Here is a 115343-nt window from a genome sequence, read left to right as displayed (position 1 = left end):
GATGATTTGCAAATCGAAGCTATCAAGAAATCTATGACCGAAAAAATGTTGATAATTACAGGTGGACCTGGTACGGGAAAGACTACGATTATCAACAATATTACGAAAATTTTCAAAAATAATGACAAGGAAATAATTCTCGCGGCGCCTACTGGACGTGCGGCGAAAAGATTGTCGGAAAGTTGCAACGAAGAAGCGAAGACTATTCACAGAATTCTGGGATATATTCCAGTTGAGGATGGAACGATTTTCGATCACGACGAGGACAATCCAATTGATTGCGATTTGATAATTATAGATGAAGCGAGTATGATGGATATTTTCATCGCGGACAGTTTGCTGAGAGCATTGGATTCTAATACTAGGGTTGTTTTTGTTGGAGACTGCGACCAGCTTCCGAGTGTGCAAGCGGGAAATGTGCTAAATGATTTGATAGAATGTGGAGAAATCACTACAATAAAATTGACGAAAATTTTCCGTCAAGCGCAAAACTCCAACATAATTGTGAATGCGCACAGGATTAACAACGGAGAGTTTCCTATTTTGAATGAAAAAGGCAAGGATTTTTTCTTTATTGAAGAAAATGATCCAGAACGCGCCAAGCAGACGATTCTCGATTTGTGCGCACAACGACTTCCCAATTTCTACAAAAAAGATGAGTTTGACGATATAATTGTGCTAACTCCAATGAAAAAATCTAGTTGCGGAACTAAAGAATTGAACACAGCTTTGCAAGAAGTTTTGAATCCAAAAACTCCAATGACTGAAGAAATTGAGCAACGAGACAGGATTTTCAGGCTCAACGATAAAGTTATGCAAATCAAAAATGATTATACGAAAGAATTCATCGACGATGATGCGATGGGCGTTTTCAACGGAGATATCGGAAGAGTTACATACGTCGATCCGATTGATGAGACGGTTGATGTGTTGTTTGACGATAAAACTGCGAGTTTCACGAAAAAAGAATGCGATGGTTTGACGCTATCATATGCGATTACGATTCACAAATCACAAGGCAGTGAGTTTCCGATTGTAGTAATTCCCGTTACGCAGGCACCATTTATGTTGTTGACGAGAAATTTGCTCTATACTGCAATCACAAGAGCGAGAGAAATCGTCGTTTTGGTTGGAAGCTTGAAGATTTTACGACAAATGATATCCAACAATAAAATAATGAAGAGAAATTCAGGATTGGATAGAAGAATCAAACAATACATGGATTTTGATATCGACGATGACGAACAGGAAATGATGAAAGAGATGTTCGAAGATGAGGGATTTTAGTTTTTTATTTCAAAAACGTTGCATAATTTGTCATGAGAAAAAACAACACAAATATTTGTTGTGCGAAGATTGCTTGGACAAGTTGGTTTTCGTTGATGGCCACAGGGATATTGATGATACGGATTGTTATTTTCCGTTACTTTATCAAGGACTTACGAAAAAACTCATCTACGATTACAAGCTTGGCCGCAAAGAAGTTGTGAGATATTTCTTGGCAGATGTCGTATCAGATAAAATCAAACAAAAAAATTTACAAGATTACACTTTGCTCAAAGTTCCTTCGACACAATCCAAGATAAACAAACGTGGCTTCGATCACATTCACGAGATTGCAAAGGAAGTGGCAAAAATTCTGGACATGGAGTATTTGCCGGATGCGATTGTAAAAGTGAAGGAAACTAAAATTCAACACAATTTATCGCAGCTTCAAAGAATTGAAAATTTGAAAGGTGCTTTTGAACTGAACGCTGATTTGTCGGACAAGAAAATTCTCGTGTTGGATGATATTGTGACTACCAAGAACACTTTACGAGAAATGAAAAACACGTTGAATGGAAATTACACTGATTTGAAATTTGTGGCAGTGTCCAGCAAGTCTAATGAAAAATATTAAAATTGGGTATAAATAATTAAATAGGATATTACTACAATTTGGAGGCAAGAAATGAAATGGCAAGGTAGACAAGGAAGTTCAAATGTAAGCAGAGGATCATCCGGTGGCGGACCAGTTAAAATCGGTGGAGTGGGATTATTGTTGCTTGTAATTGTGTATTCTTTGTTTGGTGGAAATCCACGAGATATTATCAACAATCAACCAAGAACCAGACAAGAACAACAAGTCAACAATTCTGAAAAAGCGAGCAGCAGAGAAGTTGAACAAGCAGAAAAGATGCTTAGTGTTGTGTTGAAGGACACAGAAGATGTGTGGCACGAAAAATTTTCTGAAATAAATAGAACATACAATGAACCAAAACTTCATTTCTTTGAAGGAGCGGTGTCAACTGGATGTGGAAATGCAGATAAAAACGTCGGACCGTTTTATTGTTCGTTGGATCAGACAATTTACATGGATGTAACTTTCTACAATATGTTGACAAAAAAACTTGGAGCTGACGGTGGAGACTATGCGATGGCTTATGTATTGGCGCACGAAGTTGGCCACCACGTTCAAAAAGAGCTTGGGATTTTGGATAGAGTTCACAACATTCAACGCAGATTGAACGAAAAAGACGCCAACAAATATTCCGTAGCATTGGAAACACAAGCGGATTATTTTGCAGGAGTGTTCAGCTACTACATCAAAGAAAAAGGTTACTTGGAAGAAGGAGACATCGAAGAAGCTATCAGCGCTGTACAAAGTGTCGGCGACGATCACATTCAAAAAATGGGACAAGGATACGTTCAACCGGAAAAATTCACACACGGTTCATCCAGACTTAGAAACGAATGGTTCCAACGTGGATTCAAATACCACGATTTTGACCACGCAGACACATTCTCTGAAATGGGACTTAGAATAAGATAAAACGAAACGCCAGAATTAATTTTCTGGCGTTTTTTGGGCTTCGTTGTATTCTTTTTCGTGCTTGTCGATATCATTCAAAAGCATTTTGAAAATCTGATCGAAAGATTGGTTGTATTTTTGTAAAGTTGATTTTTGCAAAACTTCGCGCGCCTTTTGGAATTGGTGATCTTCCACATAAGCAATCGCCAAGTTGAAATAATACAAGCTTTTTGCATAATCTGTTTTTGGCTTGTCCTTAATCTTTTTGAAATTTTGAAATAATTTGTCCAAATTTCCATTTTGTTCGTAATCCAGCATGTATTTTCTGATTTCTCCGGCGATTTTTCTGTCCATTATCATATTGTGAAGCACTTGAATCAAGATGAAACTTAGAATAAGTGCGATTGTTGTGATTAATGTAAATGAAATTATAATGAAAATTCTATTAATTCCTGTGAGATTTTGTGTCCAGGCAACTGCGATTGTTTCTATCACAAATGTTAGAATTGCTAGAATTATTAGTTTTGCGTTAGATATTTTTATTTTCATAAAACCCTCCATTATTAAAATATATCCTATTTTTTACTTATTTACAAGCAATATTGAAAGATTGTAAGATTTCTATGATAAAAATTATCAAAGAGTGATTATAATCACAGTATTTAAAACTTTTTTAACATATACTTAATGTAGCGTTAAGAATAAGAAAAGGAGATATGTATGAGCAATTTATTCGATAATGAACAATTTAAAAAAGCTTGGGAAGGTTTCAATGATGGAGACTGGGCAGATGAAATCAATGTCAGAGATTTTATTCAACAAAACTACACTCCATACGAAGGGGATGATTCTTTCCTAGTAGGTCCAACACAAAAAACTAAAACTTTATGGAACGAAGTAAACGATATGATCGTCGAAGAAGTAAAATCTAAGAAAATCAAGGTTGATCTTGAAAGATTCAGTGGAATTAATAATTTCGATGCAGGATATATCGACAAGGACAACGAAGTTATTTTTGGATTACAAACAGACGAACCTATGAAAAGGATTATGAATCCATATGGTGGTTTTAGAATGGTTGAAAATTCTTTGAAAGCTTATGGTTTGGAAATGGATCCAGTTATCAAAGAAAAATTCAATGAATACAGAAAAACACACAACCAAGGAACATTTGATGCTTACACAAAAGAAATGAGAACTTTCAGATCAGTTGGTTTGTTGACAGGACTTCCTGATGCTTACGGAAGAGGAAGAATTATCGGCGATTACAGAAGAATTGCTTTGTATGGTATAGATTATTTGAAAGCTATGAGAATTAGAGACAAGGAAAATTTGACAGGGGATGCTACTGAAGAAATCATTCGTAGACGTGAAGAATTTTCTGAACAAATCAGAGCTTTTGACGAAATAAAAGACATGGCGATGAGTTATGGATTTGATATATCAAGACCAGCAATGAATGCGACTGAAGCTGTTCAATGGTTGTATTTCGGATATTTGGCAGCAGTAAAAGAAAACAACGGAGCTGCTATGTCAATCGGAAGAAACACAGCGTTCTTGGATATTTATATCAAAAGAGATATGGAAAAAGGGATCTTAGATGAAGAACGTGCACAAGAATTGGTGGATCAATTAGTCATCAAACTTAGAATGGTTAGACATTTACGTACTCCTGAATACGATGAATTATTCGCTGGAGATCCTACTTGGGTTACAGAATCAATCGGTGGAATGGGCGTTGATGGAAGAACTTTGGTTACGAAAACTTCATTTAGATTTTTGCACACTTTAATCAACATCGATACATCACCAGAACCAAACATGACAGTTTTGTGGTCAGATAATTTACCACGCGCTTTCAAGGATTTCTGTTCAATGATGAGTATCAAAACAGCTTCCATTCAATACGAAAACGACGATGTTATGCGTGATGTTTACGGAGACGACTACGCAATCGCATGTTGTGTATCTGCAATGCAAGTTGGAAAACAAATGCAATATTTTGGAGCGAGAGCAAACCTTGCAAAAGCACTTTTGTATTCAATCAACGGTGGTGTAGACGAAGTTTACAGAGACAAGAAAACAGGCGAGATCGTAACTGTAATAGATGGAATTGAAAAAGACGATTCAGAAATTTTGGATTACGATAAAGTCGTTGCGAACTACAAAAAAGTAATCGATAAACTTGCGAAAGTTTACGTGAATGCTATGAACACAATTCACTACATGCACGACAAATACGCTTATGAAAAAGGACAAATGGCTCTTCATGACCCAGAAGTACACAGATTCATAGCTTTTGGTATCGCAGGAATTGCCATTGCAGCAGATTCGTTGTCAGCAATAAAATATGCAAAAGTAAAACCAATCAGAGATGAAAACGGATTGGCTGTGGATTTTGAAGTTGAAGGAGATTTCCCAAGATACGGAAATGACGATGACAGGGCAGATGATTTGGCAATAGCTATAAGTAAGTATTTCATAGAATCTTTGAGAAAAACAAAAGCTTACAGAAACGCAGAGCACACTTTGAGTTTGTTGACAATAACTTCAAATGTAACTTACGGTAAGAAAACTGGTAGCACACCAGATGGACGTAAAAAAGGCGAACCATTTGCACCAGGAGCAAACCCAATGAATGGCGCAGACAAATCAGGAGCACTTGCTTCATTGAACTCTGTAGCAAAAATGCCTTACAAGAACGTAAATCAAGACGGAATTTCAAATACTTTCTCAATCATTCCAAATGCACTTGGCAAAAACGAAGAAGAAAGAATAACAAACTTGACAAACATCATGAATGGATATTTCAACCAAGACGCATTCCATTTGAATGTTAACGTAATGGATCGTGAATTGTTGGAAGATGCGATGGAAAATCCAGAAAAATATCCTAACCTAACTATAAGAGTTTCAGGATACGCTGTAAGATTTAACCAATTAGACCGCGAACATCAACTAGATGTAATCAACAGAACATTCCATGAGTTTGTATAAATAAATTTTATTAAGGGCATATTTGTATGCCCTTTTTGACGATGGGAGAAAATTATGGACAATGAAATAAAAGGTTATGTGCATTCTATCGAAACTATGGGACTTGTCGATGGACCGGGAAACAGAACTATATTTTTCTTGCAAGGTTGTCCATTGAAATGCGTTTACTGCCACAATCCAGATTCTCAAAACATACATGGTGGAAAAGAATACACGGTAGATGAAATTATAAAAATAGCGAGAAGATACAAGCCGTATCACGGACAAGAAGGCGGAGTCACGATTTCTGGAGGAGAACCTCTGTTGCAGGGAGAATTCTTAAAAGAATTGGTGAAAAGACTCAAACAAGAAGGATTCAACACTTGCTTGGATACATCTGGTGTTGGCGATAAAAAATACTACTCTGAAATTCTTCCATATATAGATACAATACTACTTGATTTCAAAGCTTTCGACTCCAAATTGTACAAGCAAATTACATTTATGGAAGACAAGAATTTCCTAGAATTTGTAAATGATTTAGAATCTAATGGATTTTGCGGAAATATTTGGGCGAGACATGTCATGGTTCCAGGATTTACCGATAACTACGAAGAAATGGATAAGTTTGTAGAATCTTTAGATAAAATAAAAAATATGGTTGAAAGAATTGAAATTTTACCATATCATTTAGGTGGAGTATACAAATACAAAAATTTGGGTAGAAAATACTTCCTTGAAAATGTCGAAGCGATGGATAAAAAAGTTGCAGAAAAATTTGAAAAATACGTTAATGCACAATTTGCCAAGACCGTAAGCGACAGCAGACGTGATGAAGCTTTGAATTTTCAAGCTAGGAAAATAACAGAGGAGCAATTTGATATGGAAGATAATAAAAAATACTTGTTGGAAGCTATAAAAGATGTGGAGCTTTTTAAAGGAATTGACAATGTCGATTACGATGAAGCAATTGAAAAAATGAAATTTCTTAAATTAAAAGCAGAAGACTACCTCTTTAAGCCTGGAGATTCTGCCGAAAACATGTATGTAATCCACAAAGGAACGATAAAAGTTTTTCACAATACAATTGATGGAAGAGAACAAATTCTGTATTTGTATCACGAAAATGATTTTGTGGGTGGTCATAATATTTTGGAAGATGTAAAATACATCTACATGGGTCAAGCATTGACAGACTGTGAAGTTATAATGATTCCTAGAGATATTTTCAATAAATATTTGATAAATTCACCACTTGCTCTTACTAAAATTTTGAAGAAAAGTTTCGAAAGAATTAGACTTGCAGAAGATTTGGTGCAAAGATTATCCACTAGCAATGCTACTATGAAAACTGCGGCGCTTTTATTACGATTAAAAGATACAATGGGAGTGGAAACTAAGGACGGAATAAGGCTAGACCTTGCGATGAACAGAGAAGAACTTGGAAATTATTCTGGACTTACAAGAGAAACTATTACTAGAAAATTAGGAGAATTCAAAAAGCTTGGATACATCGATTTGATTGGAACCAAGGTCATTGTGATTAAAAATGTCAAAATACTAGAAGAATTGGTGTTGTAGTTTATTGTAAAAAATTTTTCGTTGTGGTATATTATTATCAGAAAATTTTGAAATATATGGAGGATTTATTATTATGGATTTACCCAGTGAGCCGAGCTCATTAATTATTTTTTCGGTAATTGCAATTGTTGCAGTGGGATACTTTATGTATATGAATGGAATTGGATATTTTAGGAGCATGTCTGCCTTGTGGTTTTATCAAACACAAGGAATTTTGGAAGACAATATCCACGCAAGTTTGAAAAAAACTAGCGGAAAAGCTACAAAAGTATTCAAAGTCAAGAAAAGTGGATTTTACGATTTTAATTTGGACAATGAATTGGAAAGCGGCAATGTTACAGTAAGCCTCATAGATTCATTGGGAAACAAAGTGTTCGAATTGAACAAGATGAATGGATTTTCTTCTGATTATTTGAACGAATCCGAGAAATACCGCTTGGTTTTCAACTACAACAAAGCATGTGGTAAGTTTGAACTTTCATGGAAATAGATTTGGGGAATGAAGTGCTCCCTTGTTATTAACTAAAACGCAAAAATTTTGCTGATGACTTCTGTTTTTTACAGATATCATCAGCTTTTTTATTATATAAAGGAGAAATTTTATGTTAAAAAGTATAGCTTTTATAATTATTTTATCGTTGATTTTGGGAAAATTTTTCAAAAAAATAAAATTGCCACCGATATTGGCATTTTTAATAGTTGGAATAACTCTCGGACCGTTCGCGATGAATCTTATTGACAAGAAAATTCTTGACATTTCATCTGAACTGAGAACTATTGCGCTGGTAATAATCTTGACTCGTGCAGGATTGTCGCTGGACATCGACGATTTGAAAAAAATCGGACGACCAGCGGTGTTAATGTGTTTCGTACCGGCAGTTTTTGAAATGTGCGCTGTGGGAATCTTCGCGCCGATATTTTTGAAGGTTGATGTGTTGGATGCATTTATAATCGGATCGATAATCGCTGCGGTGTCTCCAGCGGTTGTCGTTCCACGAATGATACGACTTATCGAAGAAGGCTACGGAGATGAACACAAAATCCCACAACTTATCTTGGCTGGAAGTAGCTGCGACGATGTTTTCTGCATTGTTGTGTTCACATCGCTGACATCTCTCGCACAAACAGGAGACATCAATGTGTTCAAATTCATCGCCATTCCTTTTTCTATTTTGATAGGAAGTGTCGTAGGAGCTGGAATAGGATTTGTGTTGGTGAAATTTTTCAAGAGATTTCACATGCGTGACACAGTAAAAGTTTTGATTATATTGAGCATTTCGTTCTTGCTTTTAGAATTGGAAAAAATAACACCAATTCCATTTTCGGGACTCATCGCAATAATGGCATTGTCCATGGTTATGAAGAAGATTTACGAAGATTTGGCGGAAAGATTATCAGAAAAATACAACAAATTGTGGGTTGGCGCAGAAATATTCTTGTTCGTATTAGTAGGAGCGACTGTAAATGTAAAATACGCGATAAATTCTGGAATCATGGTGGTTGTTTTGGTGATTTGTGCCTTGATAATCAGAATGGTGGGCGTGTATGCATCTGTTTTGAAGACAAAATTAACACCAAAAGAAAGATTATTCTGCATGGTAGCCTACACTCCAAAAGCAACTGTGCAAGCAGCAATCGGTGCAATTCCTCTATCGATGGGATTGAAAGTGGGGGATATGGCATTGACTGTAGCGGTTATTTCTATTTTGATCACTGCACCATTTGGAGCGATAATGGTGGATAATTTGTATAAGAAATTGTTAACAAGATAAAAATTAAAAAACTAGAATAATTGGCGTTTGTAGCCAATTATTCTAGTTTTTGTTTACCAATTCGATTTGTTTTACTTTCAAAAATTCATTATTGTTTTGTAGTTGTTTTTCATCTATATTTATTTTAATCCTGTCAGATTGTTTTAAATCATCAAATTTTAAAATATTTGGTTGGTTTGAGGAATTAAATTTTACTATTTTGCCATCTTTTTCTAAATCTTTGCAGTCAATTTTTGACTCTTGTTGAATAATTTTCCTGCCACTATCAGCGCCTATAATTGTAAGCGTTTTGTCGGATCTATTAACGTCTATTATCTCACATTCTACTCCCAACTGTACTATATTTTCTTCTTTTTTAGCTGTATGAAATAAATAAAAGAAATATATTAATAGGAAAATTATCAATACGAATATTATTATTTTTTTCATTAAAACACCTCCGATATATAATTAATTAACCAAATTATTTATTTGATTAAATCATATCAAAATAAAAAATAATGTCAACATAAAAATGTTAAGATTTGTCAAATGAGATTTATTTGAAAAAATTAGTGGTATAATTGAAATGAACAAACGGGGTGAATTATGAAAAAGAAACTTGAGATAGTAGGCATTACTCTGTTGGTTGTAGTTGGATTGTGTTTCATTTTCAAAATTGCAAACGAGAATAAATTTGACAAGCTAAGCTTTAATGCAGATTGTATTTACGTTTACTCAATCGATGATGAGAAGGAAATTTTCTCCAAAAATCCAGACAAGAAAGTGTATCCTGCTTCTTTGACCAAGATGATGACGGTGTATACAGCTTTAGGAAAAATTGAAGATTTTGATAAAAAAGCTCCGATAGATAAGAAAAGCTACCAAAAACTTGTAAAACAAAACGCTTCAATGGCAGGCTTTTATGGTAATGAGCCCACTACTTTTGAGGATTTGTTGTATGGAACAATGCTTGCCTCTGCTGGAGAATGTGCAGACAGCTTGGCTATTAATGTAAGTGGCTCAAAGGAAAAATTTGTGGATTTGATGAACGAAAACGCAAAGAATATGGGATTGAATAATACGAATTTCAAAAATTCTGAGGGAATGGATGAGGATGATCATTATTCGAGTGCAAAAGACATGGCGTTTTTGTTGAAAAATTCATTGAAAAATCAAAAATTCTACAAGATTTTCACGACAGATAAGTACACTTCTACGAAAACTTTTGATCATCCAAAAGGAATTGAAATCGAAAGTACAGTTCTTTCTAGATTGAAAGATTACGAGCAAGATGGTTTCAAAATTATTGGTGGCAAAAGTGGTACTACGGAAAAAGCAGGGCTTTGTTGGGCAACTTTGTCCGAAAAAAATGGCAAAAAATACATCATTATTGTAATGGGTGTTGATTTTGACGATATTAAAACTCCTGGAGACGGACAAATCCAAGATACAATTAAGATTTTGAAGAATTTATAAGATTTATAAGGAGATTGTAATGGCTATTTTAGAATTAACATTAGTTCCAATTGGAACACAAACTACGAGTTTATCACAATACGTTGCGAAAGCTTACGATAATGTGAGAAACAAAGAAAATATAAAAGTTGAATTAAATCCAATGGGAACTGTGATGCAAGGAGACATCGACGAATTGTTGAAGGCTGTTCGTGATATGCAAGAAGCAGTGTTTAACGAAGGCGTTGACAGAGTATATTCTGTGATAAAAATTGATGACAGAAGAGATAAGAATGCTTCATTTGAGCAAAAGTTGGATTCTGTAAATAAAAGGTTAAAATAATGAACAAAAAATCCGTAAAATTATATAATTTAATATTTCCAGTCTGGGTTGTGTGGCTTTTTCCAATAACTTGGGTTGCAATTGTACCAGCAAATATTTTGGTGGATTTCTTGGTAACTTTGTTAGCTTTGAAATTAATTAAAATAGAAAAACCAATGGAGGTTATCAAAAAATCGCTCGCAAAGACTGTAGCACTAGGATTTGTAGCGGATATAATCGCTACGGCCGTTTTGATGATTTTAACATTCGGGATTAATGGAACAAGAAATAATATTGCAAAATGGTTCTACGATAATATTTCAATTCCGATATTGAACGATTATTACGAAACACCTTGGGGCATTTTGGTTATGGTTCTAGCAGTGGTGTTCGCAGGATATTTGGTGTATATATTCAACCGCAAATTTTCATTCAGATACACTGATTTGTCAGAATCTCAAATCAAAAAAGTATCCTTGACATTGGCAATACTTACAGCTCCGTATCTGTTCTTAATACCGACAAATATGTTTTATAATTTGTTCAGCTGATAATTTAATTTCAATAAAAAACTGTGTGAATTTGACTTCACACAGTTTTGTTTTTATAGATTATTTTTGTGATCCCTTTTCTACAGGAGTTGTTGCAGTTGGTTTGTCAGTAGAATTATTTTTAACTTTTTCTACGATAATTGTACCACCGTCAATGATTTTTTCTCCGTTTTCACCTACAGTATAATAAGAGTTTTCCAAATCTTTGAATACTTTTGATCCGATAGCGTTAACTCCACCAAATACTTTGATGTTTGATAATTCTTTGTTGTCTCTTAAATATGAAATGATAGAAGCTTCAACTGAATTTCTTGATGCAAGTAAGATTGGAGCGTCCAATTTTTGACTTACTGGTGCAGCTACCAATGCGTCTGCGAAGTTTTCACCACTAGCTACTAATGCAGTTTTAAGCTTGTCTCCGTAAACTTCCTTTGCTACTTTCAAAGAACCTTCATATCTGTTAGATCCAGCGATTCTATCTACTACAGCTATTTCTGATAATTCTTTTTCTAATTTAGGAGTGATAGTTTTTTCTCCACCGATGATTGTAATTCTAGTTACATTCATTGATTTTAAAACTTTCAAAGTTTCAGCTGGAATGTTGTTCTTTTGAACTAACATAACTGGAGCGTTAACCTTGTTTGCATAGCTTACTCCGTATAATGCGTCAACATAGATTTCGCCACTTGCGATTACAACTTCTGAAGTTTGTTTTACGTTGTCTTTGATTGTTTGAGCGTTTGTCTTGTATCTGTCAGCTCCGTTAATTCTAACAACCTTTGCGTTTGTAGCTGATTTTACAGAATTTACAACTGCACTTGATACAGATTTTTCTCCACCTAAAACATATACATTTTCAACGCCCATTGATTTTAATTGGTTCAATGTATCAGCACTGATGCTGTTTGATTCAGAGAATAATACTGGCATAGTACCTTTACTCAAAACAGTTGCACTCAAAGCGTCAGGGAATGCTAATTGGTTAACCAAAATAGCTGATTTTGCTGATGCAAATTGGTCCTTACTAACGTTAACTGCAGTTTCAACACGGCTACTTCCTGAGTATCTTTGAACGTTTAATTTTGATGCCATAGATACTGTAGGGAAAACCATAGCTGTAGCAAGAGCTGCTACTAATAATTTCTTTTTTAAATTCATAACAAATCTCCTTTTTTTATTCTATATTTCAATTATATCACACTTTTATTTTTTGATAACACGTCTTGATAAATTGTAGAAATTTAAATTTGCAATTAAAAAAACGCATATATTATGCGTTATTTTTTATAGTTTTTTCAATTTTTTCTATAATTTCATCTACATTACTGTCATTGTAGCCGTAATATTTCGAGGAAATATTTTTGTTTTCGAATAATTTTTCCAATTCTTCCATGAAGATTCCCTTGTCATCTGTCATTTCTACGGAATTTACACAATGAGCAATGTCTTTAATAGCGGAGATTTCTCCTTTTAATTCATTCGACTTACAAGTAAGCCCGATTCCGCAACTTGGAGAGCCGTCTATTCCAATAACTCCCAAAAAATTCACACCATCTTTGATGTAATCGTCTATTTCCTCAACAATCGGGCTTAACAATTCGCGAGAAGTTTTTCTGTAGAAATTATTGTCAAATTGTTCATACACATTTTCCTGACGACTGGGCCCGTACATTCTGTTTTCTGGACAAGGAAGTTGGAAAATTCCCACGTTCATTTTCATTAAATTTTTTATCAAAGTCAAATTATCTTTTCTGCCAGCATCGTTTTTTACAACTGCAAGTTCGTTCAATAAACAATGTGACACCAAAATTATATTTTTATATTCTTGCATACGCACCTCTGTAAAATAATTATAGCATATTTTAACAATACACCAAATGTATGGTATAATTAATACAATAGTAAACAGGAGGATAAAATGAAATTAGTAATCAAAAATTTGACTAAAAAATACGACGACAAATTGGTACTCGACGAAGTAAATTACGAATTCAAAGAAGGAGTCATCACTTCTGTTTTGGGTAGAAATGGAGCCGGAAAAACAACTCTGTTCAACGTTTTATACGATGAGATAGATTTTGATTCGGGAGAGTTTTATTTGGAAAATGAAGGCGTAACTGAAAAACTAAAAAAAGAAGATATAGGAATGCTTTTTTCTGAAAATTTCTTGCCGGAATTTCTCACAGGATATGAATACATCAAATTCTATCGTGACATCAATTCTCCAAATGATATAAAAACGGTTGAAGATTACATGGAAATGATGGAATTTTCCAAGAAAGATCAAAACAGACTCATCAAAGATTATTCGCACGGAATGAAAAGCAAAATTTCTTTGATTACGTTGTTCATTTCCAGACCGAAAGTTTTGCTATTGGACGAACCATTGACAAGCTTGGATGTTGTAATCAGCACGCAAATTAAAAAATTACTTATGGAATTGAAATCGCAAGGAAGAATTATTGTACTATCTACACACATGTTAGATTTGGCAAAACAATTGAGCGAAGAAATCGTGCTACTACACCACAAAAAATTACAAAAATTGGATTTGGACAAGAACGATGAGAAATTCGATGCAGAACTTTACGACATTTTAAAGGATGAGTCCGATGAGTAATTATCTTAGCACTTATTTGAAACTTGTCATGAAGATGAAGCTCAATCAGACAATGTATCAACTTCGCGAACTCTCAATTTTCAAGAAGATTATTCCTGCGGATATTTACGGAAATGACGTGTTGAGCTTTGGCTATTCTGCAATTTTCTACATTTCATACGTAATCAAAACATTGTTTTTAAAAATCTTGTACTGTGCGGTAATCTACGGAGTTGCAGTATTTGGAGCTGCGAGGATTTTCAAAGGAACGATCCAAGAAAATATATTATTGTCCTTGTTTTACATCTCGGCTGTAATTGGAAGCATGATTTCAGAATTTACGTACGTAAGTTTCGATAACGAGGATTCGATTTGTGTCAAAGCCTTGAAACTTGACGCTAAGAAATACACGATTTTGCAGGATTATTTGTCAGACATTAGCTTTGCAATCTCTGGAATAATATTTGCGATATTTTTCGCTATATTCGACATCAACCCAATGAATGCACTCAACATCACTGTGTTCTGCCTTGGATTTAGAAAATTAATCAAATACATCAACATCTTGGTGTATTCTATAAAGAGCAAAAAACATTTAACCGAAAACTACTTCTGCATGTGGGCGATTTTGCTATTGGGAATGGGACTTTTGGTATTGTACAGCACGAAATCCAAAATATTTGTAGAAATATTCTACTCAACTTATGCACTAATTTTCGGGATTGTTGCATACATTGTGGGTGCTGTTTTGATTTCAAAAACCGACAAAATCAGACACATCGCTAGAATTGAAATCACCAATAAATCCATAATCGACCATGACAACACATTCAAAGACATCAACACAATCGCATACCAAATCAACGACGAAAAAATCACACAAGAAAACGTGAGAATTTACGCTAATTACAACGGGATTGAATACATCAACAAATTATTCCGCTACAGATTCAAACACAAATACAACAAAATGATACTAATTCGTTCGGGGATAATCTTGGCTGTTGGTGTAATTGGATTTATCGTATTAAGAGGACTCACAATCAATCCGAAACCAAGTGATTTGAAAATATTAGTGTCAGTATTTCCGATAATCTTGTTGTATTTCGGAATACAAATAGCAATTCCAGAATCATTCAACAGATTTATGTTCTTAAATATGGACAGATATTTGATGAGACAAATGATCTACACCGAAAAACAAACCATAAAAGACACACTAAATTTTAGAATAAAACAAAATTTAAAAGACAACGCACCTACATTTGGATTGGTGCTATTATTGATAATAAGTTGGATATTCGCCGCAAAATTAAACACAACAGATTTGATAATAAAAGCTGCAGTCGCAGTCATCATAATCTACTTGTATCAATCAGTAAAACAACTCTACATGTACATGCTACTTCAACCATTCACAGTAGGACTCAAAAGCAAAAATATAGTCTACTCAATATTAAACGCTTTTGAATCATTATTGTTCTGGGCGATAATATTCTTGCAAATAAAATTGAATTTCAACATAGGATTAGTAGCATTGGCAATCTGTGTGGTGTATAGTGTTGTGGGATATTTCTTGGTGTTGGCAAAAGGGGATAGGACATTTAATTTAAGAAAAAGTTAGGAATGAAAAAGGCTATGAGTTCACGCTCACAGCCTTATTTTTCGTGTTGTTTGATTATATTTTCTAATCTATTGTATTCTTTTTTAAATCTCGGGTTTGTGGATTTGCTTTTCATATCGTTTAAGTTTTTTCTTGCTGACACAAAATCATCGTCAAATATGTTTTTCATTATATATAATTGTTTGATGTTTTCGCCGTAATTTGGACTATTTTCATATTGTTTTAAAAGTTTTTCGTGTGTTGTAAATAGCTCATTAAATTTATTTCGCTCGTTCAATTTGAAGTGGGCGATCATTGTATTGAGCCAATATATCAATTGAAGGTCTTGATTTTTTAACTGGTCTGTTTCAATTGTTTCATAAGTTGACAATGTTTTATTTGGTTCATTAAGTTCCAAATATCCCGCTCCCAAATTCATTTTCATTACTGTTTGTATGTGTTTGTTTTTGATTTTGGGAATTTTAGGTTCTAATTCATTGACGAAATCTTTGTATTTCATTTCTTCGAACAGTTTCATTGAATGTTTCAATTCGTTTGTTTTGTAGAAGAAATAAATTGTGTTCACTATTAAAATGACTGCCAAGACAATACCACCGATTATCCAATAATATTTAAGCATGACTTTGTCGTCGATTTTGAATATGAGTTTTATGATTAGCATAGCTATTCCTATTGCAAATGCTATGCCAAATAATTTTAGATATTTTTTCATGGCTACCTCTGTTTTATGTTAATTTATTTGAAAATATCAAATATACTTCTTGTTGTTTTATTATAAATCTTGTTATAAAGTGCTTTCTTGGGGTTTTTAAACCATCCAACTCCTTTTTTGCCGTAAGTTGGGTCAATTGCAGACTTTAGTTGTCTTTTATACTTTGAAGTTGTTCTTGCTTTGAATGATTTCTTCAAGCTAGGTGTTCTAAATCCTATTTTCATAAATGCCTTCCTTTATATTATTATATATTTATTATAAATCATCTATGTGAATTTTCAATTGGGTTTTGTATTTGAAAATTTTGTGAGATAATAAAAATGGTGATATTATGTTGGAGTTTATGAGTTTGAATGATAAAAACATGATAGCTGTTCAAGGTGCTGGCGGGAAAACTTCGAGCGTTTTTTTGCTTGCAAATGAGTTCAAATCGATGAATGAAGCATCTCTTGTTAGTACGACTACTAAAATGGGGATTGTGAGTAAGGACAGATTTGATTATTTGTACACATTCAATGAGAAAACGAAAATTGTAGATGGCAAAATATATTTCGCATCCAAATCACGTACAGGCACAAAAGAAATCGGATTTGAACCTGAATTTTTCGACAAAATTTTTCTTGATGGTTTGTTTTCCAATATAATTTTGGAAACGGATGGAGCAAAGACAAGACCTATTAAAGCGCCAAGAGAAGATGAACCTGTAAATCCTGTAAATATCACTCATTGTGTTGGTGTGATGGGGCTTGATAGCGTGAACAAACCTTTTGATGAGAGATTTTGCCACAGAGTTGATTTTATGGAGAAAATTATTGGAAATCCCAAGATTTTGACAACAAAAAGCTACGCTGAAATCATCAATTCCAATTGTGGTCTGTTCAAAAATTCATATCATGCGAAAAAGTTTTTGATTTTGAACAAGGCAGACACACAACAAGATATTGAAAATGCGATGGATATTATTGATAAAATTGATGTGGACGTGAAGATTTTTGTGATGAGTTTTGGGAAGATTATAAAAATATACTAGGAGAATTTTATGAATTTACTTGAAGATTTGAATTTTGATGAGAATCATATTATTAAGGATACAATTGTTAGAAATGAAAAGTTTGACATTCACAGGATCCAATCGAAAAACGAAACATCAGGGCCGTACAATCAGGATTTTGACGAATTTGTTGTCGTGATTAAGGGGGAAGCGATGTTGAATGTCGAAGGAAAAGATGTAAGACTCAAAGAAATGGACACGTATTTTATTCCGAAAAATGTAGTTCACGAAGTAAAAAGCACAAGTGATGAATGTGTGTGGCTGTGTTTTGCGATAAAATAGTTGACAATTGATTAAAGAGAGTATATAATAATTTGGTATGTAAAAGGAGTCATTTCCTTTTATGCAATACAGAAAGTCGCCGATGGCCGGGTGTGCGACGTGTCTAAATTCCCGGTGAGAAAACAATCGCTTTTTGGCAGCGATGTCCAAGTAGCCAAATATTGTAAATAAAGGAAAGGATGAATTGAATGAAAACTTATATACCTAAGAAAGATGACATCCAAAGAAAATGGTATGTAGTAGACGCAACAGATGTTGTTTTAGGTAGATTATCTACTGAAGTTGCTTCTATTTTAAGAGGAAAAAACAAACCAATGTTTACTCCTAATGCGGATGTTGGAGATTACGTAATCGTAATTAATGCAGAAAAAGTTAAATTAACAGGTAAAAAATTAGAACAAAAAGAATTAAGACATTACACAGGATACGCTGGTGGTCTTAAATCAATTACCTACAAAGACTTAATGCAAAAAGACCCAGAAAGAGCTGTAACTCATGCTATCGTTGGCATGCTTCCTCACAACTCTTTAGGACGTCAAATGGCTAAAAAATTAAGAGTTTACAGAGGCGCTGATCACGATCACATCGCTCAAAACCCTGAAGTTTTGGAAATTAAGTAGGAGGTAATTAAATGGCTAATAATAGATATCAAGGAACTGGTAGAAGAAAAACTTCTGTTGCTAGAGTTACTTTAGTACCAGGAAGTGGAAAATTCACAATTAACAAAAAAGATATAAGTGAATACTTTAACTTCGATACATTAAGAGTTATAGCTAAAGAAGCTTTGGAATTAACAAATAACGCTGAAAGCTATGATGTTACTGTTAATGTAAAAGGTGGCGGATACACTGGTCAAGCAGGTGCTATTAGACATGGTGTTGCTCGTGCTTTATTAGAAGTTGACCCAGACTACAGAGCTGAATTAAAAAGAGCAGGTTTCTTAACTAGAGACCCTCGTAAAAAGGAAAGAAAGAAATACGGCTTGAAAAAAGCGCGTAAATCTCCACAATTCAGTAAGAGATAGTTTTATCGAAATCAATCCCACAGATTTTTGTCTGTGGGTTTTTTATTTGAGCAAAAAATTATTAGAAATATATTGACGTATCACGTATTAGTACGTATAATAAAAGTGTCAGGAGGTAAAGTGCACATGCCGATGACACAAAAAGAAATGGTCAAGCTTCTGAAACAACATGGATTCGTTGAGGTAAAAAGTGAGGGCAAAGGCTCACATATCAAAATGAAAAAACCAGGAGTAAGATCAATTCCTGTTCCTAAAGGTGAATTGAAAAAAGGGACGAAAAGACAAATATTGAAGCAAACAGGGCTATTATAGCCTGCTACTTCAATATCTAATGGAGGTGTTTTATGTTAGTAAGTTATCCAGCATTGTTTTACAAAGAACCAGAAGGAGGATATTTCATCAATTTTCCTGATTTTGAGTATTCAGGAACGCAGGGCGAAGATATTTCGGATGCTTTATTCATGGCTAGTGATTGGTTGGGAATTACTGTGTCGGGATATATAGAAGAAGGAATAGACTTGCCGAAAGTAAGTAATATTAATGATTTGTCGCTAGATGGAAACAATCCTTTCAAAGATGATCCTGAAATTAATCTGGAATACGTTGAGAATGAATCATTTATTTCGATGATTTGTGTAGATGTAGAGAAATATTTTGAAAACACTAAATTAGTAAAGAAGACTTTGTCCATACCAAAATGGGCGAATGATTTGGGAAACAGATTGAATTTGAATTTTTCAAAAGTTTTAACTGTTGCTATTGAAAATCTAGCTATAAAATAAATATTTTCAAAGGACTATTCTTTTTGATAGTCCTTTATTTTTATTTGTGCTAAAATTATTATTTCAAACTCCCAATCAATATATGATATACTTATTAAGTAAAAAGGTTGTGATTATTTTGAATATCGATATAATTTCGGTGGGTAAGGTTAAGGAAAAATACATAAAACTAGGTATTGCAGAATTTTCGAAGAGATTATCTGCGCACTGCAAGCTCAACATAATTGAGGTTGATGATTTGAGTGCCGCAGAGAACTTGTCTGACAGTGAAAAGGAGATTGTAAAGGACAAGGAAGCGGAGAAAATCATCTCCAAAATCAAGGATAGTCATTATGTGATTACTTTGGAAATTGTGGGAAATCAACTTACTAGCGAAAAATTAGCCGCAAAGATTGAAAACTTAACTATTCAAGGCCATTCCAATATTTGTTTCGTAATCGGCGGATCGTTGGGACTGGGAAAAAGTGTGCTTGATAGGAGCGATTATGCGCTTTCTTTTTCCAAATTTACATTTCCACATCAACTAATGAGACTGATTTTGTTGGAACAAATTTATCGTAGTTTCAGAATAATTAATAATTTACCATATCATAAGTGAGGATAAAATGAAGGGAAAAAAGACGACTGTTGCATTGGCTTTTCTTATCGTTATTTTATTGGGAGTGATTGGGTTTAAATACTCACAAATGTCTGGACAATCTCCAATTCAAGCATCACACAAAAATTCCCAAGTAAAAAATGCTGCACAATCAAAATCTCAATCAAAAGAAAAAGCTGATGACAAATCAGAAAAACCAAAAGAGAATAAAAATCTGGAAAAGAAAGAGATAACCATAACATGTTGGGGTGATTATATGAATCACATCACGCAAATTCGCCAAGCAAAGGCTACAAATTATGATTTTACGGATTCTTTTGCGGCTATTAAAGATATTGTGGGTAAGAGTGATTTGTCCGTAGTCAATTTTGAGACGACGATTGCGAAGGATACTTCAGATATGAGCGGTTATCCAGAATTTGCAACGCACGAAAACGTAATAAAAGCGTTAAAAGATACGGGTTTTGATGTTGTTAGCACTGCAAACAATCACGCATATGACAGAAGATTGAAGGGGATTGACCGCACGATAGAAATAATTGAAAAGTACGGTTTGAAAAGGACTGGTACGTTCAAGGAAAATGAATCGACCAATCCACTTATCGTAGATGTCAAAGGAATAAAGGTTGGATTTTTCTCTTATTCACAAATGCTCAATGGCTACGAAAAATTGATGCTAAATTCTGGAAGAGACACTGCTGTAAATTTGATTGATATGGACAAAATCAAAAAAGATGTTGATTATTTGAAGAAAAATCACGCCGATGTGATAATGTGCTACATGCATTGGGGAGAGGAATATTCTGATTATCCCAACTCTTATCAGAAAAACACATTCAAGAAACTTGCAGACATGGGAGTGGACTTGGTGATAGGATCTCATCCACACACAATACAAAAATCTGATGTGATTGAAAACAACGGCAAGAAATCTTACTGTGTATATTCTCTGGGAAATCTAGTTTCAGATCAAAGAGAAGCTTACGGACAATATTACGGAGTAGAAATCGGAGTGTACTCGGACATTAAAATCGAGAAAATTGGGGACAAGACAACTGTAAAAAGTTTCGAAAACAAGCCATATTATGTGGACAAATACACTGATAGTGTGACTACGAGATATGTTGTAGTTCCAGTTAAACAAGTCCTCAATTCAGAAATAAATTATCCGAGAAAAGATAAAATTATATCCAAATTAAACAGAGCAAATCAACATTACGAGAAAATATTTAACAAGGAGTAAAAATGGGAAATATAATACTTACAGGTGACAGACCAACAGGAAAACTACATTTGGGTCATTACGTAGGCTCATTAAAAAACAGAGTTATCATGCAAAACAAAGGGGATTTCGACAAGATGTATGTCATGATTGCAGATGCACAAGCATTGACAGACAACTTCAACAATCCAGACAAAGTTCGTGAGAATATAATTGAAGTTGCGCTTGATTACTTAAGTTGCGGAATCGATCCAAACAAGGTTACGGTTTTTGTGCAATCACACGTTGAACAACTAACAGAATTGATGTTTTATTATATGAACTTGGTTACACTTTCAAGACTCGAAAGAAATCCTACGGTTAAAGCAGAAATCAAACAAAAGGAATTTGGAGCGAGCCTTCCTGTAGGTTTCTTGACTTATCCAATCAGCCAAGCAGCAGACATCACGCTTTTCAACGCAAACATAGTTCCAGTTGGAGAAGATCAGCTACCAATGTTGGAACAAACACGTGAAATTGTCCGAACATTCAACAACTATTATTCAGAAGTTTTGGTTGAACCAAAAGCTGTAATTCCTGACAACAAAATCTGCTCCAGACTTCCAGGGCTTGACGGCAAGGCGAAAATGAGTAAATCATTGGGTAACTGTATTTATTTGTCAGATTCTGAAAAAGATGTCAAATCAAAAGTAATGAGCATGTTCACAGATCCTAATCACATTCAAATATCAGATCCTGGAAAAGTTGAAGGAAATACAGTGTTCACTTATTTGGATGCATTCTGTGTAGATGATGATTTCTCAGAATTTCTTCCAGACTATAAAAATTTGGACGAATTAAAAGATCACTACAGACGTGGTGGACTTGGCGATGTCAAAATCAAAAAATTCTTGAACAATATTTTGCAAAAAGAATTATCACCAATCAGAGAAAAAAGAAAACACTACGAACAAAACATTCCAGAAATTTTCGATATGTTGTTAAAAGGTTCAGAAGATGCCAGAGAAGTTGGAGCAGAAACTTTGAAGAAAGTAAAAGCTGCAATGGGAATCAACTACTTCGAAGATGTGGAATTGATTAACAAACAACAACAAAAATACAAATAAATGTAGAATCAATCACTACGGTGGTTGATTTTTTATTGCAATAAAGTATATTGAAATATAAGCAAAAATATAAACACGATTATAAACGTTAAAAATATATTGCAATTAATCGTGATTAGTGTTACAATGAATTCAACAAGATAAAGAATCTTGAAAATCAGTGCACAGATTAAAAAATGAAAAGGTGGTTAGATTATGAAATTTGAAATTGGTAATTTCAATGTCAAGGATGTAGTTTTCGGTGATAAGACAAAATTCGAGAACAACATTTTGACGATTAACAAACAAGAGGCAATCGAATTCATAAAAAGAGATGAGCATATTACAGAATGTGATATTGAGATTGCAAAACCAGGCGATGAAGTTCGTATAGTTCCTATTAAAGAAGCTGTTGAACCTAGAATTAGACCAGATAAGAGAGCAGTATTTCCATCTATCACTGGAGAATTAGTTCCAACTGGTGAAGGTAGAGTTCATGCTTTGAAGGGAGTAAGCGTTTTAGGCGTTGGAATGCATTGGGGAAGTTTTGGCGATGGACTTTTAGATATGTCAGGTGAAGGTGCCAACTATTCATACTTTTCACAATTAATAAACGTTTGCTTAGTTATTGACACAGACGAAGAATTTGAAAGACACGAACAACAAAAGAAAAATCATGCAATAAGATGGGCTTGCCACTTATTTGCTGAATACCTAGGAGAAACTGTTATAGATCAACAACCAGAAGAAATCGAAAAATATGAATTTACTCCTGTTACAAGAAGAAGTGACGAGGTAAACAAACTTCCTTCAGTTGTTTTGGTTATGCAACCACAATCACAAATGGAAGAATTAGGATATAATGATTTGATTTATGGTTGGGATATGAACAAATACCTTCCAACATTTATGAGTCCAACAGAAGTTTTGGATGGTTGTATTATTGGAGGAAGCTTCATGCCATGCTCTTCAAAATGGGCAACATATGATTTTCAAAACTTCCCAATAATAAAAGAATTGTTCAAAGAACATGGAAAATCTATTAACTTCTTGGGAGTTATAATGTCCAACTTAAACGTTTCTTTGGAACAAAAAGAAAGAGCGGCTATTTTTGTATCAAATATGGCAAAATCATTGGGAGCAGATGGTGCTATTGTTACTGAAGAAGGATATGGTAACCCTGATGCAGACTATGTAAGATGCATTTGCGCATTGGAAGATGTTGGAGTAAAAGTTGTCGGTATCAGCAACGAATGTACAGGACGTGACGGAAAATCACAACCATTGGTAGTTATGAACGAAAAAACAGATGCATTGGTATCTACAGGAAATGTTTCTCAATTGATTAGATTAAAACCAATGAAGAAAGTAATTGGTGAATTAGAAGCATTGGCAAGAGACGGATTGTCTGGTGGATGGGCAGGCGATGAAATATTAGGACCATCTGTAAAAGAAGACGGATCTGTAATTATGGAAAACAATGCTATGTTCTGTGGAGATCAAATAGCAGGTTGGTCAAGAAAAACTATGAAAGAATATTAGGAGTGAAGCTATGAAAAAAGCTATTGTATATATAAATCAATTCTTCGCTGGTATTGGTGGAGAAGATAAGGCAGATTATAAGCCGGAAATAAGAAATGAATTAGTAGGTCCAGCATCAGCGTTCAATTCAATGCTTGATGCAGAAGTTACACATACAATTATTTGTGGGGATAACTACATTGGTTCTAACCCAGAAGAAGCAACAGAAGAAATATTGGGATTTTTAGCAGGATTAGACTTTGATTTGTTCGTAGCAGGTCCTGCATTCCAAGCTGGTCGTTACGGTGTTGCTTGCGGTAGAATTTGTAAGGCTGTTAAAGAAAAATTCGGCGCAAAAGTAATTACATCAATGCATCCAGAAAATCCAGGCGTTGAAATGTATAGAAAAGACATGGTTATTTTCAAAGGCGGTAAGTCTGCCAGAGAAATGAAAGAAGATGTAAAAGCTATTTCAAACTATGCAAATAAATATTTGAATGGAGAAGAACTAGGATCTGCAGCTGAGGAAGGATATTTCTCTCAAGGAATCAGAAACCAATACTTCAATCCTGAAATGAAACCAGCAGCTCAAAGAGGCGTTGAGATGCTTATTAAAAAATTAAACGGAGAAGAATTTGTTACTGAGCTTCCAATTCCTGTTAAAGATGTAATAGAACCAGCAGAACCTATCAAAGATTTGAAGCATGCGAAAATAGCTTTGATGACAACAGGTGGTATTGTTCCTGTAGATAACCCAGATAGAATTCAATCTGCATCTGCTACTAGATGGGGAAAATACGATGTAACTGGAATGGACAGATTAAAATCTGGCGAATTCAAAACAATTCACGCAGGATTTGATCCGGCTGCAGCAAATGCCGATCCTAACGTAATTATGCCAATCGATGTTTTGAGAGATATGGAAGGCAAAGTTTACGGAGAGCTTCACAAATATTTCTATTCAACAGTTGGAACAGGAACTACTCAAGCAGAAGCTGAAAGAATGTCATCTGAAATTCTTAAAGAATTGCAAGAAGCCAATGTTGACGGGGTTATAATGACTAGTACCTGAGGTACATGTACTCGCTGCGGTGCAGCGATGGTAAATGTGATTGAAAAAGCTGGTATTCCAATTGTTCAAATGTGTAACTTGGTTCCAGTAGCTCAATCAGTTGGTGTAAACAAAATTGTACCAACAATTTCAATTCCTTATCCATTAGGAGACCCAGCTACAGGAAAAGATGTTCAATGGAATTTGAGACATCACAGAGTAGAAGTAGCATTAAATGCTTTGACAGAAAAAATAGAAGAACCAAAAGTTTATACGGTTTAAAAGAAAATGAAGGGGGATTAATTTCCCCCTCCTATATAATGGAGAATTGATATGAATAATAAAAAAAGAAATACTGTTTATATAATTTCCATGTTAATTAGTGTTGCAATAGCTGCATGGGGAATTTTGGGATCAAAAAGTTTCGAAAATGCTGCAAACGCTTTGATGAAAGCAGTAACAGTTAATATGGGATGGCTATATTTAATAGCAATGCTTACATTTGTAGTTTTTGCATTAATAGTAGCATTTTCAAAATACGGTAACATAAAATTGGGACCTGATGATTCAAAGCCAGAATATTCTACGCTTTCTTGGTTTGGAATGTTGTTTGGTGCTGGTATGGGAATAGGACTTGTATTTTATGGGGTTGCAGAGCCAATGGCACACTTCGTTGCTCCGATTGAATCGATAAAAGCAGGAAGTGCGGATGCTGCGAATTTCGCAATGAGAGCGTCATTCATGCACTGGGGAATTCATCCATGGGCCAACTATTCGATAATAGGGCTTGGACTTGCATATTTCCAATTTAGAAAAAATAAACCAGGTTTGATTTCTACACTTTTCATCCCATTAGTTGGAGAAGAAAAAGTTAATGGACCTATTGGAAAAACTATAGATATATTTGCAGTTATCGCAACTATTGCGGGAGTTGCAACATCTCTAGGAATGGGAACTTTACAAATCAATTCAGGATTAACTCATTTATTCAACATTCCAAATAATCAAATGACTTGGTTGATCATTATAGTAATAATTGCAGTTATATATATTTGGACTGCTGTATCAGGGATAGACAAAGGAATTAATTTGATTTCTAACATCAATTTAGTACTTGCAGGAACTGTTCTTTTGGTATCATTTATTGTAGGACCTAAAATTTTGATGCTAAATTCATTTACAAGTGGTATTGGAGCTTATCTGAACAATTTCTTCACAGATTCACTTGCTATTAATCCATTTGGAAAAAATGATTGGCTATTAGGATGGAGAATATTCTATTGGGCATGGTGGCTTGCATGGGCTCCATTTGTTGGAACTTTTATTGCGAGAATTTCCAAAGGAAGAACTGTTCGTGAATTTATACTAGGAGTTTCAGTTGCACCAGCATTCGCATCAATAGTATGGTTTTCAGTTTTTGGACCATTGGGATTGAACTTAGCGCAAAAGATGCCATTTGATAAAGTAAAAGAGTTGGCTGCAAATTCAGAATTAGCTTTGTTTAAAGTATTTGCAGAATATCCAATGGGAACCTTCCTTTCAATTGTAACAGTAGTTTTGTTGTGCACATTCTTTATCACATCAGCAAACTCAGCAACTTTCGTATTGAGTATGCTTAGTCAAGATGGTGATTTGAATCCAGCCAGCAGCAAAAAATTAGTATGGGGAGTTTTGCAAGCAGTTATTGCATATGCACTACTACTTTCAGGTGGACTTAAAGCATTACAAACAGCGTCTGTTGCAGCAGCATTCCCATTTATATTTATAATGCTTTTGATTTGCGTTGCGATTATAAAAGCATTCAGAACAGAAAAATTATAGTTATAAATTTTTAAAATAGCTTGTCTTATTGGCAAGCTTTTTTGTTTGACACTTAATAAACAACTACATAAATGATATAATTATATTTATAAAATAACGGGAGGATACTGATGCTCGATACTAAGAAAAAATTAACGAAACACAAAATAAATATGATCAATGGATTTATGAATTGCACGAAAAAAATTATTCGTGAACAAGGAATTGATGCTGTTACCATACGAAAAGTAGCTGAGTGCAGTATGATGAATAGCGCTACAATTTATAATTATTTCGAAAATTTGGATCATCTTATTATATTTTCAATAATGGATCAATTAGAAGATTATATTAAAGCATTGCCAGATGCTATCAAAGATTGTGATAATTCATTAGATAAGTTCTACGCTATATGGGATTGCTTCGTAAAATATTCTTTTAATAGTTCCGATGCGTATATGAGATTGTTTTTTTCAAATTTGGAAAATCAAATAGAGTATTATATTGAGCAATATTACAAGATTTTTCCGATGGAATTGAATACTGAAGATTATCCAGATGATGTTGTTGATATGCTGAATTCTAGTGCGATTTTTACAAGAAATATATATATCATGAAGGATTTTGTTGCTGAAGGCATAATTGACGAGAAAGATTTGTACGATATTAATAATATTATTATTTTTACTTACGAAGGACTACTTAGAAGAGTTAATTCTGGAGTTTTGGACATAGACAAGGGTATTTCGATGTTTAATGATTATATTAGAAAGATAATAAATTTATTCAAAAAATAAGCTTGTATCAAATAAAATTTAAATTGAATCACTTGCTTAAAAATATTATTTAAGGGTATAAATAATTAAGGAAAGGAAGATTATTATGTTAAGAACAAAAGTAGGATCTAGATTATATAATGTAAACGAAGCTATTAAGCTTGGAGAAATCGCGATAGCTAGCTTGAATGAGGTACAATCTTATTTGGGTACAGCTTCAGGATGGGGGATTTTCGATATTTTCAAGGGTAAGACTATTACTACTATGATTAAAAGGTCGAATTTGAAAAAAGCGAAGAATCAAGCGAAGAAGGCTGATTTGGCGATTAGAAAGTTCAACAATATTATGATTGATTTGGACAAGAAACCAAGCGCTGGTTTCAGATATAAAAAGACATTTTTCTTGGCGGATTATTTTGATAACAAGTTTTTCGATTCTGTTATTCAAATGCAAATTTTATCTAACAAGAAAAATTGCGAAAATGCGATTAAACAATTGAAAAAAGAAGTGTATAATTTGCAAAAGGAAAAAATGTATTTGATGAATGAATAATTTTACAAGGGGGATTTATGTTAAAAGAATTTAAGAAATTCATTACTGAAGGTAATGTAATGGATTTGGCAGTTGCCGTTATCATGGGTGCTGCTGTTAAGGAAATGGTGGATGGACTTATCAATGGTCTTATCGCTCCTTTGATTGGGGCTGCAACAGCTGGTGTTAACATGAAGGAATTGGCTGTTACACTTGCAGGAGTTAAGTTACAATACGGTTTGTTCTTGGATGCGTTGGTTAAATTTATTATAATTGCATTTGTAGTTTTCATTATGGTCAAAGCCGTTAACAAGGGCCGTGATGCTTTGCATAAAGAACCGGCGCCAGAACCAACAACAAAAACTTGCCCATATTGCAAGAGCGAAATAGACATTACTGCTACTAGATGTCCACACTGTACATCTGAATTAACAGAATAATTTAATTCAAAAGAGGATAATTGCATCCTCTTTTTTTGTTGGTTTTGTGTTATACTGAAGACATAATAATTTATAATAAGGAGATAGAAATGAGATACGATTTTGAAACGATTAGTGACAGAAACGAAATGGGTTCTAGAAAATGGGAAATTAGAAGCGAACAATTTCCAAATTTGAAAAAAGATGTTGTTCCATTTAGTTCAGCTGATATGGAATTTAAAAATGCACCGGAAATTATCGATGGTTTGAAAAAACGCTTAGATAATTTGGTTTTGGGATATTGTGCTCCTACTGACAGATTTTTCAACAGTATTATCAATTGGGACAAAAAACGCCACAATGCAGATATAAAAAAAGAATGGATTGTTGAAGTACCAACTGTTGTTAATGGATTTTTCGCTGCAGTAAGTGCCTTTACGAAAAAAGGTGATTCTGTAATGATTATGAGACCAGTGTATGGCCCATTCAGATTAGCAATTGAAATGAACGACAGGGTAATGACAGATGTTGCCTTGATTTCTGATGAGCGCAACAATTACTCAATTGATTTTGAAAAGTTTGAATTAGAATGTAAAAAAGATGAAAACAAGATGGTTATTCTTTGCAATCCTCACAATCCGGGCGGAATTTTGTGGAGCAAGGATGATTTGGAAAAAGTAATCAAGATTGCAAACGAAAATGATGTGGTTGTAGTTGTTGATGAGATTTGGCAAGATATTGTTATGCCTGGAAACACTCATACATCTGTGCTTTCATTGGATAGAAAATTAGTCGAAAAAGCTGTTGTCTGCCAATCTGCTACGAAATCTTTTAACTTGGCAGGACTTTGCTGTGGTTACACAATTATCTCCGATCCTGAAATGATGGAACAATACAAGAAGACTTTGGATGTTATGAGAAGCAATGCTGTCAATGTTATGGGACTTGAAGCTACACAATTGGCTTTTGATAATGCAGAAGATTGGCTAAATGAAATGATCAAAGTCATCGACACTAACCAAAAAATCGTCTACGATTTCTTCAAAGAAAAATATCCTAAAATTATCGTAAATCATCTTCAAGCAACTTATGTTATGTGGATGGATTTCAGATGTTTGGGATTAAGTGGAGATGAGTTGATGCAAACTTTGGTAGACAAGGCTGATTTGGTGTTTACTGACGGAAGATTCTTCGGTGAATGCGACGGATTTGTGAGATTTAACGTTGCAGCTCCAACACATTTGATCAAAGATGCACTAGCTCGTTTGGACAATTTACTACAAGAAATATACAAATAAACAAAAAATTTCCCGAAACTCGTTTGAATTTCGGGATTTTTTTTGTTTTCGATTATTTTATATTCAAAAATTGTTGCATAAATTCGAAAGGACCATTATCCACTTGTACTTTTGGGTTGTTGATGGATGTGTCTTCTTTTGAATTTAATGAAATGTTCATTTTTTCAGCATCCTTTGATTTAGGAGTGGACTTCAAATGGACATCATATGATTTATCTTTGAATTCGAATGACAAATTGAACATATCTTCTTTGTTAGTTGTTTTCAAAGTGTTGATTTTGTCTTCGAATTCTTTTTGTGATTGTTCTGATTTAAGATTGTTTTCAATTTCTTGAAGTTTTTGTTGTTCTTGGTCTGTAAGCTCACTTCCCTTGGCAAGTTTGGCGTATTCTTTGAAGTTTTTCAATAAAGTTTTTCTTGAATACTCCATAACTTTTGCCCATTGTTCACCTGTCAAATTGACAGAATATTTGTGGTTACCATCATCAGTAACTTTCAATTCTTTGTTGTCAATCACGAAATCTTTTGCGATTTTGATTTGGAATTGTGTATTAGATGATAAAAGTGGCATGAAAATTGTGAAGTCTCTTACAGTTGTAGCTTGAAAGTTTTGTTGTGTTAATTTTTGCAAAATTTCTGTAACATTGAAGTACAAATTCTTTTTAATCAAAGCTTCCTTCATTTTTCCTGGAAGATTGTTAGCGAATGCATCGTAATTCAAATACGCTTTTCCATCTTGGATTGCGAAGTGAAGTTCCCCCAAATTATTGCCTTGGCCAGCTAATTGTGCGATATCACTTGTAACAGTTGCCATTGCAACTCCTGTTTTCTTGTCTTGTGTTGCAGTGACTTTGATTTCTTTTAGCTTGGAAGTTTCGTTTTTAAATTCATAAGATTGGTTCTTCCATTCAGTTGTTTTTCTAAAATCGTTTAATAGGCTCACTTTTTCTTTTGTTTGAGAGCAAGCGCTTAAAGTTATTACCATAAGTAGTGATAATAACACTAATGTAAATTTCTTTTTCATAAATTCCCCCTGACTATATTATTATAACAGATTTGGGCAAATGATTTTAAACATTTCACAATTGTAGACTTATTGTAATAAAATGTTGAATTTTGAAGTATAAAATGACAAATAAATAGTTGAAAAATAGAAATGTTGGATTATAATTAAATTGAGATAATAAATTTGAAAAATATTAGGGGTTCATATGGCTATAGGTAAATTAAAAAAAACAATCACACTTGTTATTATTATGTTGTTACTTTTATCATCTTGTCAAAAAAAGGAAATTAAAAACGACGAGCAAAAAGCAAATCAAAACGAGACAGTAAAAGTTGCTATTGATGAAAAAGATAAAGCTAATATAAATGAAACAATAAAAGTGTTTTTTACGCAAAAATACTACAAGCTGGAAAAAGATACAAATAAAATTAGATTGAGTGAAAGCCTTGAAAAATTTTTAGCTAAAAAACCTGATAATAAGTATTATGAATTATCCGAGTTGAAAATATTGGATAAGTATAAAAGTAAAGACAAAATTATAGTTTTAGTGAAGACATTGATTTCTACTAGGGATAAGAAATCTGGAGAAGGCGCAATTATAAGAATTTTATTGTACAAGGATAATAAAGGATATATTGTAGAAAAAGAAGTTTGTGAAGATATGATAGAATCAGCAAATTATCAAACTAAACTATCCCAAAAAGATATAAAAAATTACATTAAAAAATCGTTGGTAATGAATGGAGATAATTTATCGGATTCAGAGATAGATAAGAATATAAAAGATTTTGATTTGTTCAATTTTTACTCATATATTGGAATGTTTGAAGTTCAAAAAAGTAAAGAAACTAATGAAGATTTAATCCATGTTTTAGAAAATCACGAATACAAATAATTCAAAAAGGAAAGTTCATAAAAAGAACTTTCCTTAATTTTTTGTTATTTTAATTTTTCTAATAATTTTAATGTGTAATCGTACATTCTTTGAGTAGATTCAATTCCCAAATGTTCCAATGGAGTGTGAGCTCCGAAAATATCTGGACCGAAACTAATCATATCGCAATCAGGAAGAACGCCTTTCAACAAACCACATTCCAAACCTGCGTGGATTGCAGTTACATTAGCTTTCTTGCCAGTCATTTCTTCGTACAATGCTGGAGCAACCTTTGCCAATTCTCCATCAGTGTTGAATTCCCATGCTGGATATTCTTTTTCGATAACAGTAGTTCCGTGAGTCAAATAAGCTAATGATTTGATCTTGTCGAACATATTGTGAAGTTCGCTTTCTACAGAACTTCTTACACAACAAGTAACCTTGATTTGTTCGTCGTCTGCTTCAACAACACCAACGTTTGAACTTGTTTGAACCAAACCTTCGATGTCTTGTGAAGTTGAAATAACATCGTTGATTAACAAATACAAGAATTTAACGATAGATTGAGAAGTTTCTTTTGAATAAGAAAATTCTGTTTTTTCTGTTTCTTTAATATCCAAAACCAAGTTAGGATCTGTTTTTCTACCTTCGTGACGAACGTATTCTCCAATTTCGTTTAAAATATTCATTGCTTTGTCCAAATCATCAACAGTGATGATAGCGTGAGCATTCTTTGCGATGGCATTGTGTTTTGATCCACCGGAGATTTCTTGCAATCTAAAATCCATTTCCAAAGCAACTTTGTTCAAAAGTCTTGCCATAACTTTGATGGCATTTTTGTTTTGTTTTTGAATTTCAAGACCAGAGTGACCACCATTCAAACCAGAAAGAGAAATTTCAATAGCTTTTGACAAACCTTCTGATTTTTCGCTCTTGAAAGTAGTGATAGCATTTGCTCCACCAGAACAGCTTACAATGAATTCTCCTTCGGTTTCAGTGTCAATGTTTAACAAACGAGTTCCACTCAAATGTTCAGCAGTCACACCGTTTGCTCCGTCCATTCCACGTTCTTCATCAATTGTTACAAGAACTTCCAATTTTGGATGAGAAACATTATCAGAATCCAAAATAGCTAAGCAAAACGCAACAGCGATTCCGTCATCTGCTCCCAAAGTTGTGTTATCTGCATAAACATATCCGTCCTTAACGTGCATTGAGATAGGATCTTTTAAGAAATCGTGGTCTGAATCATCAGTCTTTTCGCAAACCATGTCCATGTGTCCTTGCAAAATAACTGGCTCTGAATTTTCGTAACCTTTTGTAGCTTCTTTTTTGATAATTACATTGTTAAGATGATCTTGGTATACTTCCAATCCTCTTTCCTTTGCAAAACTAACCAAAAAATCTGAAACGCCTTTTTCATTTCCTGAACCACGAGGAATATCGTTTAATTGTTTGAACCAATGAAACACATTCTTTGGTTCTAAATCTTCATATCTTTGCATGAGTAACCTCCTATTTATATTCTTCCTTTATTATAACTCTTTTACAATATTTTGTAATCTAATTGACAAGATTATTTACAACATTTACGATAATATCCATACCATTGGAGATATCATCGTAGCTCATCTTCGCAAACCCAATCAAAAACACATTAGTGTCCACGTTTTTATCCAAATAAAAATCATCGATGGCAATTACATAAACGGAATTTTCTTTCAAAGTTTTCAACAAAACATCCCTGTCAATTCTCTTATCGACCTTGATTACGACAGATGTGCCACAATCGGTTTTTTCAAAATCAATGTATTTGCAGCCGTTAATTTTTGAAAAAATAATTTCGTATTTTTTTGCGTACACCTTTTTCATTTGATTGACCTGCTTTTCAAAATCTCCGCTGTCGATAAACTTGGACAACGCAGATTGAACGAAAATCGACACAGGACATCTCTCAGATTTTAATACAGAATAAAATTTATTCATCAAATTTTTAGGCAAAACCATAAAACTCACACGCATCGCAGGAGTTACCGTACGTGAAAAATTCCCAATGTAAATCACCTTATCATTCACATCCAAAGTTTTTAATGGGGCGATAGGACGAAGCTTGTATTTGAATTCTGCATCGTAGTCATCCTCAATTATGTAGCGATTATTTTTTTCGTAAGCCCAATTCAACAAATCAATCCTTTTATTAATAGGCATAATCGCAGAAGTAGGAAACTGATGAGAAGGAGTCACGCTTACAACATTCGCATCTGTTTGTTTGAGAAAATCTATATCAATCCCATCCTCATTCACATTAATCGGCGTGCTGTCGAAATTATTGTAGAAACCAATTCCGTGATATGCATATCCAGGATTTTCGAAACCAAAAATGGGATTGTTAAGAAGATTTTTAATCAAAATCAACAACTCGTTGCTGCCGGAACTCACGACGATTTGGTTGGGATTCACGATAATTTCCCTGAAATCCTTCAGATAATTTGAAATAGAACACCTCAAAGAAAATAGTCCAAGTCCATCGACCTTTCCCAAAATAGCATCATCATCTTCGTTAATTGAATCCCTGAAAGCTTTTCTGATCTGCTTGTATTTGAAACACGATTTATCCACACCAGAAAATGAAAAATCATACTTGAAAGTATTCTTCTCTTCTACAATCATATCCTCATCATCAAAGTTTGCATCGTTTCGCAAAATGTGACCAGATTTTTCTACAAAAAATCCACTTCTCTCACTGGAACGAATGTAGCCTTCCTTTTCCAATTGATAATACGCATTGGACACAGTGTTTATTGAAATATTCAGCTCATTAGATAATTTTCTAATAGAAGGAAGCTTGTCATTGGTTTTCAATTGTTTCATGTTAATCTTTTCTTTTATAGAATCGTAAATTTGATTATACAAATAATCTTTGTCGTTTAAATTTATGAACATAAAATCCTCCGTTGGATTAAGTATAACACATCTGTACCCATAAAATTATTTTGTTTTGCTACTATAATTAGATGCAATTTGCATGTATTATAAAGGCGAGGTGATTTGAATGGATATAAATGAAAAATTAAAGGGTGGAGTAATAATGGATGTAATCAATGCTGAACAAGCGAGGATTGCAGAAGCAGCAGGAGCAGTAAGTGTAATGGCACTTGAAAGAGTTCCTGCAGATATTAGAGCTGCTGGAGGAGTTAGCAGAATGAGCGATCCTAAAATGATTGAAGAAATTATGAAAGCTGTCAAAATTCCTGTGATGGCAAAAGTTAGAATTGGTCATTTTGTTGAGGCGCAAATCTTGGAATCGTTGGGAATTGATTACATTGATGAATCAGAAGTTTTGTCTCCGGCAGATGACAAATATCATATCGACAAATCAAAATTTAACACTCCTTTTGTTTGTGGAGCGAGAAATTTATCGGAAGCTTTACGAAGAATCAAAGAAGGCGCCAAGATGATTAGAACAAAAGGTGAAGCTGGAACGGGAGATGTTGTCCAAGCTGTTACACATATGAGACAAATCATGGGCGAAATTTCATTGGTGAAGTCTTTGAAGGAAGATGAATTGTACGACAAAGCAAAAGAAATGGGAGTTTGCTTTGAATTATTGAAATACGTTCACGAAAATGGAAAATTACCTGTACTTAATTTTTCTGCAGGTGGAGTTGCAACTCCTGCTGATGCGGCATTGATGAGACAATTGGGAGCTGAAGGTGTGTTTGTTGGTAGTGGAATTTTCAAAAGTGGAAATCCAGAAAAACGCGCCAAAGCTATCGTAAAAGCTGTGGAAAATTACAATAATCCTGATGTATTGCTTGAAGTTAGCAAAGATTTGGGAGAAGCAATGGTGGGAATTAATCCAGATGAGATAAAAGTAATTATGGCTAATAGATAAAACGAAATAAACTAAACAAAGGCTACCTGAAAATTGGTAGCTATTTTTTGTGATATCATTTTCTTTAAATTTATTGTAATAGCTAGAAGTATTTACTATAATTATTAATGAAAGGGGTAGAAAATGAAAAAACTAACTACATCAAAATTTTTATTAGATAATAAATCTAAATTACAAGAAATTATAAAAAATTTGGAAACTGATTTCAAATACGTTTCTATTTTGGGTTGCGATGTTGATGGGGCAAGTTATTCTGTGACTACATCAGCAATTTCATTAAATCCATCTCCTGATTACCAAAGAGGATTCGTAATCAGAGTGTACACTGATTTGGGATTTAGTGAGTATTCATTTAACGAAGTAAATGTAGATGAAGTATGCGAAAATGTCCGCAAAATCGCACTTGAAGATCGTAAAAAAATCGTCGAAGGCTTGGACAGAGTAACTTACGACAGACTTCCAAATGACGACGAAATCGTAAAAGAAAAAATCACTGAAGTTGAAAACTTACCAGAACAAGATAATCCTGAAAAAATTATCACTACGTTACAAAAAATTCACGACGAAGTTAAATCAAAATACGAAAAAATCGTTCAACTTTCTTTGAGATTGAATATTACGCAAGTTAATAAAATTTTCTTATCCAAGAATAAAGATTTGTACCAATCTTACGCTTATTCAACAGGATTTGCAATGGCAGCAGCAACTGATGGAAAGAATACTAAATTAGATTTTATTTCTAGTTCTGGATTGTGTGGAAGTGAATTGATTTCTGAATTCGAAAAAGCAGCGGATGATGCTTGCAGAAGAACTGAAGAATTACTTACAGCAGACAGAGTTGTTCCTGGAGAATACGACATAATTTGCGATCCTGATTTTACAGGACTTATCGCTCACGAAGCTTTCGGCCACGGAGCTGAAATGGATATGTATGTAAAAGAACGTGCAAAAGGAAAAGAATACCAAGACAAGAGAGTTGCAAGCGACAAGATAATCATGCACGACGGTGCAACAGCTTTCGACGAAGTGTCAAGCTATTTATTCGATGACGAAGGAAACTTGGGAAGAGATACTGTGATTATTGACAAGGGAATTTTGCGTCATGGAATGTGCGATGAATTGTCTGCGATTTTGTTGGGACAAGAATCCACAGGAAATGGCAAGAGAGAATCTTTCAAGAGAAAAGTATACACTCGTATGACTAATACTTTCTTTGAAGCGGGCGAAGATTCTGTTGAGGATATGATTAAATCTGTTGACAAAGGATATTTGTTGGAAGGTTTCTCATCAGGAATGGAAGATCCGAAAAACTGGGGAATTCAATGCGTTGCAATGAAAGGCCGTGAAATTATAGATGGCAAATTAACAGGCAAAATCGTAAGCCCAGTTTATTTGACAGGATATGTTCCAGATTTATTGCAATCAATCACACAAGTTTCCAATGGACTTGTACTTTCTGGTGGAGGATATTGTGGAAAAGGCTGGAAAGAATGGGTTAAGACATCGACTGGTGGATCATACATTAAGGCAAAGGGGATTTTAAGTTAATGGAAAGATTAATTAATATATTAAAACAAAACGAAAAAATTACCGACTGGATAGTTGTCAACACTGTGTCCAAATCTAACGAAGTTTTTTTGATAAAAGACAAGGTGGACATGAATAGAAGTTGCGTGACTAACGAAACATCTGTGAGGGTGTTCGTTGATTTTGAAGAAAACGGAGACAAATTCAAAGGTGACAGCACAGTTGTGTTGAACTTAAATGACAGTGAAGACGAAATCAAAGAAAAAATCGACAGAACTGCTTTTGCAGCGAAGTTTGTCAAGAACAAATACTATGAACTTCCAGAAAAAGAAGAAGGATATGCTACATTAAAAGACATCAAAGTGTGCGAAGATTTGACAGATAATTTCAAAAAAGTTCACGATGTTATCTACAAAGATTACGGCTACCAATCAAAAGTAAATTCCTGCGAAATTTTCGCCTACGAAAATCACAAGCATGTCGTTACATCAAAGGGTGTGGATGTAGAATATCCATCCAACAAATTTACGTTTGAAATCGTAACTGATTGTAACATTGGTGATGAACCTGTCGAAATATTCAACGGTTATGATTTGACAAGTATTGATTATTCGAAAATCGAAGAAATTGTCGACAAACAACTTTTGGAAACTGAAAAAAGATCAAGCGCCGTTAGAAATGAAAAAATGGAAAATATGAGAGTACTTTTATCAAACGAAGCTGTCGAAGAATTCTTGTATTACTATTACGACCAAGCGAGAGATGCGATGATTTATCAACAAATCAGCTCGGCAAAATTAGGCGAGAGATTCTTCGGAGAAAACCCAAAAGTAAACTTCAACATGAAAATCAATCCGATTTTAGAAACATCAATCAACAAAAGACCTGTCGATTCAGAAGGTAAAAAACTTATAGAGTATGATTTGTACAAAAATGGAGTTGTTGAAAATTTAGTTACTAACGCAAAGTTCAGTTACTATTTGAATGTTAAAAACATGGGACAATCGCCAGTTTTCGAGGTGTGTGGTGGAGATATTTCTGTCGAAGAATTAAAATCACAAGACTACATTGAAGTGTTGGCGTTCTCATCATTTTTGATGGACAGCGCTACAGGAGATTTCGGTGGAGAATTCAGACTTGCAAGACTTGTAAAAGATGGTGTGGAATCATTCATAACAGGTGGATCAATTTCATTAAATGTAAAAGACATACAAGATTCTATGATTTTCTCAAAAGAATTGAAATCTCGAAAGAACAGCTTAGCACCAGCAGTTATTGCATTCGATAATGTAACAGTTGCAGGAAAATAAGGAGGTAAAATTGAAACAAAAAAATATATTTGGAGTGTTGGAATTATATGCGTATTGTATTGGATATGTTTTGTTGATAACAATCTACAGATTTTTCAGGACAAATGAGTTTGATGCTGTGGGATTTTTGAAAATAGCAGCTACAATTTTTGTAGTAGCATCGGCTACGTTTGCGATTTTCAATAAAGGATCATTCAAGAAAACATCTTCTGATTACAAATTACCTATGATAATGATAACGGCTGTAGTGTCTATTCTTGTTTCAGTATTTATATTCTAAAAAAACAAAGGTTTGAACATTGGAAACCCAATATTCAAACCTTTTTTAAATTCCGAGAACAAATTCGTCGTCGTTGTGAATTGTTTTAACCAAAAATCCAGATTTAACCAAGAAATAAGTCGTAGTTAATGTGGATAAAACATCAGACACTGGCATCGCTGACCACACGCCTGTTAGTCCGAAAAGTTTTGGGAAAATCAACATCAACGGCAACAAATAAATAAGTTGTCTTGTCATTGTCAATATGAAACCAATTTTTGGTTTGCCGATTGCTTGGAACAATGACGATCCAATTATGGAATATCCAAGCATGAAAATCATCGAATTGTAAATTCTAAGTCCAGGAATTGCGATGTCCTTGATGACTGCATAATCTTCAGGTCTTGAAATAAAAATTTTCACCAACAAATCTGGTCTAATCATTGTGAATGCCCAATTCAAAACCATGTACACAGTTCCTGCAACAACTGCAATTCTTAGAGTGTGCTGAACACGTCTGTATTTGTGCGCTCCAAAATTAAATCCTAAAATTGGTTGGATACCTTGGTTAATACCGAAAATCGGCATGAATGCAATTTGTGAGACACTGTAGATAACACTCATAGATGATGTCGCCAAATCTCCACCGTAAATTTTAAGGGAATTGTTGAAAATAATATTAATACCACTAGCTACAAGTTGCATCGCAAATGGTGACACTCCTAGTGCGAAAATTTGCTTGCAAAAATGAAAATCGAGTCTGAAAGTTTCCTTAGTCAAACGCAATAACGCACGATCTGAAAGGAAATATCTCACAACCCAAATACTAGATAAAACTTGACCGATAATTGTCGCCCAAGCAGCACCTTTAACTCCCATTTGCATTGGGAAGATGAATATATAATCCAAAATAATATTGGAAATCGCACCGATAAACATCGTTACCATCGCAGCTCTAGGATTGCCTTCTCCACGAATGAAATTGTTCATCGCAAAACCAACCATTTGAAAAGGCGCACCATACAAAATAATTTTTCCATAATCGTAAGCGTAAGGCATCAAAGTGTCACTTGCGCCGAAAATCTTCAAAAACCATTTTAAATTTAAAAGAAAAATCCCTGATATCAAAACCCCAAAAATAATAGATAAAACCATAGACGTGCCGAGGATTATTTCTGATTCTGTTTTCTTGCCTTCACCGAATTTAATTGAAGAAAGTGAATTGCCACCCACACCAATCAACATTCCGAATGCCATCAAAAATAAAAAAATCGGGAAAATCAAATAAACGCCACCAATGGACATTTGATTTACACCGGCACCAAGGAAAATTCTATCTACAACATTGTACAAAGCTTGAACCAACATTCCTACAGTCGCTGGAACTGAAAATTTCCAGATTAATTTTGGAATGGATTCATTGCCGAGAAGATTTGATCGTTGTTCGTTTAAATTTTCTATAATAATCGCCCCCTAATCAAAATAATACATGCTATTATACATTAAACAACAAACATAATCAATGATTTATAAAAACTTTCAATAAATAACTAAAGAAATTAAAATGCCATTATGATAATATAGATGTAGAATAATAATAAAAAGGATGATCACATGAAAATACTACACGTAATCGCACAACTACCGAAGCAAACTGGAAGTGGCGTTTATTTTACAAATGTAATTCAGTATATGCAACAAAACCACGAAAATGCTGCTGTTTTTGGAATACAAGATGATATAAAATTAAACTTGGATGAATCAATTAAAACATATCCGGTGGAATTTAAAAGCGAAAAATTGAACTTCCCAATAGTTGGAATGAGCGATGAAATGCCTTACGATTCAACAAAATACAGCGACATGACACACAATATGATTGAAGATTGGACAAATGAATTCACGAAACAATTGAAAAAAGCAAAACAAGAATTCAAGCCAGATGTCATCGTATCTCATCATTGTTGGATGTTAAGCAGTCTCGTGTTAGATATTTTCGATGAAACTCCTGTTTTATTACTAAATCACGGAACAGACATCAGACAAACCAACCTCAACCCAGAATTGTTCATGACATGTGTGAATAATCTGAACCGTGCAAAAAAAGTTCTCGCATTAAGCAAAAAAGACGTAGAACCAATTTCTGATATATTTGAAATCGACAAAGAAAAAATCGTCGTAATGGGTGGTGGTTACAACAGCAATATTTTCTACAGAAGAAAAGAAGACCCACACAACGAAAGAATTACACTATTGTTTGCAGGGAAATTATCGCACGCAAAAGGAGTGTACGAACTTTGCAAAGCATTCAAAAAGCTAGAAGAAAAATACGATAATTTGGAATTGACATTAGTCGGAGATGTCGACATAGAAACAAAAATTGAGTTGTGGGACCAAACGGCAAACTCGCTTCACTTCGATTTGCACAACACATCTTGTCAGAAAAACCTCTCCAACAAAATGAGAGCATCGGACATATATGTGCTTCCAAGCTACTACGAAGGATTGGGACTCATTGCAATCGAAGCATTGGGTTGTGGAATGAGAGTCGTTGTAACAGAAATAGAAGGACTCATCCAAACACTAGATGACGAAATAAATAACAGTACAGCCATCGAATTTGTCAAAATGCCACGACTCAAAACAATCGACAGGCCTTACGAATCAGAAATCGAACCATTCGTCGACAGATTGGCACAGGCTATTGAAACACAAATAATCAGAGTTCAAAACCAAGAACCAATACCAGAAAAAATCCACGAATTAGTATTGAATCATTCTTGGGATCATATTATGCTTGAAATCGAGAATGAGTTGATGGAGATAGTGGAGAAATAATTTAAGAAAATTTTACTGAATGCAGCTTTTAATTTATTAAGAGCTGTTTTTTTATTGGAAAATAGAAGAAATAACGAACTTTATTTTAGCTATTTCAAGATAATTTAATTAGAAAAAATGAAGCACAGGAAATTCTTGTAAGAATTAATTTGATAACAAATATCATTGAATAGAATTTGAAATTATAGTAAAATGAAAAAGTTCTTTAGATGATAAAGAATATCATTAATAATTTAATAGGAGGTTCTTATGAACAAAAAGAAGATTATTTTTTCTTTGGTTTTTGTATTTGCTTTGATTTTTGGATTAAATATTAATTCCAAAGCAGCGGATGACAAATATACAGCGGATGATTTTGTGATTGTGGGAGATACTGTATACGGTTTTTCAAAAAGCGGAGTACAAAAGCTAAAAAGAAATCGAAATGTTGTGCTACCAACAAAAAGCAAAGAAAATGTAGATTTGAAAAAAATAGCAAGTTTTGCTTTTGTGCACGATAAGAGTAGTGAGATTGACGAGTATACTCAAAGAGAAGGCGAAAATGGAGAGATTAACAACTTAGATGTTGATGGAAACGAAATTAAAAAGCTTGGAGAAGATTTCGGGCAATTAGACATAGAATCTGTAGAGATTCCTAAAGGATATACTTATATTGGACAAGATGCTTTTCGAGAAAATAAAAATATTAAAAGCGTTAATTTACCAAACAGCATAATTAAAATTAGTGATTATGCATTTGCAGATCTAAGTTTAAAGACTATAAAATTACCAGATAATTTGGAATTTTTGGGAGATCAAGTATTTTTTTATAATCAAATAGAAGGCAAACTTATTTTACCTAAAAATTTAACAAATTTAGGAGAAAGATCATTTAAATCTAATCAAATTACAGAATTAGAATTTAATTGTGAAAAATTGGAAATTATAAAAGAACAAGCTTTTGAAGATAATAAAATTAAGCAAGCGAAACTTCCAGATAGTGTGAAAAAAATTGAGATTGGTGCATTTAATGGAAACCTTGGTGATGAAAACTACGCAATGAAAGTTGTGCTTTTCTCAAATGGAAATGTGGACAACAAAGATTCTTCTTCCATTGTTAATCCGACAGAAGAAGACAAGACAACTTCAGTAGATGTGGATAGTTCAAAATGGGATGAAAAAGATTTTGTGTTTGATAAGGGCAAGGTTCTTGGATTTTCTGGTATCGGGAAATTAAAAGTTCGTAAGAATAAGGATCTTGTAATTCCTGAAAAGAATGGGAAATATCCTATTGATGAAATAGGAGATGATGCATTTAGAAATGTGGATTTTGAAGGTAGTAGTTTAAACAAATACGATTTGAAAAGCATTAAACTTCCAAAAACTGTGAAAAAAATCGGGAAATTTGCATTCCAGTCTAATTATTTGACAGACTTTGAAGCTCCAGAAGCTCTTAAAATAATTGGAGACGGAGCATTCATGAATAACAAGATAGAAACGCTTGAATTAAGCGAAAAGACTGAAATAATTGGAAGTAGTGCGTTTCATATTAATAAATTATTTGCGATTGTGATTTATCCAAATGTTAGAGAAATTGGAATTTCAGCTTTTAGAAATAACGATGCACAAAATGTAATGTTTATGGGCGATAAAGTTGAAAAAATAGGAGAAATGGCTTTTTGTAACAATAAAATAGATGAATTGGATTTGAGTTTATTAACAAAACTAAAAGAAATCCCTGTTCAAGCTTTTTACAAAAATAGCATTACAAAGGTTACAATGCCCGAAAATTTGGAAAGTGTAAAAGAAGAAGCATTCAGATACAATAATTTAAAAGAGATTGATTTTTCGAATAAAATCAAAGAAATAAAATTTAACGCATTTGACGATAACAAAGTTGGGGATAACTACAAAAAAGTTTTAGTTAAAATAAAAGGAAAAACATTAGCTGATGGAAACAATTTTGTTGTTAATCCTGAAGAAACTACGAAAAATAAAGATGATTTGAAAAAAGTTTTGGATGAATTAAACAAGTTAGATTTAACAGAACTCAGAGATGATACTCAAAAGCAATTTGAAGATATGAAGGCTGAAGGTGAAAAACTGTTAAAACAAGATAAATTATCTGAGGGTGCGAAGTTAAAGTACATCCATGATACTCAGTTTTTTATAAATCGCTATAAGTTAGACTCATTAATTAAAAAAGGAGAACTAACTATTAAAAATAATCCACAGAATACTGAGATTTTGAAAGATAAACTTGAATACGCAAAAAAATCTTATAACAATTCAGCTGTTGTGGATAATAAATTAACTCGTTTAACAAAAGAATTACAAAATCTTATTAATATTGTTGAAAACAAAGGAAATATGGCAGATTCAATAATGAAACAAGGCCATTTTGAACTTAAAACTCCACTTCCAATTCCGTCCTATCATATTGGAATGAATGTGTATTTTGACAAAAACGGCAAAATCTTATATGTGTTAGATATGTCTTATACTATTGGGAAAGGACAAAAAGACGAGTACGGAAATGAGATTTTGAATGTTGATGAAGATAATGAAGGTTATCATATGTTAGCCTTGGAGACTTTGGATGATTATGAAGGGCTAAATTACTCAGATATTTTGAAATCAAATGTAGATAGTCTTGGAAAAATCAGAAAAGTTGATGATAGAGCAAAATATCATAGGGAAGGAATTTTTGAAGCAATAAAAGATGCTTGCAAAGATTTTGAAAAGGAAAATATAACAAAACCTGGCAAGAAAAACCCAACAAAACCAGAAAAACCTGGCAAGGAAGATCCAGCAAAACCTGGCAAAGAAGATCCAACAAAACCTGGCAAGGAAAACCCAGCTAACCCAGGAACAACAACACCAAGTAACCCAGGAACAACAACACCAAGTAACCCTGGAACAGTAACACCAAGTGTACCTGGAACAACAACACCAGAAACACCAGCTCAAACAACAAAAGAAACAACAAAAGAAACAACAAGAGTTGCAGGAGCTGACAGAATCAACACAGCAGTAGAAGTATCCAAGAAATACTACAAATCTGCTGAAACAGTAATCATAGCAAACTACGAAAAATTCGCAGACAGCTTATCAGCATCAGCATTATCAAAAGCATTAAAAGCACCAATCTTGCTAGTTAAAAAAGATCAATTAGACTCAGTAGTAGCACAAGAAATCAAGAGATTAGGAGCAAAAAATGTAGTTGTAATAGGTGGAGAACAATCAGTAGATGAAGCTAAAAACAGCCTATCAAAATACAACGTACAAACAATAGCTGGATCTGACAGATACGAAACAAGCGCTAAGATTGCACAAGAAATAATCAAACGCACAGGAACAACACAAGCGGTCATCGCAAGCGGAGAAACATTCGCAGACGCATTGACAGTAGCACCACTAGCAAACAAAAACAACATGCCAATACTACTTGTACAACCAAACAACATACCAAAAGCAACACAAGAAGTATTGAAACAAATCAATAAAGCAATAATTGTAGGAGGAGAAAAGACAATCTCCAAAGAAGTAGCAAACAAACTACCAAACGCTACAAGAATTGCCGGAGCAAACCGTTACGAAACAGCAAAGAAAATTTACGAATACGGCTTCAAAGATAGATCAGAAGTTAACATCGCAAACGGAACAAACTTTGCAGACAGCTTAGTAATAGGCTCCATTGATTGCCCAATATTATTAGCAGAATCAAACGAAGTACCAGAAAGCACAAAACAAGCTATCAAAGACTCAAAATTTGAAAAAGTTAATGTATTTGGTGGAGAAAACTCAATAGATGAATCAGTCGTAAAAGAATTGATTAAATAAAATAAAAACGCAGCACATAAAAATATTGTGCTGCGTTTTTACAAAAAACATAATCTCTACTAATTTGAACATAATTAGTACACATTCATAGTTTATTATATAGGTATAAACAAAGTAAGTTTAATCTCAAGAAACAATCTCCTCCCTTAATATTGTTTTAACCTTAGATTAAACTGGAGACCATTTAGATGGTCTCTTTTTTATATTAAAATTTTAACCTAAAAAAAAGCTAACTCGTTTGAGTTAGCTTTTCTACTATAATTTATTGTTCAAATGGTTTCGATAAGAATTTGAATCTTTTTTCTATTACTTTGATGTTTGATGGTGTTTTTTGGTACAATTCTCCGTCAGTATCTGCTACTAATCCTTCAGGTGAGATGAACTTTATTTCTTTTGCTTTGAATGTCTGAACGCCTTCGTTTTGTTCGTTAAAATCAAGGCTGTTTGATTGTCCAAACATTGCTTTGAAGGAAGCTAGGTTGGATTCTTCAACTACAAATACGTTCAATATTCCATCGCTTGGGCTGATGTCAGATATTGGAATTTCAACTCCACCGGAATACAAACCATTAACGACAAATACCATAACGGCATTTCCTTTTAAAGTTTTGCCATCTATTTCCATTTCGTAATCAAATGAATTATCTTGTGTTAATGTTTCAAAAATTTTTGGAATATATGTCAAAACACCAAAAGTTGATTTGTCGGCATCTTGCATTTTTTGTGCGTTTTCTGATGCCATTCCCACTGTCCAGAAATTCAGAGCGATTTTGTCGTCATTTAATATGCAGTCGTATTCTTTGACTTCTGCATCCAATAAATTTTCACTTGCTTCTATTGGATTTGCTCCAATATTCACAGTTCGTGAGAAATCGTTGAATGATCCGCCTGGAATAATTCCTATGACAGGGTTCATGTCGTAATCATATAATCCATTGATGACTTCGTTTATTGTTCCATCGCCTCCGACTACTATTACCAAATCAAAATCTTTTAATTCTTCACATTTTTTGTAAAAATCACCTTGTTCTTCGCTTTGGAAAAACACTGTTTCATTTGATAATTTTAATATATTAGAGCTACATTGAGACAATAATTCAAATATGTCTTGTTGTCCTGAATTATTGTGATACATTACGATTGATTTTTTGAATTTATTCATTGAGTCCTCCTAAAAATTTTACGATTTGTACAATTATCATTATGATAGGTTGGTGAATTAAATAAATCATCAAACTTTTTTTGCCCATTTTTGATAATACATTTTCTCTTACATTTAATTTTATATCTAAAAAATCGTGTGCGCAATAACCAACTAGATACATGAAATACCAAGGTAGTAATGGGAAATAATCGCCGCTGTAGAATTTGTCGTTGTAAAATCCAACGAAACTAAACAGATTGCTACTTATATTCACAGGATGAGCACTTATTTTGTAAGTTAAAATAAACAACACAAAAGATAGGTCACATAATATTTTTTTGTTAAGGGTTAATTTGTCGACAAAAGTCGTTAAGAAAGATGCTGCACACAATAGATGAATTATCCCAAAAACTATGAAAAACTCATTAGCGAAAAAATACGTCGTAACACTCAAAATCATTGAGACGATAAAAAGCGTCAATGTGTGTTTCTTGTGATTGTGGGACAAATTGAAGCAATAGCCCGATATTAAAATAAAGCTAATGCAGATGAATCTCTCCCAAATCATTCCAGGCGTATTTACAAACCATTCGATTTTGAAATTTTCCATGTAAACAAGATCGAACAGCAAATGATAAATCACCATGTTTACAATCGCAAATCCCCTTAACGTATCGATTAGATTATTTCGTTTCATCATATCATTGGTGAGAATACTTTTAGTATTACGGATATAATTTTTCTAAACACGCTTTGGCTTTCCAATTGTCTGGAGAAAATTTCTCGTGATTGGGATTGCATTTCCAAGAAATCTTCCTTTAAATCGGAAATAATGTGTGAATCGTAGTACATTGCTCCGTTTTCAAAGTGTAGATACAATGATCTAAAATCGAGATTGATAGAGCCAATGACACAGTATTTGTCATCACTAATACAACTTTTTGCGTGCAAAAATCCTGGTGAGTATTCGAAAATTCTAACACCCGCTTCCAAAAGCGACTTGTAGTATGTTCTTGTAACCATATACACCAATTTTTTGTCGGGAATTCCAGGAGTCATGATTCTGACATCGACACCGCTTAACGCCGCATCTCTTAGGGAATCTATCATGTCATCTGATGGAATCAAATACGGAGTTGTAATGTAGAAATATTTTCTGGAACGAGACACCAATTGCATGTACGCACCCTTTCCAACAGGAACATCGTCTAATGGAGAATCCGTATAAGGTTGGCAATAACCTTCGTTTTCGGAAACATCTGGGACAGTTTTTTCGAAATAATATTTGTAGTCAAGCTCATTGTCATCGTACAATTCCCAAATTGACAAGAACATTATCGTAAATGACCACACACCATCACCTGTAACTCTGATTCCTGTGTCCTTCCAATATCCAAATTTTTGGATTTTGTTCATGTATTCATCCGCCAAATTAAATCCGCCAGTGTAAGCGACTTTTCCATCTATAACGATGATTTTTCTGTGATCTCTGTTGTTGTGACGAGGCATTGGTAGAACTCGAATCGGATTGAAAACTTGAACTTTTATACCTTTTTTTTCTAGCTTGTTGTAATATCTACGCGAAAGTTTCGTCATGCAACCGAAATCGTCGTACAAAATCCTGACGTCGACTCCTTCTTTTACTTTTTGTTCCAAAACTTCCAAAATATTATTGAACATGTAGCCTTCTTCGATTATAAAAAACTCCAAGAAAATATAATCCTTTGCGTTTTTTAAATCTTCCATCAAATACTCGAAGAAAACTTCGCCGTTTTTCAAATATTTCGAACTCGTTTTCGAAAAAACTGGAGCGTGAGCTGTTGTGTTTATGTAAGTTGCGATTGACTTGGAGTCTCCTTCAAGCTCGTCAATTACATTACCATTTGACAAGATATGGTTGTTAAATGTTGAACTTATCGTGTCCATTCGTCTTTGTTGTGCACGAACGAATCTGTTTCTTCTGAAAAACAAATAGAACACCGCTCCAAACAACGGAAATATCCATATAGGAATAAGCCATCCTAGTTTGAAACTCGGGTTTACATCGGTGTTGACCACCATTATCGTAAAAGCGAAGGATATTATAATGTTTAATGTGTACACGTACACAAAATTTCTTTGAAAACTTAAAATCAAATAAACTAATAGAGAAATTTGAATGATAAATACAATTGCCAGAAGCATTATTCTACTAGTTAAAAATTTGAATAATTTTTTCATTTGCACCTCCACAAATATTTTTAAATTTACTTAATTATAACACAAAACCTCAGCAGACTTTGAAAATCAATTCAAAATCGCCGAGGTTTTCTTCTTTTATATTATTATATTATACTAATTTTACTCTGTGATATACTTTCTTACCTTTTTTGATAATAAGTTCATCGTCGTTAAAATCGTGAATTGTGATAACTCTTTTAGGATCAGCTTCCTTGTTGTCATTAACAGAAATACCGTTTTGAGTTACAAGTCTACGTGCTTCGCTGTTTGATTGAGTAAGGCCTGTCATTGTCAACAAATTCAACAAACCAATTCCATTTTCAAAATCCAAAGCTTTCATTTCAGTTGTTGGCATATTTTCATCAACAACATTTGAATTGAACAACGCATTTGCTGTTTGGCGAGCTTCTTCTGCTTTTTCTTCGCCGTGAACTAATTTGCACACCTCAAAAGCCAAAACTTCCTTAGCTTTGTTGATTTCGCTTCCTTCTAAGCTACCAAGTCTCTTGCATTCATCAGTTGGCAAGAATGTCAACATCAACAAGAATTTTTCCACATCTCTGTCGTCAACATTTCTCATGTATTGGAATAAATCGTAAGGAGTTGTCTTGTTTTCGTCCAACCACACAGCACCTTTTTGTGATTTACCCATTTTCACTCCGTCAGCAGTTGTTAAAAGCTTGAAAGTCATCGCATAAACTTTGTCGTTTTCCAATTTTCTAACCAAATCGTATCCGCCCAAAATATTTGACCATTGATCAGAGCCGCCCATTTGTAATTTACAACCGTATTTTCTGTACAATACCAAATAATCGTATGATTGCATCAACATGTAACTAAATTCGAAAAATGTTAGACCTTGTTTCATTCTGTTCTTGTAACTTTCCAAAGTCAACATTTGATTTACAGAAAAATGAACGCCGATTTCTCTCATGAAATCCAAGAAATTCAAATTCAACAACCAATCCTTGTTGTTTTCAATGTAAGCCTTGTCATCACCAAAATCGATGAATCTTGTCATTTGGGAATAAAATCTTCTGGCATTTTCGTCGATAACTTCCTTAGTCATGATACTTCTCATATCGTTACGACCGGAAGGATCACCAATCATAGTTGTTCCACCACCCAAAAGACAAATCGGAATGTGACCGTGAGCTTGCATTCTCATCATAACCATAAGTTGAATAAAATGGCCAATAGTCAAACTATCTGCAGTCGCATCGAATCCGATATAAAATGGAACTCTTTCTTTTCCAAGTAAATCTCTCAATTCATCCTCATAAGTAGCTTGTTCAAAATATCCACGCGCTACTAATTCGTCGAACACATTTTCGTGTTCAAATTTGTAATTAATCATAAACTCCTCCTATAAAATAAAAAAACTCTTGACACGAAAGGGCGAATCTACGCGGTACCACCTTTCTCATCAAAAGCTCATGTTCCATGCAAAGTATGAAACTACCTTGAAAACTCATGTGTTGTAATTCCCGAATAATCGGTACTGGTCACAATCATAATTTTCTATTAAGTTATTAAAATTTTATACTAGAATCCAATTCTAGTCAATAGCAAAATGTTTTTTTTATAATTTCGTAGCCAAATGATTGATAAGCACCTCAATCGCAACCTTATTCTTGCCGCCTTTTGGCACAATCAAATCAGCAAATTTCTTACTAGGTTCGACGAAAAGTTCATGCATTGGCTTTACAGTTTCCATATATTGAGTCAAAATCGATTCAATAGTTCTGTCACGTTCCACAACATCTCTTGTAATTCTTCTTTTGAGTCTGACATCTCCGTCACAGTCAACGAAAACTTTCATATCCATCAAATTTCGAAGTTCTTCGTTTTCCAAGACCAAAATTCCTTCGACAATCACAATTGGTTTAGGAACTTTTTTCAAAGTATCAGAGCTTCTAGTGTGAATTGTAAAATCGTAAGTTGGAATGTTGATTTCTTCATTATTAATAATTTTTTTAACGTGTTCAATCAACAAATCCGTTTCAAAAGATTGCGGATGATCGTAATTCAAACTCGCACGTTCTTCCATTGTCAAATCATCATGAGCGAAATAATAATTGTCGTGTTCAATAATTTCTATTTTATCTTCAAAATGTTTTTTCAAAGTCTTCACGATTTCAGTCTTACCCGAAGCACTTCCACCTGCGACTCCCACAATATACGGTTTCATAATAGCCTCCTAGTTATTAGTTAATTTTAATATAAATTTTACAATTTTTCAAGAAAAAGCAAGACAACATTTCAAAAGGACTTTTCAAAAATGAAAAAAATATGGTAAAATAATAGTAAACTATCACAAATTGTGATTGGTAAAATTATTTGGAAAATGTTTTTACAAAAGGAGATTTGAAATGTCAAAAAACACCAAACTTATTATTTACTCGTTGATTTACATATTGTTCATGATAATCATCAGATACACATTGTCTCATGCGCATGGATTTTTGATTGACCATTGCTTGATGATATTCTTGGCAATCGCAGCGTTACTTGGATATTTTCATGGATTTATTTTCAAATTCAATTTTACGATTGTATTCGTAGCGATATTTATGATGCTTTTCATCGGACAAATGACACCTCCATCAAGAGGATTCATCGAATACTCATTTATCGACTTTTATTACGTGTCGGCGGCTACGATTTTCATGTTAGTAGCTGACATTGCAGGATCCATCAGAAAAACTCACATGATTCAAAAAGAGATTTTCTTGGAACAATTAGAAAAAGAAAAAAACGCCAAGTTATTTAAAAAATAATCAACCAAACCATCAAGTGTACGCTTGGTGGTTTTTAAAATTTTACCTCAAAATGCTTTAATCTGGAAAAATAAATAAAATAATGTTAAAATATAGATTATAGTTTATTAAAAGAGAAGGAAGAGAATGGATATACTACAAAAATTATCAGAAGAATTAGACATAAAATATGATAACGTTGTTAAGACGGTTGAATTGTTAGATGAGGGAAACACAATTCCATTTATCGCCAGATATAGAAAAGAAATCACTGGAAATTTGACTGACGAAACGTTGAGACAATTAAACGATAGGCTTACATATTTGAGAAACTTGCAAGAAAGAAAAGACGATATCACACGTCTTATCGATGAGCAAGGAAAACTAACAGAAGATTTGAAAAAACAAATCGACGAAGCGGCTATTTTGACAGAATTAGAAGATATTTATCTTCCATTTAAGCCTAAGAAAAGAACTCGTGGATCGATCGCTGTAGAATTGGGACTTCAACCAGTAGCAGATATGATAATGGAAAAGACTCATTCACTAGCAGAAATCGAGAAAAAAGCTTCGGAATTTGTCAACGGAGAAGAAATCAAAACAGTTGATGATGCCGTAGCGAAAAGTTTGGATATAATAGCAGAATTCGTATCGGAACAAAAAGTATTCAGAGATATCGTTCGTAATTCTTTCGTTACAGAGGCTATTTTGAAAACTGAAGAGAAAAACGAAGACGAATCCGGCACATACAAGATGTACTACGATTTTTCCGAGAAAGTAAAAGATATAAAAGCCCACAGAATTCTTGCAATCTTCAGAGGAGAAAAGGAAGGATTCTTGAAAGTTTCATTCGTATTAAATGACGATTACAATATTTTCAAAATTATGAGAAAAATCGCTAGGAAAAATGATTTTGAAACTTACGATTTGATTGAAAAGGCAGTCAAAGACAGCTACAAGAGATTGATTGTTCCATCAATCGAAACAGAAGTGCGTCAAAGCATGAAAGAAATGGCAGATGACGAATCAATCGGCGTATTCAAAAGCAATTTGAAACCTTATTTGATGCAGCCACCTATCAAAGAAACTGCAATCATTGGACTTGACCCTGGATTTAGAACTGGTTGCAAAGTTGCTGTAATTTCTGAATACGGAGATTTCTTGGACAGTGCAGTAATATATGTCACTGATGCCAGAAAACAAATCCAAAGAGCAGACGAAACTTTGAAGGAATTTATTAAAAAATACAACGTGAAGTTAATCGCAATCGGTAACGGAACAGCTTCTCGTGAAACAGAAAAATACGTATCTGATTTGTTGGCGCAAATTGACGAGGAAATCTTCTATGCAATTGTCAACGAAGCGGGAGCTAGTATTTACTCTGCATCCAAGCTTGCAATCGAAGAATTCCCTGATTTGGATGTAACAATCAGAGGAGCAATCTCAATCGCACGTCGTATACAAGACCCACTTGCAGAATTGGTTAAAATCTCTCCACAATCAATCGGAGTTGGACAATATCAACACGACGTCAACCAAAAAAAATTAAAATCATCACTCGAAGAAGTAGTGGAAGATTGCGTAAACACAGTTGGTGTCAACATCAACACAGCAAGCTCTGCACTTTTGAATTACGTATCTGGAATTACGAAAACAACTGCGAAAAACATCGTGGATTACAAAATAGAAAACGGACCATTCACTAATCGTCAAGAAATATTGAAAGTAAAAGGAATTGGACCAAAAGCATTCGTACAATGTGCAGGATTTTTGAGAATTCCTGAAAGCGAAGAAATATTGGACAATACAGAAGTTCACCCAGAAAGCTACGAAATCGCAAAACAAATTATGAAATACGATTTGAATGATATCGATGTTAAAAAACTTTCAGAGGAATTGGAAGTAGGAGAGCCTACTTTGCGTGATATAATTGAAGAACTCAAAAAACCAGGCAGAGATCCACGTGACGAAATGCCAAAACCAGTTCTTCGACAAGATGTATTGTCAATTGACGATTTGGAAGAAGGAATGATAGTCACAGGAACTGTAAGAAATGTCGTGGACTTCGGCGCATTCATAGACATTGGAATAAAAGAAGATGGACTTTGCCACATATCCAAAATGAGCAACTCCTACATCAAAAACCCAAGAGAAGTGTGCGAAGTAAGTGACACCGTAAAAGTAAAAATAATTGGAATTGATAAAGAAAGAGGATTGGTTTCTCTGTCAATGAAGTTATAAAATGGGCGCTGTAATAGCGCTTATTTTTGTGAGGTGAGTTATGAATACAAAATACGTTATAAAAAATGCAGCGGTTAGTCCAGATAATTACAACGATTTGCGTGAAAAATCTGGTATTGGAAATAGAAAATCGAAAAAGAATGCGAAGGTTGCAATCGAAAATTCTCTTTTCATTACAGCAATTTATGATGATGACAGGTTAATTGCGATGGCAAGAGTTGTCGGAGATGGAGCGATTAGTCTTGTGGTTACTGATGTGATGGTAGATTCAAGCTATCAGAAAAATGGTTTGGGAAGAGTTTTGATGAATGAGGTTAGCAAATACTTGGACGAAAATTACGATGAAGATAGCTACATTATTTTGTTGGCAAACACTCCTTATGACAAATTTTACGAAAAATTTAACTTCAAAGAATTTCCAAATAAAAAGGGCATGCTAAGAGTTTAAAAAATTTATAGTAAACAATTTAGTGATACAAAATTTTTGTTAATGTTTTTAACGATAAATGATTTATTAATTAATCAATTTATGATAGAATTTACTCAGCGGGAAATATTTTCCGCAAAATTTATAGGAGGAATTTATGAAATCTAAATCTAAGACTAGCTATAATTTGTCGGTAATTTTACTTATTCCACTTGGTATAGCTATCAATTTTGTTGGTGCAAATTTAACTGCAGCATTAAAATTGCCCGTTTATTTGGATGTTATTGGAACTGTATTCACAGGTGTGTTGTGCGGACCATGGATTGGTTTTCTTACAGGTGTTGTCACAAATATCGTGACATCTGTTACAAATCCAACACAACTTCCATACATGATTGTAAGTGGTGCGATTGGCTTGGTGGCAGGTTTTTGCGGTAAGAGAGGAATGTTCAAAACTCCACAGAAAACATTTGTAGTAGCCATTATTATTTGGCTTGTGGCGATGATTACATCTGCGCCAATCACTGTGTTGGTTTTCGGTGGTGTTACTGGTGCAAGTGGATCAAGTGCAATAACGACGTTTTTGGTTGCAACAGGAAAAGGATTATGGCAATCAGTGCTTGGTTCAACAGTTCTTACAGAAACTTTGGACAAATTCTTGACTTCTTTTGCAGTGTATTTTCTAATCAAATCCATTCCGAACAGAAACTTGTTGAGATATCCTAACGGACTAGAATACATAAAAGAAAAGAAGAACAAATACGTGAGAGGTGCAAAATGATATCTAAAATTTTCCCAACAACAAAACTTTTTATAGTGATAGTTACAGTTATTATTTCGTTGGTTTTGCCATGGCAATTTGCGTATCTTTTCGTACTTCCATTAAGTTTGATATTGGCTTTACTGGACAATAAATTCAAACCATATTTCAAAAAATTGTGGATAGTTTTATTATTCGTATTACTAATAATGTTTTTATTCCAATTGTTATTGGACAAATCTACAGAACACGTTTATTTGAATTTAGGATTTATGAGAGTGACACTTAACGGGATATTAAATGGTTTGGAACAAACTAAATTCATTCTTACACTTATAACATTGTTTTTATTATTCTTCGAAACTACAGATATCGAAGACTTGATGATATCACTTCAAGAAAAAAATGTAAGCCACGTTACAAGTTATGTTATCATGGCAACAATGACAATGATTCCTGAAATGATTAAGAAAAGTTCCAAAATCATCAAAGCCCAAGAAGCGCGTGGAATTGAAACTACAGGCTCTTTGAAAAACAGAGCGAAGGCGTTCTTCCCTTCACTTGGACCTTTGATTATATCTTCACTTTCAGAAATCGACGAAAAGACGATTACACTAGAAGCACGTGGATTTGCATCCGAAAACGAGAAAACATGCCTCAAAGAAATCAAGAAAACAACTACAGACAGAATAATTTTCTACGTATTCATTGCCTTGGTTGTGTTGGCATTGGTGTGGAGGTTTAAATAATGATAGAACTTAAAAATGTTTCGTTCAAATATGAACTTCAACAAGAAAAAACGATAAAAAATTTGGATTTGTACGTTCAACAAGGAGAATTCATAGGAATTATCGGCAAAAATGGTTCCGGCAAGACGACTTTGTGCAACATTATTAGAGGAATAATTCCGGATTTCGTTCAAGGAGAAATCTCAGGCGACATAATAATTGACAACAAAAACATCGACGATATCGAACGTGGAGAAATGGCGGAATTAGTTGGATTTGTATTCCAAAACCCATTCAGTCAAATTTCTGGAATCAAGAAAACTGTATTCGAAGAAATAGCCTACGGACTCGAAAACTTGGGAGTTCCAAGAGAAGAAATCAAACAAAGAGTAACTGATGTAATTAAATTACTTAAAATAGAAGATTTACAAGATAAAAATCCGAATGAATTATCAGGTGGACAATCGCAAAGAGTTGCGATAGCTTCAATCATCGTCATGAATCCGAAAGTGCTAATATTTGACGAGCCTACAAGTCAGCTAGACCCACTGGGAACGGAAGAAATATTCGACATTTTAAAACTTTTGAAATCACAAAACAAAACTATAATCTTGGTTGAACACAAAATTGATTTGATAGCAGAATATGCAGATCGAGTTGTCGTGATGGACGATGGAGAAATTATCTTCAACGGTGAAACTCACGAAGTTTTATCAAATGACAAAATCGAAGAAAGTAATGTATCTATGCCAATAGTTTCAAAACTTGCCTACAAGATGAACACTGTAAAACCGGGATTTTTCAAAAAAGTTCCTATTACTTTGGATGAATGCAAGAAAGAATTGGAGGAAGATTAATGAGCGAATTAGAATTTAACAATGTAAGCTTTACTTATCCTAACGGATTCAAAGCGATTAACGATTTGAATTTTGTTGTGTATCCTTCAGAAAAAGTTGCAATCGTAGGACAAAACGGAGCCGGCAAATCAACTTGCGCCAAATTAATGAATGGATTATTGAGACCAAGTTCTGGAGAAATCTTGTTAGAGGGCAAAAACACAAAAGACATGACAACAGCACAAATCTCCAGAAAAGTTGGCTACGTATTCCAAAATCCTAACGATCAAATCTTCAACTCAACAGTTTACGATGAAGTCGCATTTTCGTTGAGAGCATTGAAAGTCGACGAAGATGAAATGGATAGACGTGTCAGACAAGCGTGCGAAATTTGCGAACTTTCAGAATATTTGGACGATCATCCATACGATTTGCCATTTAGTACTAGAAAATTCATCACGATTGCAATTACAATCGCAAACGACTGCGATATTTTCATATTTGATGAACCAACTGCAGGACAAGACGCATATTCGATGAGTTGCTTGAAAAGAGTCATCGATCATTTGCACGATTTGAACAAAACAATCATAACAATAACGCACGATATGGAATTTGTCGTTGAAAACTTCAACAGAGTTGTCGTAATGTCCAACAAGGAAATCATCAAAGACGCAGATAAGAAGGAAGTTTTTGACGAAGACGAAATACTACAAAAAGCATACATCCAACCGCCTGTTATCAAAAGACTTTGCAATTCGATTAATTTGAACGAAAAATTGTTGTCGGTTGATGATTTTGTAGATTACATCAAAGATTTTGGAGGACACAATGATTAATTGTATATTGGATTTTGATCCAGGAGTAGATGATGCAGCGGCATTATTTGCAATTAAAAAAGCAAAAAATTTAAATTTGTTGGCGCTTTCATCGGTGAGTGGTAACGTGTCAATTGAGCACACAACAAGAAACATGCAATGCTTGGCAAAATTATTGGATATAAATGTACCGATGGGAAAAGGCCAAGAAGTGCCACTTGTAAGAGAGCCTTTCTTTGCGACAGTTCACGGAGATGATGGAATTGCAGGATTCAGAGATATGATTGAATCAGACGATGTAGGAGAACTTTCAAGCGAAAATTCAGTTACAATGATGCACGAAATCATTCAAAAATCGACTGGAAAAATCACAATCATCGCAGTAGGACCACTTACAAACATCGCGCTATTGCTTCGAACTTTTCCAGAAGACAAGGAAAAAATCGAACAAATTAGCATCATGGGTGGCTCAATTACAAGAGGAAATGTAACAAGTCTCAGCGAATTTAATTTCTTCGTAGATCCAGAAGCTGCAAAAATCGTGTTTGAAAGTGGCGTGAAACTCATCATGGCAGGACTTAATATTACACAAAAAGCCAGCATAACTGATGAGCAAATCCAATTCTTGGACACAATTGATACGAAAAGAACCAAATTTGCACACAGAATTTTGAAATACTACGCATCAAACGATGCAGGAATTCACGATCCTTGTTCAGTAATCGTTCTTGATAATCCAGAAGTTTTCGAAACGGAAGACATGTACATCAAAATCGATGTGCAAAACGACGAAACAAGAGGAATGAGCTACAGAGATTTAATAAAAGAAGAAAATGGCGAATTCAATTGCAAAGTAATCACTAAAATCAATATCGATAAATTTAGAGAAATATTGATGCAAGCTCTTACAGATTAAATTTGACTCCGAGAATATCTCGGAGTTTTTTTTATTTGTGGTGTAAAAATATAGAAAAAGGGGTATAATGATATTGGATATTAGAAAAGGATATCACATTTAGGAGGTAGAAAATTATGGCATGTACTACACTATTAGTAGGTAAAGAAGCGAGCTTTGACGGCTCAACAATTATTTCAAGAAGTGAAGATTCTCCTTCTGGAATTTTTACAGCAAAAAGATTTATCGTTGTAAAACCAGAAGATCAACCAAGAAAATACGAATCAGTTTTATCAGGATGCAAGGTAGATTTACCGGATAATCCTATGAGATATACAGCACTTCCAAACTCTGACACATTCGAAGGAGATTGGGCAGCATCAGGCGTTAACGAAAAAAATATTTCAATGAGCGCAACTGAAACTATCACTACAAACGCAAGAGTTCAAGGAGCAGATCCTTTGATTCAATATCCAACAAAAGAAGAAAAATGTGGCGGTATTGGCGAAGAAGATTTCGTAACTCTTGTTCTTCCATACATCAACTCTGCAAGAGAAGGCGTTGAAAGATTAGGAAAATTATTAGAAGAACACGGAACTTACGAATCAAACGGAATCGCATTCCAAGATGTTGACGAAATTTGGTGGTTGGAAACAATCGGCGGACATCACTGGATGGCAAGAAGAGTTCCTGATGATGCATACGTTGTAATGCCAAACCAATTGGGAATTGATTATTTTGATTTCGACGATGCTTATGGTGAACAAAAAGAATTCATGTGCTCAAAAGATTTGAAAGAATGGTCAGAAAAACATCACTTATTCTTAGATCAAGAAGATTATGTAAATCCAAGATTAGCATACGGATCTCATGATCATTCAGATCACACATACAATACACCAAGAGCATGGATTATGCTTAGATATTTCAATCCTAACACTTTGATTTGGGATGGAGAAGATGCTGATTTTACACCAGAATCTGATGATTTGCCATGGGCAATGGTACCAGAAAGAAAAATCACAGTTGAAGATATGAAGACAATATTGTCTAGCCACTACGAAGGAACACCTTACGATTGCTATGCAAAACACGGAGATCCAAACTACCGTGGAATGTATCGTCCATTGGGAATTAGCCGTGACAACGTAACACATTTCACACAAATAAGACCATACGCTCCAGAAGAAATCAGAGCAATTCAATGGTTGTCATTCGGTAGCAACGCATTCAACGCAGCAGTTGCATTCTACGCAAACGTAGAAACAACACCAAGCTATGTAGCAGATCAAGTAGTAAAAGCAACATCAGAAAACTTCTACTGGGCTAACAGAATCATAGCAGCACTTTGCGATGCACACTTCAATAAAACAGCAATCTTCATCGAAAGATACCAAGGAGCAGTTCAATCCAAATCCAACGAAATCATCAACAAATACGACGAAGAATTTGCTAAAAACTCAGGTAACGTTCATGAATTACTTGAAAAAGCAAACCAAGAAATGGCAGATTTCTTAAAAGAAAAAACAGACAAATTACTTCACGACGTTTTATTCACAGCAAGCTGCGAAATGAAAAACGGATTCGCAAGAAGTGACAACTAATATTAAACTAAAATCGGGTTTGGCAATCAAACCCGGTTTTTCTACATAAGAAATTTTAAAAGAGGAAACATAAATGAAAGCACTAAGTATACAACCATTCTACGCAACAATGATAGCTATGGGATGCAAATGGATCGAACTTCGCAGTTGGAAGACAGATTATCGAGGATGGATATTGATTTGTGCATCCACTGCCAGAAATAAATTCGAAAGAACATCACTCATGAATGGACACGCAATAGCAATAGCAGAATTGGCCGACATTCGAAAATACAACGACGAAACTGACAGAGCAGATGCATTTTTATATGATGACGAAACATTTGAGGGATATTCGTGGATATTCAACCGCGTAATTCCAATCGTGCCATTTCCGGTAAAAGGCAAACTCCACTTGTTCGAAGTGGAACGTGAACTAGATGACCTCGAAGCAATCGACATAGATTACGACACAAAACAATACGATGTAGATGTCGCAACGTGGTGGAAAGAAAATGGGTTCATAGAAAACTTGGATATATTTGGAGAAGAATAATTTAATTCTAAAAAAATTTAAAAAACAGAGCGAAAGAAATAACTTTCGCTCTGTTTTTTGCGTAGAGAAAAGCTACAATGCTGAATTAACAAACTCATTTTGATATAATAATATTTAAGAATAATTAATAAAAAGCAATAAAAATATAGCAGGTGATTACATGGACAACATAACAGGATCTAACCTTGGATTTGAAATTGTAAAGAGTACACCAGCATAAGGAGAGTGTAAATTGTCTAAAATGAAGAAAGAGCAAATTTCTGCTAAGGGATTTTCAATTCAAGTATATACCGAAGATTTTAAAAATGATTATATAAGCTTAACGGATATAGCAAAATATAAAAATACAGAAGAACCAAATGTAGTTGTAGCTAACTGGATGAGAAATTACAATACTATAGAATATTTAGGAATTTGGGAGCAATTAAATAATCCAGAATTTAACCCCCTCGAATTCGAGGGGTATTTAAAAGAAGCAGGCAGTAATGCTTTTACATTATCTCCTCAAAAATGGCAGAAGACAAACAAATGCTATAGGATTATTTGTAAAACTTGGAAGAGGAGGAGGAACTTTCGCACATAAAGATATCGCCTTCAAATTTGCGTCCTGGATATCGGCAGAGTTTGAATTATATATTATAAAAGATTATCAAAGATTGAAGGAAGATGAAACCTCAAAGCTATCATTGACTTGGAATCTTCATAGAGAAATTTCCAAGATTAATTATAAAATTCATACAGATGCAATAAAAGAATATCTCTTAAAAGACCTAACTAATGAACAATTATCTTATAAATACGCAAGTGAAGCAGATATGCTGAATGTTGCCTTATTTAATAAGAGAGCAAAACAGTGGCGTGAAGAAAATCCAGATTTAAAAGGCAATATGAGAGACTATGCAGGTTTGAATGAATTACTTGTGCTTGCAAATATGGAAAGCTATAATGCAATCCTTATTGGAAAAGGTGTGAATCAAAAAGAGAGAATGATTGAACTTAGAAAACTTGCAAGAACACAATTGATGTCACTTGAAAAACTTGGAGATAGTGGTATTAAAAAATTAGAGGAGAAGAAATAATTTTTTAAGCAATTAATTGCCAAATTTGTAAAAAATCATCTATTTTATCGTGGAACAAGCAGAGTACATCGACGAGGTTGTAGGATAAATTTATCATCAAAAGGAGATTATTATGGAAAGAACTATTCGCGTAAAGGGTAAGGGAAAGATTTCGGTGAAGCCTGACACTATCAAGGTTACGATAAAAGCTGAGGGTTTGCGCTGGAATTATGACGAAACTATTGAACAATCGACATATGACACGAAAATGTTGCGAGATGCTTTGGAAAAGGCAGGGCTTGATCCGAAGAATTTGAAGACAACTCATTTTTCGATTGATTCGAAATACGAGAGATATCATGACAAAAATGACGACTATAAGGACAGATTCGTAGGATACAAATACGAGCATCGCACATACATTGAGTTTGAAAATGACAATAAGATACTTGGAAAAGTTTTGTACGAATTGGCGAATTGCAATGTAAAAGTGAAGTTTGAAATTAATCACACTGTGAAGGACAAGGAAAAGGTCAAGAATGATTTGCTAGAAAAAGCTGTAGAAGATTCCACAACTAAGGCAAAGGTGTTGGCGAAGGCTTCTGGTGTGAAGTTGAAGGAAATACTTAACATAGATTATTCGTGGGGAGAAATTGAGATATATTCAGAACCTATGGATGATTTGATGGTTTGTGAAGCGGCATCGAGCTATGACATAGACATCGAGGCTGATGACATTGATGTGCAAGACACTGTTACAATTACGTGGACAATAGAATAAATATGAATCATACAAAAGAAGTAGCAAAAAAAATATATATGTTATCTGGTTTGGGATGTGACAAATCAAACGTAAATAATCTTGAAATCGAATTAAATAAGTACAGTTATACTATTGAATATATCAATTTACCAGGACAATTTTCAAATATAGATGTGAACGTAGAAAACGAAGAAGATTTTGAAAAATGGATAGAAACTCAGATACCAAAAAATTCAATAGTTATTGGATATTCACTAGGTGCAGATTTATTGGTTAGAAATATTGAAAGGATAAAACCAGATAAATTAATTATTTTAGATGGCGCAATTATTACGAATGATTTCACGAAAACAACAGTGGAAAAAGAAGTTGAATTTAGTAGAAGGTATATAAAAGAAAATAGTCTTGAGATGAATGCTGACACAATTTCTAATTTGCTTTATATAAAGTTCAAAGAAGATGTGGATATTTTTGATATGGATATAAAAGTAAAAACGCTGTTATTATTAGCCGATACACCAGATGATTTATATGAATATAAGAAAAACAAGGTAGAGAAAAATAATAATCAAGAAAATATAAAATCACTATTTGTCCCAAATACATCACATGATTTTCACACTGAAAAGCCAGTTGAAATAGCTGAATGTATTGGTGAATTTTTAATAGAATAAATCAAAAAAACCAGAGAATGTTTCTCTGGTTTTTGTTTACATAAATATCAAATGTGCGATTGGGACTACTATCAAAAGTGAGATTATTGTTCGTTCTATAAATATGACGAATAATTCGAACAAATTAACAGGGATTGACGATGCGAGGATAAGTCCTCCGACTTCTGATAGATAGATTAATTGTGTTACGGAGATTGTCGCCACGATGAATTTGGTCATTTGCGATTGAATTGTGCTTGCGGCTATAATGGATGGTGTGAACATGTCACTGAATCCGACGATCATTGTCTTGGATGCTTCCAAGCTTTCTGGAACTTTCAAGAAGTTCAACAGTGGCAAGAATGGCTTTCCAAGGATTTCAAATACTTGCGTGTTATTGGCAAGTACAAGCGATGCCGTTCCGATGATCATAACTATAGGCATTACTGAAAACCACATTCCAAATGCGTTTTCGATTCCATTTTTCAAAAATTCTCCGATTCCTTTGTGAGATTCTGCTCGTTTGATTGCCAAATCTAATCCGTATTGTACGGATGAAGAATAATTTTTCGATATATCTTCATTTGCTTGATTAGATTCTACAAAATATTCATCTTTTTTAAGTGACAATGGTGGAATTCTTGGTACGATAATTGCGCACACGATTCCAACTAAGCATACCAATAAGTAGTACACTCCAAAGTAGTCGACCATGTCAACTTGGGACAAGACAATCAGACTGAATGTGATGGAAACTGCAGAGAAATTCGTAGAAATAATTGCGGCTTCTTTTGCAGAATAATATCCAGATTCGTATTGGTTTGAAGTCAGCATGACTCCTAATGTTCCATCTCCAATCCAACTTGTGATGCAATCTACTGCTGCACGTCCAGGAATCAAAAATACTGGTCGCATTATTTTGGTAAAAATCGCACCGATAAATTCCAAAAGTCCAAAATCCAACAAAAGTGGTAGTAGCATGCTGGCGATTACGAAAATAATTACAAGTGATGTCAATAAATCGTTGAGGATAAATGTGGCAGATTCATCTGCGACTATCATGTCGTAAAATTTTCCAAAGTGTAGCTTGTCTTTCAACACGACCATCCACACGACGATAAATCCTAGAATTCTTAGAACTAGCCACACGCCTGTTACGGAAAATGTCTGATCCAAAAGTTTGTTTTCTTTGATGAATTTGACATTGAAACTTGCCAAGACGCTCATGACAAATGATATCGTGATTATTATTGTGCAAAGTGCTGGTAGATAATCGCCGATGGTTTTGGCGATAAAATCAGCGAAAATTTTGACTATTATTGTCCAATTGCCATCGAATTTTACGGGAATCATGAAGATAGTTATCCCAATAATCGATGGAATCAGAAATTTAAGTAATGATTTCTTGTTGGTTTTCATATTATCTCCTCGCTTTAAAATATTTCAACTAGTATATCATTAATAAAAAGATGATGCAAGAAAATAACAAATAAAATTACTGAGAAGAAGTGAGAGATCCTTTGGTGTAATAAATTTAAAAATCTTCTGGTATTAAAATTAGAAAAATCCTCTAGCACGAATATCTAGACTACACAAATTGAAGATTTCTAAATCTCAAAATCCTAAAATCGTAAGCACGCTAACGCTTACGCGGTACGATTTTTGACGGATTTTTTCGATTTGAAATCAAACAATTTGTTTCGTATGATATTCTTAGCCAGAGGATTTTCTAATCTACAAAATCTCAAACAAAAAGGCTGCTAGTAGTGCAGCCAATTAATTATTCTTCAGTATTTTCTTCATCATTATCGTCTGATTGATTTTCTTCTGCCATTGTTTCCATTTCTTCTTTCAAAACTTTGTTGTCCAAGTTTGAATCTTCAATCATGGATTTTACTTTGCTGGCATCTTTTTTGCTGTAATGTTGATCGTCGTCGTACTTCTTTTCCAACAAATCCAAGATTTTGAATCTTCTTTTGGATTCTTTCTTGATTTTCTTAAAATCTCTGATGTATGCGTAAATCAAGAATAGTATCAATATAATTCCAGCGTAACCTATGATTGGGTAGGTGATGCTGATAAGTTTCTTGAATCCTAAAAAGCTTAGGAAAAATCCCACAGTTACGAATCCTATTAAATACATTTTGTACTTTCCAGGACTATTTTTTGAAAATCTTTTTGCCAATGAATAATACAAGCCGATTGCTGTGTTAAAAATCATTCCGAAAATTACCAAACTCATTATCAAACCAAGAACAGGGTTGATTTCTTCGATTAAAACTTGTGTTGGAAGATCTGAATCTTTTAAAATGTCGACTCTCATGAATAAAACAACAGCCAAAAGTGATGTTACCGTTCCTGTGATAAATCCTCCCAAAAGTCCACTGACTTTGGCTTCTTCTGATAATACATGGTTACCACCGATAGCAAAGGCCGTACTCAAACCCACCATCATACACAATGAAAAGTAATTGACTACAGAAAGCCAAGGATTGCCGAAATTTTTCGAAATAGTTCTTGCGATTGGATCTAATTGGTCAAAACTTCCATCAAATTTCACGATTGTATAGATTGATGCAATTAAAATCAACGCCACGATAATTGGAGTGAAGGCTCCGATAATTCTCGTAACTTTTTCAAAATCCATCATTCCTACGAAAATTACAAGTAGTGCGCAAATCAAAGACCCTATCCATGGAGCTAGTCCAAATTGTTGGTTGAGGTTGGATCCTGCACCTGATAGCATTACAAACCCGATTATAAATCCTGTTAAGATAAGTAAAATGTCGAATACTTTCGTGAATTTCTTGGATGCAATTTCATCCAAGACATCGCTGTGCTCATCTGCAAAATAATACGAGCCCAATTCCAAAATAATCGCTCCGATAAATGTATGCAACAACAAAACAAATAGCGCGGTCCACAAACCAGACTTGCCATAAGCTGTGAAATATTGCAAGATTTCTTGTCCGCTTGCAAGGCCCGCACCAGTGAGCACTGCGACGTATGCAAGGGATGTGTTTAATATTTTTTTCGTCATAATATCTCCTTCTTTTGTAAAATTATATAATAAATTTTTCGGATTGCCAAATTTTTATTATATAACAAATACAATAAAATTCAAATTTAAAAATTGAACAATATGATATAATATTCATGAAAAGAGGTGCTATATGTTTAAAGTTAAAAATTTTGAAGATAATGATGATGTAATAATCAAAGAACAAAATGGAGCGTTTAAAGTTGTAGAATACAAGAGGGATTTGTCGGTTGATTACGAACAAGCACAAAGCTCTTACTTCGCATCTGAAATGAATGTCAGAAGAAGACAATTGGTTTGCGATGTTTCCCAATCAAATATAACTGTGCAAGCGGGAGCTATGCAATGGATGGTTGGAAATGTCAATTCAACTACTGGAATAAAAGGAGCTGGAGATTTCTTCAAAAAAGCTTTGCGTGGTTCGGTCACTGGAGAAAGTGCAATCAAACCAGAATACACAGGTGATGGGCTTTTGGTATTGGAACCTACATACAAGCACATTATTTTGTTGGATGCAGATGATTGGAACAACGAAATCATCATTGAAGATGGATTGTTCTTGGCTTGCGATTCTGAATTGGAACACAAAGCTATCATGCAATCAAGTATTTCATCGGCTGTTGCAGGTGGCGAAGGATTGTTTAACCTTGGACTTCACGGAACAGGAATTGTCGCATTGGAATCTTATGTTCCAAGAGAAGAATTGATCGAAATAACTCTTGACAATGACGTGTTGAAAATAGATGGAAGCATGGCGATTGCTTGGAGTGGAACGTTGAGCTTTACAGTTGAAAGAGCTGGCAAATCATTGATAGGTTCCGCTACAAGTGGTGAAGGACTTGTGAATGTGTACAGAGGAACTGGAAAAGTATTGATGGCACCAGTTTTGGAGTAAATTAGAAAAATTAAATATTGAGTAATTAATGACAAACCATTAATGCTAAAAATACTGGATAACAAACCTTAATGCACGAATATCTTGACAATTTGTTGCACATGATATTTTTGTCATCAAGGTTTGTTATTTTTAATTTGTCATAATAAAAATCAAGCGTGAAAGTTTGCAAAAATTTTCGCGTTTTTTTAATGGGTTTAATTGAATATGGTATAATAAGATAAAGAATATTCAAAGTAATGTAAAGAACATCTTGGGGGGGGCACTACTATGAATAAATTGAGAAATAAATTATACAAATACGAATTTATAACTATGATTTTAGGTGTAATTCTGTTTATCGTGGAATTGAAGTTTGCAACGAATTATCCTAGACTTGTAAGCGCGTTGATATCGCCATTATCGAATATTTTCATCTACGCAGCCATTGTTATTGTGTTGATTTTGATTGTTTTGGAGATGATCAATGCGATTAAACACAGAAATTTCGATATTTTGTTTTTCATTTTAATCATTTTAGTGGGACTTTATTTGATGTATCGTATTATTTAAAATTTGGAGGATATTATGAGTATATTTGATAAATTAAAAAGCGTTTTTTCTTCAGAAGAAAAAGAAACTAACAGCCAAGCACACAAGAATGATTGGTATGTTTTTGAATGGAGCGTAAAGGATACTGGAGAAATCTTCTATGTTGGTTACGGTTATGGTGAAGATTCCAAGTCTTTCGGATTTGAAACTTATCATGGAGAAAGAATCAAGGAAAAATTAGACGTAGAATGTAAAATCATCAAGGACAATTTGGAAGAAGATGAAGCACGTGATTTGCAACAAGAAGAGTTGAAGAGAGTGTTGAAAGAAACTGACAATGTGATTATCAATCGTGTGACTCCTAATATGATTACTAGAAAATCGGGATTATTAAAGTCAGTTACTACACCAAACTACAGATTTGAACAAGCACCAGTGTTGTATGTTTCTGAATATGAACAACATTATTTGGATATGGATTATGATGATTTCGAAAAGGTTGACTTGGATAATTTGAAATCAGTGTTCTTGGTTGAAAAGGGTGTTGACGATGAAATTATCGCGAATATTTACAAGGATGATTTGGACAAATATTTGAACCAAACAAAATCTTTGTTGGAACACGAAAATATTAAAATGGTTGATGACCAATTTGCAAATGATGTAACTGCTTGGATCTACATTGGAGATGATTCCATTGCTAAGGTTAATGAATACGAAGACAAGGCACAACAAAAACTTTCCAAGAAAATTCCTGTATATCACATGATGGATGTATTGAAGAAATTAAAGGAAAAGAACAAGGACAGCTTGGATGAGATTTTCAACAAAATCAAGACTACAAAAGAAGTTGTAATTCACCCACACAACAGTAGAGTTGCTGTATTTGATATCAAAAACTTGGACGATCCTGCAAAGGGCGCGAAGGAAGGTTTGAGATATTGGAACGAAGGAGAAAAATTCAGAAAGGATTCTCATTTCCAATCTGCAATCAAAAACTACGACACTGCTCGTGAAAACGGATTGTGTACTCCTGCACTTTACAGTTCTTATGCTAGTGTGTATAGAAGCATGAAGGATTACGATAACGAAATTGATATTTTGCAAGAAGGTATTAAGAGATTGTCCAATCAAGATAATGTGTCTGAATCTCACATCAATTCTATGAAAGAAAGATTAGAAAAAGCAAAGGAACTTTTATTAAAAGAATAATTTGAACGAATTTCCCAATTTGAGAAATCAAGTTGGGGAATTTTTTATCGCTAAGCGTTATATGATATAATATATAAAGGTGGTAAAATGAAAGATGCTCTCGGAAGAAAAATAGATTATTTGAGAATTTCGGTGACTGACAAGTGCAATTTGAGATGCAAATACTGTATGCCAGAAGAAGGAATCACGCACTTGAATCACGACGAAATTCTGACTATAGATGAAACTTTGAAAATCGTTGAAGTTTTCAAAGATTTAGGAATAAAAAAAGTGCGTTTAACTGGAGGAGAACCTCTTGTTAGAAACGGAATATTGGATTTGGTAAAAGGCATCAAAGACATGGGAATTGAAGAAATCTGCATGACTACCAACGCCATCAAATTGTACGACATGGCTGATGATTTGAGAAAAAATGGCGTGGATAGATTCAACATTTCATTGGATACTTTGCATGCGTATAAATTTTTCGACATAACTCGTGGTGGAGATTTGAAAAAGGTTTTGAAATCCATCGATAAATTAAAACAAATGGATATGAAACCTATCAAAATCAACACCGTTGTTATGAGACATTTCAACTACGGTGAGATTGAAGATTTTGTGAAATTCGCAGAGGATGGTGTGATTGTGAGATTTATCGAGCTGATGCCTATTGGCGAAGCGATTGGAAAATCTGATGATTACGTGTCGAACGAAGAAATTATCAAAAAAATTGGCAATCTTCAAAAAATTGACAGCGATTCACAAAAATCGAAGGTCGCAGAATATTACACCAATCCGAATGGTGCGATTGTAGGATTTATCAATCCGATTTCTCACAAATTCTGTTCAGAATGTAACAGAGTTAGGTTGGATTGCAAGGGCAATTTGTTGATGTGTTTGCATTCTAATAAGTCGATTAATTTGAAAGATTGTATTCGAAATGGCGAGGATATCCGTCAAATTATCACGCAAGAAATATACAATAAACCAGAAAGACATTATCTCGAAGAAGGTAATTTCAACAAAAGAGATATGAATACTATAGGAGGTTAATGTGGATTTAACTCATTTTAACGAAGATGGTTTGCCAAGAATGGTGGATGTATCTGAAAAGGAAACTACTAAAAGAGTAGCTGTGGCTCATAGTAGGATTTATATGAAAAAAGAAACTATGCAAAAAATCACCGAAAAATCCATCAAAAAAGGCGACGTTTTGAGTGTCGCACAAACGGCGGCGATTATGGCTGCAAAGAAAACATCAGAAATTATTCCAATGTGTCACAATATTTTCATCACAGGTGTTGATGTTAAATTTGAATTGGCAGATGATTTTATAGATATTTTCGTTCAATCAAACACAGAATCAAAAACGGGAATTGAGATGGAAAGTTTGACTGCTGCAAGTGTAGCGGCTCTTACGATTTATGATATGTGCAAGGCAATTGACCGTTCGATGAGAATTACAAATGTGGAATTACTTCACAAAGAAGGCGGCAAAAGCGGCGTTTACAACAGAAGTGTGGACAGCGATGAAGCTATTGTAATCGATGTAAATATCAGCGAGAAAAAAGGAACTGTGAAAACTCCTGTAGAATTTGCAGAACTAAAAGTGGATCACGGATTGGTTGGAGATGCACATGCTGGAAACTGGCACAGACAAGTGTCGCTTTTGGCAGAAGAATCCATCAACAAAATGCGCGAAATGGGTCTTGATTTGAAAGACGGAGATTTCGCAGAAAACATCACGACGAGAAACATCGAACTATTTACGCTTCCTGTCGGTCAAGTGTTGACGATTGGAGAATGCGTGCTTGAGGTGACACAAATAGGCAAAGAATGTCACAAAGGTTGTGCGATTAAACAGAAAGTTGGTAATTGTATTATGCCAACGGAAGGAATTTTCTGTAAAGTTTTAAAGGGTGGAATTATTAAGAAAAACGACAAAATCAAGCTTGTAGAATTAAATTAAAAGTTTGTGTTATAATATATTCGGAGTCTGGGGGTGCTTTACGCTGAGATCTTTTTAGAAACCCTTAAACCTGCTCATGATAATGCATGCGAAGGGAAGAACTTAGAATGTTTTTTGCGGATACATGGATTGTGTATCCGTTATTTTTTTCCAGTCTCCAAATTAATTTAGGAGGTATTTATGGAATATACAACTCAATTAGACGCTGCGAAGAAGAAAATCATTACAAAAGAAATGAAAAGAGTAGCGCAAAAAGAAAATATAGACGTAGAAATTCTTAGAGAAAAAATTGAAAAAGGATACGTGGTTATTCCTGCAAACAAAAACCACAAATCACTAGATGCACACGGTGTCGGCGAAGGTTTGAAAACAAAAATTAACGTGAATTTGGGTATTTCAAAAGACTGCTACAACATCGAAAAAGAAATGGAAAAAGTTAGAGTGGCAATCGACATGGATGCAGAAGCGATAATGGATTTGTCAAATTACGGTAAGACAAGAAAATTTAGAGAAGAACTTATCGGTTACTCTCCAGCAATGATTGGTAGCGTTCCAATGTACGATTGTGTGGGAATGTTGGATAAAGAATTGAAGGATATTACTGAAGAAGAATTCTTGGAAGTTGTGGAACAACACGCAAAAGACGGGGTGGATTTCATCACAATTCACGTTGGACTTACAAGAGATATCGCACAACATTTGAAAACAACAGATAGAATCACAAAAATTGTGTCACGTGGTGGATCATTATTATTCGCGTGGATGATTGTGAACAACAAAGAAAACCCACTTGTAACAAGATACGACGATATACTTGAAATCTGCGAAAAATACGACGTGACACTAAGCTTGGGAGATGCATTGAGACCAGGTTGCATCAACGATGCGACAGATGATTTGCAAATTCAAGAGCTAATCAATCTATCCAGAATGGCAAAAAGAGCCTACGAAAAAAATGTCCAAGTAATGATTGAAGGACCAGGCCATGTTCCAATCGATCAAATCGAAGCAAACATGAAAATCGAAAAAACAATCTGTAACAACGCTCCATTTTATGTGTTGGGACCTTTGGTTACTGACATTGCTCCAGGATACGATCACATAACATCAGCAATCGGTGGTGCCATTGCAGCAAGTACGGGAGCAGATTTCTTGTGTTACGTAACTCCTGCAGAACATTTGAGACTACCTAACTTGGAAGATATGAAAGAAGGAATCATTGCTACGAAAATTGCAGCTCATGCTGGAGATATAGCGAAGAAAATCCCTGGAGCAAAAGAAAGAGACGACGAAATGAGTAGAGCTCGCTTCAACTTAGATTGGGAAAAAATGTTCGAACTTGCAATTGACAGCGAGAAACCAAAAAAATACAGAAAAGAATCTCAACCAATCGAAGAAGATAGCTGCACAATGTGCGGAAAAATGTGTTCAATGAGAACAGTGAAGAAAGTATTGAACGGCGAAGATGTCAATTTAATTTAGAAAATTTGATTAAAAAATTTATTTTAAAATGCGAATTCAACCATCAAGAATATCTTGGTGGTTGTTTTTTATTTGAACGAAATCGAAAAATATTCGAGAAAATCATTGACAATGGTTATTAGTAGTCGTATAATTCTAATAGTATTAGGTAAAAAGGTGATATTATGAATGAAAAATTAGCAAAAGAAGTTATAAGATGCGTTCACAGCATTGGAAAACACCATCCTCACAAACAAATTAACGATTCTGTTAGAGGAGAAAACATGGCTTTGGGATTTATAAAATCAGAAGGCGGTTCGACTTATCCCAAAGAAATTGAACTTGCGATGGGAATTTCCAGTGCAAGAGTTGCAGCTATTATCAAAAAATTGGAACAACGAAATCTTGTAATCAGAACTGATGACAAAATTGACAGGAGAAAAACTTTGGTTACTTTGACCAAACAAGGAGAAGAAGTAGCCCTTGAAACTGAAAAGAAAATAATGTATGCGCTTGGTCAAATGTTTGATTATTTAGGAGAAGAAGATTCTGAAAATTTCGTCAGAATAATCGACAAGCTTATCAAAAATTTGCCAAAGATTAGCAAAGACTGCGAAGAAAAATTTAAAGAAATGGATGATAATTTTGATAAAAATATTTAGATATTTGAACAAAAAACAATGGATTCAAATTCTTTTGAGTTTGGTGTTTATCGTAACTCAAGTGTTTTTGGATTTGAAAATTCCAGATTATATGTCGAAAATTACGATGTATGTGGAAAGTCCGGGTCACACTGTAAGTGATATTGTTGGAGAGGGCAAATGGATGCTGTTGTGTGCATTTGGTTCTCTTTTATCAGCGATAATTGTAGGATATTTGGCATCGAAAATTTCGGCGTCATTTTCCAAAAATTTGAGGTCTAGAATATTTTCCAAGGTGGAAAGTTTCTCGATGAAAGAAATCAACGAGTTTTCGACAGCAAGCTTGATAACTAGATCTACAAATGATATTACTCAAATTCAAATGGTAATAGTTATAGGTTTACAAATTTTGATAAAAGCGCCGATAATGGCAGTCTGGGCAATCACTAAAATCTACAACAAAGGATTTGAATGGACAATGGCAACTGCTGTGACTGTTTTGGTTTTAATTGTATTCGTTGCAATACTAATGGTTATGGTTATGCCGAAATTCAGAATGATGCAAACTTTAACCGACAACATCAACAGGATTTTGCGTGAAAATTTGACAGGACTTGCGGTTATCAGAGCGTACAACTCCGAAGATTATAGGGAAGGAAAGTTCGATGAAGCAAACATCGATTTGACAAGAACACAATTGTTCACAAGTCGTGCGATGTCGATGCTTTTTCCTATGATTAATTTCAGCATGTCGATGTTGACACTCGTGATTTATTTTATCGGTGCGGGACTCATCAATGCTGCGCAAATGATGGACAAATACGTCTTGTTCTCGAACATGGTTGTTTTCAGTTCGTATGCAATGCAAGTTATCATGTCATTTATGATGATGAGCATGATTTTCATCATGGTTCCAAGAGCAGAAATTTCTGCCAAACGTATCAACGAAGTTTTGGATACAGAACTTTCTATAAAAGATGGAAATCTTGATAGCTCAAATGAAGATTACGAATATGAAATTGAATTTGACGATGTGTCTTTCAAATATACAGATTCTGAACAATATATCTTGCAAAATATTGATTTTAAAGTCAAAAAAGGAGAGAAAGTTGCCATCATCGGATCAACTGGATCTGGGAAAAGTACTATCTTGAATTTGCTTTTGAGATTTTACGATGCGACTGAAGGTGTCGTCAAAATCCAAGGAGTAGATATCAAACAGTACAAGCTCAAATTCTTGTACGAAAAAATCGCAGCAGTGTTGCAAAAATCATTTCTTTTCAAAGGGGATATTAAATCGAACATTTCTTTTGGAGATGAAGATACCGACACGAAAATGGTAGAAGAAGCAGCGGATACTTCACAATCTATAGAATTTATAGATAAATTTGACGACAAATACGACCATGAAATTGCACAATTAGGAAAGAATGTTTCTGGTGGACAAAAACAAAGACTATCCATTGCAAGAGCAATCTACAGAAAGCCTGATATATTCTTGTTTGACGATAGTTTCTCGGCACTTGATTTCAAGACAGACAGTGAGCTTAGACATCAACTCAAAGAAAACAACCCTGATTCCACAACGATAGTTGTCGCTCAAAGAGTGGGATCTATAATGGATTCTGATCAAATAATCGTACTTGAAAATGGCCAAATCGTTGGGATAGGTAAGCACAAAGATTTATTAAAAAATTGTGAAGTTTACAAAGAAATAGCCTACTCGCAATTAACAGAGGAGGAATTAAATGCCTAGACAAGCTGTAAATGAAAAACCGAAAAAATTCAAAAAAACATTAAAAGAAATGGCAAGGTATTTGAAACCTTACTTCCCATTGATATTAATAGCAATTGTAGCAAGCGTAATCGCAACGATATTGCAAATAATTGGACCAGATAAATTGAAACTAATAACAGACGAAATCACCAAAGGACTTCCTAAAATGGTAAAAGGAAAGCCTGTGATGGCTGCAATTGACATGGATAATGTAAAATCAATCACGATGATGCTTGTTATATTTTACGGATCATCTTTGTTGTTGAATTTGCTTCAAAGATTTATCATGGCAGATGTTACACAAAAAATCTCCAAATCATTCCGAGAAAAAATCGCAAATAAAGTCAATAAATTACCATTTAGTTATTTCGACAACACAACTTTTGGAGACATTCTAAGTAGGGTAACAAACGACGTCGACACAATCAGCCAAAGTTTGAACCAATCTGTTGGAAGTTTGCTGACAAGTGTTGTGATGTTAGTAGGAACCGTAGTAATGATGATTTACAACTCGGGAATTTTGACTGTAACGACGATTTTGTCATCGCTTGTGGGATTTGTGGTTATAATAATAATTATGAAAAAATCACAAAAACATTTCAAAGCCCAACAAGAAAACTTGGGAGACATTAACGGCCAAATCGAAGAAGTCTACACTGGTCACAACGTCATAAAGGCCTACAATGCTGGTGAAATGATGATTGATGAATTCGAAGAAACTAACAAGAAACTTTACACAAGTGCTTGGAAATCGCAATTTCTGTCCGGACTTATGATGCCTGTAATGCAATTTGCAGGAAACTTTTCATACGTAATGGTCTGCATAGTCGGAGGAGCATTGGCGATTAATGGCAAAATATCATTCGGAGTAATTGTGGCGTTTATGATATACGTGAGACTATTTACCAATCCATTATCAGACATTGCACAAAGCTTCAACACTTTGCAAAGAGCTGCAGCGGCAGGGGAGAGAGTGTTCGAATTTTTGAACGAAAAAGAATTAGAAGAAGAAAACGTAACTGAAAAACTCGACAGAGCAAAAGGCGAAGTCGAATTTAAAGACGTTAGATTTGGATATAACCCAGACAAAATCATCATCAAAGATTTCAGCGTCAAAGTAAATCCAGGAGAGAAAATCGCCATCGTTGGCCCAACTGGAGCAGGCAAGACGACAATTGTAAATCTATTAATGAGATTTTACGAAATAAACGACGGACAAATATTGGTAGACGGAATTGATACGAAAAAATTATCCAGAGACAATTTGAGAGACCAATTCTGCATGGTGCTTCAAGATTCGTGGGTTTTCGAAGCGAGTGTCAGAGAAAACATAACATTTGGAGAAGAAAATATAACTGACGAAGAATTGATTGATGTGTGCAAACGAGTAAACTTAGATCATTTTATCAGAACACTTCCACAAGGATACGACACGATTTTAAACGACAAGCAATCATTGTCGCAAGGACAACTTCAACTACTCACAATAGCACGTGCGATGGTAAGTCACGCGCCAATGTTGATACTAGATGAAGCCACAAGTTCCGTGGATACGAGAACTGAAATAATCGTTCAAGATGCAATGGACGAACTCGCAAAAGGAAGAACATCATTTGTAATCGCACACAGATTATCCACAATCAAAAACGCGGATTTGATACTTGTAATGAAAGACGGAGACATCGTAGAAAAAGGAAAACATGACGAATTATTGAAACGTGACGGATTCTACGCACAATTATACAACGCGCAATTTGAAAGAAAATAGCGAAAATATTGTAAATTGAGATTGGGATTAATTGGTCCCAATCTTTTTTTCATCCAAATTTGATATAATAAAAAGATAAAGAGGTGATTAAATGAAATTAGAAATAATAGATATGATAGATGACGGAAGATGTGTCGCAAAATACGAAGGAAAAACAGTGTTCGTAGATGGAGGAAGTATCGGAGAAATAATCGAAGCAAAGAAAATAAAAGAAAAAAAGAATTTGATATTTGCCACAAAAACAAAAACAATACAACAATCACCTCATAAACAAGAACCGCTTTGCCCACATTTCTACGAATGTGACGGATGCAGCATGCAAGACATTACATACGAAAAAGAATTGGAAATCAAAAAAAATTCCGTACTCAACAAATTGCAACGAATCGCAAAACTAGATATAAAAGATGTCGACATACTCACAAATGCCGAATATTATTATAGAAACAAAGTCGATTTGAAAGTGGAAAATGGAAAAATTGGATATTACAATAGAAAAACACATAACCTAACACAAATATCCACTTGCAAAATCGCATCCACAGCAATAAATGAAATGATAAATTGGTTGGTAAATCACGATTTGAACGGCGTGTCGGAAATCAAAATAAGATCCAATTACAACGACGAAATCCAAATATCACTGGATTATATATCAGATCAATTACTAGAAAACTTAAAAACAGTAGACAGCATCGTAGAAATTTATGAGAAAAACAAAAACTTTGATTTGATTTATAAGAAGAAACAATTTGTCGATAAAATCGGAGATTTATCATTCATAATAAGCCCCAAATCATTCTTCCAAGTAAACAAATACAACACAAGTTTGCTCTACGACACAGCAAAACAAATGATGAATGCAGAGGCAAATGACAGAATATTGGACCTTTACTGCGGAATCGGAACCACAACAATGTACATTGGAAATGGCAACACAATCGGAGTCGAAGTCGTAAAAGATGCAGTAAAAGATGCCAACGAAAACAAAAAACTAAACAATCTGGAAAGCATTCAGTTTATTGAAGAAAAATCAGAAAACGTCGTAGGAAAACTCACACAAGAACACTTCGATGTAATCCTTGTCGACCCACCACGAAAAGGAATGGACGAGAAAGTCGTCGACGCAATAATAAAATCCACCGCAAAAAAACTCGTCTACATCTCATGCGATCCCGCAACCCTTGCAAGAGATTTGAAAGCACTAACAGAAAACGGATTTGGGGTTGAGGATGTCAAATTGGTGGATATGTTCGCGAAAACAATGCATGTGGAGACGGTAGCGTTGATACAAAAGATATAAATTTAGAAATCCTGCATTTTAAGCAGTTTTATAAGCATTTTGTCTTTGATAAAGATGAAGAAGGATACGTCAAAAAGACTCAAAAAAACTACATGGATGTAAGAGTAGTTTTAAAACTAGTATGAGGAAACACAAAGAAAAAATTAATAAGATAAACTCATTTTGTACTTTCTATAAGAGTAGCTTAAAAGGCTGCTCTTTTTTATTGAAGGGAGTAAGGATTCGTTACATCCTTCTCAAAATATAAATTACTCATAGCCCAGCTTTACATATTCGCTTTTATAACATATAATAAAAGCGTAAACGAAAGGAGGCGGACTATGGATACACTTAAAAATTATATAAAAGAAAATTTAGTAATCACCAACAAAGAAGCAGAAGAACTTGGATATACTAGGCATAATTTATCAGAATTAACAAAAATCGGACAATTAGAAAGATTAAGACCAGGACTGTATCAATTAAAAGGAAAGGTAATAGACGATTTTGTTTTAATATCATCCAATAGCAATCGAATTATATTTTCCCATCAAACAGCCCTATATCTACATGACTTATCAGATAGGACCCCAAATGTATTTCATATATCTGTACCCCAAGGCTACAATGCCAGCCATATCAAAAAAAGATATGAGGATCTACAAGTTCACTATGTAAAAAAAGATTTATACGAACTAGGAAAGGCAGAAATAAAATCACCACAAGGCAACCTTATCCCAGTTTATGATATTGATCGAACAATTTGCGATATTATAATTGACAGAGAAAAAATAGATAAACAGATTTTTACAGAAGCCATAAAAAGATACTTTAAATCAACAAATAAAAATCTAAGACGACTCATAAAATACAGTAGATTATTTAAAATAGAAAATGAAATTAGAAAATACATGGAGGTATTATCGTGATTAATATCGAGAGTATAAAGGGCAAGATAAGAAGCATGGCGGATAAGAAAAATCTAAAGTCGCAAGAAGTTCTGCAAATATATTTTTTCGAAAGATTTTTAGAAAGGCTATCCAAATCAAATTACAAAAATAATTTTGTAATAAAAGGAGGATTCCTAATATCATCTTTAATCGGGATTGAAAATAGAACAACTATGGACATGGACACAACCATTAAAGGCATAGCTTTAAAAGAAGAAAAAATAAAAGAAATAGTTCAAGAAATTATAAATATCAATGTAGATGATGGAATAAGATTTGAAATAAAGGACATTAGCTATATTAGAGAAGAGGATGAGTACGAGAACTTTAGAATTTCATTAATAGCAAATGTTGGGAAAACTAAAAATCCAATGAAACTTGACCTAACAACAGGTGATGCAATAACACCAAAAGAAATAGAATACACCTATCCATGTATCTTTAGCAAAGAAAATATAAAAATAATGGCATATCCATTAGAAACAATTGTAGCTGAAAAATATGAAACCATAATCAGAAGAAATATAACAACAACACGAATGAGAGACTTTTACGACCTATACACCCTCTACAAACTAAAAAAAGATGAGATAGATTATAAAATTTTAAAAGAAGCAATAGAGAGAACCTCAAACAAAAGAGAAAGTTAGGAGATGATTAAAGATTATGAGGAAATAATCGAGGACATAAAAGAAGATTCATACCTAAGATCCTTGTGGGAAGTATATCTCAGTGAAAATAAATACATTGGAGATTTGACCTTTGATAAGGTTGTTGACGTAGTGAGAATTATTTCAAATAGAATTAATGAGATGTAATTTAACAGACACTGTCTGGCATATCATAGATAAAAAATATTAAGTATTAGAGAAGTGAAATGATTTTATTTTTTTAAGCATAAATTTTATATCAAGGAGAACGTTTTATTTTTGACGTATATTTAATGGTATAATAGAATAAATAAAAGATTTAAGTAGGATGTAGTGATATCATTTAATTATAAAATGTTATTACAAAAATAAAAGAATTAGGTATTATAAATAGTGAATTTATGGAAAAGCAAAATTAGGAAAATTACATTTTATAAATTAAGACAGACAAAATTTAATTACAGATGTTCTGTTTTTGATATTTTTGAATTAGAAGGCATACAGAAGATTATAGAGTGATTTTTGAAAAAACTAATTAAATATTATAAAGGTTACATTATAAATGAATGACGACATAAAAGTGAGGTGATTATATTGGAATATTCGAACTATTATATGAATTTACCATTAGATTTAGCAGGTAGTAGAACGAAAAATAGATTTAGAGTTGAATTGTTGTGGGGAGTTGGTAAATTAATTGATGCATATAAGCTGTACGATGACTATACAATTGTGTTTGATTTCAAATGTGATATTGAATTGCATCGTGATAATGGTCTTGATTTTTACCAGGTGAAAACAATAAATAGAGGTAATCATAGTTCTAAAACACTAACTAAGAGAAAAGGAAATAGTAGATCTATTTTGGGAACATTGTATGCTCTTTACAACCCAAATCATAATATAAAGCTGGCTGTAGTTTGTAATAAGCATTTGAAAATTGATAGTAAAGAAGATTTAAGGAAAGAAGTTTGTTTAGGTGAGTTGGACAAAACAGTAATAGATTTTATTGAAGATAAATTGCAAGAAGAACTAAAGTTATCAGAAGTCATTCTTGATAATGTTTTTTATGTATGTGAAAGTATGGACTTAACAAATCCTCATTATGCTTTGCTTGGAAAGTTAATTGAAGCTTTCCAAGAAATAAAAAATGAAGAACCTAATAATCCTAATGCTTTATTTCGATTAGTATCTGATACAGCTCAGAAAAAAGCTTCTTATGAGATGGCAATCACTAATTATAATGATGTACTAGAATTAAAAGGAATTTCTAAAAATGAGTTTAATAAAATGCTTGAATCTCATAGGAAAAAATCTATAACAGGCATTGAGCAGGTTAAAGATTATATTAAAACTTTATTCCCATCAGAAAGAAGATTATATAATCAAGCTTTAACTAATTTACTGGAAATTGATCAAAGCCATGAGTTGAATGTATTAAAGATATCAATTTTTGAGTATATTGAAGGGAATATAGATAAGATAAAAAACGAAAATGACCTTTTTAATATTTTAAATAATGTATTTGATAGTGAATTCCCTATAGAATACACAAAATACATGAAAAAAGTATTTTATTTAATGGTATTTTATTTATACACAGAGGGAGGTGATATTTAATGGATGTTATTTTCAATAAAATATATATTTTTGATATTTTAACTAAAGAGGCTTTTGTTACATGTTTTGAAAAAGGTTTAAATATTGTTACTTCTAGTAACATTGATGGAACAGATAGAGGGAAGTCAGTCTTGTTACGTAGTTTATATCATACTTTGGGTGCTGATGCCCACTTCGATAAAAAATGGAAAAATGAAGATAAAGTATATATTTTAGAGTTTTCGGTTAACGATAATATATATTTTATATATCGCCATAAAAAGTTATTCAAAGTATTTAATGATGTTTTTAAGATATTATTTCAAACATCAACTATAATTGAGTTATCATATTTTTTAAGCAATATTTGGGATTTTGAAATATTTTTACCGAATAGAAGGACTGAGAAGCTGGAGATTGCTCCACCAGCATATACATATGTAATGAATTTTATTGACCAAGATTATTATGATGGAACATACTTTAGTTCCTTTAAGAGATTAGGACAATATCAAAATTTTAAACCTGATGTAATATATGCACAATTTGGAATATATGATAAAAATTATTTTGAACATGTTGAAAGTAAACAAAATTTATTGGAACGTATAAATGATTCAGAAGACGCATACAGAGAAACTAGTAGAATGAAAGAAAAAGTATCTAAACTATTAGGTAATATTGTTGTGCCTGAAAATTTAAAAGAGCTTGAAAGGGAGCTTTCTATTAGAACAAAGGAATATGATTATATTCTGAATTCTATTAATAAATTTAGGTATGAGCTTACAAATTTACGAAATGAAAAATATGAGCTTGAAATTGCATTGAACCAAATTGAAAGGTTTAAGAATAAAAAGGAAAAAGAAATAAAGTATATTTTAAATACAGATATATGTCCTGAATGCCATTCAGTTTTGAAAGATACAACTGATCTTAGAAGTAAAAGATACAATTCAATTGAGGATTCGTTATATATAAAGGACAGCATATATGAGGATATAGAAAAGATTTCAAAATCAATTTTACAAATAGAGGGTAGTTATAAAGAGTTTTTAGATAAGTTGGAATCATACAAGAAAAACATTGGTATAGCTAAGACAGAAATAAAAAATTATAGCAGCTATATGGGGCTAAATGAACTATATAATAGTTTAAATTTAGAGTTATTTAATGAGTTTAATTTGCAAGGAGAACTTAAAGAGAAACTAGAAAATATTGAGGAAGACTTGAAGGAAGTATCTAAAATTAAATCGGATATCAATAAAAAATATTATGATATGATTGATAGGGAAGTCTTAAAGTTTGGATTAAATGAGTTAGAGGAAGCACAATATAAAGCAATTAATCGAGTTTTTTGTGCAAGTGGAAGTAATAAACCAATTTCAACAGTTATATGGTATTTTATACTTAATGATATTAAAAAAATTTTTAATAATAAATGCTTGAATTTACCTATGGTATTAGATAGCCCTAAGAATGCGGAGATGGATTATGATAAGGCACAATCCTTAATTGAATATATATTAGATAATTCATCAAATTATACCCAATTGATTTTTTCATCAATTGGGTTTGAAAGAAGGAATTTTGAATTTGAAAGCGAAATAAATATTATAGAGCTAAAGAATGACAAATATCAGTTGCTTGATTCTGAAACTTTCTCAAAATATAAATATGTTTTAGAAAATGCTTTAAGTGCCCAATTGATTAAATAGTAAGATAAAATCACCTATATATCTACATCCTAGTCTACATTAATAAATAATTTTTTTCTTATTTTATAAAGTTTAACGATATTGTATTTTTATTAAGAATACTCTTGCAAAAGGGTATTCTTTTTTTATTGCTTACTTTAGTGAATTGAGCGAACGAAAGAATTCATGTGGAGGAAATTAGCTTTAGCTTCAAGCACCAAGAAAACATCCTTAAAGTATAATTTTGATAATAGCATGGAAGCTGGATATGCAAAGATTATATAGTATTTGCACAAAAAAATAAGCTGAAATTAATTTCAGCTTAAGCTTGACTTTTGTTAGCAGGTTTTTGTTTCAAAAAATGCTATAGAATATGATCTTTCGTGTTTTCATAAATTGTATATGAGCAGTAGCTGGATGACATTTGAATGAAGATACCAAGACTTTTTCATCAGTTTTTTCACTATTAGTAATGTAGTCTATTGCCAAATTTAGAGTTGATTTTATAGGATGTATTTTTGTAATTGCCATATTAATCACCAGAACTTTCTTTTGATTTATTAAGAAGTAGGGAATGGATCTGCCAAATTTCTCTTGATAATTTTTCTACCTGTTTATTCATTGATTCGATTTCATTCTTGTAAATAACACCAGTTGTATTAGTAGCCTTGGCGATCTGGTTTATGTTATTTGTTGCATTTGAAAGTAGCCATTGCAGGTTTCTAAATGGTTCTAAGTCCACAACATAAATTTCTTTTTCTAAGACACACTTTCTAAGAAAGTGAGACATAGTTTTACAATTTGCAAGTTTCATTTTCTTTTCAAAAATTTCCTTTTCTTCATCTGTTAAATATATTTTTAGTTGATTATTTCTTTTTCTATTATCCATAGTATATCTCCTTATCATAAATTATTGGGGTCTTAGGGTTCTCCCTAACAAGGTAAAATTGATAAAAAAAGAAGCAGTCCATAAAGGTTCTGCTTCATCAATTTTTCGTAAGTGGGTACTCACTTACTGTGCTTGCTATTAAAGTTATAAGCGTTAAGCGTTTATTAATTTCTGTTAATTATACCGCATTTAAAGAAATTAATAAAGAAGTATAAGCGAAGCTATTGACAATGATTATCAGAGTTGATACAATAATACCGACAAGTATGTCGGTTTGGAGGTTATTTATGAAATGAAAATGGAAGCTGATGAAAGAAAAAAGCAGATTAGACAAGCAGCTATTAAAGTTTTTTTGGATAAGGGATTTAGAAATACCGTTATGAATGACATTATGGAAGCTACTGGGCTTTCTAGAGGTGGCTTGTATCATCATTATGGTTCTACGCATGAAATCTTATACGACATTATGTTAGAAGGAAATAAATACAGAGAGAAGATAATCTATGATGAGATGAATAAAACAAGTCAGGATTTTAGCGAAGTTTTATCTGAGATTATTTTAGAAAAAATGCTATATCAGAGTGACTATGTTTCAATTTATGCAATGTTTTTGCAGGAATTAAATCATGACGATAAGTTAAAAGACTTATATAAGAAACTAAAAAAATCATCATCTGATAGTATTTTAATGTTATTTGATGAAGATGTAAGAGGTGAATTAAGTGAAGCTATTGAATTAATAACTGATTTTATTAACACATTTATTCTAGGTTGTGAAGTTCTAAATGCAAGAGAAAATTTTGTGAAGAACAAACTTGCATTAAAAAAAATGATAGGAATTATCTTAGATAATAATGCTAAGTAAATCTTAGGGTTTACTCAGAAAGAAAAAACATATCTTAAATTGGAGGTTTATATGAAATTAAAAGATATCGTACAAGTTACAATTTTTACAGTAGTGGCGTTTATATTAAACATGGCTGTGTCAACGGCCACAGGAATGTTAGGAACTTTATCCTTATATATAGCGGCAGGATTTTCTTCCTTTGTAGTAGCTCCGCCATTTATAATTATGGCTAAAAAATTACAAAAAAGAGGAATAGCTTTTATATTTTTCATGTTGCTGGGTGTATTTTATGCATTAAGTGGATATTGGCCAATGCTTATAGTAAATGCCATCGCAGCTATTGTAGCAGAATTAATTATAGGTAACTATAAAAATGATAATAGAGTTGCCTTAGCATTATCTGCTGGAATGTTTGTTATTTCAATGCACGCAATGACATTTGTAAGACTACTTGGACCAGAAAAAATTGTTGAAGTTTTTAGCGTATTTACAAAAGAACAGGCTGCCTTTATGGATGCCTTTTTTACACCAAAGGCAATGCTAATCTCAATAGGCATTAATATCGTCTTGGTATTAATAGCAGGAAGATTTGGATTATATATAAATAATAAGTTTTTTAAAAAGAGTAAAAAATCAGGAATATTGTAATGGAAAACATAAGGAGAGATGACAACTGTCTTGTAAATCCTATAATCTTATTTGTTTTAATTTTAGCGTTTTCGATTATATTATTTATAACAGATGATATTGGTTACTATATTATGATAGGAATATCAATGTTTCTAACCTTAACTTTTTCCTTAAAACAATTTATTAAACAACTAGCAACAGTTCTTATCTTGTTAATTGTTGGCAAAACATTAACTATTATAGACTTAGGAATAGGTGGAAATGCAATTTTAGGTCTAGTAGAAATCGTATTAAAACTCTTTCCGATATTTATTATTGGCGGTATTCTTGTGAATACATCACCACTTAAAATGATGAGTTCACTTAAGTTTTTACACATTCCAAATGTGTTTGCTCTAAGCATAGTGATAGGAATGAAGTTTATATCAGAGATGGGGTTAAGGATTAAAGAAATAAAGAATGGCATGAAGGTAAGGGGGCTAAGATTAAGTCCCCTCCATCCTGTTAGGTCTTTTGAACTTTACTTCATCCCTCTTATCTATAAATGTTTGCAAGTGAGTGAAACTTTGACTTCATCTATTATATCTAAAGGAGCAGAATATAGAGGGGAAAGGACTAATTATCATAAAATAACTTTTAAATTTTTTGATATCGTATTCTTACTTTTAGCTATTTTCTTATTGTGGAGGTCAATATGAATGTAATAGAAGCAGATATTAAAAAATTCTCTTATGACGGAAATGATAAGGTAATTTTAAAAGATATAGAGCTAAATATTAAAGAAGGGGAACTTGTTGTTATAAGTGGTTTATCTGGTTGTGGAAAAACCACGCTAACAAGAATATTAAATGGTTTAATTCCGAATCATTATCAAGGACAATTATATGGACAAGTATCTATTTTAGGAAAAAATATTTCGCAATATAACAATGGAGAATTGGCAAAGTATATAGGAAATGTTTTTCAAAATCCAACAGATCAGTTTTTCGCAAATATTGTTGAGGATGAGCTTGCCTTTGTTGGAGAAAATTTAGGAATGGAGCTTTCAGAATTAAAGAAAAGAGTTGATGACTCTTTGAGTGTGATGGGAATTGAAAATTTAAAATATAGAAATATCAATTCTTTATCAGGTGGACAAAAGCAAAAAGTTGCTATCTCATCTACTCTTGTTTATGATACTAAAATAATTTTCTTTGATGAACCATCATCAAATTTAGACTATAGGGGAATAGTCGAACTTAAGAATATTCTTGAAAAATTAAAATCATTAGGAAAAACGATAATAATATCTGAGCATAGATTGTTCTATTTAAATGATTTATATGATCGTTTTTTGTATATGAAAGATGGTAAAATCGAAAAAGTTTTTAAAAAAGGTGAATTAACAAAAAAGGATTGTAAAAATTACTCTTTAAGAACAATTAACTATAATTTTTTGCTATCTGAAAATATTGATAATTGCAAAAATGTAGTTGAGGATATAAGAGGAGCTGGTATTTCTATTGGTAAAAAAGAATTAATAAAAAATTTAAATATAAGCTTATATGAAAATGAGATAATGGCGATTATAGGTAAAAATGGAGTAGGTAAAACGACTCTTGCAAGATCTTTAGCTGGTTTATTAAACTTTAAAGGCAAGACAAGCTTTGGGAGAAATAAAAAAGAAAGATTAAGAAACGCTTATTATATGATGCAAGATGTAGAATACCAAATATTTTTTGATACAGTGGAAAATGAGCTTTTACAAAAAGATAGAATTAATGACGTTGAATATTTAAATAGACTTAGAAACGAATTAAAACATATTGACCTTTGGGAAAATAGGTATGACCATCCACAAAATCTATCTGGTGGACAAAAACAAAGACTTGCACTATTAACTGCTTGTTTAAGTGGTAGAAAACTAATAATTCTTGATGAACCTACGTCAGGTTTAGATTACAAGAGGATGAATGATATTTCTGAAATAATAAAAAGATATTCAAAAATATATCCTTTTGCCATAATAACTCATGATATAGAACTTATTTTTAAAGTTTGTAATTCTGTGTTAATGCTTGAAGAAGATGGATATAAGAAAGTATATGTTCAAGGACATGAAAAAGATATTTTGAAATTTATTAAAGATGGACTGATTGTGTAAGGAGTTGATTTTTTGAAACAAGATATGAAAGAACAATTATTAAGCAAAAGACCTATAGACCTACTTTTTCAATTATCTATCCCTGCTGTAATAGGAATGATAGTAATAGGTCTTTATCCACTTATGGATGGAATTTTTGCAGGAAATATTATAGGGCAAACTGCAATGACAGCTTGTGGTGTCGCTATGCCACTTACTTTTTTCAATAGCGGAGTATCTACCCTAATTGGTGTAGGGTCAGCATCGGTTTTATCAAGAGCTATAGGAAAGAGCGACCAAAAAACAGTTGATAAAATTATGGGGAATTTAATCTTTTGGGTTATTCTATTCTCATCAATTATTACAATAGGCGGAATTTTACTTGCACCACATTTTTTAGATATGGTTGGAGCAAGTGGAGAAATTAAAGAATATGGTATCAGATATTTACGAGTAATTTTCATTGGTTCTTTATTTGTAAACTTTACTCAATCAGCAAACATGGTTATGCGTGGAGAAGGATTAATGAAAAAAGCAATGCTCATTATGGGGCTAGGAGCTTTTTTAAACATAATTCTTGATCCCATTCTAATGAAATTAATGGGAAAATATGCAATTGAAGGGGCTGCACTTGCAACTATTACAGCACAATTTGTTCAAGCGATTATAACACTCCATTACTTCAAATATAAAAGTAAAGCAGTAAAAATAAATAAAATCAAACCTGATCAGGAAATAAAAAAAGAAATGTTTGGCGTAGGGTCATCTGCTATGATGATGCAAATTTTATTTATGATTCAACAAACAATGCTATATAAAATGTCATTTAAATATGGCGGAGATACAAATGCTATCTTGATGGCAGCAACACTTAGAATATATGCCTTTTCATTCATTCCACTTTGGGGAATGAGTCAAGGTTTACAACCTGTAGTTGGTACAAATTTTGGAGCGAAAAAATACGACAGAGTAAAAGAAGCTATGAAAGTATTTTCTATCGGAGGATTAGTTCTTGCATCAATATTTTGGATACCAGCATTAGCATTTTCAAAGAATATACTTTCCTTATTTGGAGTAGAAGAAAGTATTATAACTCAGGGAATAGGGAACTTTAGACTATTTTATTCTATCTTTATCCTATATGGAGTAATGGTAATGACTATAACATTCTTCCAATCAATAGGAAACGCTAAAAAAGCTGGCATAATCGTCATGCTAAGACAATTATTTTTATTCGTTCCTGCCATGATTATTCTACCAATGACATTTGGAGTTAAGGCAGTATGGTTTGCTGAACCTCTTGTAGATTTAATTATGATTTTAGCTGGAATAGCAATGATGATTGGAGAGCTTAATAGAATGCCCTCTGAAATAAAAAAAATATAATAAACTATTTAAAAATATTACTAAAGGAGGTTTTAAAGTGAATTTAGTAAAAGAATATGTAAATAAAAGAAAAGGATCATATTTTGCATCCGTCCTACTTGCGATAGTGGGAGTAGTTGCTGGGCTTTTTTCATATATATACATGGCAAAAATCATTGTAAATTTGATTAATGGTGTAAGCGACATGAATTTATACACTCCACTTTGTATAAGTATTTTAATAACATTTGTTATTAAAGAAGTGGCAGCAGGAATATCAACAAGTATTTCTCATACGGCAACCTTTAATTCATTAGGAGAAATTAGAAATGATATTTCCAAAAAATTATTTAAGATGCCATTGGGAGATGTACTATCAAGATCATCTGGAGAATTAAAAAATATTATAGTTGAGCAAGTTGATTCTATGGAAACATCCCTTGCACACTTAGTGCCAGAATTTACTGCAAATTTAGTAGGACCTATTCTATTATTTATTTACATGTTTACATTAGATTGGCGTTTAACTTTATTATCACTAATTCCATTTGTGGTAGGAATGTCTATTATGATGTCTGTTATGAACGCTCATTATAAAGAAATGTTTGGAAAGTCAGTTGCTATTGGTCAACATATGAATAATTCCATTGTTGAGTATATAAATGGTATAGAAGTAATAAAGACCTTTAATCAAAGCGAATCATCTTATAAAAAATATGCTGATGCAGTTTATGACAATGCAAGCTTTTATTTTAACTGGATGGGTGAATCTATGAATAGGGTTGCCATAGGTAGATTACTTTCTCCTATGGGAATTATTACCATCATACCCTTTGGGATTTTATTTTATATAAATGGAAGTATTGATTTAGGAAATTTAATTACCTTAATCGTCTTATCCTTTGCTACGGTTTCTAGCATTTTAAAAATCATGAACTATATGGATGATATGTCAAGAATATCAACTATAACTTCTGAAATAGGAAAAATTTTAAATTCAAGAGAGTTAGAAAATGTTGACAAGGGAGAAAAAATAGAATCCTATAATATAGAACTTCAAGACGTAGACTTTTCTTACGATGGGAAAAAGAAAGTTATTGATAATCTTTCTATGGAAATAAAAGAATCTAATGTTTCAGCCCTCGTTGGTCCTTCTGGGTCAGGCAAGTCCACAATAGCAAAACTTATTGCTGGATTTTGGAATGTAGATAAGGGATCTATTAAAATTGGCAGAGTAGAAACAAAAGATGTGTCGCTCGAAAACTTGTCTTCACTTATTTCTTTTGTATCCCAAGACAATTTCCTCTTTGATATGACTATAAAGGAAAATATTAGGCTTGGAAATAAGGATGCCTCTGACGAAGAAATTATAGATGTATGTAAAAAATCTGCCTGCCATGATTTTATTATGAATCTATCTAATGGTTATGATACAAGAGTTGGCGAAGGTGGAGGTCATCTATCTGGAGGAGAAAGACAAAGAATATCTATTGCTCGTGCCATGCTAAAAAATGCACCAATCGTAATTTTAGATGAAGCAACTTCTTATATAGATCCCGAAAATGAAGCTCTCATACAAAATGCCTTGGCAAATCTAGTTAAGGGTAAAACTTTAATCATAATCGCGCATAGGCTAAAGACAATTGTTGATGCAGATAGGATATTTGTTATTAAAGATGGCAAATTAAATTCTTATGGTACTCATGAAGAACTATTAAAGTCATCAGAACTTTATAAGGAAATGTATGCTGCAAATTTAAGGGGTGATGAAAATGCTTAATGTGTTTAAAAAGATATGGAATTTTTCAAAAGAAGAACAGGTAAATATTAAGAAATCCATTCTCGCTGGATTTTTGCACGCTGTATTTAATGCCCTTGAGTTTGGAGCAATCTACTATATGCTAGTAAATATATTCTCTAAAACTTTAGACTATAAGGCAATCTTTATTTGTCTCGGCATATTAGTAATATCTCTTGTTGGCAAAATTATGACACTAAAAATTTCACAGATGGCACAGACTCATGCAGGATATTTTATGGCAGCCCATAAGAGAATAGAAATAGGAGAAAAAATTAAAAGAGTTCCTATGGGTTTCTTTTCAAGCTTTTCACTTGGAAGATTAACTACAATTGCTACATCTTCACTTTCCCAAGCAGAAATGTGGGTGCCTATGCTTTTGGTTCTTGTACTTGGTGGAGTTTTAAATACTTTAGTCTTTGTCCTTGGAACTTTAATATTTAATGTAAAGGTAGGGCTTGTTGCAGTGGTGGGTGTAATAGTATTCTTTATAGTAACATCAATGATGGAGAAAAAATCATCAGCTAATGCAGACAAGATGACAGAAACACAAACAAGACTTACAAAAGAAGTATTAGCAACTTTACAAGGTATGCAGGTTATAAAATCCTATAATCTTGGAGGAGAAAATAACAGGGCCTTGAGAAAGTCTATAAAAGATACATCAAAAATACTCTTAGACCTGGAGAAATCTGTAGCACCCTACACAGTTATTCAAAGAATTGTAATGGGAATAACAACAGTATTTATGGTCTATGTATCATTAAAATTAAATTTATCTGGTGAACTTCCACTTGCTGAAACAATTCTTATGATTATGGCATCCTTTATTATCTTTGAAGGCTTAATCGGGGCAGGATCAAACATGGCAATCCTAAGAGCTTGCGAAAATGCCATAGATTCTGTAGGTTTTATCGACTCTATGCCTGATATGAAAGAAGGAAGTATTACAGAGCCAATAAAAAATCACAACATAGTCTTTAAAAATGTATCATTTTCCTATGATGATAGACCAATTTTAAAAAATGTTTCAGCAGAGATAAAAGAAAATACCATGACTGCTATTGTAGGACCATCTGGATCTGGTAAGACAACATTTTGTAATCTCATAGCAAGATTTTGGGATGTAAATTCTGGTGAAATTTTAATCGGAGGAAAGAATATTAAGGACTATAAGATAGAAAACTTAATGAATTCTATTTCAATGGTCTTTCAGGATGTATACCTATTTGAAGATACAATTGAAAACAATATAAAATTTGGAAAACAAAATGCAAGCCATGAAGAAGTTGTAGAAGCTGCAAAGAAGGCAAGGTGCCATGAATTTATAGAAGCTTTACCAGAAGGATATGACACTATCATTGGGGAAGGTGGAGCAAGCCTATCTGGTGGAGAAAAACAAAGAATCTCCATAGCCAGAGCCATGCTAAAAGATGCAGATATAATTATCTTTGATGAAGCCACTGCAAATATAGACCCAGAAAATGAAGATAAATTAAAAGAAGCAATAGAATCATTAACAAAGAATAAGACAGTAATAATGATTGCTCATAGGTTAAAGACAATTAGAAATGCTGACCAGATTTTAGTCTTAAAAGATGGAGAGATAGTAGAACGTGGAAATCACGAAGAACTGATTAAGAATGATGGACTTTATTCTGACCTTATAAATGCAAAAGCTAAGGCGGAATCCTGGAAATTAAATAATTGATAGGAAGAAATATTAAAGTCTTTGAAAAAGAAAATATAGATACTTTTACAATGAATGGAGAGTTACTATTAACAATATTAAGTTCAGTAACTCAACAAGAAGTAGAAAATAACTCAGCCCATGTAAAAAAAGGATTAAAAATGAAAATGGAAAAAGGGGAGCTTATTGGTTTTCAAGGTTGTCTTGGCTATGATTATGACCCTACAAAAAAGTATCTCTATTAAAGAAGAAGAAATAAATGATAATACTTTAGTCAAAGATTTAAAAAAGTTAGAAAATCAATTAAATAGAAACATTAGTCAAGAAAGAAAGTTAGTTGATCTGCATTGAGAAGATAGTATTGACGAAGAAGTTTGTGCTAAAAAGTATAAAAAACTTACAAAACAAAAAGTAGAATTACTTGATGAAAAGAAAACACTGGAACTAACAATAAAAGATGAAAGTTTTATTAAAGAAAGACTAAAGAAATTTAAAAAGATCTTAGAAAATAAAGAAATTATAGAGGAATTTAACAGAACAGTAATTGAAAGCATAGTTGATAAAGTTGTGGTGGGCAGAATCGACAAAGACGGAACAGTCCATCCATATGACTTAACATTCTACTTCAAAACAGGAATTAAAGATAGTCAAGATTCTAATAAATTCAAAGATAAAAGAAAAAATGCCAAAAACAATGACATTGATAAATTGTACTCCTACAAGAATGACGAGGATAAAAAATTATGTTCCCAAGCAAAAGACAACGCACGTTGAAGCCCTAGCCCTACTTGTCAAGAAGCGAAGCTACACTGAAAAGTAGAGGCAGGTCTCATGCAAAGATTTCCCAAGAGAAGCGACCGAATAGGAAGTTTTGATTGGCAGAAATCGACTGCTGAAGCTGTATGGTTGATACAAAAGATGTAAATTTAGAAATCCTGCATTTTAATAAGTTTATAAGCATTTTGTATTTGAAAAAGATGAAGAAGGATATGTAAAAAAGACTCAAAAAAACTACATGGACGTAAGAATAGTTTTGCAACTAGTATGAGGAGACACAATAAATATAATTAACTCATTTTGTACTTTCTACAAGAGTAGCTTAAAAAGCTGCTCTTTTTTTATTAAAGGGCGTAAGGTTTCGTTACATCCTTTTTCAAAAATTAGTGAATTTTATAGAGTAGATTCTAGAATAAGACTTTCTTATTAAATTACAAAAACAATAGAGTTGTTATTATTTTTAAATTTAGATGAAAGTTCAGATACATTTAAGTTAACGTTTTTTTCAGAACCAGTATATAAAGCAACTGTAGAATCATATAATACGATTCCAAATAATCATTTTGAAAGATATTCTATTTCTGATTTATCAAAAAATATGCTATTTCAGAATCATGTACCGACCTCAAAAAGTTATACCAAAATCTAACGATTGGGAGGTCGGTACATGATTTTCTTGCTGGCTCGTTTTTTAATTGTGATTTATGATTAAAATAAAATTTAATTAACCAGGTCAAAGATAAAGGAAACGTCAAGGCCTTGGTCCTTATTCTCTATAGAAAATTTCCCATCATGCAATTCGGCTATTTGTTTAGAAATAAAAATCCCCAAACCGTGCCTTGTAATATTGGTCAAATCTTCGTCATTAATTCTCTTTATTATATCTTCATCTACCCCACAGCCTTGGTCTAAGACCCTTATAATTAGCTGGTTATCTGGGTTTGAAATTATAAGGTAGATTTTTCCCTCGGTATAGGCAAGGGAATTTTTTATGATATTTTCGACCATCCTATAAAACAAGGTTGGATCCATTTTAAGTTTTATATCTGGATCTCTTAGCCTATTTTCAAAAATAATTTCTCTTTTTGGGTTTTCATTTAACTTATCGACTATGACTTTTCGGATTACTTTTAAGGGACTTTTTGACTCAAAATTCTCCTTGTCGATGTTGGCAAGGGACATAGTTAGATTGAGACCTTCTAAAATATTTGAAATTTTTAAAACTTGGTCTTGGATATTTTTTGTATCGAGGTCATTTTTATTTTCTTTATTAAGTTCCCAGGAAATTTTTGCAAGAGGGGTCCTAACATCGTGGCTAACTCCCCTTATCCACTTACTTTGTGATTTTTTTAAGTTATTATATTTTTCGTTTGCCTTGTTAATTGAAAGGGCGAGGTCTCTTAATTCTCCACTTTCATCTAATTTTTCATAGTCATCTTCAAAAAGCCCGTCAATGGCCTTTTGAAAAGGAGCAATATTTTTAAGTATATCCCTTATATCCATCCTGTAAAAAACATAGACAAAGAGCAAAAATAAAACTATAAATATGACTACTAGCCACATATTAAATACAAGGTTCTGGTAGTTATAATAATTAAAGGGCAATTTATCTAGTGAATTTTTTGGATAGGCAAAAAGGATTATGCCGTCTCCTACAATATAGGTAAAAACGGGATAATCAGCCAAGTAATACCTGTTAAAGCTAACTACATCTGTGATCTCGAATTTATTTTTAACCTCTCTTGGCTTGTTGAAAGATTCGATGACTTTGCCATTTTTATCGAGCCTTAGGGCCCGAATATCATTTTCTTTTAAAAAGTTCTTATTATTTTCGTTGAGATAGGTATCTGTTTTGTTATTAGTTATATAAGTATAAACATCATTAGGATTTGGATATTTATCTCCCAACCTGTAGTTGAGGTAGAGAAAGACCATTAGCAAAAATGTCAGAAAAAATAAAAGGGCAAGGATTCTTATTACGATTTTTTTAAATCTTTTTATAATGTAATTAAACATCTTAATCTTCCTTCACCAGTTTATAGCCCAAACCCTTGATGGTAATTAGGATTTTTGGATCTCTAGGATTGTCTTCGAGTTTTTCACGAATCCTGTAAATGTGAGTTATCAATGTATTTTCATAACCATAGGAATCTTCCCAAATATTTTCCAAAATGCGGTCAATAGAGACAATCATATTCATGTTGTCGGCTAGGTAGGACAGGATTTTAAATTGCGTGGCAGTTAGGGGGATTTCCTCTCCATTTTTTATGAGGATGCCCTTGGACTTATCGAAAATTACCTTTCCTAAATTAATTTTCTCTTCGTTTTTTATATTTTTACTGCGTCTTAAAACCGCATCAATCCTCCAAAGGAGTTCATCAGGGAAAAATGGCTTGACTAGGTAGTCGTCGGCCTTGTTTTCAAAACCTTCCTTCCTATCATCTATCCCATCAAGGGCGGAGAGGATTATGACTGCCATATCGGAAGTTTTTCTTATTTCCTTTAAAAGATCAAAACCGCTCCCGTCGGGTAGCATTAGGTCAAGGACCACTAGGTCAATTTTGAAATTTGTAAGCTTAAACCTAGATTCTTTGAGGTTTTTGGCGGTATAAATCTTATTAAAACCCTTTTCTTTCAAAAAATTATATAAATTTTCCAATAAATTTGTTTCGTCATCTACTATTAGTATAGAAAAATTATTTCTAAAATCCATTAAGCTCCTCCTTGCTATCCTAATTATACACCAGACTTTTGATATTTTGGTTTTTGTGATGTAAAAGTGACCTTGCTTAAAGCTTATTTTTATCTTAGCCTGGTATCCTTTTGTTAGGAGGAATGATTATGGAAAAAATATTAGAAATAAAAAATCTACAAAAATCATATAACAAGAAGAAAGTCCTAGATATTGACTATCTGGAAATAGAACAAGGTTCAATTTATGGTCTAATAGGCAAAAATGGAGCGGGAAAGTCAACACTTATGAAGCTTATACTTGGTCTTGTGAGAAAAGATGGAGGGGAAATTAAGGTTTTTGGCCAAGAAGTAAGTCCTAGAAACCAAAAAGACCTTAACAAAAATCTCGGTGCCCTAATTGAAAATCCTTCCTTTTATGACCACTTAACAGGCTATGAAAATCTTGAAATAATTTGCGAGCTTAAGGGGATAGATAAGGCAGAAATTTCAAAAACTCTTGACCTTGTTGGCCTTAATAATGTGGGCAAGAAAAAAGCAAGGGATTATTCGCTGGGTATGAAGCAAAGACTTGGAATTGCAATTGCCCTAATAGGTAGTCCAAAGTTATTGATCTTAGATGAACCTATAAATGGCCTTGATCCTCAGGGAATTGAGGAAATGAGAAACTTATTTAAAAACATAGTGAAAAACACTTCTACAAGCATTCTGATTTCTTCTCATATTCTTGATGAGATGGAAAAAATTTCTACACATATTGGTATCCTCAAGGCAGGGAAACTAACCTACAATGGAAGCTTGGAAGACTATAGAAAACTCCACCCACCATTTATTTCCATCCAAACATCTGACAATCAAAAAGCTGCTAATCTTTTAGACTTAGATCAGGTAAGGATAGATGGTAAAAAGATTATTTTGGGCAAAGTTTCTAACCAAAAAATATCTGAAATAGTAAATTTCTTGCACGGAAAGGTTGATATATACAGGATTGAAGAAGAAAAAGAAAGCCTAGAAAAACTTTTTATCGAAGAAAGCAGGTCTTAATATGGCAAACTTAGAAAGAAAAAAATACAAAAGACTTGGGATAAATTTTTTAATACTAATAGTATTTTTCGCTCAAATGCTAATGGTGGCAGGGGTCAGCCATTCAAAATCATTTGCGCAAGGAAATTATCCCCTAGCCTATATCTTAGACACATATCTATTTATTTCCTTATTGATAAATCCGATTTTAATCTCTTCTTTGGTGAAAAAAGTGATTGAAATCGAGGAAAAAAACCAGATGTGGCAGTTGCAAGTAAGTCTTGGAGAAAAAGTAAACTCTATACTCATAAATAAATTTAAAAACCTATCCCTAAAACTAGTTTTATTGCAAATAGTAGAAGCTATTGTCTTTCTCCTACTAGCAAAAAAGTCGGGTAATTTTAATATGGACACTGACATGATATTAAGATTTGCCTTGGTAAACATCTCCGTCATAATAATAAATTTATTTTTTATGGCCCTATTTATGATAATAGAAATGAAATCAAAAAGAGTCTATACCCTATCATTTATAGGAATAATAGGCGGTCTTACTGGAGTAATAACCATGCTTACATCAGAGACTCTTGCCTTTGTAAATCCCTTTGCGTGGATGGCAAGTTTATTAAATATTTCTTATGTAAAAGAAGGCCAAAAATTTATCCAGGTTCTAAATCCAATAAATTTTTATACACCAATAATTGCCCTGATCCTTTTAATAGCCTGCCTTGGCTACTTAAAGGCAATGAAAACTTATAATCTATACAAGGACTAGGAGGACTTATGTTAAAATTAGAATTTAAAAAAATAAAATTTACAAATATCTTGTTGGTAAGTCTGATAATTCCCCTACTAGCTAACGCCTTTGGCCTTATAAACTTTATGGGTAATAAGGAAACATTGACCAATGAATGGCAATCTTTGTGGACCCAGGTAAGCTTGTTTTACTTTTCGTTTTTCTACATTCCCTTAATTGCAATCGTAATAGCAAGCCTTTGGGCGACAGAACACAGAGCAGGCCTGAAATTTATTAGACTTAGCCCAAAGAAAAATATGGCCTTTGTGGGAGCAAAATTGATTTTGGCTTTTCTTATAATTTGCCTTTGCCAAATATATTTTCTGGCCCTTTTCTACCTGGGAGGAAAATATATAGGAGGATTTTCGACCATTGATTTTTCTATATATTTTTATTATATAGGCCTTAGCATCTTGCTTGCCCTTCCAATAATTGGGATTTTTGGAGCTCTTTCCATAAGGATAAGGTCTTTTGGGATCATAGTGCTCTTATCTACAATCTTTACCATGTTTGGTTTTGCGAGCGCTTTTAGGTCTTTAAAAATTGTAGGTCTAAGCTTTTTGGCAATAGAGGCTAATAATTTAAGGTTCATAAACCCACATGATTTGGTCTTGCTGAGTGCTTTTGCCCTAGGGGAATTATTCACATTTTTGTATCTTTCTAATAAATTTTTAAAATTTGAAAATAAATAGCTATGAAAAGATATTAAGAAAAAGCTAATAAATTATAATACAAAGATAGCCCCAAATTTAAGTTTAATTCTTAATTTTGGGGCATTTATTTCTATATTTTTATTAAAATTCTCCTATAGGAATGTCATAGAGGTCTTCGTAGAGGTAGGACTTGTCGATTCCTTTCATGAAAACTTCTCTATCGTCTATTTTATCTATAAGAGCAGATTGTAAAAATGGTTGATTTCAGGTGTTTACAACCGATATCTTCATAGCGGACAAAGCGTATTTATCGATTGTTTCCCAATCTACACATTTTTTAGGTTTTTTTAAGAATAAATTAAGCCAAATCCTATTCGTCCTGCTATTTCCATCTTTAAAAGGATGGATTATTTTCATTTTAACGTATTTGTATACAATAACATCGAACATGGTTATGCGTGGAAATGGATTTATGAAAAAGCCATGCCTATTATGGGCCAGGAGCTCTCTTAAACATAATTCTTGATCTTATTCTAATGAAATTAATGGAGAAATATGCAATTGAAGGTGCAGCACTTGCAACTATTACAGCACAATTGGTTCAAACAATAATAACACTCCATTACTTTAATCACAATAATCGCATTTTAAATTGAGATGTTTGCAAGCTAAATTACGGACTTCACTTGGAAGTTTTCCCTTGTATCTTTTGTAATAGATGGAAAATTTGCTAGCAGATGAATACCCAACAGATTCTGCAATTTCTTTTATAGGCAGTTCGGTATTTAAGAGAAGAGTTTCAGCTACATTCATTCTTTTTCTTTGAGTGTATTCTGTAATGCTTTGACCATATTTTTCTCTGAACAAATTTTTTAATTTTGTTCCGCTCATTTTAGATATTTTTTCAAGGGTTTCTTGATTTACATTCATTGCGAAATGATCATCTAAGAATCTTGCTACATCTTCAAGTGCTTTATTATCATCAGACTCAATTTTATATTTTTTTCTATTTAAGTATGTGTCAATCACAATACTTACCCATTCATTTGCTTTGGCTTTAAAGAAAAAATCAGCGGCAGGGGCGTCCATCTTACAATTTAATATTTCCATTGCCACTTTTTCTAGGGATTTTGTAAGTATAATTTGATTCGGTTGAAGTAAAGATGAATAAAATGATTCCGGATTAATGTTAATAGATGCTAAATGTTTTTCTATTAGCTCTTTTTTAAAACCTATGGAAACAGCAAGATAATAGCAGTTTTCATGTAATAAAAATCGGAAGTCATCTTTTATATTATCAAAATCAAGAGTACATAAAGAGTTTGCGGTAAGCGTTTGATACGGACTGAATTTCTCCCCGTTTGCGCTGACTATGTAGCTTGTGTATATTGAAACATAATCTGCCATGCTATAAGTATTATTTTGAACTACTTCTTCACTTATATAAAAGTCATGGACATCAATAATAAATCCATCTCCTTCATAAAACCAATACAGGCCTTCTGCATAAGTTAAATCTTCTTTATTCCAACAAAAAGTGTGTCCTGCACTTGAATACTTCTTATTGTTTTTGCATTCATCCACTTTCATATAATCTTTTACAAAATCATAATAAGTCATAATCCACCTATCCCTTTGAGACAATATTCCAATTAGCCTTATTAATTTAAAACTATTGTATTAGTAATTATAACCGATGTATAATAAAAATACAATGATAGGCATTATCAAATAAGTAAATTTATATCTAAAAGGGATATCAAAGAAAGGAGAGATGATTATGAAGATTTACAAAAAACTATTTGCTTATGTACAGGATAAAAAATATTTCGGCTTTTTAGCTATAGTTTTTTCTGCTATATCTGCTGTACTTACGGTATATGGATTTTATTTAATCTACAAATTTCTGGATAATTTAATAATTAATTCAGATTTATCTGGTGCAGAGAGCATAGCATTAAAATCTGTTATCACACTAACAAGTGGAGCAATATTTTATTCTGTTTCAGGAACATGTTCTCACATACTAGGTTTTAGGCTCGAAACAAATTTAAGAAAAAGGGGGATAGACGGCTTAGAGAAAGCAAGTTTTAGGTTCTTTGACTTAAATCCATCTGGTCAAATAAGAAAGATTATAGATGACAACGCCGCGCAAACTCATCAGGTTGTAGCACACATGATACCCGATAGCTCTCAGGCAATAGTTTCACCCGTGCTTGTACTTGCACTTGGCTTTATAGTAAGTATAAGAGTTGGCATAACTTTGCTTGCTCTTACAATAATCGGAGGATTAATTTTGGGGGCAATGATGGGCGAACAAAAATTTATGCAAATATACCAAGAAGCCCTATCTAAACTAAGTGCTGAAACTGTTGAATACGTTAGAGGAATGCAGGTTGTAAAAATATTTAGAGCAAATGTCGAATCATTTAAAAGCTTTTATAAGGCGATAAAAGATTACTCAAAGTATGCTTATGATTATTCATTATCTTGTAAAAAACCTTATGTTTTGTATCAATGGCTATTTTTTGGATTGATTGCGATTTTAATTATTCCTATAGTTTATTTTATTGCTAGCTTGGGTAGCAGCAAGGTAATTTTACTTGAGCTTATTATGATTTTATTTTTATCGGGAGTTCTTTTTGTTTCATTTATGAGAATGATGTGGTACTCTATGTACATTTCTCAAGGAAATTATGCAGTAGATACCTTAGAGGCACTTTACGAAGATATGCAAAAAGACAAATTGGTCCATGGCAATGTCAATAATTTTAAAAACTACGATATTGAGTTTGACAAGGTTAGCTTTGCTTATAACGATAAAGCTGTCATTGAAAATTTATCCTTTAAATTAGAAGAAGGAAAGTCCTATGCACTAGTCGGTTCATCTGGATCAGGCAAATCAACAGTAGCAAAACTTATATCAGGTTTTTACAATGTTAACGAAGGAAGCATAAAGATAGGTGGGATTCCAATAAGTGAATATTCTGACGAAGCCTTAATTAAAGCTGTTTCCTTTGTTTTTCAAGATTCGAAATTATTCAAGAAAAGTATTTATGATAACGTCGCTTTGGCTAATAAAGAAGCGACGAGAGATGAGGTTATGAGAGCCTTAAAATTAGCAGGATGCGACTTGATATTAGACAAATTCCCAGAAAGAGAAAACACAATCATAGGCTCAAAAGGAGTTTATTTATCAGGTGGAGAAAAACAAAGAATTGCAATTGCTAGAGCAATTTTAAAGGATTCCAAAATTATTATTATGGATGAAGCATCAGCATCTATTGACCCAGATAACGAGTTTGAATTGCAAAAAGCTTTCAAAAATCTTATGAAGGATAAAACAGTTATCATGATTGCACATAGACTATCTACAATTAAAGACCTCGATGAAATACTTGTGATGGATGGCGGAAAAATTATAGAAAGAGGTTCTGACAAGGAATTAATGTCAAGTGATACAAAGTATAAGAGACTGCAAGAACTCTTTAACAGTGCGAATGAATGGAGGGTTTCAAATGAAGGAGTTTTATAAAAAAAGATTTGCTCTTACAGATAAAGGAGCGAGAAATTTATCTAAAGCGACAATGGCCTCATTTTTCGTCTACTGTATAAACATGCTTCCTGCCATGTTACTAATGATTTTTGCTCAGGAAGTTTTGGAAAATATTGGTAAAAGCAAGGGATTTTATATAGGATTCTCAGTTTTGACTTTGATAGCAATGTATATTTTGCTTTCTATCGAATACGATAAATTATATAGCACAACATATCAAGAAAGTGCAGACTTAAGAATTAGAACAGCGGAAAATTTATCAAAACTACCTCTATCTTACTTTTCTAAACATGATATTTCCGACCTATCACAAACAATCATGTCCGATATTGAGGGTATAGAGCATGCAATGAGCCATGCAATACCAAAAGTGGGTGGCATGGCACTCTTCTTCCCACTAATATCCATTATGATGCTAGTGAGCAATGTCAAGATGGGTTTAGCTGTAATTATTCCAACGATATTAAGCTTTATATTTATACCACTATCTAAAAAACATCAGGTTAAGGGACAAAAAAGATATTATGACGTCTTAAGAGAAAACTCAGAAAGCTTTCAAGAAAATATCGAGATGCAAATGGAGATCAAAGCCTATGGTTTATCAGAGGAAATGGAAGATAAGCTATATGAAAAAATGGATAATAGTGAAAAAGTCCACTTAAAGACAGAGATAGGACTTATTTTAATTATGTCACTTTCATCAATTTTTAGCTTTATTTCCCTTGCTGTTGTGATATTTGTTGGTGTAAATTTAATTATTAATAAAGAGATAAGCCCTCTCTACCTTGTAGGTTATTTACTAGCGGCTATGAAGATAAAAGACGCTCTTGATGCATCTAAAGAAGGTATGATGGAGATATTTTATTTATCGCCAAAAATTGAAAGACTAAAAGAAATTCAAAATCAAAATTTACAAGAAGGCGAAGACTATAATCTACAAAAATTTGATATTGATCTAAAAAATGTTGAATTTGCCTATAATAAAGATGCAAAAGTTTTAAATGGTGTAAGTTTTATAGCTAAGCAGGGAGAGGTAACTGCTTTGGTAGGCGCAAGTGGCTGCGGCAAAACAACTATCTTGAAACTTATATCAAGACTATATGATTATGATGAGGGACAAATCCTAATCGACGGCAAAGACATAAAAGAAATATCAACAGAATCCCTTTTTGACAAGGTCTCAATAGTTTTCCAAGATGTAGTTCTCTTTAATCAAAGCGTTATGGAAAATATTAGACTTGGTAAGCAAGATGCAAGTGATGAAGAAGTTAAAATAGCAGCAAAACTTGCAAACTGCACAGATTTTATAGAAAAAATGGATAATGGTTTCGATACAGTTATTGGTGAGAACGGTGCTGAGCTATCAGGCGGAGAAAGACAAAGGTTATCAATAGCCAGAGCCTTCTTAAAAGATGCACCGATATTGATTTTAGATGAGATAGCAGCAAGCCTTGATGTTGACAACGAGAAAAAGATTCAAGAGTCTTTAAATAATTTAGTTAAAGATAAAACTGTTGTCATCATTTCACATAGAATGAAATCCATAGAAAATGCAGACAAGATAGTAGTTCTTGAAAACGGAAGAGTAGAAAGCGAAGGCAAACATGAAGAGCTTTTACAAAAATCAAAAGTTTACAAGAACTTAATAGAAAAAACAAAAATGGCAGAAGAATTTATATATTGAAAGAACTAAAAATGAAACAAAACATGAAAGAACAGTTGTTGACCAAGAAGCCATTGTCTTTAATGTTTCAATTATCTATACCAGCAGTAATTGGCATGGTGGTTATAGGTCTATATCCACTTATGGATGGAATATTTGCTGGACAAATAATTGGTGAGAATGCTATGGCGGCTTGCTCAATAGCTATGCCACTTACATTTTTTAATAATGGGATTGCAACGCTTATAGGGATAGGTTCGGCATCAATTTTATCAAGAGCCATGGGAAAGAGTGATAAAGATACTATAGACAAGCTTATGGGAAATCTTATCTATTGGATTGTATTTTTTTCAACGATCATAACAATAGGAGGAATACTTCTAGGACCATATTTTTTAGATTTAATTGGAGCAACAGGAGAAATAAAGGCATTAGGCATAAGGTATTTAAGAATAATATTTCTAGGCTCAAATTTTGTAAACTTTACCCAGTCAGCCAATATGGTTATGCGTGGTGAAGGACTTATGAAAAGAGCAATGAGTATCATGGGACTTGGTGCCTTTATCAATATAGCTCTTGATCCAATACTAATGAAATTAATGGGTGATTATGCCATTGAGGGAGCAGCTATAGCAACTGTAACAGCACAAATAATTCAAGCGGTTATTACTCTTTATTATTTTAAGAGTAAAAGTGAAAATGTAAAAATAAAGAAAATAAAAAAAGAAAAAGATATATCAAAGGAAATGTTTGGAGTAGGAGTATCAGCTATGATCATGCAAGTATTTTTCATGGTTCAACAAACATTGCTTTATAGACAAGCTTTTAGATATGGAGGAGATCCAAATGCAATATTAATGTCTGCAACTTTGAGATTTTATGGATTTTCATTTATACCAATTTGGGGAATGAGTCAGGCATTACAGCCGATTATTGGTACAAACTTTGGAGCAAAACAATACGATAGAGTAAAGGAAACTATGAAGATATTTTCTATAGGAGGAACAGTACTTGCGGCAATTTTTTGGTTACCAGCACAAGTATTTTCAAAACAGTTACTTGGTTTATTTAAAGTAAGTCAGGATATAATTTCAAGTGGAGTTAATAATTTCAGAATGTTCTATTCAGTATTTATTCTTTATGGAATTATGATTATGACAATAACTTTTTTCCAAGCGATAGGGGATGGAAAAAAAGCTGGAATGATTGTAATGTTAAGACAGCTAATACTACTTGTTCCAGCCTTACTTATATTACCAAGAGTATTTGGAGCAGGGGCTGTTTGGTGGACAGAACCAGTTGTAGATTTTACTATGATAATGGTAGGTTTAGCAATGCAAGCAAAGGCTCTTTCAAATATGAATGTAAATGATTAAAAATAAAATAAAAAGAAAAATAAAAATGACAGAAGAATTTATTTATTAGGAGGATTAAAATGGATACTAAAAAATTAAAAGTAAAAGATTTAGTGAGTATCGGTGTTTTTGCCGTAATTTATTTCGTCTTGATGTTTGGTGTTGGCATGATGGGTATGATTCCAATATTGTTTTTAGTATACCCAACAGTTTTAGCCATAGTTGCAGGAACGGTAGTTATGTTATTTATGGCTAAGGTTCAAAAACCATGGGCATTATTTATATTCGGTATGATATCACCACTTGTTATGTTTGCATGTGGTCATACCTACGTCCTTGTAGTTTTATCGCTTATAGTAATGATAATAGCAGAATTAATTAGAAAGATTGGTAATTATAATTCCTTTAAATACAATATGCTTTCTTATGCAATCTTCAGCACATGGATATGTAGCTCTTTAATGCAAATGCTTTTAGCAAAAGAAAAATATTTGGAAATGTCTATTGAAATGATGGGAAAAGATTATGTTGATGCAATGGAAAAACTAATAACATATCCTCACATGGCCTTAGTAGCCTTAGGTGCTTTTCTAGGAGGAATAATTGGAGCATATATAGGCAAGGCTCTATTGAAAAAACACTTTGAAAAAGCAGGCATTGTATAATGCCTACCTTTTCTTCAAATGCTCCCTTTAATCCCAATCCAATAAGTAAGATATTAGTAGTATTTCTTACAGGATTAACTATTGCGCATAGCATAAACATCCGTTTTGAACTAGCGATTGTTTGTCTTATTGGTATTTTGTTTTATTTGAATGGGTACAAAAAAACACTTTTTAAATGGATAATTTTATGTATAGCATTATATTCTTTACCTAATTTTATGGTGCTATCTAATATAAATCCAATAATTAAGATGTTTTTAAGCTTATTTATTATCTTCAGAATGTTTTTATTGCCATTTATGGCAGCTAGCTTCATGATAAAGACCTCTGATGTAGGTGCAATAATTTCATCAATGGATAAGCTTAAAATTCCAAAAAATCTTTCCATACCTATTGCGGTTATGTTTAGGTTCTTCCCATCTTTTAAAGAGGAGAAGAAAAACATCAAAATGGCTATGAGAGTAAGGGGGATAAATTTTAAAAATCCAATCAAATATCTTGAATACGTTTCAGTGCCACTACTTATTATATCTTCAAACATTGCAGATGACATTGCAAAAGCGGCAGAAACAAAGGCAATAGAAAATCCAATCGCCAAGACTAGATATATCAGTGTAAAGATACAGCTAATTGATTTTGTTTATGTTTTCGCAGTTGCTGGACTTATTGTGGGAGGCTTAATATGGTTGAAATAAAAAATTTAAGTCTTGATTATGGCGAAGTGCATATATTGGATGACATATCACTATCAATATCCGAGGGAGAGTGTGTGCTATTTACAGGAAAAAGCGGAAGCGGTAAGTCATCTTTAATAAATTCTATCAACGGACTAGCTGTAAGGTATGATAACGCAAAGACAAAGGGCGAAATAATTATTGATGGCAAGAATATAAAAGAGTTGGAGCTTTATCAAATCTCAATGCTTGTCTCAACTGTTTTTCAAAATCCTAAGACATATTTTTTCAATATAAATACGACATTAGAATTATTGTTCTATTTAGAAAATATTGGTCTTGCAAGAGAAGAGATGGACAGGCGTTTGAATGAGATGCTAGAAATTTTCCCGATAAAAAATCTTTTGAACAGAAATATATTTAATTTATCAGGTGGAGAAAAACAAATTCTTTGCATTGCAGCTTCTTATATAGCTGGCACAAAGATTATAGTAATGGATGAGCCTTCATCAAATTTGGATATTAAAAGCATAAGTGTTTTGGCAAAGATGCTAAAGATATTAAAAGAGAAAGGCATAAGCATAATTGTTGCAGAGCATAGAATTTATTATTTGATGGATATAGTTGATCGTGTATTTTTGATAGATAAAGGTAAACTTAAAAAAACTTATACAAGAAGTGAATTTTTAAAGCTAGACAAAAATGATTTGAACGCTTTAAGCTTAAGAGATAAAGAATTAAGCAAATTAGAAGTTCCTTATTTAAAAGGAGAGGGAGAGTATCAGATAAAAGATCTTAACTATAAATTTACTGATGATGAGTGCTTAAGTGTAAAAGAGATCTCATTTAAGCTTGGGAAAATTTATGGCATAATAGGATCAAATGGACGTGGGAAGTCAACGCTTTTGAGAGGCTTAATAGGTCTTGAGAAAAAATCAAAAGAAGAAATTTATTTTAAGGGAGAGAAATTATCTAAAAAAGAAAGACTCAAAAATTCTTCACTTGTTATGCAAGACGTAAATCATCAATTATTTACAGATGAAGTATTCAAAGAACTCAGTCTAGGTGTAAAGAATTTTGATGAAGAAAAGGCAAAAAATATTTTAAAAGATTTAGGCTTATACGAGTTTATTGAAAGGCATCCGATGAGTTTGTCAGGAGGACAAAAGCAAAGACTTGCAATAGCATCTCTTATGTGTAAAGATTCTACATTTGTCTATTACGATGAACCAACTAGCGGCATGGATTATTCCAACATGATAAAAATATCTAAGCTAATTAAAAAATATAGAAATAAAGATAAAATAATTTTTATTGTTTCCCATGATATTGAGTTTTTAAATGAAGTGGCAGATGAGATTTTTGAATTGTAAAATAGAGCATGAGAGCAATCTATAGAACTGGATGGTGGTTTGAAAACATTGACAAATCAAGGTAATTACTATATTATATAGGCAACAGTACCCGACACGCCTCTTAACAATGCGCACCAAGTCGGGTCTTTTGATTATAAGGAGTAATAACGTGAAGAAATCGCCATTTATACAAAACTTCAAAGAAAACTATTCAAGGAGAATAAATGAGAATAGATAGAATCAATACATATGATGACAATCGCTTCAGTCAAGAAGCACTATATCAGCACGGTTGCTACATTGTAGATGGCGATGCGCCTGTAGAAATTAAAATCATATCACAGACCGAGGCACTTATAAAAGGAGAAGAAGCATATTTTGACGAGGTCATTGAAGAGTTTCGATTTAATGCAGAGCACATCACAAATTTTTATGATGAAAGTGGTAAGCTTATTAAGAAATTCAAAGACGTGGAGGTTTTTAAGCTTGATCTGGATAAAATCCAGCCAATACAGTTCTTTATAGATAGTGATAAATTAGAGGCAGTTAAGAGCTTTGTCAATAGAGAAGAAGACGTGATTATCCCAGTTACAATACGCGAAGACACAAACGCGTCCCTAGATGGACACACACGCCTCTACCTTGCATATAGCCTTGGATTCAAGTACGTATACGCCTATCTTAGTGAAACCTTCTGTGGATTTGACTATTTCTTTGATGAAGCAAGAAAAAGAAATATATTTACAGCAAAAGACTTGACCTTGCTCACACATGATGACTATACAGTTAAGTGGGATAAGTTTTGCGATGAGTATTATATGAGTATAGAGTGTGAATAGACGAGTGTATTGTTCGGGTAAAATAGTAAATAATATTAAGATAAACTAGTAAAATTCTGAACTGATTTTAGAAATCAAGGACTTGATGGGCTTAAACCAAAAATAGAGGAAGACCTTCAAGTATAAATATAAGGTTTCAAATCTTTATATATACAAATTCCGCTGGAAAAATAAAAACTGACAAGGAAAAATCTACAGAAAAGATAGACGGATTTATTGCTATGGTGAGCAATAAGGTGTGAAATGGACAAGTCGATCTGTTTATGATGACAGGGGATTGATTGTTTTTATGGGTATAAATTATTAAATAGTATTAGGAGGTACAGACAAATGAACAATAGATATAGTCTTACAAATAACTAAGAGAGGAAAAAATCCTCTCAAAAAAAAACATAGGAGGATTTATGATATATATACAAAACTTAATAAAAACTTTACCAGATAGAAAGCTATTTGAAATTGATAGTTTATCAATAAATGAAAATGATAAGATAGCCTTAATAGGTGACAATGGAACGGGCAAAACTACTCTTTTAAGAATAATATTAGGAATAGATAAAGACTATACTGGTCAAGTAAGAGTAGATAGAGATTTAGGATATTTATTAAATTATGATATTCAAGCTAAGAATTTTTCTGATGAAATCTATTCCAAATCTCAGTTAAAGATTGATGACGATTATAGTCCGGGTGAGGAACAAAGATTAAAATTAACAGATATTTTATCAGATAGTTTTAAGTTTCTTTTAATAGATGAGCCTACATCCCATTTAGACTTAAAGCAAAAAGAAGAACTTATAGAAAAGCTAAATTCAAGAAAAACAGGATACCTTATAATTTCGCATGATCGTGATTTCATAAATAGAACTTGTAAAAAAATTATAGAATTAAAGGATGAAAAAATTGAAGAATATAATGGAGACTACAATTTCTATCTTGAAGAAAGAGAAAAAAGACAAAAGTTTCAAGATAAAGAGTATTCGAATTTTATAAAAGAAAAAAGACGATTAGAAAATCTAGCTATCAATATAAAGGAACAATCATCTAAAGTAAGAACCACACCTAAAAGGATGGGGAATTCAGAAGCAAGGCTCCATAAGATGGGTGGTCAAGAAAACAAGAAAAAATTAGACAAACAAGTAAAAGCTGTAGAATCTAGGATAAATCAACTTGATATAAAAGAAAAACCTAAAGAAGAAAAAGAGATACAACTATCCATTCCAGATAATAAACGAATTCATTCTAAAATATTGATAAGAGCGGAAAACATAAATAAAAAATTTGGAAATAAGGTTTTGTTTGAAAAATCCAACTTCCAAATAAACAACAATTCTAAAATAGCGATAATTGGAGAAAACGGAAGTGGGAAAACTACTCTATTAAAGATGATTCTTAATAAAGAAAATATATGGGTGCATCCAAATCTTAAGATAGGTTATTTTAGTCAAATGAGTGATATTTTAGAAGAAAATTCCAGCATCTTAAAAAATGTATCAAATACATCTATTTATGATGAAACAATGACAAGAATTGTTCTTGCAAGACTAGGGTTTAAGACTAACGATGTATATAAGATTATAAATGTATTAAGCGATGGAGAAAAAGCTAAGGTAAAATTGGCTAAAATTTTAACATCTGATTTTAATTATCTTATATTTGATGAACCGACAAACTTTTTGGATATAAGAGCAATAGAAAGTTTAGAAAATCTACTGAAATCTTATGATAGACCATTTATTTTTGTAAGTCATGATGAGGAGTTTATAAATAAAATAGCCGATACACTTATGATTATAGAAAATAAAAGAATCAAAAATTTTAAAGGTAATTTATCACAATACAAAAATAGAAATAAGAAGACAACAATTAACAAGGATAGAGATATTTTATTACTTGATTTTAGAATATCCTCTATAAGTTCTAGACTAGCAATGGAGATACCCAAAGAGGAAAGAGAAAAACTAGAAGAAGAGTATAATAATCTTATTGAAGAAAAAAATAAATAAATTTTAGCATCTTTTATCAATCGGGCAATTAATTTATTTTGCTGAAAATCTCAACGATATAAAACAAATCTTGAAATTAGTGTAAATCTCGTCAATAGAATTATAAAATCTGAATTTGGAGGAAATAATATGATAATAGATAGTTTTGATAATGAAACAGAGCCAGTTTTAAGTCTAAAAGACTTTTACGGAGAAAAGAAAAATATTGCAGAAAAATGTTTGATAATATATTCAAAAAGCATAATAGAATATTTGCTTGATAATTTTGAATGCGAAGAAATTGGAAATATAGGATCTGTAAATGGGTCAAGGCCAGTATATAAAAGTAGATTTGAAGGTCAAGAATTTGTATTTTATCTTACTATGATGGGTTCGGCTCTTGCTTCAGGAGATTGTGTAGAAGTTAATTGGATTACAGGTGCAAATAAATTTATTATGTTTGGATCTTGTGGAAGTCTTGATAAGGAAAAAACTTTTGGAAAGTACATTATACCAACAGAGGCTTATAGAGGTGAGGGAGCATCTTATTACTATGCGGCTCCTTCTGATTATCTTGATATTAAAAACCATGATAAGCTTGAAGAATTTTTTATTAAGGAAAAAGCTCCCTACACTAAGGGAAAAGTCTGGACTACAGATGTTATGCTTCGTGAGACACGCGGACTCGTTTCAAAGAGAAAGGCAGAAGGATGTATAGCAGTAGAAATGGAGCTTGCAGGCGTTCAAGCAGCTTGTGATTTTTATGGATTTGAACTTTATAACTTTCTTGAAGCGGGAGATGTATTAGATGAGAGCTGTTATGAGGTCGAAGGACTCCATGATGCCAACCATGATCTTGGAAAATTGTATTTGGCATTAAAATTTTTAAAAGAAATATAAGATAAACAAATCAAGAAATTATAATAGATTTGAAATCTATATAGAGAAATATTAAAGACTTTTATTTAACGTTAAAAATTATTTGACAATACTGATTTTAACTGTTATACTCTATTTAATCTATAAATGGGGGCGAGGAATTGAAAGAAGTTCACATATTAAACACTTTAGAAGAAATAAATATAGTAAGCGATCCTATAAGGCTTAAAATAATTATGACATTAGGAGCTACACCAAAAACAGCTCAGGACTTGTCAGATGCTTTGGGAGTTAGTAGGTCAAAAATCCACTACCATCTTAAAATTTTGGAACAAAATGGAATTATAGAGGTCGTAGACACAGAGCTAATAAATGGGATTACCCAAAAATATTTCTTGCCAGTAGCCAAGGCTTTTATACCAAATAGTGAAATATTTAATAAAAATTTGGAAGAAAAGCAATTCACTTTCAAAATTCCGAAAAAAAATTACGAGTCTTTTGAAAAAGAATTAGAGGATCTCATAAAAAAATATGAGAAGGAAGAAGATTGCGAAAACTTCCAAGTACAAATTTATAAATTATCTTAAAACCAGTAAGTAATAGCTTACTGGTTAAAAAAGAGATAACTGTCAAGAAAAACTAAACGTTAAATTTAAGGAGTATGTTAAAAATGATTAAAAACAAAGATTTCTATGTCCTGCTTTTAGGGCGACTAATTACAAATTTTGGTGATAGCCTTTATGCTATAGCCTCAACCCTCTTGGTTTACCAGATGAGTGGGTCTACTGTATATTCAGGAATAACTCTATTTCTAACCTCATCAACAGCCATTGTCCAGTTACTTCTAAGCCCAATTTTGGATAAAATTAATATGAAGAAGTTTTTAATTCAATCCCAACTTATCCAGGCCATCTTAATATTAATCATCCCAGCCTTGTATTATTTGGAAAAATTAAATGTATACCATATTATGATAATTATGCCGATAATTTCTTTGATTAACCAACTGGTTTATCCTGGACAGATTTCTCTTTTACCTAAAATCCTATCCGAAAAAGAACTTGTTAAAGGAAATTCTTTGATGACTATGGCTTATCAAGGATCAAATGCAATATTTGATACTCTCGCAGGTTTTATCATATCTATATTTGGATTTATGACGGCTTTTTATGCTGATAGTGTAAGTTTCATGTTAACTGGACTTTTATTTTGTCTCTTATCAAAAAAACTTAACCACTACAATGAAAGAAAAAATAAAACAGATGGTTCTGTAATTAAAAATCACTTCGAAGACCTTAAAGATGGACTTGATTTATTTAAAGATTCTAGGATTTTTGCCCTTGTTATTGGAGTTGTTTTTATAAATTTCTCTGCAACATCAATAAGTGCGGTCTTGCCTGCATTTGCCAAAGATGAAATTTTTTATAGTCTAATGCTTGCAGGCATGGGTGCAGGAGTCTTGCTCGGATCTTTATTTGCAGGTTTTCCAAAACTAAAAAATATTTCTTTGGGAAAGATTTATGTTTATGGAATGATTATCGTAGCCTTAGCTTGGATTTCTGTTTCTTACTTTGGTACAAATATAAAAATTGCGGTTGTCTTGTACGCTCTTGGCTGGTTTGTAGCAGGAATTGTTAATGTTTATGCCCAAACTATGGTGCAGATGATTGTGCCAAGTGAAAAGATAGGTTCTGCTATGGGAGCTATGGTTGGTATATCAACTTTTATGGCGCCACTCGGAGCCTTACTCGGTGGATACCTCGGAGAGTATTTATCAAGTCCAAAAGCAATTCTTATAGCAAGTGTAATTATCCTTGTTGTATCCATCTACTGGGCTTTAAATAAAAATATTAGAAAACTTCCTGCTATAAATAATTTTCACGAGGTGTTTGACGACAAATAATAAAAAAAGATAAATACTTGAATAAAAAAGCTGAAAACTCTATTATAAAATATTTCCTATATGAATTTTTTTAAATATAGATGCGTATATATGGAAATGAACCGTGATTATTTGGATAAATTAATAAGAAAAAAGTATAATAGATTTATCAAAATCATCACAGGAATTTGAAGGAGAAAATTTTAATGAATATTACAGTTTATCTTGGTGCAAACGAAGGAAATGATCCATGTTTACGTAAAGAAGTTGAAAAATTGGGGGATTGGATTGGAAATAGCGGAAACACACTAGTCTATGGTGGCTCCAAATCTGGTCTGATGGGTGCGATTGCTGACAGTGTTTTGAAGGCTGGTGGTAAAGTTATAGGTGTTGAGACGAAATTTTTTGTCGAAAACGAATTTCAACATGACGGATTAACTAAGTTAATCGTGACCGAGGATATGACAGAACGCAAAAACAAAATGATTGAGCTGGGTGAAGCCTTTATTGCTTTTCCGGGTGGTACGGGAACATTAGAAGAAATCTCAGAAGTAATGTCGAAAGTGTCATTGAAACAGATGAATTCACCTTGCATTATTTACAACCTGAACGATTACTACAATGATTTGAAAGCATTTCTGAATCATATGATTGAAAAAGGACTTTCTTCCAACGAGAGACAAGAGGGAATTTATTTTGCTGAAAATATCAACGATATAAAACAAATCTTGAAATTAGTGTAAATCTCGTCAATAGAATTATAAAATCTGAAGTTAAAGGAAACAATATGCTAATAGACGTTAATAAAATAAAGAAGGATATATGAGTAAATATTGTAAAAGTTGTGGTTGCTTTATTTGCACCAGAAGCTACATAAGGGGGTATTTATTATAATAGATTATTTCTTAAAATTAGAATATAATGCTAAAAACATTTTAGTATTAACATTAGAAAAAGACTCTCAAGATCTTGCAATAATAGTTTATGAAGATTTAAATAGAGCAGAGAATATTGACATTGATTTTCCGTATTATAAAGAACAAATTGAAAGTGTTCCTGAATACATTGATAAAAGAAATCTTGTTTCTATAATGATATTTCCAATTTTTAATTTAGCTAAAGCTAAAAAGCTAGAAGAAGAAATAGAATCTATAGCTGATTATTATATCGAACATAGAGGGAAAATTAATACAAAGATAAATTGGTTTAATGAAAAAAAAGTTACAGATTTATACAAGAATATAGATACTAATAAAATAAGTTTATTAAAATATTTATTTGAATTTTGTGAGAATAAAACCTTAAAGGACGATATAAAAAGTAGTGATTTTTCTCACTTGAATCAGTGAAAAGGCATCTACAAAAGTAGGTGTCATTTTTATACCGAAATATAAACATTTTTTATTTAATGCATAAGTCGAGCACTAAACCCAAAGTTATTAACACTCCTAGAAAAAAGGAGTGTTTTTCATTTGAAAATCTATTCATCTCATACTTTCGGATGATGAAAAAATTTTCTAAGATAAAAATAGAAAGAAAGTTTTTCATATTGTCGCATTTAGTTGTACAATCCATCACCTAAAAAATTAAAAGGATTTAATGCTTTGATCCGATACGAAAAAAGTGATGTGCAGAATAGGTTTATCTATTTTGCAACATCACTTTTTTTACAATTTACTACTTGTCTTCTATTACAAATCCTGTGATTCTAGCTTGGATTGCAAGTTGGGTGCGGCTTGTAAATTCGGTTTTATCAAGCATGTGCTTAATGTGGGTTTTTACAGTGTTTAGCGAAATCCCAAGCTCTTCTGCTATTTGGTCATTGCCTGCACCTGTGGTTAGTAGGCGGAGAACTTCTATTTCTCTAGGTGTAAGTTCAGTTGATTTGGCCATGCCAAGTTTTACCTCAGGTGTTTCTAAAGGATAGATGGATTCACCAGCCAAAGTTCTTTGGATTATTTCTAAAATTTCTTCTTTTGATATTTCTTTGTACCAAAAACTATCTATTCCAATTTCTTTTGCCCTATTCATCCAAGATACTTCTGGCATGCTTGTAACTGCAATAATCTTTATTTCAGGTTTTAATTTTTTTATTTTTTCTGCAGCGTCGAGGCCATTTGATCCGTCCTTCATAAGTATATCCATTATTACAAGGTCGATTTTTTTATTTAGTACGTAAGTGTCGGCAAACATGGCGGTATCTACAGAGTAGACAACTTCATAATCAGGACATTGGTTGATATTTAGTCTAAACATTTCACGAGATACGAATTGATCATCTACAATCATTATTTTATAGGTCATAGTTTACTCCTTTTGGCCAGGACAGGATTAAAGTGAAATTTGAATCCAAATTAATTTCCATTTTGCCACCACAATTTTCGATACTTTGGCGGATATTTTTCAAACCGCCTTTTTCTATTATTGGTTTTTTGACGAATATGCCATCGTTTGTAATCTTACAATGTATATTTATTTTATCTTCGTTAAGCTCAATCCATATATTTTTAGATTTACCATGGCGAATAGCATTATTGAGCGCTTCATGGACTATTTTAACTAAGAGTTGTAAATCGCCTTCTTCGGTTGGGATTTTGCCTTTGACATCGACTGAAACTCCTATATCTTTGGCTGTTGAAATGAGTTTATCAAACTTCGCCTCATTATTAGAAGAATCTACATCATCATTTACATTGTCACTTTTACCCTCAAACATCAATAGGCTTTCCTTCCACAAATTAATTAGCTTATCTCTATCTTCTTTAGTTTTATCTTTCATATCTAAGTAGCGTCTAAAATATATTAGACACTGACCAATTTTATCGTGAATTTTGATTTTTGCTTGCAAAATTTCTTTGTTTCTAGTATATTCTGCAACATTTTTTTGATATTCTTTTAGACTTGCGTTTATTTTTTCAATTTGCCTATTTTTTTCTTCAATTTCTTGATATAAAGCCCACTCAAGAGTGATTTTATAGGC

At 33.0% G+C, this 115343-nt stretch carries 107 protein-coding genes, 5 pseudogenes and 2 riboswitches (2 of these 114 only partly in view); of the genes and pseudogenes, 87 read left to right on the top strand and 25 right to left on the bottom strand.

The features are described from left to right. The 3 genes in view from FMG_RS07865 to FMG_RS07855 are tightly spaced (at most 51 nt apart) and all read left to right on the top strand, a layout consistent with a single transcriptional unit that may run on beyond the window. Positions 1 to 1287, top strand: the 3' portion of a protein-coding gene (locus FMG_RS07865) for an SF1B family DNA helicase RecD2 (RefSeq protein ID WP_012291139.1). The gene continues 945 nt to the left of window position 1, outside the view; 1287 of the gene's 2232 nt are visible here — the last part of the coding sequence; its start codon lies beyond the left edge, outside the window; its stop codon occupies positions 1285 to 1287. Beyond that, entirely contained in the window at positions 1274 to 1900 is a 627-nt protein-coding gene (locus FMG_RS07860; protein WP_012291138.1) for a ComF family protein, read from the top strand. The genes FMG_RS07865 and FMG_RS07860 overlap by 14 nt, the downstream gene beginning before the upstream one ends. 51 nt (positions 1901 to 1951) lie before the next feature. Next, positions 1952 to 2812: a KPN_02809 family neutral zinc metallopeptidase gene (locus tag FMG_RS07855; RefSeq protein ID WP_002839998.1), complete on the top strand. Its 861-nt coding sequence runs from the start codon at positions 1952 to 1954 to the stop codon at positions 2810 to 2812. A gap of 15 nt (positions 2813 to 2827) precedes the next feature. Here FMG_RS07855 and FMG_RS07850 read toward each other — a convergent pair whose 3' ends face one another. Next, entirely contained in the window at positions 2828 to 3340 is a 513-nt protein-coding gene (locus FMG_RS07850; RefSeq protein ID WP_012291137.1) for a hypothetical protein, read from the bottom strand. Positions 3341 to 3511: 171 nt separating this feature from the next. Between FMG_RS07850 and pflB the strand changes: the two genes are divergently transcribed. The 4 genes from pflB (at position 3512) to FMG_RS07830 (ending at position 9120) form a co-directional block, all read left to right on the top strand. Next, positions 3512 to 5788 carry a formate C-acetyltransferase gene (pflB, locus tag FMG_RS07845; protein WP_012291136.1) on the top strand — a complete coding sequence of 759 codons (2277 nt, stop codon included), beginning with the start codon at positions 3512 to 3514 and terminating at the stop codon, positions 5786 to 5788. A 54-nt stretch (positions 5789 to 5842) separates the two neighbouring features. Then, positions 5843 to 7348 (top strand): pyruvate formate-lyase-activating protein, encoded by a 1506-nt coding sequence (gene pflA, locus FMG_RS07840; protein ID WP_012291135.1) that lies wholly within the window; start codon positions 5843 to 5845, stop codon positions 7346 to 7348. A 73-nt stretch (positions 7349 to 7421) separates the two neighbouring features. Further along, the gene (locus tag FMG_RS07835; protein ID WP_012291134.1) at positions 7422 to 7838 is read left to right on the top strand and encodes a hypothetical protein; all 417 of its coding nucleotides are present in this window, start codon (positions 7422 to 7424) and stop codon (positions 7836 to 7838) included. Next, a riboswitch (Fluoride riboswitch) is annotated at positions 7835 to 7909 on the top strand. (Overlaps the previous gene by 4 nt.) Before the next feature lie 41 nt (positions 7910 to 7950). Next, positions 7951 to 9120, top strand: coding sequence for a cation:proton antiporter (locus FMG_RS07830; RefSeq protein ID WP_012291133.1), 1170 nt, complete (start codon positions 7951 to 7953; stop codon positions 9118 to 9120). Positions 9121 to 9162: 42 nt separating this feature from the next. On the opposite strand, the gene FMG_RS07825 is transcribed toward FMG_RS07830, so the two are convergent. Further along, positions 9163 to 9549, bottom strand: coding sequence for a hypothetical protein (locus tag FMG_RS07825; RefSeq protein ID WP_012291132.1), 387 nt, complete (start codon positions 9547 to 9549; stop codon positions 9163 to 9165). A gap of 159 nt (positions 9550 to 9708) precedes the next feature. Here FMG_RS07825 and FMG_RS07820 point away from each other — a divergent pair, with 159 nt between their 5' ends. Genes FMG_RS07820 through FMG_RS07810 form a run of 3 tightly spaced genes read left to right on the top strand, consistent with a single transcriptional unit; the run spans position 9709 to position 11430 of the window. Next, positions 9709 to 10578 carry a D-alanyl-D-alanine carboxypeptidase family protein gene (locus FMG_RS07820; protein ID WP_012291131.1) on the top strand — a complete coding sequence of 290 codons (870 nt, stop codon included), beginning with the start codon at positions 9709 to 9711 and terminating at the stop codon, positions 10576 to 10578. A gap of 19 nt (positions 10579 to 10597) precedes the next feature. Beyond that, the gene (locus FMG_RS07815) at positions 10598 to 10900 is read left to right on the top strand and encodes an MTH1187 family thiamine-binding protein (RefSeq protein ID WP_012291130.1); all 303 of its coding nucleotides are present in this window, start codon (positions 10598 to 10600) and stop codon (positions 10898 to 10900) included. Further along, entirely contained in the window at positions 10900 to 11430 is a 531-nt protein-coding gene (locus tag FMG_RS07810) for a hypothetical protein (protein ID WP_012291129.1), read from the top strand. The genes FMG_RS07815 and FMG_RS07810 overlap by 1 nt, the downstream gene beginning before the upstream one ends. A gap of 60 nt (positions 11431 to 11490) precedes the next feature. Here FMG_RS07810 and FMG_RS07805 read toward each other — a convergent pair whose 3' ends face one another. Then, positions 11491 to 12588 carry a cell wall-binding repeat-containing protein gene (locus tag FMG_RS07805; protein ID WP_012291128.1) on the bottom strand — a complete coding sequence of 366 codons (1098 nt, stop codon included), beginning with the start codon at positions 12586 to 12588 and terminating at the stop codon, positions 11491 to 11493. A 112-nt stretch (positions 12589 to 12700) separates the two neighbouring features. Then, the gene (locus tag FMG_RS07800) at positions 12701 to 13261 is read right to left on the bottom strand and encodes a CD3072 family TudS-related putative desulfidase (RefSeq protein ID WP_012291127.1); all 561 of its coding nucleotides are present in this window, start codon (positions 13259 to 13261) and stop codon (positions 12701 to 12703) included. Positions 13262 to 13348: 87 nt separating this feature from the next. Here FMG_RS07800 and FMG_RS07795 point away from each other — a divergent pair, with 87 nt between their 5' ends. Next, a complete protein-coding gene (locus tag FMG_RS07795) occupies positions 13349 to 14050 on the top strand; it encodes an ABC transporter ATP-binding protein (protein WP_012291126.1) in 702 nt (233 codons plus the stop codon). Beyond that, complete coding sequence (locus FMG_RS07790) at positions 14043 to 15653, top strand: hypothetical protein (protein WP_012291125.1); 1611 nt, start codon at positions 14043 to 14045, stop codon at positions 15651 to 15653. The genes FMG_RS07795 and FMG_RS07790 overlap by 8 nt, the downstream gene beginning before the upstream one ends. A 34-nt stretch (positions 15654 to 15687) precedes the next feature. On the opposite strand, the gene FMG_RS07785 is transcribed toward FMG_RS07790, so the two are convergent. After that, complete coding sequence (locus FMG_RS07785; RefSeq protein ID WP_012291124.1) at positions 15688 to 16365, bottom strand: hypothetical protein; 678 nt, start codon at positions 16363 to 16365, stop codon at positions 15688 to 15690. 23 nt (positions 16366 to 16388) lie between these two features. Continuing rightward, a complete protein-coding gene (locus FMG_RS07780; protein WP_002838001.1) occupies positions 16389 to 16589 on the bottom strand; it encodes a hypothetical protein in 201 nt (66 codons plus the stop codon). A 107-nt stretch (positions 16590 to 16696) separates the two neighbouring features. Between FMG_RS07780 and yqeC the strand changes: the two genes are divergently transcribed. The 16 genes from yqeC (at position 16697) to FMG_RS07695 (ending at position 29806) form a co-directional block, all read left to right on the top strand. Next, the gene (gene yqeC, locus FMG_RS07775; RefSeq protein WP_041250630.1) at positions 16697 to 17395 is read left to right on the top strand and encodes a selenium cofactor biosynthesis protein YqeC; all 699 of its coding nucleotides are present in this window, start codon (positions 16697 to 16699) and stop codon (positions 17393 to 17395) included. Positions 17396 to 17404: 9 nt separating this feature from the next. Beyond that, on the top strand, positions 17405 to 17698 hold the full coding sequence (locus tag FMG_RS07770; protein ID WP_002838986.1) for a cupin domain-containing protein: 294 nt from the start codon (positions 17405 to 17407) through the stop codon (positions 17696 to 17698). A 188-nt stretch (positions 17699 to 17886) separates the two neighbouring features. Further along, positions 17887 to 18318 carry a 50S ribosomal protein L13 gene (gene rplM / locus FMG_RS07765; RefSeq protein WP_002838046.1) on the top strand — a complete coding sequence of 144 codons (432 nt, stop codon included), beginning with the start codon at positions 17887 to 17889 and terminating at the stop codon, positions 18316 to 18318. Between the two features lie 11 nt (positions 18319 to 18329). Next, the gene (gene rpsI, locus FMG_RS07760) at positions 18330 to 18722 is read left to right on the top strand and encodes a 30S ribosomal protein S9 (RefSeq protein WP_002838975.1); all 393 of its coding nucleotides are present in this window, start codon (positions 18330 to 18332) and stop codon (positions 18720 to 18722) included. 126 nt (positions 18723 to 18848) lie between these two features. After that, positions 18849 to 19034 carry a type II toxin-antitoxin system HicA family toxin gene (locus FMG_RS07755; protein ID WP_012291122.1) on the top strand — a complete coding sequence of 62 codons (186 nt, stop codon included), beginning with the start codon at positions 18849 to 18851 and terminating at the stop codon, positions 19032 to 19034. Between the two features lie 32 nt (positions 19035 to 19066). Next, entirely contained in the window at positions 19067 to 19504 is a 438-nt protein-coding gene (locus FMG_RS07750) for a type II toxin-antitoxin system HicB family antitoxin (RefSeq protein ID WP_012291121.1), read from the top strand. A gap of 118 nt (positions 19505 to 19622) precedes the next feature. Continuing rightward, on the top strand, positions 19623 to 20102 hold the full coding sequence (gene rlmH, locus FMG_RS07745) for a 23S rRNA (pseudouridine(1915)-N(3))-methyltransferase RlmH (RefSeq protein ID WP_041250629.1): 480 nt from the start codon (positions 19623 to 19625) through the stop codon (positions 20100 to 20102). Positions 20103 to 20109: 7 nt separating this feature from the next. Further along, positions 20110 to 21345, top strand: coding sequence for a CapA family protein (locus FMG_RS07740; RefSeq protein WP_012291119.1), 1236 nt, complete (start codon positions 20110 to 20112; stop codon positions 21343 to 21345). Positions 21346 to 21347: 2 nt separating this feature from the next. Beyond that, positions 21348 to 22430, top strand: coding sequence for a tryptophan--tRNA ligase (gene trpS, locus FMG_RS07735; protein WP_012291118.1), 1083 nt, complete (start codon positions 21348 to 21350; stop codon positions 22428 to 22430). A 195-nt stretch (positions 22431 to 22625) separates the two neighbouring features. Further along, positions 22626 to 23951, top strand: a complete 1326-nt coding sequence (locus FMG_RS07730) for a glycine/sarcosine/betaine reductase component B subunit (protein WP_012291117.1) — start codon at positions 22626 to 22628, stop codon at positions 23949 to 23951. Between the two features lie 10 nt (positions 23952 to 23961). Next, entirely contained in the window at positions 23962 to 25263 is a 1302-nt protein-coding gene (locus FMG_RS07725) for a glycine/betaine/sarcosine/D-proline family reductase selenoprotein B (RefSeq protein WP_080503397.1), read from the top strand. A gap of 51 nt (positions 25264 to 25314) precedes the next feature. Continuing rightward, the gene (locus FMG_RS07715; RefSeq protein ID WP_012291116.1) at positions 25315 to 26802 is read left to right on the top strand and encodes a glycine betaine uptake BCCT transporter; all 1488 of its coding nucleotides are present in this window, start codon (positions 25315 to 25317) and stop codon (positions 26800 to 26802) included. Positions 26803 to 26912: 110 nt separating this feature from the next. Further along, entirely contained in the window at positions 26913 to 27578 is a 666-nt protein-coding gene (locus tag FMG_RS07710; protein WP_012291115.1) for a TetR/AcrR family transcriptional regulator, read from the top strand. Positions 27579 to 27663: 85 nt separating this feature from the next. Next, positions 27664 to 28110 (top strand): hypothetical protein, encoded by a 447-nt coding sequence (locus FMG_RS07705; RefSeq protein WP_012291114.1) that lies wholly within the window; start codon positions 27664 to 27666, stop codon positions 28108 to 28110. 17 nt (positions 28111 to 28127) lie between these two features. Then, on the top strand, positions 28128 to 28529 hold the full coding sequence (mscL, locus tag FMG_RS07700; RefSeq protein ID WP_012291113.1) for a large conductance mechanosensitive channel protein MscL: 402 nt from the start codon (positions 28128 to 28130) through the stop codon (positions 28527 to 28529). An 89-nt stretch (positions 28530 to 28618) separates the two neighbouring features. Beyond that, entirely contained in the window at positions 28619 to 29806 is a 1188-nt protein-coding gene (locus FMG_RS07695; protein WP_041250628.1) for a MalY/PatB family protein, read from the top strand. 52 nt (positions 29807 to 29858) lie between these two features. On the opposite strand, the gene FMG_RS07690 is transcribed toward FMG_RS07695, so the two are convergent. Further along, positions 29859 to 30830, bottom strand: coding sequence for a hypothetical protein (locus tag FMG_RS07690; RefSeq protein ID WP_012291111.1), 972 nt, complete (start codon positions 30828 to 30830; stop codon positions 29859 to 29861). A 187-nt stretch (positions 30831 to 31017) separates the two neighbouring features. Between FMG_RS07690 and FMG_RS07685 the strand changes: the two genes are divergently transcribed. After that, positions 31018 to 31707, top strand: coding sequence for a hypothetical protein (locus tag FMG_RS07685; protein ID WP_012291110.1), 690 nt, complete (start codon positions 31018 to 31020; stop codon positions 31705 to 31707). A gap of 44 nt (positions 31708 to 31751) precedes the next feature. Here the strand turns inward: FMG_RS07685 and FMG_RS07680 are convergent, their stop codons facing one another. Continuing rightward, positions 31752 to 33191: an aminoacyl-histidine dipeptidase gene (locus FMG_RS07680; protein ID WP_012291109.1), complete on the bottom strand. Its 1440-nt coding sequence runs from the start codon at positions 33189 to 33191 to the stop codon at positions 31752 to 31754. Positions 33192 to 33249: 58 nt separating this feature from the next. Further along, entirely contained in the window at positions 33250 to 34629 is a 1380-nt protein-coding gene (locus FMG_RS07675; RefSeq protein WP_012291108.1) for a PLP-dependent aminotransferase family protein, read from the bottom strand. 109 nt (positions 34630 to 34738) lie between these two features. Here FMG_RS07675 and pdxS point away from each other — a divergent pair, with 109 nt between their 5' ends. The 4 genes from pdxS (at position 34739) to FMG_RS07655 (ending at position 38698) form a co-directional block, all read left to right on the top strand. After that, positions 34739 to 35581: a pyridoxal 5'-phosphate synthase lyase subunit PdxS gene (gene pdxS, locus FMG_RS07670; protein WP_002840912.1), complete on the top strand. Its 843-nt coding sequence runs from the start codon at positions 34739 to 34741 to the stop codon at positions 35579 to 35581. Positions 35582 to 35704: 123 nt separating this feature from the next. Next, positions 35705 to 37129 (top strand): TldD/PmbA family protein, encoded by a 1425-nt coding sequence (locus FMG_RS07665; RefSeq protein ID WP_002838984.1) that lies wholly within the window; start codon positions 35705 to 35707, stop codon positions 37127 to 37129. Further along, positions 37129 to 38418 carry a metallopeptidase TldD-related protein gene (locus FMG_RS07660; protein WP_012291107.1) on the top strand — a complete coding sequence of 430 codons (1290 nt, stop codon included), beginning with the start codon at positions 37129 to 37131 and terminating at the stop codon, positions 38416 to 38418. Before FMG_RS07665 ends, FMG_RS07660 begins: the two co-directional genes overlap by 1 nt. A gap of 10 nt (positions 38419 to 38428) precedes the next feature. After that, a complete protein-coding gene (locus FMG_RS07655) occupies positions 38429 to 38698 on the top strand; it encodes a hypothetical protein (RefSeq protein ID WP_041250627.1) in 270 nt (89 codons plus the stop codon). A gap of 45 nt (positions 38699 to 38743) precedes the next feature. Here the strand turns inward: FMG_RS07655 and FMG_RS07650 are convergent, their stop codons facing one another. Next, positions 38744 to 40078: an MATE family efflux transporter gene (locus FMG_RS07650; RefSeq protein ID WP_255262891.1), complete on the bottom strand. Its 1335-nt coding sequence runs from the start codon at positions 40076 to 40078 to the stop codon at positions 38744 to 38746. A 213-nt stretch (positions 40079 to 40291) separates the two neighbouring features. Between FMG_RS07650 and FMG_RS07645 the strand changes: the two genes are divergently transcribed. Beyond that, on the top strand, positions 40292 to 41515 hold the full coding sequence (locus FMG_RS07645) for a glycosyltransferase family 4 protein (protein WP_012291106.1): 1224 nt from the start codon (positions 40292 to 40294) through the stop codon (positions 41513 to 41515). 249 nt (positions 41516 to 41764) lie between these two features. Then, complete coding sequence (locus FMG_RS07640; protein ID WP_012291105.1) at positions 41765 to 45337, top strand: leucine-rich repeat protein; 3573 nt, start codon at positions 41765 to 41767, stop codon at positions 45335 to 45337. 262 nt (positions 45338 to 45599) lie between these two features. Here the strand turns inward: FMG_RS07640 and FMG_RS07635 are convergent, their stop codons facing one another. The 5 genes from FMG_RS07635 to udk all read right to left on the bottom strand — a co-directional run bounded on the left by FMG_RS07635 (position 45600) and on the right by udk (position 50892). Then, a complete protein-coding gene (locus FMG_RS07635) occupies positions 45600 to 46499 on the bottom strand; it encodes a diacylglycerol/lipid kinase family protein (protein ID WP_002840821.1) in 900 nt (299 codons plus the stop codon). Beyond that, a complete protein-coding gene (locus FMG_RS07630) occupies positions 46492 to 47178 on the bottom strand; it encodes a heparan-alpha-glucosaminide N-acetyltransferase (RefSeq protein WP_227930497.1) in 687 nt (228 codons plus the stop codon). Before FMG_RS07630 ends, FMG_RS07635 begins: the two co-directional genes overlap by 8 nt. Beyond that, positions 47178 to 48701, bottom strand: a complete 1524-nt coding sequence (gene cls, locus FMG_RS07625) for a cardiolipin synthase (protein ID WP_012291103.1) — start codon at positions 48699 to 48701, stop codon at positions 47178 to 47180. Before cls ends, FMG_RS07630 begins: the two co-directional genes overlap by 1 nt. A 109-nt stretch (positions 48702 to 48810) precedes the next feature. Further along, positions 48811 to 50058, bottom strand: a complete 1248-nt coding sequence (gene tyrS, locus FMG_RS07620; RefSeq protein WP_012291102.1) for a tyrosine--tRNA ligase — start codon at positions 50056 to 50058, stop codon at positions 48811 to 48813. A 225-nt stretch (positions 50059 to 50283) separates the two neighbouring features. Next, positions 50284 to 50892, bottom strand: a complete 609-nt coding sequence (gene udk, locus FMG_RS07615; RefSeq protein ID WP_002836878.1) for a uridine kinase — start codon at positions 50890 to 50892, stop codon at positions 50284 to 50286. 181 nt (positions 50893 to 51073) lie between these two features. Between udk and FMG_RS07610 the strand changes: the two genes are divergently transcribed. From FMG_RS07610 to FMG_RS07550, 13 genes and pseudogenes are all read left to right on the top strand, one after another. Beyond that, positions 51074 to 51481 carry a hypothetical protein gene (locus tag FMG_RS07610; protein ID WP_012291101.1) on the top strand — a complete coding sequence of 136 codons (408 nt, stop codon included), beginning with the start codon at positions 51074 to 51076 and terminating at the stop codon, positions 51479 to 51481. Between the two features lie 126 nt (positions 51482 to 51607). Next, complete coding sequence (locus FMG_RS07605) at positions 51608 to 53701, top strand: Tex family protein (RefSeq protein ID WP_012291100.1); 2094 nt, start codon at positions 51608 to 51610, stop codon at positions 53699 to 53701. 40 nt (positions 53702 to 53741) lie between these two features. Further along, on the top strand, positions 53742 to 54149 hold the full coding sequence (locus FMG_RS07600) for a GNAT family N-acetyltransferase (protein ID WP_012291099.1): 408 nt from the start codon (positions 53742 to 53744) through the stop codon (positions 54147 to 54149). A gap of 136 nt (positions 54150 to 54285) precedes the next feature. Then, positions 54286 to 54909, top strand: a complete 624-nt coding sequence (locus FMG_RS07595) for an ECF transporter S component (RefSeq protein ID WP_002836906.1) — start codon at positions 54286 to 54288, stop codon at positions 54907 to 54909. Continuing rightward, complete coding sequence (locus tag FMG_RS07590; protein ID WP_002839210.1) at positions 54906 to 55637, top strand: energy-coupling factor transporter transmembrane component T family protein; 732 nt, start codon at positions 54906 to 54908, stop codon at positions 55635 to 55637. The genes FMG_RS07595 and FMG_RS07590 overlap by 4 nt, the downstream gene beginning before the upstream one ends. Continuing rightward, complete coding sequence (locus FMG_RS07585) at positions 55637 to 56473, top strand: energy-coupling factor ABC transporter ATP-binding protein (RefSeq protein ID WP_012291098.1); 837 nt, start codon at positions 55637 to 55639, stop codon at positions 56471 to 56473. The genes FMG_RS07590 and FMG_RS07585 overlap by 1 nt, the downstream gene beginning before the upstream one ends. Next, positions 56473 to 57291, top strand: a complete 819-nt coding sequence (locus FMG_RS07580; RefSeq protein ID WP_012291097.1) for an energy-coupling factor ABC transporter ATP-binding protein — start codon at positions 56473 to 56475, stop codon at positions 57289 to 57291. Before FMG_RS07585 ends, FMG_RS07580 begins: the two co-directional genes overlap by 1 nt. After that, a complete protein-coding gene (locus FMG_RS07575) occupies positions 57284 to 58186 on the top strand; it encodes a nucleoside hydrolase (RefSeq protein ID WP_012291096.1) in 903 nt (300 codons plus the stop codon). Before FMG_RS07580 ends, FMG_RS07575 begins: the two co-directional genes overlap by 8 nt. Positions 58187 to 58302: 116 nt before the next feature. Further along, complete coding sequence (locus FMG_RS07570) at positions 58303 to 59769, top strand: C69 family dipeptidase (protein WP_012291095.1); 1467 nt, start codon at positions 58303 to 58305, stop codon at positions 59767 to 59769. Between the two features lie 73 nt (positions 59770 to 59842). Next, positions 59843 to 60304 (top strand): ASCH domain-containing protein, encoded by a 462-nt coding sequence (locus FMG_RS07565; RefSeq protein ID WP_012291094.1) that lies wholly within the window; start codon positions 59843 to 59845, stop codon positions 60302 to 60304. 232 nt (positions 60305 to 60536) lie between these two features. Next, positions 60537 to 61383 (top strand): annotated as a pseudogene (locus tag FMG_RS07560) (KilA-N domain-containing protein). Between the two features lie 112 nt (positions 61384 to 61495). Beyond that, a complete protein-coding gene (locus FMG_RS07555) occupies positions 61496 to 62143 on the top strand; it encodes an SIMPL domain-containing protein (protein WP_012291091.1) in 648 nt (215 codons plus the stop codon). Positions 62144 to 62145: 2 nt separating this feature from the next. Beyond that, on the top strand, positions 62146 to 62799 hold the full coding sequence (locus FMG_RS07550) for a hypothetical protein (RefSeq protein WP_012291090.1): 654 nt from the start codon (positions 62146 to 62148) through the stop codon (positions 62797 to 62799). Between the two features lie 36 nt (positions 62800 to 62835). Here FMG_RS07550 and FMG_RS07545 read toward each other — a convergent pair whose 3' ends face one another. Together FMG_RS07545 and FMG_RS07540 are read right to left on the bottom strand one after the other, a co-directional pair. Further along, positions 62836 to 64197, bottom strand: coding sequence for a YjiH family protein (locus FMG_RS07545; protein WP_012291089.1), 1362 nt, complete (start codon positions 64195 to 64197; stop codon positions 62836 to 62838). Between the two features lie 361 nt (positions 64198 to 64558). Then, a complete protein-coding gene (locus FMG_RS07540; RefSeq protein ID WP_012291088.1) occupies positions 64559 to 65818 on the bottom strand; it encodes a YkvI family membrane protein in 1260 nt (419 codons plus the stop codon). A gap of 133 nt (positions 65819 to 65951) precedes the next feature. Here FMG_RS07540 and FMG_RS07535 point away from each other — a divergent pair, with 133 nt between their 5' ends. From FMG_RS07535 to FMG_RS07470, 14 genes and pseudogenes are all read left to right on the top strand, one after another. Continuing rightward, the gene (locus FMG_RS07535; protein ID WP_002836990.1) at positions 65952 to 66713 is read left to right on the top strand and encodes an AIM24 family protein; all 762 of its coding nucleotides are present in this window, start codon (positions 65952 to 65954) and stop codon (positions 66711 to 66713) included. 270 nt (positions 66714 to 66983) lie between these two features. Next, on the top strand, positions 66984 to 67265 hold the full coding sequence (locus FMG_RS07530; protein WP_012291087.1) for a hypothetical protein: 282 nt from the start codon (positions 66984 to 66986) through the stop codon (positions 67263 to 67265). A gap of 15 nt (positions 67266 to 67280) precedes the next feature. Continuing rightward, on the top strand, positions 67281 to 68456 hold the full coding sequence (locus FMG_RS07525; protein WP_041250626.1) for a hypothetical protein: 1176 nt from the start codon (positions 67281 to 67283) through the stop codon (positions 68454 to 68456). An 87-nt stretch (positions 68457 to 68543) separates the two neighbouring features. Beyond that, a complete protein-coding gene (gene moaA, locus FMG_RS07520; protein WP_012291085.1) occupies positions 68544 to 69491 on the top strand; it encodes a GTP 3',8-cyclase MoaA in 948 nt (315 codons plus the stop codon). 1 nt (position 69492) lies between these two features. Then, the gene (locus tag FMG_RS07515; protein WP_002840694.1) at positions 69493 to 70407 is read left to right on the top strand and encodes a cyclic pyranopterin monophosphate synthase MoaC/MOSC-domain-containing protein; all 915 of its coding nucleotides are present in this window, start codon (positions 69493 to 69495) and stop codon (positions 70405 to 70407) included. Between the two features lie 19 nt (positions 70408 to 70426). Continuing rightward, a riboswitch (TPP riboswitch) is annotated at positions 70427 to 70521 on the top strand. A 66-nt stretch (positions 70522 to 70587) separates the two neighbouring features. Further along, a complete protein-coding gene (thiC, locus tag FMG_RS07510; RefSeq protein WP_012291083.1) occupies positions 70588 to 71889 on the top strand; it encodes a phosphomethylpyrimidine synthase ThiC in 1302 nt (433 codons plus the stop codon). Positions 71890 to 72053: 164 nt separating this feature from the next. Beyond that, entirely contained in the window at positions 72054 to 72530 is a 477-nt protein-coding gene (locus FMG_RS07505) for a MarR family winged helix-turn-helix transcriptional regulator (protein ID WP_002836890.1), read from the top strand. Further along, complete coding sequence (locus FMG_RS07500; protein ID WP_012291082.1) at positions 72505 to 74265, top strand: ABC transporter ATP-binding protein; 1761 nt, start codon at positions 72505 to 72507, stop codon at positions 74263 to 74265. Before FMG_RS07505 ends, FMG_RS07500 begins: the two co-directional genes overlap by 26 nt. Continuing rightward, the gene (locus FMG_RS07495) at positions 74258 to 76054 is read left to right on the top strand and encodes an ABC transporter ATP-binding protein (RefSeq protein WP_012291081.1); all 1797 of its coding nucleotides are present in this window, start codon (positions 74258 to 74260) and stop codon (positions 76052 to 76054) included. The genes FMG_RS07500 and FMG_RS07495 overlap by 8 nt, the downstream gene beginning before the upstream one ends. 91 nt (positions 76055 to 76145) lie before the next feature. Then, positions 76146 to 77357, top strand: a complete 1212-nt coding sequence (gene rlmD, locus FMG_RS07490; RefSeq protein ID WP_012291080.1) for a 23S rRNA (uracil(1939)-C(5))-methyltransferase RlmD — start codon at positions 76146 to 76148, stop codon at positions 77355 to 77357. A gap of 320 nt (positions 77358 to 77677) precedes the next feature. After that, positions 77678 to 78265: a type IV toxin-antitoxin system AbiEi family antitoxin domain-containing protein gene (locus FMG_RS07485; RefSeq protein ID WP_012291079.1), complete on the top strand. Its 588-nt coding sequence runs from the start codon at positions 77678 to 77680 to the stop codon at positions 78263 to 78265. Next, positions 78262 to 79104 (top strand): annotated as a pseudogene (locus FMG_RS07480) (nucleotidyl transferase AbiEii/AbiGii toxin family protein). Before FMG_RS07485 ends, FMG_RS07480 begins: the two are co-directional and overlap by 4 nt. 447 nt (positions 79105 to 79551) lie before the next feature. Continuing rightward, positions 79552 to 80556: a DUF4297 domain-containing protein gene (locus FMG_RS07475; RefSeq protein ID WP_041250668.1), complete on the top strand. Its 1005-nt coding sequence runs from the start codon at positions 79552 to 79554 to the stop codon at positions 80554 to 80556. Next, entirely contained in the window at positions 80556 to 82250 is a 1695-nt protein-coding gene (locus FMG_RS07470; protein WP_004838629.1) for a hypothetical protein, read from the top strand. Before FMG_RS07475 ends, FMG_RS07470 begins: the two co-directional genes overlap by 1 nt. A 357-nt stretch (positions 82251 to 82607) precedes the next feature. Here FMG_RS07470 and FMG_RS09630 read toward each other — a convergent pair. Further along, positions 82608 to 82760: pseudogene (locus FMG_RS09630) on the bottom strand (relaxase); the annotation flags it as partial. Position 82761: 1 nt separating this feature from the next. Further along, entirely contained in the window at positions 82762 to 83118 is a 357-nt protein-coding gene (locus FMG_RS07460; protein ID WP_012291075.1) for a plasmid mobilization protein, read from the bottom strand. Positions 83119 to 83410: 292 nt separating this feature from the next. Between FMG_RS07460 and FMG_RS07455 the strand changes: the two genes are divergently transcribed. The 8 genes and pseudogenes from FMG_RS07455 to FMG_RS09625 all read left to right on the top strand — a co-directional run. After that, the gene (locus FMG_RS07455) at positions 83411 to 83983 is read left to right on the top strand and encodes a TetR/AcrR family transcriptional regulator (RefSeq protein WP_041250625.1); all 573 of its coding nucleotides are present in this window, start codon (positions 83411 to 83413) and stop codon (positions 83981 to 83983) included. A 51-nt stretch (positions 83984 to 84034) separates the two neighbouring features. Then, positions 84035 to 84613 carry an MptD family putative ECF transporter S component gene (locus tag FMG_RS07450; RefSeq protein ID WP_005956598.1) on the top strand — a complete coding sequence of 193 codons (579 nt, stop codon included), beginning with the start codon at positions 84035 to 84037 and terminating at the stop codon, positions 84611 to 84613. Continuing rightward, complete coding sequence (locus tag FMG_RS07445; RefSeq protein ID WP_012291072.1) at positions 84613 to 85293, top strand: energy-coupling factor transporter transmembrane component T family protein; 681 nt, start codon at positions 84613 to 84615, stop codon at positions 85291 to 85293. The genes FMG_RS07450 and FMG_RS07445 overlap by 1 nt, the downstream gene beginning before the upstream one ends. Next, complete coding sequence (locus tag FMG_RS07440; RefSeq protein ID WP_012291071.1) at positions 85290 to 86738, top strand: ABC transporter ATP-binding protein; 1449 nt, start codon at positions 85290 to 85292, stop codon at positions 86736 to 86738. The genes FMG_RS07445 and FMG_RS07440 overlap by 4 nt, the downstream gene beginning before the upstream one ends. Positions 86739 to 86750: 12 nt before the next feature. After that, positions 86751 to 88103, top strand: a complete 1353-nt coding sequence (locus tag FMG_RS07435) for an MATE family efflux transporter (RefSeq protein WP_012291070.1) — start codon at positions 86751 to 86753, stop codon at positions 88101 to 88103. A gap of 37 nt (positions 88104 to 88140) precedes the next feature. Further along, positions 88141 to 89862, top strand: coding sequence for an ABC transporter ATP-binding protein (locus tag FMG_RS07430; RefSeq protein ID WP_012291069.1), 1722 nt, complete (start codon positions 88141 to 88143; stop codon positions 89860 to 89862). Continuing rightward, the gene (locus FMG_RS07425; protein WP_012291068.1) at positions 89855 to 91591 is read left to right on the top strand and encodes an ABC transporter ATP-binding protein; all 1737 of its coding nucleotides are present in this window, start codon (positions 89855 to 89857) and stop codon (positions 91589 to 91591) included. The genes FMG_RS07430 and FMG_RS07425 overlap by 8 nt, the downstream gene beginning before the upstream one ends. A gap of 17 nt (positions 91592 to 91608) precedes the next feature. Continuing rightward, positions 91609 to 92344 (top strand): annotated as a pseudogene (locus FMG_RS09625) (hypothetical protein); the annotation flags it as partial. A 723-nt stretch (positions 92345 to 93067) separates the two neighbouring features. Here the strand turns inward: FMG_RS09625 and FMG_RS07410 are convergent. Both FMG_RS07410 and FMG_RS07405 read right to left on the bottom strand, forming a co-directional pair. Then, positions 93068 to 94363: a sensor histidine kinase gene (locus FMG_RS07410; RefSeq protein WP_012291067.1), complete on the bottom strand. Its 1296-nt coding sequence runs from the start codon at positions 94361 to 94363 to the stop codon at positions 93068 to 93070. A 1-nt stretch (position 94364) separates the two neighbouring features. Continuing rightward, on the bottom strand, positions 94365 to 95060 hold the full coding sequence (locus FMG_RS07405) for a response regulator transcription factor (protein WP_002836976.1): 696 nt from the start codon (positions 95058 to 95060) through the stop codon (positions 94365 to 94367). A gap of 128 nt (positions 95061 to 95188) precedes the next feature. Between FMG_RS07405 and FMG_RS07400 the strand changes: the two genes are divergently transcribed. The 3 genes from FMG_RS07400 to FMG_RS07390 are packed head-to-tail and all read left to right on the top strand — an operon-like array spanning position 95189 to position 97549. Then, positions 95189 to 96082 carry an ABC transporter ATP-binding protein gene (locus FMG_RS07400; protein ID WP_002840761.1) on the top strand — a complete coding sequence of 298 codons (894 nt, stop codon included), beginning with the start codon at positions 95189 to 95191 and terminating at the stop codon, positions 96080 to 96082. Position 96083: 1 nt separating this feature from the next. Continuing rightward, positions 96084 to 96836 carry an ABC transporter permease gene (locus tag FMG_RS07395; RefSeq protein ID WP_012291066.1) on the top strand — a complete coding sequence of 251 codons (753 nt, stop codon included), beginning with the start codon at positions 96084 to 96086 and terminating at the stop codon, positions 96834 to 96836. Positions 96837 to 96844: 8 nt separating this feature from the next. Next, on the top strand, positions 96845 to 97549 hold the full coding sequence (locus FMG_RS07390; RefSeq protein ID WP_012291065.1) for an ABC transporter permease: 705 nt from the start codon (positions 96845 to 96847) through the stop codon (positions 97547 to 97549). A 225-nt stretch (positions 97550 to 97774) separates the two neighbouring features. On the opposite strand, the gene FMG_RS09965 is transcribed toward FMG_RS07390, so the two are convergent. Next, positions 97775 to 97927, bottom strand: a complete 153-nt coding sequence (locus FMG_RS09965) for a Fic family protein (protein ID WP_410402970.1) — start codon at positions 97925 to 97927, stop codon at positions 97775 to 97777. Here FMG_RS09965 and FMG_RS09880 point away from each other — a divergent pair. Next, positions 97917 to 98154, top strand: a pseudogene (locus FMG_RS09880) (polysaccharide biosynthesis C-terminal domain-containing protein); the annotation flags it as partial. The gene FMG_RS09965 and the pseudogene FMG_RS09880 sit on opposite strands and share 11 nt — an antisense overlap. On the opposite strand, the gene FMG_RS07385 reads toward FMG_RS09880, so the two are convergent. After that, entirely contained in the window at positions 98138 to 99130 is a 993-nt protein-coding gene (locus FMG_RS07385; RefSeq protein ID WP_012291063.1) for a helix-turn-helix domain-containing protein, read from the bottom strand. The pseudogene FMG_RS09880 and the gene FMG_RS07385 sit on opposite strands and share 17 nt — an antisense overlap. A gap of 160 nt (positions 99131 to 99290) precedes the next feature. On the opposite strand from FMG_RS07385, the gene FMG_RS07380 reads away from it, so the two are divergent. From FMG_RS07380 to FMG_RS07320, 13 genes are all read left to right on the top strand, one after another. Further along, positions 99291 to 101045, top strand: coding sequence for an ABC transporter ATP-binding protein (locus tag FMG_RS07380; RefSeq protein ID WP_041250622.1), 1755 nt, complete (start codon positions 99291 to 99293; stop codon positions 101043 to 101045). Further along, positions 101029 to 102750: an ABC transporter ATP-binding protein gene (locus tag FMG_RS07375; protein ID WP_041250621.1), complete on the top strand. Its 1722-nt coding sequence runs from the start codon at positions 101029 to 101031 to the stop codon at positions 102748 to 102750. The genes FMG_RS07380 and FMG_RS07375 overlap by 17 nt, the downstream gene beginning before the upstream one ends. 11 nt (positions 102751 to 102761) lie before the next feature. Then, complete coding sequence (locus tag FMG_RS07370; RefSeq protein ID WP_041250667.1) at positions 102762 to 104105, top strand: MATE family efflux transporter; 1344 nt, start codon at positions 102762 to 102764, stop codon at positions 104103 to 104105. Positions 104106 to 104164: 59 nt separating this feature from the next. Next, entirely contained in the window at positions 104165 to 104749 is a 585-nt protein-coding gene (locus tag FMG_RS07365) for an MptD family putative ECF transporter S component (protein WP_012291059.1), read from the top strand. After that, positions 104749 to 105444, top strand: coding sequence for an energy-coupling factor transporter transmembrane component T family protein (locus FMG_RS07360; protein ID WP_012291058.1), 696 nt, complete (start codon positions 104749 to 104751; stop codon positions 105442 to 105444). Before FMG_RS07365 ends, FMG_RS07360 begins: the two co-directional genes overlap by 1 nt. Continuing rightward, on the top strand, positions 105432 to 106796 hold the full coding sequence (locus FMG_RS07355) for an ABC transporter ATP-binding protein (protein WP_012291057.1): 1365 nt from the start codon (positions 105432 to 105434) through the stop codon (positions 106794 to 106796). The genes FMG_RS07360 and FMG_RS07355 overlap by 13 nt, the downstream gene beginning before the upstream one ends. Before the next feature lie 206 nt (positions 106797 to 107002). Further along, a complete protein-coding gene (locus FMG_RS07350) occupies positions 107003 to 107617 on the top strand; it encodes a hypothetical protein (RefSeq protein WP_012291056.1) in 615 nt (204 codons plus the stop codon). Between the two features lie 404 nt (positions 107618 to 108021). Then, positions 108022 to 109623: a ribosomal protection-like ABC-F family protein gene (gene abc-f / locus FMG_RS07345; protein ID WP_012291055.1), complete on the top strand. Its 1602-nt coding sequence runs from the start codon at positions 108022 to 108024 to the stop codon at positions 109621 to 109623. Between the two features lie 129 nt (positions 109624 to 109752). Continuing rightward, entirely contained in the window at positions 109753 to 110502 is a 750-nt protein-coding gene (locus FMG_RS07340) for a nucleoside phosphorylase (RefSeq protein WP_012291054.1), read from the top strand. A 140-nt stretch (positions 110503 to 110642) separates the two neighbouring features. Next, entirely contained in the window at positions 110643 to 111068 is a 426-nt protein-coding gene (locus tag FMG_RS07335) for an ArsR/SmtB family transcription factor (RefSeq protein ID WP_002839645.1), read from the top strand. 74 nt (positions 111069 to 111142) lie between these two features. Next, positions 111143 to 112384, top strand: coding sequence for an MFS transporter (locus FMG_RS07330; RefSeq protein ID WP_012291053.1), 1242 nt, complete (start codon positions 111143 to 111145; stop codon positions 112382 to 112384). 185 nt (positions 112385 to 112569) lie between these two features. Further along, positions 112570 to 113106, top strand: a complete 537-nt coding sequence (locus FMG_RS07325) for a TIGR00730 family Rossman fold protein (RefSeq protein WP_012291052.1) — start codon at positions 112570 to 112572, stop codon at positions 113104 to 113106. Between the two features lie 105 nt (positions 113107 to 113211). Further along, positions 113212 to 113712 (top strand): hypothetical protein, encoded by a 501-nt coding sequence (locus FMG_RS07320; RefSeq protein ID WP_227930498.1) that lies wholly within the window; start codon positions 113212 to 113214, stop codon positions 113710 to 113712. Between the two features lie 328 nt (positions 113713 to 114040). Here the strand turns inward: FMG_RS07320 and FMG_RS07315 are convergent, their stop codons facing one another. After that, positions 114041 to 114667 (bottom strand): response regulator transcription factor, encoded by a 627-nt coding sequence (locus FMG_RS07315; RefSeq protein WP_012291050.1) that lies wholly within the window; start codon positions 114665 to 114667, stop codon positions 114041 to 114043. Next, a protein-coding gene (locus tag FMG_RS07310; RefSeq protein ID WP_012291049.1) for an ATP-binding protein crosses the window boundary here: on the bottom strand, positions 114657 to 115343 show its 3' portion. 603 nt of this gene lie beyond the right edge of the window; only the last 687 of its 1290 coding nucleotides appear in the window; its start codon lies off the right edge, out of view; the stop codon is at positions 114657 to 114659. The genes FMG_RS07315 and FMG_RS07310 overlap by 11 nt, the downstream gene beginning before the upstream one ends.

It is taken from the genome of Finegoldia magna ATCC 29328 (assembly GCF_000010185.1).
GTDB classification, from domain to species: domain Bacteria; phylum Bacillota; class Clostridia; order Tissierellales; family Peptoniphilaceae; genus Finegoldia; species Finegoldia magna_H.
This window is presented reverse-complemented; position numbering and strand designations above follow the sequence as displayed.

Coding starts and splice junctions, on each gene's coding strand:
- FMG_RS07860 (WP_012291138.1), top strand. CDS start 1,274: ATGAGGGATTTTAGTTTTTTATTTCAAAAACGTTGCATAATTTGTCAT.
- FMG_RS07855 (WP_002839998.1), top strand. CDS start 1,952: ATGAAATGGCAAGGTAGACAAGGAAGTTCAAATGTAAGCAGAGGATCA.
- FMG_RS07850 (WP_012291137.1), bottom strand. CDS start 3,340: ATGAAAATAAAAATATCTAACGCAAAACTAATAATTCTAGCAATTCTA.
- pflB (WP_012291136.1), top strand. CDS start 3,512: ATGAGCAATTTATTCGATAATGAACAATTTAAAAAAGCTTGGGAAGGT.
- pflA (WP_012291135.1), top strand. CDS start 5,843: ATGGACAATGAAATAAAAGGTTATGTGCATTCTATCGAAACTATGGGA.
- FMG_RS07835 (WP_012291134.1), top strand. CDS start 7,422: ATGGATTTACCCAGTGAGCCGAGCTCATTAATTATTTTTTCGGTAATT.
- FMG_RS07830 (WP_012291133.1), top strand. CDS start 7,951: ATGTTAAAAAGTATAGCTTTTATAATTATTTTATCGTTGATTTTGGGA.
- FMG_RS07825 (WP_012291132.1), bottom strand. CDS start 9,549: ATGAAAAAAATAATAATATTCGTATTGATAATTTTCCTATTAATATAT.
- FMG_RS07820 (WP_012291131.1), top strand. CDS start 9,709: ATGAAAAAGAAACTTGAGATAGTAGGCATTACTCTGTTGGTTGTAGTT.
- FMG_RS07815 (WP_012291130.1), top strand. CDS start 10,598: ATGGCTATTTTAGAATTAACATTAGTTCCAATTGGAACACAAACTACG.
- FMG_RS07810 (WP_012291129.1), top strand. CDS start 10,900: ATGAACAAAAAATCCGTAAAATTATATAATTTAATATTTCCAGTCTGG.
- FMG_RS07805 (WP_012291128.1), bottom strand. CDS start 12,588: ATGAATTTAAAAAAGAAATTATTAGTAGCAGCTCTTGCTACAGCTATG.
- FMG_RS07800 (WP_012291127.1), bottom strand. CDS start 13,261: ATGCAAGAATATAAAAATATAATTTTGGTGTCACATTGTTTATTGAAC.
- FMG_RS07795 (WP_012291126.1), top strand. CDS start 13,349: ATGAAATTAGTAATCAAAAATTTGACTAAAAAATACGACGACAAATTG.
- FMG_RS07790 (WP_012291125.1), top strand. CDS start 14,043: ATGAGTAATTATCTTAGCACTTATTTGAAACTTGTCATGAAGATGAAG.
- FMG_RS07785 (WP_012291124.1), bottom strand. CDS start 16,365: ATGAAAAAATATCTAAAATTATTTGGCATAGCATTTGCAATAGGAATA.
- FMG_RS07780 (WP_002838001.1), bottom strand. CDS start 16,589: ATGAAAATAGGATTTAGAACACCTAGCTTGAAGAAATCATTCAAAGCA.
- yqeC (WP_041250630.1), top strand. CDS start 16,697: ATGTTGGAGTTTATGAGTTTGAATGATAAAAACATGATAGCTGTTCAA.
- FMG_RS07770 (WP_002838986.1), top strand. CDS start 17,405: ATGAATTTACTTGAAGATTTGAATTTTGATGAGAATCATATTATTAAG.
- rplM (WP_002838046.1), top strand. CDS start 17,887: ATGAAAACTTATATACCTAAGAAAGATGACATCCAAAGAAAATGGTAT.
- rpsI (WP_002838975.1), top strand. CDS start 18,330: ATGGCTAATAATAGATATCAAGGAACTGGTAGAAGAAAAACTTCTGTT.
- FMG_RS07755 (WP_012291122.1), top strand. CDS start 18,849: ATGCCGATGACACAAAAAGAAATGGTCAAGCTTCTGAAACAACATGGA.
- FMG_RS07750 (WP_012291121.1), top strand. CDS start 19,067: ATGTTAGTAAGTTATCCAGCATTGTTTTACAAAGAACCAGAAGGAGGA.
- FMG_RS07740 (WP_012291119.1), top strand. CDS start 20,110: ATGAAGGGAAAAAAGACGACTGTTGCATTGGCTTTTCTTATCGTTATT.
- trpS (WP_012291118.1), top strand. CDS start 21,348: ATGGGAAATATAATACTTACAGGTGACAGACCAACAGGAAAACTACAT.
- FMG_RS07730 (WP_012291117.1), top strand. CDS start 22,626: ATGAAATTTGAAATTGGTAATTTCAATGTCAAGGATGTAGTTTTCGGT.
- FMG_RS07715 (WP_012291116.1), top strand. CDS start 25,315: ATGAATAATAAAAAAAGAAATACTGTTTATATAATTTCCATGTTAATT.
- FMG_RS07710 (WP_012291115.1), top strand. CDS start 26,913: ATGCTCGATACTAAGAAAAAATTAACGAAACACAAAATAAATATGATC.
- FMG_RS07705 (WP_012291114.1), top strand. CDS start 27,664: ATGTTAAGAACAAAAGTAGGATCTAGATTATATAATGTAAACGAAGCT.
- mscL (WP_012291113.1), top strand. CDS start 28,128: ATGTTAAAAGAATTTAAGAAATTCATTACTGAAGGTAATGTAATGGAT.
- FMG_RS07695 (WP_041250628.1), top strand. CDS start 28,619: ATGAGATACGATTTTGAAACGATTAGTGACAGAAACGAAATGGGTTCT.
- FMG_RS07690 (WP_012291111.1), bottom strand. CDS start 30,830: ATGAAAAAGAAATTTACATTAGTGTTATTATCACTACTTATGGTAATA.
- FMG_RS07685 (WP_012291110.1), top strand. CDS start 31,018: ATGGCTATAGGTAAATTAAAAAAAACAATCACACTTGTTATTATTATG.
- FMG_RS07680 (WP_012291109.1), bottom strand. CDS start 33,191: ATGCAAAGATATGAAGATTTAGAACCAAAGAATGTGTTTCATTGGTTC.
- FMG_RS07675 (WP_012291108.1), bottom strand. CDS start 34,629: ATGTTCATAAATTTAAACGACAAAGATTATTTGTATAATCAAATTTAC.
- pdxS (WP_002840912.1), top strand. CDS start 34,739: ATGGATATAAATGAAAAATTAAAGGGTGGAGTAATAATGGATGTAATC.
- FMG_RS07665 (WP_002838984.1), top strand. CDS start 35,705: ATGAAAAAACTAACTACATCAAAATTTTTATTAGATAATAAATCTAAA.
- FMG_RS07660 (WP_012291107.1), top strand. CDS start 37,129: ATGGAAAGATTAATTAATATATTAAAACAAAACGAAAAAATTACCGAC.
- FMG_RS07645 (WP_012291106.1), top strand. CDS start 40,292: ATGAAAATACTACACGTAATCGCACAACTACCGAAGCAAACTGGAAGT.
- FMG_RS07640 (WP_012291105.1), top strand. CDS start 41,765: ATGAACAAAAAGAAGATTATTTTTTCTTTGGTTTTTGTATTTGCTTTG.
- FMG_RS07635 (WP_002840821.1), bottom strand. CDS start 46,499: ATGAATAAATTCAAAAAATCAATCGTAATGTATCACAATAATTCAGGA.
- FMG_RS07630 (WP_227930497.1), bottom strand. CDS start 47,178: ATGAAACGAAATAATCTAATCGATACGTTAAGGGGATTTGCGATTGTA.
- cls (WP_012291103.1), bottom strand. CDS start 48,701: ATGAAAAAATTATTCAAATTTTTAACTAGTAGAATAATGCTTCTGGCA.
- tyrS (WP_012291102.1), bottom strand. CDS start 50,058: ATGATTAATTACAAATTTGAACACGAAAATGTGTTCGACGAATTAGTA.
- udk (WP_002836878.1), bottom strand. CDS start 50,892: ATGAAACCGTATATTGTGGGAGTCGCAGGTGGAAGTGCTTCGGGTAAG.
- FMG_RS07610 (WP_012291101.1), top strand. CDS start 51,074: ATGTCAAAAAACACCAAACTTATTATTTACTCGTTGATTTACATATTG.
- FMG_RS07605 (WP_012291100.1), top strand. CDS start 51,608: ATGGATATACTACAAAAATTATCAGAAGAATTAGACATAAAATATGAT.
- FMG_RS07600 (WP_012291099.1), top strand. CDS start 53,742: ATGAATACAAAATACGTTATAAAAAATGCAGCGGTTAGTCCAGATAAT.
- FMG_RS07595 (WP_002836906.1), top strand. CDS start 54,286: ATGAAATCTAAATCTAAGACTAGCTATAATTTGTCGGTAATTTTACTT.
- FMG_RS07590 (WP_002839210.1), top strand. CDS start 54,906: ATGATATCTAAAATTTTCCCAACAACAAAACTTTTTATAGTGATAGTT.
- FMG_RS07585 (WP_012291098.1), top strand. CDS start 55,637: ATGATAGAACTTAAAAATGTTTCGTTCAAATATGAACTTCAACAAGAA.
- FMG_RS07580 (WP_012291097.1), top strand. CDS start 56,473: ATGAGCGAATTAGAATTTAACAATGTAAGCTTTACTTATCCTAACGGA.
- FMG_RS07575 (WP_012291096.1), top strand. CDS start 57,284: ATGATTAATTGTATATTGGATTTTGATCCAGGAGTAGATGATGCAGCG.
- FMG_RS07570 (WP_012291095.1), top strand. CDS start 58,303: ATGGCATGTACTACACTATTAGTAGGTAAAGAAGCGAGCTTTGACGGC.
- FMG_RS07565 (WP_012291094.1), top strand. CDS start 59,843: ATGAAAGCACTAAGTATACAACCATTCTACGCAACAATGATAGCTATG.
- FMG_RS07555 (WP_012291091.1), top strand. CDS start 61,496: ATGGAAAGAACTATTCGCGTAAAGGGTAAGGGAAAGATTTCGGTGAAG.
- FMG_RS07550 (WP_012291090.1), top strand. CDS start 62,146: ATGAATCATACAAAAGAAGTAGCAAAAAAAATATATATGTTATCTGGT.
- FMG_RS07545 (WP_012291089.1), bottom strand. CDS start 64,197: ATGAAAACCAACAAGAAATCATTACTTAAATTTCTGATTCCATCGATT.
- FMG_RS07540 (WP_012291088.1), bottom strand. CDS start 65,818: ATGACGAAAAAAATATTAAACACATCCCTTGCATACGTCGCAGTGCTC.
- FMG_RS07535 (WP_002836990.1), top strand. CDS start 65,952: ATGTTTAAAGTTAAAAATTTTGAAGATAATGATGATGTAATAATCAAA.
- FMG_RS07530 (WP_012291087.1), top strand. CDS start 66,984: ATGAATAAATTGAGAAATAAATTATACAAATACGAATTTATAACTATG.
- FMG_RS07525 (WP_041250626.1), top strand. CDS start 67,281: ATGAGTATATTTGATAAATTAAAAAGCGTTTTTTCTTCAGAAGAAAAA.
- moaA (WP_012291085.1), top strand. CDS start 68,544: ATGAAAGATGCTCTCGGAAGAAAAATAGATTATTTGAGAATTTCGGTG.
- thiC (WP_012291083.1), top strand. CDS start 70,588: ATGGAATATACAACTCAATTAGACGCTGCGAAGAAGAAAATCATTACA.
- FMG_RS07505 (WP_002836890.1), top strand. CDS start 72,054: ATGAATGAAAAATTAGCAAAAGAAGTTATAAGATGCGTTCACAGCATT.
- FMG_RS07500 (WP_012291082.1), top strand. CDS start 72,505: ATGATAATTTTGATAAAAATATTTAGATATTTGAACAAAAAACAATGG.
- FMG_RS07495 (WP_012291081.1), top strand. CDS start 74,258: ATGCCTAGACAAGCTGTAAATGAAAAACCGAAAAAATTCAAAAAAACA.
- rlmD (WP_012291080.1), top strand. CDS start 76,146: ATGAAATTAGAAATAATAGATATGATAGATGACGGAAGATGTGTCGCA.
- FMG_RS07485 (WP_012291079.1), top strand. CDS start 77,678: ATGGATACACTTAAAAATTATATAAAAGAAAATTTAGTAATCACCAAC.
- FMG_RS07475 (WP_041250668.1), top strand. CDS start 79,552: ATGAATTTACCATTAGATTTAGCAGGTAGTAGAACGAAAAATAGATTT.
- FMG_RS07470 (WP_004838629.1), top strand. CDS start 80,556: ATGGATGTTATTTTCAATAAAATATATATTTTTGATATTTTAACTAAA.
- FMG_RS07460 (WP_012291075.1), bottom strand. CDS start 83,118: ATGGATAATAGAAAAAGAAATAATCAACTAAAAATATATTTAACAGAT.
- FMG_RS07455 (WP_041250625.1), top strand. CDS start 83,411: ATGAAAATGGAAGCTGATGAAAGAAAAAAGCAGATTAGACAAGCAGCT.
- FMG_RS07450 (WP_005956598.1), top strand. CDS start 84,035: ATGAAATTAAAAGATATCGTACAAGTTACAATTTTTACAGTAGTGGCG.
- FMG_RS07445 (WP_012291072.1), top strand. CDS start 84,613: ATGGAAAACATAAGGAGAGATGACAACTGTCTTGTAAATCCTATAATC.
- FMG_RS07440 (WP_012291071.1), top strand. CDS start 85,290: ATGAATGTAATAGAAGCAGATATTAAAAAATTCTCTTATGACGGAAAT.
- FMG_RS07425 (WP_012291068.1), top strand. CDS start 89,855: ATGCTTAATGTGTTTAAAAAGATATGGAATTTTTCAAAAGAAGAACAG.
- FMG_RS07410 (WP_012291067.1), bottom strand. CDS start 94,363: ATGTTTAATTACATTATAAAAAGATTTAAAAAAATCGTAATAAGAATC.
- FMG_RS07405 (WP_002836976.1), bottom strand. CDS start 95,060: ATGGATTTTAGAAATAATTTTTCTATACTAATAGTAGATGACGAAACA.
- FMG_RS07400 (WP_002840761.1), top strand. CDS start 95,189: ATGGAAAAAATATTAGAAATAAAAAATCTACAAAAATCATATAACAAG.
- FMG_RS07395 (WP_012291066.1), top strand. CDS start 96,084: ATGGCAAACTTAGAAAGAAAAAAATACAAAAGACTTGGGATAAATTTT.
- FMG_RS07390 (WP_012291065.1), top strand. CDS start 96,845: ATGTTAAAATTAGAATTTAAAAAAATAAAATTTACAAATATCTTGTTG.
- FMG_RS09965 (WP_410402970.1), bottom strand. CDS start 97,927: ATGAAAATAATCCATCCTTTTAAAGATGGAAATAGCAGGACGAATAGG.
- FMG_RS07385 (WP_012291063.1), bottom strand. CDS start 99,130: ATGACTTATTATGATTTTGTAAAAGATTATATGAAAGTGGATGAATGC.
- FMG_RS07380 (WP_041250622.1), top strand. CDS start 99,291: ATGAAGATTTACAAAAAACTATTTGCTTATGTACAGGATAAAAAATAT.
- FMG_RS07375 (WP_041250621.1), top strand. CDS start 101,029: ATGAAGGAGTTTTATAAAAAAAGATTTGCTCTTACAGATAAAGGAGCG.
- FMG_RS07370 (WP_041250667.1), top strand. CDS start 102,762: ATGAAACAAAACATGAAAGAACAGTTGTTGACCAAGAAGCCATTGTCT.
- FMG_RS07365 (WP_012291059.1), top strand. CDS start 104,165: ATGGATACTAAAAAATTAAAAGTAAAAGATTTAGTGAGTATCGGTGTT.
- FMG_RS07360 (WP_012291058.1), top strand. CDS start 104,749: ATGCCTACCTTTTCTTCAAATGCTCCCTTTAATCCCAATCCAATAAGT.
- FMG_RS07355 (WP_012291057.1), top strand. CDS start 105,432: ATGGTTGAAATAAAAAATTTAAGTCTTGATTATGGCGAAGTGCATATA.
- FMG_RS07350 (WP_012291056.1), top strand. CDS start 107,003: ATGAGAATAGATAGAATCAATACATATGATGACAATCGCTTCAGTCAA.
- abc-f (WP_012291055.1), top strand. CDS start 108,022: ATGATATATATACAAAACTTAATAAAAACTTTACCAGATAGAAAGCTA.
- FMG_RS07340 (WP_012291054.1), top strand. CDS start 109,753: ATGATAATAGATAGTTTTGATAATGAAACAGAGCCAGTTTTAAGTCTA.
- FMG_RS07330 (WP_012291053.1), top strand. CDS start 111,143: ATGTTAAAAATGATTAAAAACAAAGATTTCTATGTCCTGCTTTTAGGG.
- FMG_RS07325 (WP_012291052.1), top strand. CDS start 112,570: ATGAATATTACAGTTTATCTTGGTGCAAACGAAGGAAATGATCCATGT.
- FMG_RS07315 (WP_012291050.1), bottom strand. CDS start 114,667: ATGACCTATAAAATAATGATTGTAGATGATCAATTCGTATCTCGTGAA.